Origin of the sequence: Cryptosporangium japonicum (genome assembly GCF_039524755.1) — a bacterium.
GTDB classification, from domain to species: Bacteria; Actinomycetota; Actinomycetes; order Mycobacteriales; family Cryptosporangiaceae; genus Cryptosporangium; species Cryptosporangium japonicum.
Window position 1 is genome coordinate 101,022 of record NZ_BAAAGX010000009.1, and the last position, 108,327, is coordinate 209,348.

Genomic DNA, 108,327 nt, shown 5'->3' on the forward strand with positions numbered 1-108,327 from the left:
GGGCGCTTCGGTGCTGTCGACCGTCAGAACTCCGTCGCGTCGATCCCGCCGCCGTTGAACGAGTTGTCGACGTTGCCGCTCACGTCGTTGTTGCTGCCGCCCGAGCCGGTCTCGACGTCGCCGCCCACGTACCCGTCGAAGGCTCCGCCGTTGAACGAGTCCTTGGTGTTGCCGTTCACGACGTTGTCGTGACCGCCGTCACCGCTCTTGACGTCGCCGTAGACGATCCCGGCGTACTTGCCGCCGTTGAACGAGTTGTTCGCGCCATCGACCTCGTTACCGCTACCGCCGTTGCCGGTCCGCAGGTCGCCGTGGGTGATGCCGTCGTACGCTCCGCCGTTGAACGCGTTCGTCGCTTTCCCGTCGACGTAGTTGGCACTGCCACCATCGCCGGTGGTGGTGTTGCCATAGGTGACCGCGTTCGCCGCACCGCCGTTGAAGGACCCCGTCACATCACCGGTGATCGTGTTGGCGCTGCCCCCGCGACCGGTCCGGGTGTTGCCGTAGGAGGTACCGCGGAACTCGCCGCCGTTGTAGGAATCGCGGATGTTCCCCCTGACCTTGTTGTCGTCACCGCCCCGCCCGGTCGTGGCCGACGTCTGCGCGATCCCGTTGAACGGCGCACCGTTATACGATCCGGTCACATTTCCCGTGCCCCGCCCGTGGTCGCCACCGTGCCCGGTCAGGACGTTGTTCCCGACCGCGAACGACTGGCGTGACGAGGAGAAGGGATCAGGACGGTCGGCCGCCTGGGCGGTGGTAGCACCGACGGCCACAATTCCGGCCGCGAAGAGCCCGACACCCGCGGTACGACGAATCCACGGCTTCACAACTGCACCAACTTTCCATCAATGGGTCGAACAGGGTCTGTCAGTTGCCTCGTGGGCGGCCGGTCGGCGTCGAGGAGGGCGTCGCACAGGGAACACGAACGACCGCCACGGTCGATCGACCTGGCGGTGGTGTGACGAGGCGGCCGCCGATGCGGACCTGACCGGCCTGTCCGGTGTTGGTGCTGCCGCCGGCGAAACGGTTGTTCCGGCCCGGCTGACCCACGTGGACCCGGATCCGGCGAACGCAGTCAGCCGTCCGCGGACCGGACGGCTGTGTCGCGGACGTGGAGGGCTGGATCTCGCTCGGGTTTGCCGACGCTCCGGACCCGGCCACGCCTGCGATACCGATCGCCGCGAGCCCGGCGACAACGCTGACGGGAATCCACTTGCCGACCACGGGACGGCCTCCAAACCTAACGCCGTGTCCCTCAGGACCAAGCCGATCGGCCGAGAGGGCTCGGACCGCGGTACGACCCGGCCCTCTCGACCCGGCGTCTCCCGGTCACTTCCCGGCCCGGGAGACGCCGTTCTCCACTCAGTGGAAGCGGGCGCTGCCGCCGTTGCCGGCGTTGGTGGCGTTGCCACCGAAGGTGTTGCCGTTTCCGCCGTTGCCGGTGGTGTGGGTGCCGTTCAGGTCGTTACCGGCCGTGATGCTGCCGCCGTTGAACGAGTTCGTCGAGTCGTCCGCACGGTTCCCGCTGCCGCCGTTGCCGGTGTGGGCGTCGCCGTGCAGGTCGTCACGAACCGCGATCGAGCCACCGTTGCCGGTGTTGACAGCGTCTTCCCGGATGTCGTTGTAGCTGCCGCCGTTCCCGGTCCGCGCGGCGCCGTCGAGGTCGTCACCGACGCCGACCGAGCCACCGTTGAACGAGTTGGTCGCGTCTTCGCGGACGCTGTTGCGCCACCCGCCGTTACCGGTCTCGGCCAGGCCGTCGAGGGTGCCCCCGGTACGGACCGATCCACCGTTGGCGGAGTTGGTCGCGTCCTCGTGGACGTCGTTCTCGGAGCCACCGTTGCCGGTCCGCGCCGTCCCGTTGAGGTCCTCGCGGACACTCACCGACCCACCGTTGGCGAAGTTGTCCGTGTCGTCGCCGACCCAGTTCCCGTTGCCGCCGTTGCCGGTGGTGGTCCGGCCGCGGAGGTCGTCGCCCACCCGCACCGAGCCGCCGTTGGCGGTGTCTTCGACGGTCCCGCCGGACTGGTTACGGCTACCCCCGTTGCCGGTGCGCGCCGAGCCGTCGAAATCGTCACCGACCTCGACGGATCCACCGTTGTACGAACGAGTCGTGTCCTGGCCCACCCTCACCCGACCGGTGAACGGGTTACGGCCGGCGTAGTTCTCGTTGCCGCCGTTGCCGGTCGTGATGACACCCTCGTTGCCAGCGTCACGTACCTCGATCCCGCCACCGTTGGCCGAGTTCGACGCCGATCCGGTACCGCCGTTGTTCGAGCCACCCGAGCCTGTCGCGGTGCAGAGCTCGGTGTTCGGGTTGCACGCCGCCTGTGCGGTGGCAGCGGACGCGGCAACGATTCCGGCCGCGATCGCGCTGACGGCCAGTCCTTTGCGGACCCAGGTGTTCATGAAGGAAATCCCCCGAATTCTTTCCATACGAAGAAATGGAAATGGATGGATGACTGAAGCAGCACAGGGTGAGCAACCCGCGGCCGGACCGGGGCGTGGTGAAAACGCCGATGCGGGGTCAGGCCAGGACATGATTCATTCGCGGGATGGCCAATGCCCGTAGTGCGATGACTTACCTGCGAGGAAGTCGCGACGAACATTGACAGACCTGTGGTTAGTTCGCAACCCCGTCAAGTACGACTAAATCAGACAATCCATCACGATCCGATTACCTCGGCGACAGCCCTTCGACGACGAGCCTGCGCGCGTCACGCAGTCGCTTCAGATGCCACTCGCACCGAGCCACATAAGCGGGGCGCAGGTGTCGGCACTCGCGCGACACGACGGGCCTTTTCGCTGCTGGGGGTACGTTCTTCGGGGCGACCACAGGTCGGCACTGCTCTGTGACGGTGACGCCCCGACCGTTGCCGACGCCACTCACGTCGCCCTGGATCACCTGGTTACCAGCCCCGCTCTGGGCCCGGACCGTCACGTCACAGGCCCGTCCCGACTCGGCCTGCGACGACCCTGCGGTCGCGAGCGAAATAGCGACGACCACCAGGCCCGTCGTGACTGAACGCTTCAAGAATGCCATCGGTCCGGTCATCTCCTTCGCGCGAATTCTTGCGAACCGGTGTGACCCGTCGGCGATTCGGCCCAGCCGTCGTCGCATTCCTCAACGAATAGTGATCAGCAAATTGATCACACCTTGCGCAGCGAGAATCCATTCACGGAAGGCAGAATCGGATCACCATTCCGGATGGTACGGGAAAGAGCAATCCTGACAAGCGCCCTACGATGATCTTTTTAGTGCAGCCGGTTCAGTAATACGTGGGAGCCCGGCGCTTCGCACCGCGCCGGCCGACGACGAAGAGCCCCACGGCGACGACGAGCAAACCCGGTCCCACCAGACCGGCCATGTTCGGCAGGGCCGCCGGCTCGGTTCGCGCCGTGTCGCCGACGGCACGGGCCGCGATCATGTCGTACTCGAACGCCCCGCCGCCCTGCCGGTAGTCGACGAGCGACCCGAAGTGCTCGGTGCCGCCGTCCGGCCAACTCGCGTCCCAGCACTCGATGGTCTCGGTCGTGCCGCTCTGGTACTTCCCGAGGCACTCGTCCCCGATGCTCACCGACACCGCGGTCCCGAACAGGTACGTGTACGCCATCCACGACCAGACGCAGCACACCGCGCCCACCGCGGCCAGGCCGGCCGCCAGCATGCCGGTAACCCCGATGGAACGCTTCGTGTTCGCTCGTCGCATGACGCTTATTGATGGGTCAACTAGCCCTCCGTGGGGGCATGTTTACTGGATCTTTACCCCACGAGATCGCGCCGCGTCCCACCTGGGGACGCGGCGCCGATGAAACGAATGTCACCCTTACGACGAGTGAGAAGAACCCACTACTGGATGCGGCTCTTTCCGAGGAAGCCGTCGTTGCCGACGACGAAGTACCACTCGGGCGGCGTGTCCTTGAGTTCGCCCTTCTCGTCGAATGCGATCTGGCCGGTCACCCCGCGGGCCGAGTACGTACCGAGGAACTTGTTGACGTCGGCGCGGGTCTTGTTGCCGGCCGCGAACGCCGCCATGAACGCGGAAGCGGCGTCGTACATCTCGCCGACGTAGAGGTTCGGTCGGGTCGTCGTCTTGTCCTCGACCCGCTTCTTGAACTCGTCCGACAGGCCGGCGCCGGGAGTGCACGCGCAGACGACGACGGTGTCCTGGCCGGTGTCCACGGTCGCGGTCACGTAGGCGCTGTCGATCATGCCGGGGCCGCCGACGAGGTCGATGTCCTTGCCGCCGGCCGCGGTGACCGCGTTCCGGATGCCCGCACCCTCCGGGGCGAACCCGGCGAACGCGACCACGGTGGCGTCGGCCTCGACGATCGACGAGGCGAGCAACGTGAAGTCGGTCTGGCCGGTCTTCACGGTCGAGGTGCCGACGACCAGGTCGCCCAGCTCCTTCTTCGCGGTGGCCACCATCGCCTTCGGGTACTGCGTCCCGTCGTCGACGACGTAGACCTTCGCGGCCGGGTCGGCGCCCTTGATGTACTTCGCCATCGCGACGCCGGAGTCGCCGTCCGTGCCCACCGTGCGGTGGAAGAACTTCATGCCCATCTCGCCCAGCGACACCGTCGACGTCGACGGGTTCACCATCGGCAGGCCGGCCTTGTCGAACAGCGGCGACGCGGCGATGGCCTCCTTCGAGTACATCGGCCCGATCACCCCGAGGATCGACTTGTCCTTAATGATCTTGTCGGCCAGGATCTTCGCCTTGCCTTCCTCACCGCCGCTGTCGAACTCGCGCACCGCGACCGTGCACTCCGGGTTCTTGGCGTTGTACTCCTCGGCCGCGAGCGTCGTCATCGCCACTGCGGCCTCGCCGGGGTCGTCCGAGGAGCCGCCGGTGTCACCGACGACCGCGAGCGTGCCGCTGGCGCAGCCCTTCTTCGCGTCGGCCGGCGCCGTGGCCGTGTCGGCCTTGCCGCCGTCGTCCTTCGTGAAGTACCAGGCGGCACCGCCACCACCACCGACAACGACCAACGCCAGTACGACGACGAGCGCGATGCCGACGACCGAGCGCTTCTTTTCCGGCGGGGCCGGCGGTGGCGCGGCAGCGTACTCCTGCCCGTAAGCGGCGTGCTGGTCGTACTGCCCGTACTCCTGGGGCTGCCCGTACTGCGGCTGGCCGTACTCGGGCTGGCCGTACTGGGGCTGGCCGTACTCCTGGGGCTGGCCGTACTCCTGGGGCTGGCCGTACTCGGACTGGCCGTACTGGGCCTGCCCGTACTCCTGGGGCTGGCCGTACTGGGGCTGCCCGTACTCCTGGGGCTGCCCGTACTGGGCCTGCCCGTACTCCGGCGGGTACTGCTGCCCGTACTGCTGCGGCTGCCCGTACTGCGGTGGGGAGTACTGCCCGTATTCCTGGGGCTGCGAGTACTGCTGCGGCTGCCCGTACTGGGGCTGGGAGTACTGCTGCCCGTACTCCTGCCCGTACGAGGGCGGATACTGCCCGGCCGATAAGTCGCTCTGCGGTGGCCCCGACGACTGACCGGGCATCGGAGGCCCGGTCGGCGATTGCTCCGGTGGGAGCGTCCAGCCAGGTTCTCCGCCGGGATGCTCGCCTTCGCTCGGTTGGCCGCCGCCGGCCGAATACTGGGTCATCACCGTTCCCCGTGGTCACACTGAAGTCACTCGGAAGCTTTCGTTCTCCCGAGAAGCGCCCAGAATACGTACCGCCTGCTACTCGCGCGACGCACCGGGGTGACGGCGGCCGAATAGCAGGATTCCGAGGTCACCCTGCGTACCGACGGGTTGCACCGAGGATCAGATCCGAGACGGCCGAACCGCGGACGGCCAGGCGGGAGAACGCCTCGAAGATGCGCTCGTAGACCGCGATCTCGTCGGGCTCGCGGAGCGTCAGCTCGGCGCCCAGCGTCTCCACCAGCGCGTAATCCCGGTCGAAGATCCAGAATCCGTTCAGCGGTCCCACCGGCCACCGCGCTCCCAGCGGCACCACCGCGAGGTCCACTGCCGGAATTCGGGCCACCGCGAGTAAACGTTCCAATTGCGCTCGCATCGTGGCCGAATCCGCTATCCGGCAATAGAGCGCCGTTTCCGCCAGGACGAAGTGATATCGCCGTCCGGGCTGGAGAAGGAGCTCCTGCCGGCTCAGCCGCGCGCGCACGCCGTCCTCGACGTCGTCAGAGATTTGGTAGGTACTGACGAGGCCCTGGAAAACGGCGCGGGCGTAATCCGCGGTCTGGAGCAGCCCGGGCAGAACCCCGGGTTCGAACGCGCGGATCAGGGTGGCTTCGGCTTCGGCGTCACGCCGCTGGAGCTGGCGCGCCCGGGTGCCGGTCGACAAGCGTTGCCGCCACTCGGTGTACTCGGTGCGCGCTTTGCGGAGGGCACCCTGCAGCCGCTCGGCGTCGTCGGACCCGGCCCCGGTCGCCTGCACCCAGGCGTCGACGTCGGAGACGGTCGCGGTCTGCTGGCCACGCTCCAACTTGGACACCTTGGAGTGCGGCCAGCCGGTGCGGTCCGCGACCGCTCGACCGGTCAGGCCGGCGTCTTCGCGCACTTGGCGCAGTTGCAATCCGAAGACGCGCAAGGCGTCATGAGGCTTGGCCACGGAACCGGTCTTCCCTCCCGGCACGAGGGTAACGGGCCGGGTCCGGCCGCTCGGACACCGACCACCGCCTTCCGGGACCTGACTGTCCTCAGTGGTCTATTCCCGTCACAGGAGTCGACTCCCGCATCATCAGCGAGTCGGAGAAGACCCCAAATCGCGGTCAGCCGGGAAGTACCCGAGCAGCTCCAGCGGGATCTCGACCGCCGTCTCGTGCGCCGGCAGGCCCCGCTCGGACAGCGCCGCGATGGCCTCCGCGTCGGTGACCCGCCAGCCCTGGACCACCAGGGTGCCGCGATCGGTCTCGTAGACCGACGGACAGGAGCCGTACGAACTGTTGGTGCCGCGGAATGTCAGCTTCATGATTTATCCCCCCGGGTCCACTCTGAACTGCTCAGCACCATGCGGCACAGCACTGAGCACACAAATGGTTGCTAAAAGCGGAGAAAATCCCAACCCCGCACGGGGTACTTCGAAGCTATTTCTCGCAATTTCTTGAACTTCAGTGGCGAAAGCAGTCATCCTCGGAGATGGGCGCCGACCGCCAAGGATGTCGCGAGGCGCCCCCATGCTCCGTCACCGTGAGTTCCCCGGTGAAGGCGATCGGAGGGCGCATGCCACGCACAGCCAGGGACGGCGTTCAGTCGCGGCCGCACGGTGACAGCACGACCCGACCGCGTCCGGGGCGCCCGCGGCCGGCGGGGCCGCGTCCACCGCACCCGTCGAGCGGCTGCCGGACGTCGGAGTGAGTTTGCCTCTCCCGCCGTCCGACGCGGGCGACGCCGAACTCTGGCTCGCCGGCTACGAGCTCAGGACGGCTCACCTGCCTGCGGACGGATCAGCCGAATGCCCGATCTGTCACACGAACTGGGAGTGCGCGGCCTACCGCAACGGCGTCGAGATGATGCGTGCCGCGACCGACGGCCCGCCGCCCCCGCTGGAGGAACGCTGGTCCGGGAGCGGACGAGCGGTCGGCTGAGTCCGGCACCCGAACAGCACCCGTCGCGCGACCGACGGCGCTCCTCCGCGGTCGCACGGTTGCTGTGTCGCCTCGGGGGAGGCGAGGTCAGGGGGAAGATCATGACGCTCACCGTCAAGGCCGAAGCGCTGTTCGTCAGCGCGGTGCAGCCGTCCGAGGACTGCACCGGCGCCCGGTTGGACGCGGCGATCGAGGCCAGCCTGGAGCGGTTCGGCGGGCCCGACGGGTGCGCTCAGCGCCTGGCCGCGGAGTTCGGCGACCACCCCGAGACGGCCGTCCCCCGCATGCGCTGGGCCCTCGACGCCGTCAAGAGTCCCTAAAGAATGTCGCCCGGGGTGTAGAGCGCGGCCTTCGGATGACGGGCAGCGACCTCGCCCACCCGCCGGGCCACCTCGGCGACCTGCGCCGACGCGGCCCCGGTGAACGACGAGGGGTCCGCCACCAGCGACGCGACGGTCGCGGCGTCGAGCCGCAACCGCTCGTCGGAAGCCAGCCGGTCCAGCAGGTCGTTGCGCTCGATGCCCTTCTCCCGCATCTCCAGCGCCACCGCGACCGCGTGCTCCTTGATCGCCTCGTGCGCCACCTCGCGCCCCACTCCCCGCTGCACCGCGGCGACCAACACCTTCGTCGTCGCCAGGAACGGCAGGTACCGGTCGAGCTCACGCTGGACCACCGCCGGGTACGCCCCGAACTCGGTCAGCACGGTGAGGAACGTCTGGAACAGGCCGTCGGCGGCGAAGAACGCATCCGGCAGCGCGACCCGCCGGACGACGCTGCAGAACACGTCCCCCTCGTTCCACTGGTTCCCGGCCAGCTCACCGGTCATCGACGCGTACCCGCGAATGATCACCGCGAGCCCGTTCACCCGCTCGCAGGAACGGGTGTTCATCTTGTGCGGCATCGCCGACGACCCGACCTGCCCGGCCTTGAACCCCTCGGTGACCAGCTCCTGACCGGCCATCAGCCGGATCGTCGTCGCCAGGCTCGACGGCCCGGCGGCCGCCACCACCAGCGACGACACCGCGTCGAAGTCGAGCGACCGCGGGTACACCTGGCCGACGCTGGTGAACACCCGCGCGAACCCGAGGTGCCGGGCGACGGCCTCCTCCAGCGCCGCGAGCTTCAACGGGTCACCACCGAGCAGGTCCAGCTGGTCCGCCGCGGTGCCGACCGGGCCCTTGATGCCCCGGAGCGGGTACCGGTCGAGCAGTTCGGAGAGCCGCTCGTACGCCAGCAGCTGCTCCTCGGCAGCCGAGGCGAACCGCTTGCCGAGCAGCGTCGCCTGGGCCGGCACGTTGTGCGAGCGGCCGGTGAGCACGAGCGCGTCGAACTCGACCGCCCGCGCCGCGAGCCGCACCAGCGACGACACCACCCGGTCGCGGATCAGCTCCAGCGAGGCCCGGACCTGCAGCTGCTCGACGTTCTCGGTGAGGTCACGGGAGGTCATCCCCTTGTGAATGTGCTCGTGGCCGGCGAGCGCCGAGAACTCCTCGATGCGCGCCTTCACGTCGTGCCTGGTCACACGTTCACGCGCGGCGATCGACGCCAGGTCGACGTCGTCCACGACGGCCTCGTACGCCTCGACGACACCATCGGGGACCGGCACGCCCAGCTCACGCTGCGCCTTGAGCACCGCGATCCAGAGCTGTCGCTCCAGCACGATCTTGTGCTCGGGCGACCAGATCTGGGTCAGCTCGGGCGAGGCGTAACGGGCGGCGAGAACATTCGGGATCACCCACCCATCTTCGCTCACACGAGAAGCAGCGTCTTCCCGACGGTGGCCCGAGCCTCGATCGCGGCGTGCGCCTCGGCGGCCCGCTCGAGTGGGAACACCTGCCCGATCAGCGGCTTCAGCCCCGAAGCGAGGGCCGCCGCGGCCAGTTCGGGGACGGTTCCCGTCACGTCCCGCAGAGTGAGCACGCGCCCGGGCACCGACGCCGGATCGGTCATGCTCCCGCCGGCACCGCCGTGGATCACGAAGCGCCCGCCCGGCTTCACCAGTCCGGCTGCCGTCGCCCCGATCTCCCCGCCCACGCCGTCGAAAACCAGGTCGAGCCCTCCGCTCAGCTCACGGACCCGATCCGCCCAGCCCGGCTCGTCGTACTCCACGGTCGAGGCTCCGTCGCTGACGACGTCCGCCTTGCGGCGGTTGCCCACCGCGCCGATCACGTTCGCCCCGACCCCGAGGGCGAGCTGCACCAGCAGGCTCCCGAGGCCGCCGGCTGCCGCCTCCACCAGCACCCATTCGCCGGCGACCGGTGCGGCGAGCCGGAACAGCCCCACCGCGGTCCGCCCGTCGGTGGCCAGCCCGACGGCGTCGGGGGTCGACAGCTCGTCGGGGATCGGCACCACGTCGGCGACGTTCACCGCGGCCTTCGACGCGTAGCCGCCGCGGCCGCCGGTGGTGCCGAACACCCGGCGCCCGATCAGGCCCTCGTCCGCGCCCGGGCCGACCGCGCTCACCACCCCGCCGACCCCGTTGCCCGGCACGAACGGCGGCTCGGGCCGGGGAAACGGGCCTGGTGGCCGACCGGCCCGGATCTGCGTCTCGACGAACGAAATGCTCACGGCTTCGACGTCGATCAGGACCTGGTTCCCAGTAGGGCGGGGATCGGGCAGCTCGACGGGGACCAGAACCGAGGGAGCACCGAAGCGGGTCAGCTGGATCGCGCGCATGCCGCGAATCCTGCAACCTCAACCTTCGTTGAGGTCAAGCTCGTCACGGACGAGCCGCGCCGGCCCATCGCCACGGCTCCGTCGTGGTCCGGCCGAAGAAGTCGGTGGAGGCGGTGGTGTCCGCCGTCGTGTTGGTGACGGCGACGCGCGAGACCGGCGAGTTTTCCCCGGGGAGGTACTGGACGACGGTGCGCAACTGCGAGGCCGCGGTGATCGTCGGCGCGGTCCGCAGCCCGGCCAGCACCGGATCCCCGACGAAGCCGGTCGCCGCTCCGGCGGCCACTTCCTGGCCGGCGCCCGTTCGCCAGGCCGCCAAGTTGTCGTAGGAGTTTCGGCCCCAGGCCCACAGCAGTCCACCCGCGGACCGGTAGTAGGCGTTCCCGGTGAAGAACGCCTGAGCCGGGGTCGTGTCCATCGCCGCGACGACCAGCCCTTCGCCGAGCGAGACCAGGATGTTGTTACTGAAGTTCAGCCCTCGGAAGCCTTCTCCGAGCTTCACGACCGGCTGACGGGCCGGGCCGAGCGCACCGATGACCACCGTGTTGTGGTGGAACGTGGTGGCCGTGATCCGCCCGGCCACCGTGATCGCTCCGTACTGGCCCCGCCCGGTGGCGTCGTCGACGCTGATGTTGAATCGGACGACGTTCCCGGTGGTGGCATCGTTGGGCTGCGCGGTGAAGACCATCAGACCGGGGCCGTCGTTCTGGTACGACAGGTTGTACTGGAGCACCGACGAACGCACGTTCTGATCGAGGTCGAAGCCGCCGCCGTCCGCGGATCCGCCGCTGCGGTTGCGGTAGGAGAGGTTCCGCTGGATCACGATGTCCCGCGAGTCGTAGGCCCAGATCCCGACCGGCCCCTCCGGTGCGACGCACGCCGCGCCGTTGTCGTAGGCCGTGGAGTCCTCGATCGTTCCTCCCTCGACGCTGCCGAGCACGATTCCGCTGCCGCTGTTCGAGGTCAGGTTCGCGCGATTGCCGAGGTTGCGGTAGGCCGTCACCCCGGTGACGCGGACCCCGGCGTGCGCGTAGCGGGGAGTCACCGCGTCGAAGGACGGACCGTACGTGAGGATTCCGGCGTCCCGGTTGTCGTGCGTCGAGACGCCCTCGATCAGCACGTCCTCGAAGCCCGCACCCGCATAGCGGCCCCCGATCGCGATCCCTTCCTTGAAGCCGCTCACGTCGACGCCTGACACCCGGAGCCGAGCCACCCGCGCCGATGGCTGGTCGGAGTACGCCGAGATACCGCTGAACGCCTGGTAGGACGACGCGGATCCGACCAGGACCAAGTCCCGGATCGACACGTTGGCGGCGTTGTACACCACGATCGCCTCGGTGCCCTCCCCGGCGACCGTGGCGCGCCCGGTGCCGTACGAGGAGACGGTGAGCGGATCCTGCGCCGTACCCGAGTCTCCGACTCCGAGCCGGAGCGGGCCGATGAAGCGAGACCCCCCGGCCAGGAGGAGTTGATCTCCTGGCCGGAACGTCTGCTGGTTGGCCCGGTTGAGCGTCCGCCACGCCGTTCCGGCACTCAGGCCGTTGGCCTGGTCCGAACCGGTCGGGCTGACGTAGTACACCTGTCCCGCCGCCGACGCCGGCTCGGCCGGGAGACTTCCCGTCGTCATCACGCCCACAATCAGGAAAGACACTGTCAAAAGGCGGTTCGCACGAACTGAACTCCGCATGGTTGCCCCCGATCCGCGACGCGACCAGCGGCGGGGGAAGAACGCTACTAATCGCCCGAATTGCCGTTAATCGACAATTAGTGCAGATAGTAGCAATAGGAGTTAACAGCAGTGCATACTGCAGCTACGGTCGGCCGAGCGCGTGAACCTCCCATCCGGCCGATCGCCAGGCGGCGAGGTCGATCGTGTGGCGTCCCTCCACGAGCACCGGCGCCGCGACGACGTCGGCCAGCTCGGCGGGGTCGAGCTCGAGGTACTCCGGCCACTCGGTGAGGTGCACGACCACGTCCGCGCCCTCGCAGGCCTTCTCCGCCCCGGGCGAGTAGTCCAACTCCGGGCGGGCCGCGCGAGCATTGTCCAGCCCACGCGGGTCGTGCACGGTGACCCGCGCACCCTCGCCGTGCAGCGCAGCGGCCACGGCCAGCGCCGGCGAGTCACGCACGTCGTCGCTGTCGGGCTTGAACGTGGCCCCGAGCACGGCGACGCTCCGGTCGGCGAGTGAACCGCCGACCGCTTCCCGCACGAGCTGCACGACCTTGACACGACGACGCAGGTTGATCGCGTCCACGTCGGCCAGGAACCGTACGGACTCGTCGCACCCGAGCTCCGCGGCACGGGCCCGGAACGCGCGGATGTCCTTGGGCAGACATCCACCGCCGAAACCGACGCCGGCGCGGAGGAACCGCTCGCCGATGCGCGTGTCGTACCCGATCGCGCGGGCCAGCGTGGTCACGTCACCGCCGGTGGCCTCACAGATCTCCGCCATCGCGTTGATGAACGAGATCTTGGTGGCCAGGAATGAGTTCGCCGCGACCTTCACCAGTTCGGCGGTGGCCAGGTCCGTGCCGACCCACGGTGTCAGGTCGTTGAGCATCGTCGCGTAAACGTGACGAAGCGTCTGCTCGGAGCGCGGGTCGGTGGAGCCCACCACCAACCGGTCCGGGCGCAGGGTGTCCTCCACCGCGAAGCCCTCCCGGAGGAACTCCGGGTTCCAGGCCAACTGGACGTCGCCGAACTCGCGGAGGCGTGCGGCGAGCCGGGAGGCGGTTCCGACCGGCACCGTCGATTTCCCGACGACCAGGGCACCCGCCCGCAGGTGCGGCCCGAGGCCTTCGACCACGGCGTCCACGTGACGCAGGTCGGCCGCGTCCGACCCGGGCAGCTGAGGAGTCCCGACGCAGATGAAGTGGACGTCACCGAACGCGGCCGCGTCAGCGAGCGACGTCGAGAACCGCAGCCGGCCGTTCTCCAGGTTCCGGGTGAGCACTTCGGGAAAGCCCGGCTCGTAGAACGGCGCCTGCCCCTCGGCCAGCGCGGCGATCTTGGCTTCGTCCACGTCGACGCCGAGCACTTCGTGCCCGATCTCGGCCATGCAGGCGGCGTGCACCGCTCCCAGGTATCCGGTACCGATGACAGTGAGTCGCATGTTCAACCTTTCGCTTATTCGTCGTGCGGATCGGAGCTCACGCCACGGGCTGCGGGGCCTGCCGGAGCTGGAAGTCCCACGCGTCCCGCACCATGGCGGCCAGGTCGCGGTTCGTACGCCAGCCCCACGCCTGGGCTACCGCTCGGGCGTCCGCGACGAGTTGCGGCACGTCACCCTCGCGGCGACCGACGATCCGGGCGGGGACCGACACCCCGCAGACCTCCTCGAATGCGCGGATGAGCCCGAGCACCGAGGTACCGACGCCGGTACCGAGGTTGAAGACCCGCATGCCGCCGCGGTCGCCGATGTTCTCCAGTGCGATGCGGTGCCCGTCGGCGACGTCCATCACGTGGATGTAGTCGCGGACGCAGGTGCCGTCCTCGGTCGGGTAGTCGGCGCCGAAGACCTGCAGTTCGGGGCGGAGCCCCGCCGCCACCTGAATCATGAACGGCAGGACGTTGTTCGGGACGCCCTGCGGATCCTCTCCCAGCAGCCCGGATTCATGGGCACCGATCGGGTTGAAATAGCGGAGCGCCACCGCGGTCAGCTCGGGGTAGCGTCGGCACGCGTCCGCGATGATGTTCTCGCAGAACCACTTCGATCGGGCGTACGGATTGGTCGGGGCGGCCGGCTCCGACTCGTCGAGCGGAATCGCGTTCGTCTGGCCGTAGACGGAGCACGACGACGAGAACACCAGCCTGTGCACCCCGTGCGCGAGCATTGCTCGCAGCAGGCCGGTGGTGGCACTGACGTTGATGTCGTAGTACTCGAGCGGGATGTCCACCGACTCACCGACGGCCTTTTTGGCGGCGAAGTGGACCACCGCGCCGATGTCGTGGCTGCGGAAGATGTGGTCGACGAGTCCGGGAGCACGCAGGTCACCACGGTAGAAGGCGGCGATCGAGCGACCTGACGCCTGCTCGATACGAGCGAGGACCTGCGGTGAACTGTTCGAAAAGTCGTCGACGATCACTACCTCGTAACCGTTTTCCAACAGGTCGACGCAAGTGTGACTACCGATGAAACCGGCACCACCGGTCACCAGGACCAGCTTGGGGAATGTCATGTGTGAATCCTCGGAAGATCGTCAGTACAACAGGTGAGGGAGGTGCTCGTACGGATAGCCGGCAATCGCCACCGCGAGTGGCACGATCAATGCGATCGCCACCAACAGGGGTATGGCCGCCGTCGCACCCAACGCGTGGGTGAATTCGACCCCGGCCCTTTTCGCGGATTCGTGCGCGTGCAACAACGGCAACACGAGACTGACGAACGTGTACGTCGACGCGGCCAGCAGACACAACAGCAGGTAGCCCCAGGAGTCCGTGTTCAGCACGAATTCCGCCACGAGCGCGATCGAGGACATGGCGAGGCTGATCAGGTAAAACGGGTGGAGCAACTCGGTCGGCAGTACCTCGAGGCCGTCATTGCCCTTGGGAGTGACGCGGAACTCTATTCGGGTGGGCCGGATCCGCTGCGCGAACGCAGCAAGGACGCCGCGCAGGATCAACGGCCACCGAACGAGTTGGTAGAGCCACTCCTCCCAGCTGACGACCGGCGCTGACGTCGGCCGACGCACTCCGCTGTGCTGGAGCAGGAGCGCTATGCCGATCATCCAGAGGTTGACCGCCCCGAAGCGCACGACGAATTCGAGGTAGGGAACATTGACCCATTGCAGACCGGTGAGGACGGCGGCCGGCGCCAGGCACATACCGCCGGCCAGCGTGAACGCCAGCACCGGGTAGTACATCAACGCGTGCAGGAACCGGATCCGCAAGCGCCACCGCATGGTCTGCAGCTGCGTGGCCATTGTCAACATCACGGTGGTCAGGCTGCGGGACCACTGGAATTCCTGGGTGAGCATCGCCGCCAGCGTCGGCGGCCCTTCGCCGTGCGCCTCGGCGTTCAGGGCGAACGCCCCCTGCCAGCCCGCCGCGCTCAGCAGATAGGTGGTCGTGAAGTCCTCGGCCAGCTCGGGCCCCAAGCCGCCGACTTCGCGCAACGCCTTGGTGCGCACCGCGTAGTGGGAGCCGATGCACGACGGCGCGTAGCCGACGTTGCAGCCCGACTGGTAGGCGCCGTGGAAGTTCGCCTCCCGGTTGAGGCGTCCCCGAGCGGACCAGGACTGATCGGCGTTGGAATCGCAGATGCTCGGCGCGGCGACATACCCGACCGACGTATCGGTGAACGGCCGGACCATCTCCAGCAGGTAGGTCGGGCTCGGCACGTGGTCGCAGTCGAGCTGGCTCACCACGTCGTAGTCCCGATAACCGTAGTGGTCATAGAAGTACGCGAGGTTGCCTTCCTTGCACTTCGCTCGCCGCGGCCAGGCCTCGCGCTGGTACTCGGCCTGGCCCCGGCGCGTGGAGACCAGCACCCCGCGTTCATGGCACCAGTCCACCGCTTCGTCGGACGGATCTTCGTCGCACAGCCAGACGTCGTAGCGATACGGGAAGTCCTGGGTGAGCATCGCTTCGAGCGTCGCGCGCGCCGTCACCCACGGCTCCGAGGGCGCTTTGGTGACGCAGAAGGCCACGCGGTGCTGCCGGACCGGGAGGTCCGGATTCACCGTCGTGATCTTGTTGAATCGGACGATCGGGAGGACCGGGTACAACGAGGCGTAAAGCAGCAGCGAACTGTTGACCAAAAACGCGAACCAGTCATTCCGGTGCTGCGGCGCGAGCCACCAATGCCAGAACATGATCAACGTCACGAACCAACCGATGGTCAGGAACAGCATCAGCTGGCGCCGCCGAGGACCCAACACCCAGACAAATGTTCTTCGTCGTATTTTTCGGCGCCAGATCCGAGAATTACTCAGATTCGGACCACTGGCCGTCGCGCCCAAGATTTTTCCGCCGGAGAGGTCGAAAATCCCGGCGTCCAGCGACCCCCACCCGACGCCGACCCGAGGTCCCGACGGATCCGGATTCGTTACGTCTACCAGCGGGAGCTCGCGGGTGGCGTCGGCCGGGTCGGGTTCGTGCTGCGGCCTCGATGGTGTGGACACCGAATACCCTTCTTCGACGGCTTTCGAGAGAATCGGCGGCGATCCCGAATTGATCCGGCGCGCTCTCCGGAATGGACGGCTTCGCGCAGTCCGCGAGAACTTAGGCATATTTCCGCCGCACGGTCAACCCGGTCCGAGTGGCAGAGAATCGCCGCGCAATAACTCCGGCAATATTTGTTCAAAGACGGATACGGCAGGTAGGCATGGAGAACTGAGCAGCTGCGGTAGGGTGCTGAACCGTCTCGGCCGCGCCGCGTTGATTCGACCGCGGACTATTCCCGGGCTGCTCGCCCTCCGCAATTACTTGGAGTCCTGATGTATGTGGTCGTCACCGGCGGCGCCGGTTTCCTCGGGTCGCACCTCTGCGGCGCATTGCTGGAGCGCGGGGATCGAGTGTTGTGCGTCGATGACTTTTCGACCGGGCGCGCCGAGAACATCTCCGAGTACTTCGCTTCGCCGGAGTTCGAGGTCCGCGAAATCGACGTGACGAGCACGGCCGCCGAGACCGTCGATCGTTGGGCGCCGGGCCGGGTCGACGCGGTGGCCCATCTGGCCAGCCCGGCCTCGCCCCCGGACTACCAGCGGCGCCCGCTGCAGACGCTGGCGGCCGGGAGCCGGGGGACGGAGAACGCACTCCGGCTCGCTACCCGCGACGGCGCGCGCTTCGTTCTGGCGTCGACGAGCGAGGTCTACGGGGATCCGGAGATCCACCCGCAGCGCGAGGACTACTGGGGCAACGTCAACCCGATCGGGCCGCGCAGCGTCTACGACGAGGCGAAGCGCTTCGCTGAGGCACTCACGGTCGCGCACGCACGCGACCGTGGCTTGAACGCCGGCATCATCCGCATCTTCAACACCTACGGACCACGGATGCGGCCACAGGACGGCCGGGTGGTCTCCACCTTCATCACGCAGGCACTGGCCGGCGAACCGATCACGGTCTACGGGGACGGCAGCCAGACCAGGAGCTTCTGCTACGTCGACGACCTCATCCGGGGAATCGTCGCGATGCTCGACCGGCCGGTGCTCGGACCGGTGAACCTGGGCAACCCCTCCGAACGGACCGTGCGGCAGCTCGCCGATCAGATCCTGTCGCTGACGCGCTCCACCTCGACCGTGGAGTACCGCTCCCTCCCGGTCGACGATCCGACCCGGCGCCGGCCGGACATCACCGCCGCCGCGGACGTCCTCGGCTGGCGTCCGCAGGTCTCGATCGAGGACGGACTGCGTCGGACGGTCGACTGGTTCGCATCCCGCGCCAAGGAGCCGGTCGAGCTGTCCGCCTGACTCCCGCGGACGCGGGGCCGAGCCGCCGCTGACGGCAGCGCGTCAGCGCTGAGCAGCGGCGAGGGAGGTGTCCCAGTCGATCGCGACGGCGTTCGGTTCGGACGCCGAGACCCGCGCGGTCAGGCGCGACCCCGGGTAGACCAGCGGCACCGCGTGCGACGGCACCGGGTTGCCCACCTGGATCTGGTACGGGGCCACTCCCGGCCGCAGGATCGTCAGCACGAACGCGTGCAGGTCCACGCCCTGCGGGCTGCGCATCCCCAGCGGCGCGCTCTGGATCACCACGGCCTCGCACGGCAGCCCGGTGGCGAGCAGTTCCGCCGCGGTCGGCACGCCGGCCTTCGGGGTCGCCCGCACCACCGGCGGCTCGGTGTTCCAGTCGATCGCGACCCGGTTCGGGTCGGCCGGGTCCACTTTCACCGCGACGAACGTCGCGCCGGGCTGCAGCCGCGGGATCACGTGCTCGGCGATGCGCTGGCGCGCCACGGCCCGGTACTCCGGCGTGTCGTCGAGCGTCACCTCGAGCGTGACGACGCAGACCCGCTCGACCGGCCCACCCATCTGGACGGTGGTACCGGTGAGCTGGACGTCGAGGATCAGACCGCGGCCCGGTCTACCGGTGAGCAACAACTGCTCGTCGACGCCTCCGGCCATCTGCTTGATACCGTCGGCCGCTTGCGTGAATGCAGAAAAGATTCCCATGTCAGGGAAGTTATGGTCCGAAGAATCAAAGGTCAGTGCTTCTGACGCCTGCCTGACACGTGACGCCGCCCGCGGTCCGATGGTTAGCGCGCGAACAGACACGGGCAGTTCCGAGCCGTGAAGCGACGATTACTCGCCTACGGTTCCGTCGTCCTGCTCTGCGCCGGGCTCGGTCTGGCCGTGGACGGCGACACGATCACCGACCCCGGAGACGCATTCTGGTCCGCGATGCGGTTCCTCGTCATCGCGGTCGCCGCCCCAATGGGGTCGGCACTCGTCGCGCGAGCCGGCATCCAGCGCAGGGAATCGAGCCCACGCACGTACCAGGTGGTCGCCTGGCTGCTCGCCGCGCTGCCGGTGGTGAGCCTCGCCTGGTTGGTGATCGACGCGGACGCACCGGGGTGGCGGCGGCTCGGGCTCGTCCTCGTCGCGCTCGGCGGGTTGGCCGCCACACTGCTCACGGCCCGCGCCGGCATGCTCAGTGGCCGCTTCCGCCCCGAACCGGCGCGGGAACAGCAGCGGCCCTGACCCGAACGAATCGGATCAGGGCCGCGACCGCGCCGGATCAGAAGTTGATCATGTGCCCCGCGAGGCCGTGGACGGCCTCCTTGACCGCCTCCGACAGGGTGGGGTGGGCGTGCACGTTACGCGCCACCTCGTGCACCGTGAGGTCCCACTGCTGGGCCAGCGTCAGCTCCGGCAGCAGCTCGGTGACGTCCGGGCCGATCATGTGCGCGCCGAGCAGCTCGCCGTACTTGGCGTCGGACAGGATCTTCACGAAGCCGCCCGGGTCGCCCAGGCCGTGCGCCTTGGCGTTCGCGGTGAACGGGAACTTCGCGACCTGGACGTCGTAGCCCTTCTCGCGCGCCTGCTCCTCGGTGTACCCGAACGAAGCGATCTGGGGCTGGCAGTACGTCGCCCGCGGGATCATCACGTAGTCGACCGTCTGCGTCTCGGCGCCGGCGATCGTCTCGGCCGCGATGATGCCCATGGCCTCGGCGGCGTGCGCCAGCATCAGCTTGGCGGTGCCGTCACCGATCGCGAAGATGTGCGGGACGTTCGTCCGGCAGTACTCGTCGATGTCGATCGCGCCGCGCTCCGTCAAAGAAACCCCGGTCTTGTCCAGACCGTAGCCCTCGGTGCGCGGGGCGAACCCGATCGCCTGGAGCACCTTGTCGGTCTCCAGCACCTGCTGGGAACCGTCCTTCGACACCGTCACCTTGACGGAAGGACCAGAGTCGTCGATCGACTCCACCCGGGTCGAGGTGAGCACCTTGATGCCGAGCTTCTTGTAGCGCTTCGCGAGCTCGGCGGAGACCTCGGGGTCCTCCAGCGGCACCAGCCGGTCGAGGAACTCGACGATCGTCACGTCGACGCCGTAGTTACGCATGACGTACGCGAACTCGACGCCGATCGCACCGGCACCGGCGATGACGATGCTCTCCGGCAGGTTGTCGGTGAGGATCTGCTCCTCGTACGTGACGACCCGCTCCGAGAGCTGCGTGCCCGGCAGCAACCGGGTGGTGGCGCCGGCCGCGATGATCGCGTTGTCGAACGTGACGGTCTCGCTGCCGCCGTCGTTGAGCGCGACCTCGATCGTGTTCGCATCGGTGAACGTTCCCCAGCCCTGGAACTGCTGGATCTTGTTCTTCTTCATCAGGAAGTGGACGCCCTTGACCCGACCGTCGGCCACCTTGCGGCTCCGGTCGAACGCGGGCTTGAAGTCCACCGAGACCGTGCCGTCGACGGTGATGCCGAACTGCTTGGCCTCCTTCTGGAAGATGTAGGCCAGTTCGGCGTTCCGCAGCAGCGCCTTGGACGGGATGCAGCCCACGTTGAGGCACACCCCACCCCAGTACTGCTTCTCGATGATCGCCACTTTTTTGCCGAGCTGCGCGGCTCGGATCGCGGCGACGTATCCACCCGGGCCGGCACCCAGTACCACGACATCGAAGTGTGTGCTCACGCTTTCCACCCTATTCCGGATCCCGCGCCGAAGGTCAGGCGCCTGGCAGCCATCGTTGACCAACCCCGAAAAACTGAAAATCATTCCCATCGACGATGGTGCAGGCGGGGCGCGCGCCGATCGCCGGAGGGCCGCACAACCGAATCGCACCCACCCTCCACTCGTGCGGCATCGGCAGGCACCGATCACACCGGTGTGACCGACACTCGCACCCCGTACCGCCCGGCGGCCAAGGCCCTGCCCACCGGCGCCGGTGCCGTCCGCGTCGTGCCGCGCCCCGGATCGATCGCCGCTCAGGCCCGGGAGGGCGCGGTCGGCGCGCCCCGTCCCGGCCGCGCCGACCGTGCCACGAGTCGATTCCCGAACATCGACGCCGTACTCGACGCCCGGGCGATCTTTCCGGTGTTCCAGCCGCTGGTCCGCGCCGACGACCGGGCGCTCGTCGGTTACGAAGCGCTGAGCCGCGGCCCGGCGGGCACCCCGTGGGAGTCCCCGTCCGCGTTGTTCGAGGCGGCCACCGAGGTCGGCCGGCTCGCCGAGCTCGACTGGGCCTGCCGGGCCCGCATCGGCCGCGCCGCGATCGCCGCCGGGCTGGACCGGTCCACGGCGCTGTTCGTCAACGCCGAGCCGCCCGCCGCGGCGACGCCGTGCCCGGACGACCTGCTGCCGGCGATCCGGGAGGCCGAGCGTCGGCTGCACCTGGTCGTCGAGATGACCGAGCGGTCGATCGCCGCCGACCCGGCCGGCCTGCTCACCGCGGCCTCCACGCTGCGCGCCGCCGGCTGCGGCATCGCGCTCGACGACGTCGGCGCGATCCCGGCCTCGCTGGCGTTGATGCCGCTGCTCGACCCGGACGTCATCAAGCTCGACATGCACCTGCTGCGTCACCCCAACGACCTGGCCACCGCGCGGGTCGTCAACAGCGTGATCGCGCAGGCGGAGCGCTCGGGCGCGGTGATCCTCGCCGAAGGGGTGGAGACCGCGCAGCACCTGGCGACCGCGCGCACGATGGGTGCGTCGATCGTCCAGGGCTGGCTCACCGGCCGGCCCGCGCCGCTGCCGACCGAGCGGGCCGCGTCGCTGCCGCCGGAGCGGCTCTACCGCCGTGCCGTCGAGGAGCCGACCGGCACGCCGTTCGAGATCCTCGCCGCGTGCAGGCCGGCCCGCCGCGGAACCAAGGAGTCCCTGCTCACGATCAGCCGGTACCTGGAGACGAAAGGCCTCGACAGCGAGGAGCCGCCGGTCGTGCTCGGCTGCTTCCAGCACGACCGCTACCTGACCCCGGCGACCCGTCGGCGGTTCGCGCAGCTGGCCGCGTCGGCCGGGTTGGTGGCCGCGCTCGGCGAGGGCGTGGCGAGCGAACCCGCCCCCGGCGTGCGTGGAGCGGGGCTGGCGGCGAACGACCCACTCCGCGACGAGTGGAACGTCGTCGTGGTGGGCCCGCACTTCGCCGGCGCACTGGTCGCCCGCGACCTCGGGGACACCGGCCCGGAAGGTGAGCGCCGGTTCGACTACGTCCTCACCTACGAGCGTTCGCTGGTGTTGAAGGCCGCACGTGCGCTGCTGCGCTGGGTGGCTCCGGTGGCTTCCGACCCCTACCGGTGAACGGCGCACACGTCCCAGGATAGGGACGAGAATTACGCCGTTTCTGAGTTAATGTCCGCGAGATGGCGCAGCCTGGTACGTCTTCCGCCTTCCTCTCGGCCGATCAGGTCCTCCCGTTCTTCCGCGCTCTCGTCGAAACCCTGGAAACCGCCGTCGTGCTGTGCGATTCCGGCGGACGGATCCTGCTGTTCAACCGGGCGATGGCGCGGGCCTGCGACGCCGGCGACGAGGCGAGCTGGGAGAACCCGAGCGGCCCGCTGCGGGTGGGAACCGAGCTCAGCCGCATCACCAGCTGCCTGCGCAACCCTGACGGCTCCCGGGTGGTGCGGGCCCAGTTGCCGCTCAGCCGGGCGCTGCGCGGCGAACGCATCCGCGACGAGGAGCTCCATCTGGGGTCGGACGGGCGGCGTCCACGCACGTACCGCACCCACGGTGGCCCCGTCCACGGCCCGGACGGCCGGGTGGTCGGCGCGCTGCTGGCCCTGCACGACGTCACCGAGCGCCGGCTGGCTCTCCGCTTCGCCGACTGCGAGCTCGCGGTCGCCGACGCGCTGGTCACCGAGGCGTCGCTGGCCGAGGCGGGCGCGGGCGCGCTGGCCGCGGTCGGCACCCGTCTGTCCTGGCCCTACGGGGAGCTCTGGCTGGCCGACGACGCCGACGAGACCCTGTACCCGGCGGCCCGCTGGGTGGCGCCGGGCCACCAGCCGTCCGATCCCCGGCCCGAGCGGCTCGCCCGAGGCGCCGGGTTGCCCGGCGAGGTGTGGGCGAGCGGGGTGCCGTGCTGGTACTCCGACGTCACGACCAGCGGTCAGGCCCGCCTGGTCGCCACCGCCGGCCGGTACGGGCTGCGATCGGCGATCGGTGTCCCGATCCGGACGCCGGAACAGTTCATCGGCGTGCTGGTGTTCTTCGGCTCCTGCGTCGAGGAGCCCGACGAGTCACTGCTCGCGATGCTCAGTGGCGTCGCCGCGCACGTCGGGCAGTTCCTGGTGCGGCGAAGAGCGGACGAGCTCGCGCTCGAGCTCACCCGGACCAGGGACGACTTCCTCGCGCTCGTCGGGCACGAACTGCGGACGCCGCTGACCTCGATCGTCTCGCACACCGAGCTGGTGCTGGCCGACGAGGAGGGCATCACCGGCGACAACCGGACGCTGTTGACGGCGGTCGACCGCAACGCCCACGCGCTGCGCGCGATCGTCACCGACCTGCTCGACCTGGCCGGCCTGGAGTCCGGCGACCTGCCGGTCGAGGAAGTAACGGTCGATCTGGCCGACCTGGTGACCACGGCGGTGTCCGCCGCCCGGCCGACGGCCGAACCCAACGACGTCAAGATCGAGGTGGACGCTCCGCGGGTGCTGCCGGTCCGCGGCGACCCGGCGCGGCTGCGCCAGCTGGTCGACCAGCTGCTCTCCAACGCGGTGAAGTACTCCCCCGACGGTGGCGACGTCCGGGTGGCGCTCGAGCGGGACGGCGACCGGGCCGAACTCACGGTCACCGACGCCGGCATCGGGATACCGGAGGCCGAGCGGCCCCGGCTGTTCGAGCGGTTCTTCCGGGCGACGACCGGCACCGAACGGGGGCTCGCCGGCACCGGTCTGGGCCTGCCGCTGGCGCGGGCGATAGCGGTTCGCCACGGCGGCACGATCAAGACCCGGCACGGCCACCCGGGCACGACGATGGTCGTCACGCTGCCGGTCGCCGGCGCGACCGAAAGCCGCTCACACCGCGAATGACCGCCGTACCGCCGACACCCCGGTGGCCCGTACGATGAGCGCCAGTCTCCCGTCCAGCAGCTGCGCGGGACGTCCTTACCGACTGCTGCCCGCTGCCCGTTGGAGGCCCCCATGGCTGAGTTCTCCGCCCCCACCCCGTTCGAGGTCCTGATCGTCGACGACGACGCCGGCGACGTGATGATCATCGAAGAGGCGCTGGAGACCCACGGCCTCGGCAGCACGTTGCACGTGGTTCCCGACGGCGTCGTCGCGATGCAGTTCCTCCGCCGGGAGGGCGAGCACAAGAACGCACCGCGCCCGCATCTGGTGCTGCTCGACCTGAACATGCCCCGCAAGAGCGGCCGCGAGGTGCTGGAAGAGCTGAAGGAGGACGACGAGCTGGCCAGCATCCCGGTGGTGGTGCTGACGACGTCGTCCGCCGACGAGGACATCCTGCGCTCGTACGACCTGCACGCGAACGCGTACGTCACCAAGCCCGTCGACTTCACCGAGTTCGAGGGCGTGGTCGTGCAGATCGAGTCGTTCTACGGCAGCACCGCGCAGTTGCCGGGGCGTCGTCGCTAACCCGTCATGTCGCCTAAGGTTGGCGAAATCGGAAAAATGGGCGATCATTCTCGTAACCGCCAGTAGTTTCACGGTGGCGGAACGTGAGGATGGACGACAATGATCGATCTCCCGCACCCCCCGCCCGGCGCGTCGTCCGGGCCGTACGGCCTGCCCAGGCCGGACCTCGACGAGGCCCACCAGGCCCTGGCCGAGATCTACGCCGAGATCACCGACCGCATCTGGACCCAGATCCTCCACCAGACCGGGCTCTCCGGACGCGAGACCGATCCGGACGCGCTCGACCGGGTCATCGACGCGATGAAGTCCAGCGACCCGATCACCGCACTGTGCGGCCGCTCACTGGAGATCCGGGTGGCGGCCTTCGACGCGATCGCCACCGACCGGGAACTGATCGGGAGCCCCGCATGAGCACCCTGCTGCACCACCGCCTGGCCGGCCGCGAGCGCCTCGAGGCCCTGGCCCGCTACGACGTCGACGACCCGCACCTCAAGCAGCAGCTCGACGCGATCGCGATGCGCACCGCGATGCACCTGCACATGCCGACCGCGCTCACCACGCTGGTGCTCGACAACGCGACGCTGATCGCCGGCGCGCACGGCGTCGACGGCTGGATGCGGGGCGGGCCGGGCGGCCCCGCCGAGTGGTCGTTCTGCGCGCAGACCGTGCTGACGGGCGAGCCGTACATCGTCACCGACGCCAGCCGGGACCCGATGCAGTGCACCAACCCGGTCGTCGAGCTCGACGGCCTCCGCGCCTACGCCGGCGCCCCGCTGATCACCTCGTCCGGCCAGGTCCTCGGAGCGCACTGCGTGATCGACACCGCGCCGCACGTGTTCAGCGAGGACGAGATCGCCGAGCTGCAGGCGGCCGCGACCGACGTCGTCGTCGCGTTCGAGCAGCACCCGAGCCGGTACTCGACCGAGTACCGACCCTCGTTCTTCAATCTCGACTGAGCCACCTGCCACCCGCACGACACCGGCGCCGGACCTCGAGGAGGTCCGGCGCCGGTGCGTTTCCGGTCAGGCGACCGGGATCAAATCGCTGAGCCCCACCAGGTCGAGCACGCGCTGCGCGTACCGCCCGACGTTGCGCAGGTGGAACTGCGCGCCCTCGGCGCCGGCGGCCTTCCAGCCGTAGACCAGCACCCCGATGCCGACCGAGTCGAGGAACGGGCACCCGGCCAGGTCCACGATCACGTTGCGGCCCGCGTCGAACTCTCTGGCGAGCATCGTCCGCAACTGGGGCGCCGAGTCCGAGTCCAGGTCACCGACGACGGCGATGACCGTGCTGTCGTCGGACTTCCCGACGTCGAAGTGTGTTGGCGGCCGTTCCATGGCTGCCCTCCCTCACCAGGTGGCACTCGAAGGGCTACCCGGATAACGGTCGCCACTCACGTCCAGTTCACCCGAGTTTTGCCGCTCGAGGCCCCGGGGACAGCCCCCGGGGCCCGCCGCGACGAATCAGGCGAGCGCGGCGTCGAGCGTGATCTCGACGCCGGCGAGCGCCTTGCTCACCGGGCAGCCGGCCTTGGCCTCGGCGGCGGCCGCCGCGAAGTCCTCGGCGGAGATCCCCGGCACCTCGCCGCGGACGGTCAGCTTGATGCCGGTGATGCCGGTGCCGGGCTGGAACGTCACGTCAGCCGTGGTGTTCAACGCGGTGGCCGGCGTGCCCTTCTGCGCCAGTCCGTTCGAGAACGCCATCGAGAAGCAGGCCGCGTGCGCCGCGCCGAGGAGCTCCTCCGGGGTGGTGGTCGACGCCGCGCCTTCGGAGCGGGCCTTCCAGTTGACGTCGAACGAGCCGAGGCCCGAGGAGTCGAGGTTGACCGACCCCTTGCCCTCGAAGAGGCTTCCCTCCCAGTGCGCGGTCGCGGTGCTGGTCAGTGCCATATCCGTCTCCAAATCGCGTAGTGCGGGTCTTCGGTGAACGTACCGTGTCGACATATCGAGAACGGCGACCCGCTCCGAAAGATCCATTCGCCCAGGTGTGTCCTGTTTTCTCACGCGCAATTCGTGCGCGCGAGAGAGAGGGATCGGGTTGAGAACGATTCGGACCTTCGTGGCCGCCGCGCTGACCGTGGTGGGCACCTTGGGCCTGACCGCGGCACCCGCCGCAGCAGGTACCCAGATCGCCGGAGTCCAAGACCGGCACCAGACACGGACCATGCCCCAGTTCCACTACGTCATCAACGTCCGCGCGCCGCAGAACAGCCGGTTGACGCTGTACTACTCCTCGCGGTTCGATCACGCCCGCCGGTTCGTCACGGTACGCGCCGGAAGCGGACAGGGAACGCTCGACGAGTGCGCGAAGAACCGGGGCGTGCTGCCGGTCGGGCGCTACACGGTGCGGTTCTGGCCCAACTACCGGGCCGGCAACCCGGCCGTGCGCGGTGACGTCTGGCGGATCTCCGACCGGGTGTGCCGCAACCGGAAGACCGTGCGCAACGACCTGTTCATCCACTCCAGCGGCGCCCCCGGGGCGCCGTTCCGTCATTACCGGACGCTGGGCTGCATCAAGATCGACCAGGCCGACCGGGCCCGCCTCGCCGGCGCCTGGCGCTCGGCCTGGGGCAACACCCGGGGCCGCCTGATCGTGAGCCGCCGCTAGTTCGCCCAGGGGGGCGTCATCGTGGTGCCGTCGGACAGTTGCGCGGTCAGCCCGACGGTCGTCGTGACCCAGGCCCGCAGTGGCTCGTCACCGACGACGTCGACCTGGAACTGCGCGCCGGCCGGCACCAGGATGACGTCCCCCGCGGAGGCCACGCGCGATTCGCCGTCGAGCGTCACCCGCGCCGAGCCGGCCAGCACGGCCAGCACCTCCTCCCGGCTCGGCCGGTGCGGCACCCCGGACGTACCGGCCGGCACGTCCAGGCGCCACGCGCACAGCTGGGCACTTCCGGTGGCCGGCCGCACGTAGGACGTGAACCGGCTTCCGTGCACCTCGTACTGCTCCGCCGAGGCGGCGTCGACGATCGGCATGTCGCTCTCCCAACTAGTCAAGTAGATTGACTAAATAGTCAAGCAAGCTGACTAGTGTGTCAACCTGGATCCATGGCGGACGAAATCGCGCTCTCGGCGCTGCTCCTCGGCGCGGCCAGCACCCTGGTCGAGGCGATCCACGAGGGCACGGCCCGGCGCGGATTCGCCGATCTACGCCCCACCCACGGCTTCGTCTTCGCCCGGCTCGCCCCGGACGGCGCCACGATCGGCCAGATCGCCGAGCACCTCGGCGTCACCAAGCAGGCCGCGAGCCAACTGGTGGAGGAACTGGTCGGCAAGGGGTACGTGGAGCGCCACCCCCACCCCGGCGACGCCCGCGCGAAGATCGTCGCCCTCACCGAACGAGGGTGGGCCTGTACGGCCGCAGCCGACGAGGCCGCCACCGAAGCCGTCCGTTCCTGGATCGCGGTCCTGGGACAGGAGCGGGTGTCGGCGCTCACCAACGATCTGCGCCGGGTCGCCCGACCAGGGCGGTTGCGCCCGGCCGCGTGGTGAGGCGTTAACAGCACCCCTTCAGCGGGCACTGATATCGCCGTGGAGCCCTTGAGCAAGTCGGACCAAATACTGGTAGCGGGGGTCGCCGTGGCGATCTGCCTGCTGGTCCTGCTCAGCCTGCGCGGAACCCGCCCCGGCGCGCCCGCCCGGATGGGGGCGATCGTCGCGGGCATCGTCATGTTGCTCGCGCTGATGGTGGGCTTACGCGCCCACGACCTGACGAACCCGCGCTCCGACGACCAGCAGACTTCGGTCGCGCTGCGGCCGACGACCGCGCAGCCCTTCGGGAACGCCGAGGTCAGCGGCGATCCGCAGCGCGGTCTGACCGTGCGGCCTCCGGCGACGGCCACCGATACCGCCGGTGCCTACATCTCCGATGCCCGGTTCTGCGACGGCCGGCTCGACGCCCACGTTCGAATCGACCCGACGGAGACAGCGCCGGGCACCACCACCGGGACGGACACCACGGACGCGGTGCCGGTGGCCAGCAACGGACCGGCCGGACTGGTGCTCGGCGTCCGGGCCGGATCCGATCCGGCCGAGCCGCCGGCCCTGTCCATCCGGTACACGCCGGAGGACCAGCAGGTGCGCCTCGTGGGCGCCGACGGCACAGCGCTGGGATCACTGACCAGCGCGGCCGCTGAGCCGAGCATCCGCGTCGACCTCCGCGATTCGAAGGCCGAGGTGTGGTTCGACGGTCAGCCGATGACCAGCGGAGCGATTCCGGTCGCCGGTGGATGCGGCGCGGTGCGGTTCAGCGCTTGGGGTGGAAGCGCAGCGCTGCGCGACCTCGTGATCCAGCCGGCGAACTGAGCGGCGGAGTATCGACCAGCGCTACCCGGCTGGTCGAACACCGCCTGCTGCGAAGGCCGGCCGCGGCTTGACCGGCCGGCCTCAGTTCCCGCGAAGGGAGCCCAGGTGGATGGGTTGTTGCTGTTTCAGGCCAGGTTGAACTCGCCGGACTTGGCGCCGGCGATGAAGTTGCTCCATCCGGCGGCGGGCAGCACCAGCGCTGGTCCGCCGCGGTCCTTGGTGTCACGCACCGCAACGACCGAGGTCATCAGTGCAACCTCGACGCAGTTGCCGTTGCCCGTGCTCGCCTTGCTCTTGCGCCACGGAGCGTAAGTGAGATCGATGTTTGCCATATCTTGCCTCAGCTTCCTGCCGACTACGACATGTCACCAGCGGCATCGCGTATCCGTTGTACGGATTGCTCCGGTGTGAGCGCTATGCCAACTAGCTTTTGGTGCACGAGGGTATACCCCTCCACCTGGTCCGGTTCCTCCAGAGCGATACCCACAGTGAGGTTATCCAGGTAGACGACAGAATTGTCGTCAGGATCCGGGAAACTAAGGATGACATAGGGTGTCGTCATCGCGGGGTGCCCACCGACCGAGAATGGCAAAACTTGGATCGTTACATTCGGTAGCGCCGATAGCTCGACTATGTACTCAAGTTGCTCACACATCACGGTCACGCCGCCGAACGGCCGCAACAGGACCGCCTCGTTGAGGACGACTGAAAACTCGGCGGGCGACTCCCCCCGCAGCAGGTCCTGGCGGCGGAGGCGAGCCGCGACCTTGCGATCGACGTCGTCGTCGCCGGCCGTGACGCGGAACGCCTCCCGGGCGTAGGCCTCGGTCTGCAGCAGACCGGGGACGGTCTCGGCCTCGTACGTGCTGACCTTCACGGCTTCGGCTTCCAGCCCGACGTAGAACTCGAACCACGACGGCAGCACGTCGCCGTAGTTCTGCCACCACCCTCGTTGCTGCGCGCCACGGGCGATCTCGATGAGCGCTTCGGAGTCCTCACCGGTGACGCCGTAGAGGGCCAGCGCGGCCCGCACGTCACGTGGCTTGATTCCGATTTGGGCAGTCTCGATCCGGGAGAGGTTGCTCCGGGACATGTCGAGCTGGCGGGCGGCTTGTTCGAGCGTCATCCCCGCCTTCTCACGGAGGTGGCGGAGTTCTCTGGCGATGCGACGGCGGCGAACCGTGGGGCTTCCTGACACGGCGGAAGTGTGGCATTACGCGAACTGGCACACCAGCCTCGATATCGCACCACGCCGAAGTGGGAGTTGCATTGCAGGGGACACGGATGCACTATCGAGACAGAGGTCGTCAGCATGTGACCCACGGCGTCTACCGGGACCGCCGAGGTGTCATCGCATGTGCACTGCTCAGGCGATGACGCGTGCCCAGCACTTCGAGACCCGGAGAGACCGAATGGCCACGAACGTTGTCGGCTGCCCGAACGCGTCCCATGCGGACGATCACGATGCTCCACGGTGTCGCGGTGGGATTCTCACCCGGCCGTCGGCCGACCCGGCGCCCGCCAGAACGTGAGCGATCGACCGTGAACGCGCTAGGAGCACCGACGTCCATGACCACCGGGCTGCGCCACCGACTCGCGGCGCCCGTCACCCTCCCGGCGGCCCCCGTGGCCCCGACCGCGTGGCCCACCTCGGTGATCTGCGAGCCCGACGCACCCGTGGTCCGGCTACTGACCTCAGTCGACACCGCGACGCCGCAGCCGGAGGCCACGCCACCGCTCGCCGACGTCTCCCGGGTGGTGGTCGGCTACCTCCGGGCGGCGTCCGCGCCCAGCGATCCGCTCACCGCGCTCGTCCGGGGCACCGACGACGTGGACGACGACGCCACCGCCCCACTCGTAGCCGCGATCGCCGAGTACGCGCGGGACCGGGGCCTGACCCTGCTGCGTGTCCACCGCGACGACGTCACCGACGACGACGCCCGCCGCCCGGGCTTCTCGGCCTGCCTGCGGCACCTCTACCTGCGTGAGGCGTCCGGCATCATCGTGCCGACCTGGTCGCACCTGGCTCCCAACGACGTGCTGCGGCGGGCCCTCTGCCACAACGCGACGTCGGCCGGCGGCACCATCCAGGTGGTCGATCCCGCCTCGCTCTAGCTTTCTCCAACCCTCTCGACGGACCGGATCACCGGTCCGTCTTTTTTATGCCTTGAAGTCAGAATTAACAGACTTCGCATCCAGGCAGCCTCGGTGAGGTAACGGGCATCCCGGTAAAACCGACCGAACGGCTAAGCACTTCCTTCCGAACGGATCCGCGCGGATCACTCTGCTGGGCAAACCTCTCTATTTACGCAATTAGTGAATGCCGTAGAGCCCAATCGGGGCTGAATTAACGGTGATGTGCCTGCTTTGCTCATTCCGCCTGAAACACCAGAGGAGGCAGTAAATGGGAAGCAAGGCACGACGGACGGCTATCTCGGTTGCGGGTCTGGCCCTGGCCAGCGGCGCCACGATGGGTCTCGCCGCGCCGGCGTCGGCGAGCACGCCGGCCGGTGATGACTACTCCGCCGGCGGCTACGAGACCCAGTACGGCACGGACAACGAGTCCTCGTCCGCGGTCGCCGGTTCCTACACCAAGGTCGAGAAGACCGAGGTGAAGTGGGCATCCGCGGATAAGAAGAAGGACTGGTCGTCCGGCAAGACCAACGGCAGTTGGACCAAGGGCGGCGGCCACGGCTCGGACTGCGACGACAAGTGCGACGACGACTCGCGCTGGCACAAGGACCGGGACAAGGGTCACTGGCACGGCGACAAGAAGTGGAAGCGCGACCGGCTGAAGGGCTTCCACCGCAGCTACCGCGCCTGCAAGGCGGCCGGTATCCGCGGCGTGCACAAGGGCTGGTGGGACTCGTACGACTGCGACTTCACCAAGCGCGGTTACCGGGGCTGGCACCAGAGCTGGAACAAGTGGGGCAACCACGACTGGCGCTGCCGCGGCACCTGGGTGCTCAACGTCCGGGGTTGATGAGGACGATTCACGATTGCCCTGTACGCCACGTCGATGGCGTACAGGGCATTCGCATGTCAGCCCACCGCGAGAAACAGCGTCAACGAACCCGAAGCAGCGGAGACACCGGCGTACTCATTGACGACGGACGGCGCCGCTCCGGCCTGGAGACTGCGTAGCGCGCCGGTTCGTCCGTCCAGAGTGACCGGCTCGTCGCTCAGCAACCCGTACACCGCTCCGTGCCAGGCCGCCGTCACCCGCGGCGCCTTCCGGTCGCCGACCGGTAACTGCCAGATCTCCTGCAGGTCCGCCGAGTTGAAGCCGACCACGACCGGTGTCGTCGCGGTACCGGCGCAGACCACAGTGGTCCGGGCGTCGAACCAGCAGGAGTCGAACGCCCGCAGGTCAGCCGGATCACCGGAGTAGCGGCTCGCGCCGGTGGCGGGGTCGACGAAGTCGAAGTACGCGTCGGCGCTGGTGAACTCCCGCCCACGCACTCCCATCAGCCCCGGCCCGAGCGGGAACGAGCGGCCCTGCTGGAGCGGCGTGTCGCTGGTCCACAGCCGGACGCCGTCGGTGAGGCGCAGCCCGACCGTCGACGTCTTGGTCTCGGTGGCCTCCTGGCCGAGCTGTCCGGCCACGACCGTGCCGTCCACGACGGTCGGCTCGAAGTACGGCACCTTCCAGCGGGTGCGCCTGGTCTGCGCGTCGACGACGTACGTGGTGGTCGACGTGTCGACGACGATCGAGTCGGCCGTGACCCCGACCAGCCGGACGTCCTGCACCGGGTCGCCGGGGATCGCGTCGATCGTCGCGCTCCAGATCACCGCACCGGTCTGCGGATCGAGCGCGGCCAGCGAGACCGCCCGGTAACCGGTGACGCGCGTGCTGCCGGGAATCGTGATCGCGGCCGCGGCGTACACCCGGCCCTCGAACAGGACCGGGGGCGTCACCACCGAGGCCTCCGCGACGGACACGCCCGGCATGGTGGTGACCCACTCCTCGTCGCCGGACACGACGTCGCGGCCGGCCAGTGCGGCGCCGTCCACGAACACCACCGACTGGTCGATCAGGAGCGCCGCGGTCTGCGGCTCGCCGAAGTCGTCCTCGTCCCGCGGTGCGGTGGCGAGCCGCTGGCCGCTGCTCTGGAACCGGCTCGGCGGGTCGAACAGGACCGGCTCCGGAGCAGCCGGCGCCCGTCCGGTCGACGTCGTCGGGGCCGGCGCGGGTTCCTTCGGGTCGTTACCGCAGGCCGTAGCGGCCAGGACCACGACGCACACAGCAGCGAGCAGAGCCCTCTGGTGCATCACAGCTCCCTCGGTGACCGTCTCTGGTCGCACGGTAACCACAGTGGCGCTGCGGAGTCAGGGGATCACGGATTTATGGCCGAGAGGCTCGGTCCACGCTCTCCAGACGGGGGAAGAGATCGGTGACCCGCAGGCGCGCCCGACGCCCGACCTGGGACGGCCGGTTCGTCAGCGACCACTCGGCGGCCGCGGCGACGTCACCGCGCGGGGTGGCGACCGCGGCACGGACACCCTCCTCGGTACCGACCACGACGAACGCCTGCCTCGGGGTCGCGTCCCGGTCGTACTCCACGGTGGCGGTCTCCACGACGACGTCGGTCCCGTCGAGGTCACGCGCCTCGGCCACCTCCAGGCCGTCCGTCCGGGTCCGCACCGGCCCGCTGCGGTAGCCGGTCGCCGGGCGTCCGCCGAGGACGATCGCGTGCTGGTAGCTCAGGAAGCCTCCGTTCGCGTGCACCAGCCCGCGGCGGTCGGTGCCCCGCAGCCGGCCGAACGCCCGGGCCAGCGAGTGCAGCGAGTAGCTGTTCAGCGGGCCGCCGAACGACGAGTGGCCACCAGTGATCGAGAGCACGGTCTCCCTGGGCAGGCCGAGCGCGAGCCCGGCCAGCTTCGGAACGACCGGGAAGCAGCTGTAGACGTCGACGAAGTCCAGGTCGGCGGTCGACACCGCGGCGCGGTCGATCGCCCCGGTGAGCGCGTCGGCCAGCGCGGTGGAGCGGCCGAGCTTGGGGCGGGCCAGCACGTCGGGGAGGTCGTCGGAGCCGGCGGCCGCGTGCAGGTACACGATGCGGTCGTCGGGTACGCCGGCGGCGCGCGCGGCGGCCAGCGACGTGACGACGACGGCCGCGGCCTGGTCGACGAACGGCAGCGCGTTCATCGAGAGCGGGTAGGGCTCGCAGACCATGCGGTTCGTCGGCGTGACCGTGCCGACCTGCTCCGGCGTGAGCGCGGAGGTGTTCCAGGCGACCGGGTTGGTGGCGGCGACCGCGCTGAGATCGGCGTAGAGGCGCGCCGACCAGTCCGCGTTCTCCTCCGGGGTCAGCCCGAGGTCGGCCTGCAGCCGGTTCTCGTAGAGCGGGTAGACCCGCGTGGGGAGCAGCAGCCCGGCGGTCTGCATGGCCGGGCTGCCCATGTCGGCGACGTCGATCGGCGTCGGGCCGCCGGGCCGGGCGCTCCATCCGAGGTCGGCGATCGGGTCGACGCCGGCCTTGAGCAGCGCGGTGGCCGAGGCCGTCGCCTCCCCACCCACCAGCAGCGCGACGCTGCTCTCGCCCGACGCGATACGGGCGGCGGCCCGGTCGAGCAGGCGGATCGGCCACTGCCCGCCGATCGGGCTGTCGTCGCGGTGCGTCGGCTCGGCCCCGACCGCGGCGGCGACCTCGGCCGACAGCTCGTCGTAGGCCCAGCTGGCCACCCGCACGGTGTAGACCGCGTCGGCGGCGGCCAGGAGCTCCGGCGCGGCCGCGAGGTCGAGCGCCTCGAGGATCAGCGCCAGCGGCTCACGCGCCTGCGCGACGGCACGTTCGCGGTTCGCGCGCACCTCCCCCACTCCGACGAGGACGGGAAGCCGGTCGTCAGTCATGTCCGTGCCTCTCAGAGTTGGGCCGCGGCGGTGAACAGCGCGGTGAGGTGCTCGACGAGTTCCTCGGCGCCGCGTCGACGTACTACCAGCGCGCCGAGGTCGGTGGGGCCGGAACCGGTCTCGTTCGCGGTGGCGCCGGCGATCAGCACCTCGACGACCCCGCCGACCAGCAGGCCGGCCGAGAGCAGGTCACTGCGCTTCGCGACGTCGGTGTTCGTGGTCCGCAGCGGCCGCATCAGGCGGGCCGCGAGCTCGACGAAGCTCGCCTGGAGCAGCCGACGCTGCTCGCGGAACTCCGGCGTGGCGAGCGACTCCATCAACGCGACCCGCACCGTCCGCGGGTCGGCGATGAAGTACTCGGCCAGCGCGGTCAGCACGTGCCTGGCCTGGGCCTGCACATCGCCTTCGCCGGTGGCGAGCGCGCTGCGGACGACCTGCTCGACCTGCGAGGCGATGCGGTCGGTGGTGGCGAGGAACAGCACCTCGCGGCTGGGGAACTCGTCGTAGAAGAAGCGCGGCGAGAGCTTCGCGGCGCGGCAGATGTCGGCCACCGTCGACGAGGCCCAGCCCTTGGTGGCGAACACCTCGACGGCCGCGTCCAGGAACTGCTCACGGCGCCGCGCGACGCGCTCCTCGGGGCTCAGCCCGCCATAAACTCGCATCGTGAACGAGACTTTACAACATGAACGACGGCGTTCACGATGGTGCGCATGAGGACCGCCATCTGCGATTTGCTGGGGATCGACCTGCCTCTGCTCGCGTTCAGCCACTGCCGCGACGTGGTCGCCGAAGTGAGCCTGGCCGGCGGGTTCGGCGTCCTCGGCGGGTCGATGTTCACCCCCGAGCAGCTCGAGACCGAGCTGGCCTGGATCGACGACCACGTCCAGGGCCGCCCCTACGGCGTCGACATCATCGTCCCGGAGCGTGCGGCAGCGATGCAGCCCGGCGCCGCCGTCGACATGGACGTCCTGCAGGCGGCGATCCCCGACGAACACCGCGCGTACGTGGCGGAGATCCTGGCCGCCCACGGTGTCCGCGCGTCCGCCGACGAGACCGCGTCGTGGAACGTCCCGTCGCCGGACGATCTGCTCGACGTGGCGTTCAGCCACCCGATCAAGCTGATCGCGAACGCGCTGGGCGTGCCGCCGGCCGTCATGCTCGAGCGTGGCCGGGCGGCCGGGGTTCCGGTGGCCGCGCTGGTGGGGGCGAAGGAGCACGCGATCAGGCAGGTCGCGGCCGGCGTCGACATCATCATCGCGCAGGGCACCGAGGCCGGTGGGCACTGCGGCGAGGTCACCACGATGGTGCTGGTGCCGGAGGTGGTCGAGGCGGTGGCTCCGGTGCCGGTGCTGGCGGCGGGCGGCATCGTGACCGGCCGGCAGATGGCGGCGTCGATCGCGCTCGGCGCGGCCGGCGTCTGGACCGGGTCGGTGTGGCTCACCACCCCGGAGGCCGAGACGGCGCCCCACACCCGCGAGAAGTTCCTGAAGGCGACGTCACGGGACACCGTGCGCTCGAAGGGTCGCACCGGCAAGCCGTCCCGCCAGCTCCGCTCGTCCTGGACCGAGGCGTGGGAACAGCCGAACAGCCCCACCCCGCTGCAGATGCCGCTGCAGACGTTGATCAGCGAGCCGGCGCTGCGTCACGTGGACGCGCTGGCCGCCGCCGGCGACAAGGGGGCGCAGGAGCTCGCCACGTACTGGGTGGGCCAGGGCGTGGGGCTCATGAACGAGGTGAAGTCCACCCGGAACGTCGTCTACGAGATGGCCTCGGACTACGCCGACGCGGTGGAGCGGGTCGCGCGGACGCTTGACCCTGACACCGTGTGAGGGCGGAACGTAACCCGGGTCATGTTCACGATCGGAGAATTCGCCACGCTCGGCCGGGTGTCGGTGCGCATGCTGCGTCACTACGACACCCTGGGCCTCCTGGTCCCGGCCCGGGCGACGTCGGGATACCGCCACTACGCCGCTGGTCAGCTCCACGACCTGAACCGCATCACCGCGCTCAAAGGGCTGGGCTTCTCGCTCGCGCAGGTCAAAACGATCCTGCACGACGACGTCAGCCCGGACGAGCTGCGCGGGATGCTGCGGCTGCGCCGGGCGGAGCTCGACGCTCGCATCGCGCAGGACCACGCCCGTCTCAACGCGGTCGAGGTGCGGCTCCGGATGCTCGAGAGCGAGGGAACCATGAGTAGCGACGACGTCGTGCTCAAAACCGTCGACGCGGTGCGGGTGGCCGCACTGACGACGAACGTGAGCGCCTACGAGAGCAGCGTCATCGGCCCGGCGATCCAGCCGCTCTACCAGCGGTTGTGCGAGCGTCTGGAGGCCACCGGGGTCCGGCCGGGCCCGGGCGTCTCCTACTACGACGGCACCGGCGAGGACGGGCAACCGATCCGGATCGGCGCCGCGTTCCGGGTCGACGTCGGTCCGGACCCCTCGTTCGGGTTCGAGGTCGTCGACCTGCCGACGATCCCGACCGCGGCGACGCTGATCCACCGCGGTTCGCTCGACACCGTGGACGACAGCTACCAGGTGCTCGCGGCCTGGATCGCCGACCACGGTCACCGGCCGCTGGCGCACTCCCGCGAGGTGACGCTGGAGTTCCCGGACGACCCCGACCAGTGGGTCACCGAGATCCAGATGTCGGTCACTTCGACCTGACCGCGTCGAACAGGCGCTGCACGGCGACCGGCCGGTCCGGGCGTCGCCGCAGCACGGTGACGAGCCGGCGCAGCTCCAGCCGGATCCGCGACGAGCTGACGTCACTCGCGGTGTCGTGCGCGGCCAGCCCGATCCGGGCGGCTTCCTCGGGCTGGCCGGCCCGCGCCAGCGACGTCCCCATCAGGCAGAGGAAGTAGGCCCGGTCGCGGCGGGAGAAGCCGTGGTGGGCCTGCCACCGGGCGTGCGCCTCCAGCGCACGCTCGGGCTCGCCGGCCTCGCAGTAACAGAGGGCGGCCTGGACCGAGAACAACGGGTAGGTGTAGGCGGCGCCGAGCTCGTGGTCGCCGGGATCACCCTCGCCGAGCAGGTCGCGGGCCTCGCGCAGTTTCGCCTCCACGGTGGGCAGGCGCGCCCCCAGCATCGCCTGGGCGCGCGCCTCCTGCTGGGCCGCTTCCGCGCGTACCCGCGGCGGCACCTGCCACGGGCCTTCCTGCGCGGCCCTGGCCAGCGTGAGCATGCGCGGTGCGTCCCGGTCGTCCCAGGCCGCCTGGCTCTTGCGGAGCAGCACGTAACCCTGCATCGCCAGGTCACCGGCCTCCTGGGCCCACTCGGTCGCCCGGTCGCGCCAGTACGCGGCCTGCACGCGCCCGCCGGCGTCCCGGTAGAGCCAGCCGGTGAACTCCGCGGCACGCGCACCGACCGCCAGCAGTTGCCGGCGAAGATCGGCGTGGACGGTCCTGGCACTGCGGTCGATCGCTCCGACCAGGCCGAGCGCGGCCGGGAGCGCCGCTCGGGGCCCCCACGAACCGTCGTCGCGGGCCAGCAGCCGGAGTCGCTCCCGGAACTGCCCGACCACGTCGCCGTCGAAGTAGTTCCGGGCGTCCTCCAGCGCCGCGCTGATCTGCTCGAGGTCGTCCGCGGTCACCGCGGGCAGCCGGTCGTCGGGCTCGGGCGCGGCCGGGAGCACCTCCGACGTCAAGTGCGTGAACCGGTCCCGCTCGGTGGCCGACGCCCTGGCCAAGGCGGTGTCCAGGACCGCCTGCATGTCCGGTCGGGGCCGGATCTCGCTGCCCGCGGACTCCCAGTTGGAGATCGTCCGCGCCGCCACGCCGAGACGGTCGGCGAAGTCCCGGATGCTCAGCCGCAGCGCTTCCCGCAGTGCCCGCGCCTCGCGGCCCGTCCAGTGGGTGACAGCGGTCATCCGGCCTCCGGTGACTCGTTGGTCAGACGATGCCCGGATAAGCGTCTTCGGTGCTGTTTTCAGCGCCGCTGCAGCAGCATTGCAGCGCACCGGGCTGTCCACTGAGTCCCGTGCGTATCAGGCTAGAGCCATCCGCATCCGCCGCGCCGTCCGGGAGCTGCGACGGGAGCCCCTCCGACCGCTCTGCGGTCGCGCCCGCTCCTCTCCCGGCGGTGCGTGGGATCACGCGGCACGGCTCTCCCGGTCGCCGGCCCCGCGTCCTCCCTGCCGCCGGGAGGGGACCACCCTCGGCGGAAGGACCCCCTCGATGACCCAGCAGAGTGTCAGACCGTTCCGGCCCTCCGGTTGGAGCCGCGACGCGACGAGCGAGGACGTCGAGACGGCTCAGCGGATACTGCCGATGCACGCCCCCATCGACTCCTCGCGTGGACTGTGCTCGAGCGCGCTCCACCTGATCAACGCCCCCGCGTGGCCCTGCGAGCAGTACCTGTGGGCCAAGGCCGTGCTCGACGCCGCGGAACGGCGCGAGATCAGCGACTGAGTTTCTGGCCGGTCAGCTCGGCCACCGTCCGGCCGATCGCGACCGCCGTGGCGTCCGCGTCGTACCCGTCGAACTTGCGCGGCTGCGCGTCCGGGAACGCGGTGAGCCAACTGTCGGGCACGTCGATGTCCGGCCCCGGAACCAGCAGTTTCACGTCGCTGATGCGGTGCTGCCGCAGTAACGCCCGCGCGGCCGGCTCCGTGGTCGGGACGTCGGTGACCTGCGCGTCGGAGAGCAGCAGCAACGCGGTCCGGCAGCGCGTGCCGCTGAACGCGTCGACCTGCGCCAGCGCGGGTGCGAGCAGCGTGCCGCCACCGTCGGCGACGCCGGTCGCGGCCGGGGCTCTCGCCGAGTTGGCGGTCGTCGGCGGCAGGCGGACGGTCGCGGTTTCGGCGAAGTCGACGACCGACAGCTCGTCGGTGTCGCGCAGGTTGGTGGCCAGCCACGGGACGAGCCGAGCCAGTGCGGCGTCCCGGGCGCCGGCGTAGTCCTGCATCGACCCCGACGAGTCGACCATCAACGTCAGCCGCAGGCACTCCTTTCCCCGCTTGCCCTCCAGCGCGTAGTCGCCCAACCGGCCGCTGACCGGCGCCGGGTCCTCCTGCCGCTGACAGCTGGTGAACAGCAGCCAGAGCAGCGGCAGGAGCAGTAACAGCGGCACGAGCGTCCACCAGAGCCGGCGGGGCGGCCCGCCGAGCCGCGGCGACCGGCCGAACCGTGGCCCGGGGGCCAGCGTCGTCATCGGCGCTGTTCCGGCACGTATCCGTTGACCTGGGTCGGGTCGATCGGCACCGACGGCGGGGGCGACGGCGCGGTGAGCGGCTCCAGGTGGAAGAGGCGTTCACGCAGCTCGGTGATGCGGCGGGACGCGGTCGAGGAGTCCTCGGGGCGGCAGCGCGAGAGGTGTTCGATCGCGTCCTCCACCCGGCGGAGCGGGCCGATCGCCATGCCGGTGCCGAAGAGCGTGAGCGGGCGGGTCGACGGCAACCCGGTGAGCCCGTCGCGCGTGTCGTCGTCAGTGGTCTTCGCCCAGTTCCCCAGGTGCGCCGACCGCGGATCCCCGACCGCCGCCGGCCCCGGCAGCGGCTGGGTCGGCGCGTCCTCCGCCGCCTGCACCGGCAACGTGTCGCCGGGCGTTCGGTCCGGTGGGGTGAAGGTGGGCTGGGTACCGGCGTCGGGTGCGGCCAGCTGCGGCGCCGGGGTCGGGTAGGCCCTGGCGCCGGGCGGGTATGGTTCGGCGCCGGGCGGGTAGGGTTCGGCGCCGGGCGGGGCCGGGGGCACGTAGGTCGGCGTGCCGTACGTGGCCGGCGGGTACGGAGGCGCCGCCGCGCGGGAGTCCGCGATCATCCGCGCCCCGACCGCGACGATGCGCTCGATCGTGTTCAGCTGGGTCTGCACCTCGGCCCGCAGGTCCTCCCACGCCCGGTGGTGCGCCACGTCGGCCTTCGTCTTCGCGACGACCAGCCGGTCGAACACCTTCGAGCGTTCGGAGCTCTGCCCGCGGATCTCCGACACCAGGAACACCCGCGCCAACGCGTCGGCGAGCAGCACCGCGACGAAGATCGCGGCCATCGGCAGCGCGGGCGGCGGCAACGACCCGATCGGAGCGGTCGCCTCGTCGAACCGGAAGTTGATCAACCACCCGACAGCGGCCAGCGCGAGCACGAACGCGATCACCGCGAAGACGGCGCCGATCCGGTCCTTGCGACCGACCCCGGGATACCCGGCCAGCCACCGGTGCCCCAGCGGCCCCACGACACGCGCGGTCGCCACCCCCACGACCGGGATGAACAGCGCCAGCAGCGCGGCCGCCACCCGCGACGGGTCGTACCAGGGCGCGTCCGGCTCCACGACGTCGTCGAAGATCGAGTACCAGAAGAACACCTCGACGACGACGAAGATGATCTCGACGACGGTCAGCACCCGGTTGGTGATCAACGGCCGGTGCGGATCGAAGTCCTCGACGAACGGGCCGTCGGGGTCGTGGGCCGGCCCGCCGCGGCGGCCGCGCCAGATCGGGTTCGTCCGCGTCGCGTCGAGGCGCTGGGCGGCCAGCACCGCGGCGAAGTCGGCGGCGTCCAGCGCGTGCTGTTTGCGCAGCAGCCGACGTGAGGCTTTCGCGTCCGCCGCCGCGATCGTCGAGTTGACCTCGACCAGCACCGCGACCTGCCCCGGCGTCATCGTGCCGGGAGCGACCGCCTCCCGTTCGAGCACCCGTTGGCGTGCGCGTTCGACCCCGCGGGTGCCGAACAGTCGGGCGAAGAAACTCATCGCGTGCACCCTCCGGGTCGGATCTCGATCTCCACGCGCCGGTTCTTCGCGGCGGCGACGGTGTCGTGGCGGCCGTCGACGAACTCGTTCACGGCCGGACGTTCGGCGCCGTAGCCGACCGACTCCAGCCGTGCGGTGCTCACCCCCCGCTCGGAGAGCGCGCCGACGACCGCCTGCGCTCGACGGGTGGAGAGGTCCCGGCGGTAACCGGCGTCGCCGTAGCGCGCGGTGTGTCCGGACACGACCGCGGTCGCCCCGGCGTCGCTCTTCAGGTCGGACGCGATCGGCTCGAGCACGCCGTCGGCCTCCGGTTGCAGGTCGGCCCGGTCGGGGGCGAACAACAGCGACGCCGGGATCGAGACGCGGGTGGCGCAGCCGTCGCGGACCTCCGTCGCGGCCGGCACCGTGACCGGGTCCGACGGGAGCCCGGCCGGTGGCGCACCGGCGGACGGCGCGTGCGCCGAATCGAACGTCACGGTGGCGCCGGCCGCGGTCAGCACGCTCTGCCAGATCTTCTGCAGCGAGGTGCGGGCCGACTGCGGTAAGCGCTGCTCGGACGAGGTGTCGCCGAGCCCGCTCCAGACGATCCGCTGGGCCTGGAGCGCCGGCGGTAGTGCGTTCGCCGCCTTCAGCGCCTCGGCCAGGCCGGCCGGGTCGGCGTCGAACTGCTGCTTGTTCAGGTCGAGCTCGCCGCTGTTGGAGACACCGTCGGAGACGACCAGGATCTCCTCCGGCTTGTCCTCGGCGGCCCGGCCGAGCGCGCTCAGGATGCGGCTGCCCGTGCCTTTCGGCCGGAGTTCGTCGCCGCGCGCCCAGGTGGGCACGCACTCCAGGGCGAGCGCTCGGGCGCGCTGGGAGGCCTGCGAGTTCGAGCCGGGCGCCGGATCCAGCGCGATCGTGCGGCTCGGTGGCGCACCGGCACCGTCGACGCCCACGAGCACCAGCGCGTCGCCCCGTTGCTGTGCGTCCTCGAGCTTGGTCGTGACCGCCGGCGGCAGACCGCCGGAGACGCCGGAGGCGGTGTTGTCGACGACCAGCGCGGTCCTGGGCGCACCGGCCTCGGGAGCCACGTCCGCCACCCGGGCGCAGTCGGAGTCCGAACGAGTGGTGGTCGCGTCGTCCGGCGGGTCGTCACTGGAGCAACCACTGAGGATGATGAGGCCACTGGTAACTACTGTGAGTATCGAGAGACGGAGCCGACTCGGCATCGATACTTCTCCCCACTTCGCTTCGGACTCGCTGCTCACAGCGTTTCCTCCGAACGCAAGTCCGACGAGGGGGAACTCCCTATGCGCTACGGGGCGTTAGCCCCCTAGAGGAATCAGTACACGCAGGTGCGGGGGTGTTTCGTGAACGAGCACGATCTCCACGATCGGGTTCAGGTCCAGATCACTGCCGCGTTGCAGCGGTTGGCGCTCGCCGCGCACTGGAACTCCGACCCGCGCGTCGGCGAGCTGCTCGACGAGTCCAGGCAGCTGCTCGACGTCGCCGCCCGGGACGTCCGCCTGTTCGCCCGGGGCATCAACCCGGCCGTGCTCGAGTCCGAGGGTCTGCGCGGCGCGGTGCGTGCGCTGGCCGCACGCTTCCCCGGGCTGGTGACCACCCGGGTCGTCGCCGAGCGCTATCCGCAGGCGCTGGAGTCCGGCCTGTTCCTGGCGCTGTCGGAGACCGTGGCCAACGCGGTGCGGCACGCCGGTGCATCGGCGATCGTCGTCGAGGTGGAACGGGACGGCGAGTGCGTGGTCGGCCGCGTCACCGACAACGGGTCCGGAACGGCACGGTTCGGTGCCATCGGAGGCCTGGAGAACCTGCGCGTGCGCATCGCGGCGCTCGGCGGCGACACCGAGCTGCACAGCGAGCCGGGGCGCGGCACCCGGGTGACGATCTCAGTTCCGCTGCGATCGGAAGTACCGCAGCACGGCTAGCACCCGCCGGTTCTGGGTGGTGTCGGTGGGCAGATCGAGCTTGGTGAAGATCCGGGCGATGTTGTTCTCGACGGTCTTCGTCGTCAGGTGCAGTTCCTCGGCGATGCCCTCGTTGGATCGCCCCTCGGCCATCGCGCGGAGCACCTCGCGCTCGCGGCCGGTGAGGCGGTCGAGCTCGTGCGGACCGTCGGACGCCAACCGGTCGATCAGCTCGGGCTCCAGAACGGTCTCGCCGGCCATGATCCGCACCAGCGCGGTACGCAGCGCCTCCACGTCGGCGATCTGATCTTTGAGGCGGTAACCCAGGCCGCGGGAGCCCAACCGCCGGAGCAGCCGCATCAGGTGCGGGGCCTCGGCCCACTGGGAGAGCATCAGGATGCCGATCCGGGGATAGCGGGCCCGCAGTTTCTCGGCCGTGTCCAGGCCGCCCTCCGGGTAGGGCGCCATCCGGATGTCGAGGATCGCGACGTCGGGCACGTCCTCGTGCACGATCGACAGGAGCTCGGTGCCGTCGCGCGCCTGGTGCACCACCTCGACGTCGGCGGCTTCGAGGAGCAGGCGTAAGCCTTCGCGGAACAGCGCGGCGTCGTCGGCGATCGCGACCCGGGGCGGGCGGGCGCTCACCGGCACGGAAGGCGGACCTCGACGCGGGCGCGACCACTCGGTGACTCGAGGATCGACACCGTTCCGCCGGCGGCCCGCACCCGCAGCGCGATCGGCGAGCCCAGCAGTTCGGCGACGTCGGGGCGAGGAGCGGCCTGGGCCGAGACCCGCAGGCGCAGTTCGTCGTCGGTCACCGTCGCGTTCACGTCGACCACCTCGTCGGTCGTCTGCAGGTAATCGGTCAGTACCCAGCAGACAACGTAGTAGGCCAGCGCTTCCGCGGCCGGGTCGAAGCGGTCCGCGGGCACGGTCACCCGCATCGGGACGCCCTGGCGGCTCGCCCGTGCTTCGAGCGCCGCGCCCAGCCCCGACTCGGTGAGCATCGCCGAGTGGATGCCGTGCGCGAGTTCTCGCAACTCGGTCAGCGCGAGGTCCAGCTGTGCCTGCGCGTCGGCGAGCACCTGCCCGGACCGTTCGTCGCTGCCGCTGCGCGCGGCGCCGAGCCGCATCGTCAGCGCGGACAGGCGGGTCTGCGCCCCGTCGTGCAGGAGTTGTTCCAGCTCCCGGCGTTCGGCCCAGCTGGCGGCCAGCGCGCGCGACTGTTCGTCGATGCGCCGCTGGAACTTCCGGTACCGCACGATGCCCAGCAGCGCGAACCCGGCGGCGAGCATCGTGTTGACGACGGCCAGCACCGGTTCGCCGGCCCAGAGCGGCTGCTGCACCGCCGCGGCGAGCGCGCCCGCGACAGCCGTCACCGCCCAGGGGCTGGTGAGCGCGCGGCGGACGTCCATTGATCCAGGAAACGTCTCGGCGGGGTCGTCGGCCAGGGTGCCCGCACCCAAAAACTTACGGTGTGAGTGAACGCACGATTACCGCAGCGGGGGCATCGAGCGCGGACGAATGGCCGGTGCCGGCCCAGAGCGCCATGCGATCCGGGTCGCCGGCCCTGGCCGCCGCGGCGCGTAGCGGGCGGGTCAGATGGTGCACCTGGGGATAGGCGTCGATCGCCGCGTCCTCGTGCTCGCGGAGGAACGCGTTGACGATCCCCCGGGCCCGACGGCCGGTGAACGTGCGGGTGATCGCCGTTTCCGCCGGTCTCGCGAGGGCGTCCTTGTGGGCCTGCTGGGCGCCGCTCTCGGGTGCGCGCAGGAGCGCGGTGCCCACCTGGGCGTAGGCGGCGCCGTCGCGGAGGACCGTGCGCACGGCGTCCGCGTCGGCGAGGCCACCGGCGGCGACCAGCGGCAGGTCGGTCGTGGCCCGCACGTCGGCCAGGAGCGCGGCCAGCGGCACCGGCTCGGCGTCCGGGCTCCAGGATCCGCGGTGCGCACCGGCCTCGGCGCCCTGCAGGAGCAACGCGTCGGCTCCCGCACCGGCCGCGGAACGCGCCTCCTCGACGGTGGTGACGGTCACCGCGACCGCGGAGCCGACGTGCTGGAGCGCGGCGATCGCGTCGGCGGGGCAGCCGAACGTGAGGCTGACGACCGGGAGCGGATCGGCGAGCAGCAGGGCGAGCTTGGCCGCCCAGTCGTCGTCGTCCCAGCGGGGGGTGCCCAGCTCGACGCCGAGCCGGTCGGCGTCCGGGGCGATGTGTTTCGCGTAGTTCTCGACGCTGGTGTCCTGCCGTGGCCACGGGACGAACAGGTTCGCCCCGAACGGTGTGCGGGTGCGCTCGCGAACCGCGGCGATCTGGTCACGCAACTGCCCGGCGGTGAGGTAACCGGCGGCGACGAAGCCGAGCGCACCGGCGTCCGCGACGGCCGCGACCAGCTCGGGTGTGGTCGCTCCACCGGCCATCGGCGACTGCACGATCGGACGCTCGATTTGCGGCAACCTAGGCACACACCCAGCTTTCCACACCTGTGGATAGAACCTGTGTACGAAGAATCGGGGCGACCGCAGCCCCCGGGTCCGCGAGGCGCTGCTGGTGGTGACCGGCGCGCTGGATTCTCCGACCTCCTGCGCCTGGCCATTCCTGGAGGTTCAGGGCCAGCGGTAGATCTGGGGGCGGGGTGGCCAGGGGCGGGCGGCCCGGGGTGCGGCGCCCTCGAACGCGACCCAGGACTCGGTGCGGTCGTCGCCGACCACGTCGGCCAGACCGGTCCACGCCCGCGCGTCCACGTACGGGCGGCAACCGTCGCAGGCGAACCAGTCCCCGGCCGGAACGGAGGCCGCGGTCTCGTCCGCCCGGTAGGCCCAGCGAGGCACGGCGGCCTCGCAGAAGTCGCACATCAACCCGGCCCCGGTGGCCGCCGGCTGACCAGCCTCGGCCGGGGCCGGAGCGGACGAGTCCACCGACGCCGCCCACGCGTCCACGGTGGCCTGCAGCGCGGCGCTGTCGACGCTCGGCGGCGAGACGTCCTCCACCCACGGCCGGAGCAACCCGGCGAGCTCGTCCATCTGCGCCGGCGTGTTGATGCGGCCGTGCACGGCGAACCAGACCACGACCGGGCCGCCGGTCGGGTGATCGAGGTCGCACGCCGCGCACAGCACCGCGCTGCCGGCGGGTGCGACCTCGACCGCCAGCAGCGCCGGCCCGCCGCAGCGGGGGCAGTGGACCACGATCTACTCGATCGCCGCCGGACCGAGCAGCGCCTTCAGATCAGCCATCAGCGCGGGCGTCGGAGCCACCCGGACGTTGTCACCCAGCCGCCAGCGCGTGGCCCGCGCCTTGTGCTGCAGCTTCAGGTGCACCTCGGTGGTACCGGGGTGGGTCGACAACGTCTCGCGCAACTGCGCCACGAGCTGGTCGTTGACGCGGTTCGCGGTGATCAGGATGACCACCGGTTTCTCCGAGTCGGCCTCACCGAGGTCGAGCAGCGCCAGGTCCTGCGCGAGCAGCTGGGGCTGATCCTCACGCTTGTCGATCCGGCCCTTCACCAGCACCATGGCGTCCTCCACCAGGTGCTGGCCGACGAGCTCGTAGGTGGCCGGGAAGAACCGGACCTCGATACCGCCTTCGAGATCCTCCAGGCGCGCGCTGGCCCACAGTTTGCCCTGCTTGGTGACCCGCTTCTGCAGCCCGGAGAGCAGCCCTCCGACCGCGACCGTGCGACCGTCGGGATAGTCGTCGCCGACCAGCGCCGAGATCGGGCAGTCGACCTTGGCGGCCAGCAGGTGTTCGACGCCGGAGAGCGGGTGGTCGGAGACGTAGAGCCCGAGCATTTCCCGCTCGGTGGCCAGCTTCTCGTTCTTCGGCCACTCGTCGGTGCCGATCGGGGGCGTGAACGCCGTCCCGAGCTCCTCGGCGCTGTCGTCGCCGAAGGCCGCGCCGAACAGGTCGAACTGGCCGACCGCCTCGCTCTTCTTGATCTCGGCGAACGACTCGACCGCGGCCTCGTGCACCGCGAGCAGACCCTTCCGGGTGTGCAGGAGCGAGTCGAACGCACCGGCCTTGATCAGCGCGTCGACGACCTTCTTGTTGCAGACGATCGCCGGGGTCTTCTTCAGGAAGTCGTAGAAGTCCTTGAAGGGGCCCTTCTCGGCCCGCGCGGCGATGATCGCGTCGACGGCGTTCGCACCGACGTTACGCACACCGGTGAGGCCGAAGCGGATGTTGGTGTCACGCGGGGTGAAGTTCGCGTCCGACTCGTTGACGTCCGGCGGGAACACCTTGATGCCCATCTTGCGGCACTCGTTGAGGTAGATCGCCATCTTGTCCTTGTCGTCCCGGACGGACGTCAGGAGCGCGGACATGTACGCGGCCGGGTAGTTGGCCTTGAGGTACCCCGTCCAGTACGAGACGAGCCCGTACCCGGCGGTGTGGGCCTTGTTGAACGCGTAGTCGGAGAACGGGACCAGGACGTCCCACAGCGCCTTGATCGCGGCGTCGGAGTAGCCGTTGGCCTTCATGCCCTCGGAGAAGGGCTTGAACTCCTTGTCGAGAATCTCCTTCTTCTTCTTGCCCATCGCCCGGCGCAGCAGGTCGGCATTGCCGAGCGAGTAGCCGGCCACCTTCTGCGCGATCGACATGACCTGCTCCTGGTACACGATCAGGCCGTGCGTCGTGTCCAGGATCTCGGCCAGCGGCTCGGCCAGCTCCGGGTGGATCGGCGTCTTCTCCTGCTGCCCGGTCTTGCGCAGCGCGTAGTTGATGTGGGAGTTCGCGCCCATCGGACCCGGCCGGTACAGCGCCAGCACCGCGGAGATGTCTTCGAAGTTGTCCGGCCGCATCAGCCGCAGCAGCGACCGCATCGGCCCACCGTCGAGCTGGAACACACCGAGCGTGTCGCCGCGGGCGAGCAGCTCGTACGTCGCCTTGTCGTCGAGCGGGAGCTCGAGCAGGTCGATCTCGGGGCCGCCGTCGGCCACGATCGCCTTCAGGCAGTCGTCCAGGACCGTGAGGTTACGAAGCCCCAGGAAGTCCATCTTGAGCAGGCCGAGCGTCTCGCAGGTCGGGTAGTCGAACTGCGTGATGATCGCCCCGTCGGAGGCACGCATCCAGACCGGGATGTGGTCGGTGAGCGGCTCGGCGGACATGATCACGCCGGCGGCGTGCACACCGGCCTGGCGGATCAGCCCCTCCAGGCCACGGGCGGTGTCGATGACCTTTTTGACGTCCGGATCGCTCTCGTAGAGCCCCCGGATCTCGCCGGCCTCGTTGTACCGCTTGTGGCTCGGATCGAAGATGCCGCTGAGCGGGATGTCCTTGCCCATGACGGCGGGCGGCATCGCCTTGGTGATGCGGTCGCCGACGGCGTACGGGTACCCGAGCACCCGGGCCGAGTCCTTGATCGCAGCCTTGGCCTTGATCGTGCCGTACGTGACGATCTGCGCGACCTTGTCGGCGCCCCACTTCTCGGTGACGTACCGGATGACGTCACCGCGCCGACGCTCGTCGAAGTCGATGTCGATGTCGGGCATCGAGACGCGGTCGGGGTTGAGGAAGCGCTCGAAGATCAGGCCGTGCGGGATCGGGTCGAGGTCGGTGATGCCCATCGCGTAGGCGATCATCGAGCCGGCCGCCGAGCCACGACCAGGGCCGACGCGGATGCCGTTGGCCTTCGACCAGTTGATGAAGTCGGCCGTCACCAGGAAGTAGGACGGGAAGCCCATCTGCAGGATGATGCCGATCTCGTACTCGGCCTGATTCCGGTGCTGCTCGTCGATCCCGTTCGGGAAGCGGCGCTTCATCCCCTCCCAGACCTCGTGCCGGAACCAGCTCTCCTCGGTCTCGCCCTCGGGCACCGGGAACTTCGGCATGAGGTTCTTCTTGACGAACATGCCGGCGGTGTCGACCTTTTCGGCGATCGCGAGCGTGTTCCGGCAGCCCTCCTGCCAGGCGTCGGACGAGTCGACGCCGTACATCTCCGCGGCCGACTTGATGTAGTAGCCGGTGCCGTCGAACTGGAACGTCGGTGCGGCGAGCGTGGAGCCGGTCTGCACGCAGAGCAGCGCGGAGTGCGACGTCGCCTCGGCCTCGTGCGTGTAGTGCGAGTCGTTCGTGACGACCGGCGGGATGCCCAGCTTCTTGCCGATCTCCAGCAGCCCGTCGCGGACCTGGCGCTCGATGTGCAGCCCGTGGTCCATCAACTCGAGGTAGAAGTGCTCCTTGCCGAAGATGTCCTGGAACTTCGCGGCGGCGGCGAGCGCCTCGTCGAAGTGGCCCAGGCGGAGCCGGGTCTGCACCTCTCCCGACGGGCAACCGGTGGTGGCCATGATGCCCTCGGCGTGCTCGGCCAGCAGTTCGGCATCCATCCGCGGCCACTTCACGAAGTAGCCCTCGGTGTAGGCCCGCGAGGAGAGCTGGAGCAGGTTGTGCAGCCCGGTGTCGTTCCGCGCCCACATCGTCATGTGCGTGTAGGAGCCCGAACCCGAGACGTCGTCGCCCTTCTGGTCGGGCCGACCCCAGCGGATGCGCTTCTTGTCGTAGCGGCTGGCGGGGGCGATGTACGCCTCGGTACCGATGATCGGCGTCACGCCGGCGGCGGTGGCTTGCGTGAAGAAGTCGTACGCGCCGTAGGTGTTGCCGTGGTCGGTCATCGCGATGGCCGGCATTTCGAGGCGCTGAGCCTCGGCGAACATCTGCTTGAGTCGCGCCGCTCCGTCAAGCATCGAATACTCAGTGTGCACATGCAGGTGGACGAATCCATCGGCGGCGCCGGGCATCGGAAGAGCGCCTCCTGGGGCGGGAGTGGCCGGGAACAACCATGGACCCTACCCGCCCGACGCACGCCTCGGGTGTCACGACTCGGACCTGTGGAGAATGCCGCTGACCGGCCCAATGACGCTTACACCGTCCGGTGGAGGAGGCGTGTCAGCGTCACCCTGAGGGGCCGTTTCGCGTGCGGGATCGCGCTCCGTCACAAGAGCTGGCGGCGGCGCCGCTAGCGTCGTTCTGGCGCGGGCCGATGATCACTCTCAGTGACGACTGGGCCGGTGCAGTACCTTGGCGATCATGCCGCAGCAGGGCGATCCGGGGGCGCTCCGAGCCGAGTTAGGCGAGGTCCGCGCCGCGCTGGACGAGACGGACGCGCGCCGTCGCGGCGCGCTGGACCGCACCGCCGCGGTGAGCCTGGCGCTGATGGTCGTCGGGCTCGCGGTGTTCGCCTCGGTGTCGGCCTACTCGTTCGCCGCCGGGCAGCCCGGGCGCGGGCGGGCGTTCGCCGTGCTCACCGTCATCGCGCTGCCGTTCGTGCTGTACGCGGCCTGGAGCTCGGTCGGCCGCTACCTGCGGCTGGGTCGCGAGCTCACCCGGATGCGCCGGCGCGAACTCGACCTCACCACCCAGCTCCGGGCCCCGTCACCCACCCGGGTCGAGGCGCCGGTGATCAGCAGCGACCTGGAGCCCGACGCGGCCGCGGCGACGATCGAGGCCGCGCTGCCCGCCTACGCCGTGCAGCGGATGCTCGGCAAGGGCGGCTGCGGCATCGTCTTCCTCGCCGAGCACCGCCAGGCCGGCTGGCAGCGCGCGCTCAAGCTCCTCACCGAACCCGACCTGCTGCCCGACTCGCAGTCGCGCTTCCTGCGGGAGGCCCAGGTCATGGAGAGCCTCGACCACCCGCACGTCGCCCGCGTCTACGAGTACGTGGAGCACGCCGGGTTCAACCTCATCGTGATGGAGTTCCTGGCCGGGGGCAGCGCGTCCGCACGTCGCGCCGAGCTTCTCGGCCGCCCGGAGCCGGTGTGCGCGCTCGGTCTCGCGGTGGCCGACGCGCTCGCCGCCGCCCACGCCCGTGGCGTCGTGCACCGCGACATCAAGCCGGCGAACCTGCTGTTCGCCGCGGACGGCGTGGTCAAGGTCACCGACTTCGGCATCGCGAAACTGCTGGCCGGCGGCGTCGACGGCGAACAGGCGAGCGTCCTCGCGCTCACCCCGGGCTACGCCGCCCCCGAGCAGCTCAACGGCGACGAGATCACCGCACGCACCGACCTGTTCGGGTTGAGCGCCACCCTGTACCGGCTCTTCACCGGCCGGACGCCGCCGCTGCCGGGCCCCGACGGCTCACCGCGGGCGAACCTGACCACGATCCCGCCCGGCATCGCGGCGGTGCTCGAGCGTTCGCTCAACGGGTTCCCGGAGAACCGTCACCCCAGCGCGAAGGAGTTCGCGCTCGACCTGGCGGCCGCGTCCGGAGCCGCGCTGCGTCCGGGCTGGCTCGACTCGGCCGAGATCCCGTTCCGCGGCGCGGCCGAGATCCGCGCCGCCGCGAAGGCCTGACGCCGTGGACCGGGAGAGCGGCGCAGGACTCCTGCACCGGCTGACCGAGTACTCACCCGACCGGGAGTGGGACGTCCCCGCCGACGATCCCCGCGTGCGTTCCGACCTCACGCCGAACGACCCCGACACGCATCCGCCGTTCACCAAGGCCTACCCGGGGCGGCCCCGCCTGGCGCTGCCCCGCGACCTCCCGAACCCCGGCGTCAGCGCCACCGGCGTCCTCGCCGGCCACCGCGCGGAGGCCCACCCCCTCGACGCGGCCCACCTCGCCCGGATCCTCTTCCTCGGCGCCGGCATCGTGCGCACCGCGGAACGCCGTGGCCGTCCGCACCCGTTCCGCGCCTCGGGTTCGGCCGGGGCCCGCTTCCCGCTCGAGCTCTACGTCAGCGCCCGGGGCGTCGCCGGTGTGCCCGACGGCGTGCACTGGTACGACCCGGAGGCGCACGCGCTGGTGCCGATCGGCCCGCCGGCCGCCGGAGCCGCCACCACGCTCGTCGTCACCGGCGTTCCCTGGCGCACCGGCTGGCGGTACGCCGAGCGCGGCTGGCGCCACCTGTACTGGGACGCCGGCACGCTGCTCGCGCAGCTCACCGCGGCGGCGGCGAGCGCCGGGCGGCCCGCTCACCTCCGAACGCTCTTCCCCGACGCCCAGCTGCGGACGCTCGTCGGCGCCGACGGTGTGCACGAGTACCCGCTGGCCCTGCTCGGCCTCTCCGACGGCGAGCCGGCCGTGGTGCCGTCGGGCCCGGCCGAGCACGGCGAACTGCCGGCGGTGGAGTTCCCGCTCTGCACCGAGGCCCAGCGCGCCGGTGAGCGCGACGTCCTCGGCGAGCCCTGGCCCGAGGGCCCGCCGCTCCCCGACGCGCCGCCGGCCGAGACGATCGACGACGTCGTCCTCCGACGCGGTTCCCAGCGCCTCATGGATCGGGACCGGACGCTGTCGCGCGCCCAGCTCGACTGGCCGCTGCGAGCCGCACTGCGCGGCATCACGGTGCCGCACCGGGTGGTGGTACACGGCGTCGACGGGGTCGCTCCCGGCGTCTACCGCTGGCCCGACGCGGTGTACACCGCCGACCTGCGTGAGGAGACCGCCCGGGTCTGCCTCGACCAGGATCTCGGCGGCGACGCGGCCTACGTGGTGATCGGCGCGGCCGCCGACGCCGACCTGGACGACCGCACGTACCGGGACGCCCAGCTCGCGGCCGGCCTCGTCGAAGGGCGGCTGCACCTGGCGGCGTACGCACTCGGCGCGAGCGCGACCGGCATGACGTTCGCGGACTCCGAGGTGCCGGCGCTCCTGCGTGAACCGGACGACCTCGTGCCGCTCCTCTTCACCTGCGTCGGTGTCCCCTCGTATCCGTCGCGCCGGGGCGGGTCACCGGGTGCCCCCGCAACGTTCCGCCCGGTGACCCCCAGGGTTCGCTAGGCGCCTACCTCGTCGGCCAGGCGTTTCAGGTAGCCCGCGAAGCGTTCCCGGTCGGACGCCGGCCAGTGCGCGGTCAGCGCGTCGAACGTCTCGCGCTGCCACCCCCGGGCCCCGCCCAGCAGTTCCTCCCCGGCTGACGTCAGCCGCAGCACCGTGCGCCGCGCGTCGGTCGTGGAGCGGGCGCGTTCCAGGTAACCGGCCCCGGTGGCGGCGGACACCATCCGGCTGGCTCCGGACTGGTCCAGCCCCAGCTGCCTGGCGACGTCGTTCACCCCGGCGTCCGCCCCCGCCGCCCGCACGGCCTCCACCGTGAGCACCACCTGCGGTGCACCTGGCCCGCGCGCCCACCGCCGCGCCCAGAACCGCACGAGCCGGAACAACGCCGGTCCTCCGTCAGTCACCTGGCAAACATATGCGATCCGCATCTATATTGCATGCGATCCGCATACGAAGGAGACCCCGATGTCGATCACGCTGAACCACACGATCGTCCGAGCCCACGACAAGCACGCCGCCGCGGCGTTCTTCGCCCACCTGATCGGCCGCACCCCCGGCCCCCCGGCCGGACCGTTCGCGCCGGTGCCGGTCAACGACGACCTCACGCTGGACTTCGACGACCGCGGCCCGGTCTCGGCCGGCCACTACGCCTTCCTGGTCGACGACGACACGTTCGACGCGTTACTGACCCGCCTGGACGGCACCCGGTTCGGATCCGGCCCCGAACACGGCTGGGACGGCCGGATCAACCACCTGGCCGGCGGGCGCGGGGTCTACGTCGACTCCCCCGACGGCCACAGCTACGAGTTCTTCACCGCCGTCCCCCCGACGACGTGACCCTTCACCCCGGACACCGCACCGCTACCCGCGTCAGCAGCCGGGATGAGCGCCTCTGCGCCGAAACCGCAGATCGGGAGCCGTGCTGGCGGCAGCGGACTAGAACACGGGTCAGGTGCGGCTCCCGGAGCCGCACCTGACCCATCGGGTGGTCTAGAACGCGGTTGCCGCGCTCCAGCGGGCCAGGAGGCCGGCGTCGCCGGTGATCTGGGGTACCGACGGGCGACCCCAGAGGAACAGGTACAGGCCGGCCACTGGTGCGGTGGCCGTCACTGTCGCCTCGCCGGTCGACGTGTGGGACCAGGCGTACGCGGTGGCCCCGACGTCGATCCGCCAGCGGGTGTCCACGTCGGTGGCGACCAGCTCGATCGACTGCCCCTCACCGCGCACGGCACCGAACCCGGCGAGCCGGGGCGCGTACGGGAGGATCGTGAGGATCTCGTCGATGCCGTCGACGGCCACCGTGGGGTCGACGGTGGTGGGAGCTTTGAGCGCGAGCGCGGCGTCGACACGGTGGACCGTGGCTTCGTGGAGCATGCGCCTGGCCCAGAACAGCGTGGGCCTGGTCTGCCCGCCGAGCGTCCACACCTGCTGGTGGGCCGGCGCCGCCACCAACGCGCTGATCAGCGCGTCGACCCCGGCGGCGACCCAGTCCGACACGGCGGTGGACTCCGTCGGCACGTTCTGCTCGAAGTCGGAGAACGGCAGCTTCTCGACCGACCCGGAGTTGATCATCGCCGTCACCCACCGCTCGGTCGCGCCGACGTGGGTGGCGAGCTTCGCGAGGTCCCAGGCGGGAGTGCTCGGGACCGGCGTGCTCAGATCGGCGTCCGACAGCAGTGCGGCTAACCGATCGATCTCGCGGAACAGCGCTTTGCAGTATTCCCCGTGGTCCATGTCGTGACGTTAGCTCGCTGAACGCCGTACCGCTGTCACCGTTCCGCGCGTCGCGACGACACAATCGACTCTGGAACGATTTATCGACGCCGGCCCCGCCGGAAGTCCTTCCACGAGACGCCGTATCCCGCGCCGATCGCGATCCCCAGAGCGAGACCCAGCGCCAGGTTGTGGAAGAGGAGACCGAACGCGGCGCCGAACACGAGGCCTAAGGCGATGCCGGTACCGGCCTTGTTGTCCGCGGGCTTCTTCTCGCTCATAACTCCACGGTAGGCGGGTACGCAACGATTCGAGAGGGAGAGTCGAGATGCCCCCAACCGATGTCACTTTCCGTAGCTACGACGGCACGCGACTAGCGGGCACGCTCGTGGCCCCGCCCGGCGCCGGGCGGTCGGCGGTCCTGGTCCACGGCGGTGGGGTCACCCGCACCGAGGGCGGGTTCTACGTCCGGCTGGCCGATGCGCTGGCCGCCGCCGGGATCGCGTCGCTCCGCTTCGACCTGCGCGGGCACGGTGACAGCGGCGGACGACAGGAGGACCTCACGTTGTCCGCGGCCGCCAACGACGTCCGTGCGGCGGTGGAGGAGATGGCCGCGCCGGTCACCGTGATCGGCACGAGTTTCAGCGGCGGTATCTGCGCGCTCGTCGCCGCGGCCGGGAAGCCGGCCTTACGCAGCCTCGTGTTGTTCAATCCCCTGCTCGACTACAAACGAAGATTCGTGGACGAGAAGCCGTACTGGTCGGCCGACCACCTCGACCCGGCGTTCGCCGACGAGCTCGACCAGCGCGGCTACCTGGAGCACTCCCCGACGTTCCGGCTCGGCCGCGCGATGCTCAACGAGGTCTTCCACGTCTCGGCCCGCGCCGCCCTCCGCCGGATCACGGTGCCCACGCTGCTGGTCCACGGCACGAAAGACACGTTCATCCGCGTCGACTCGTCCCGCGAAGCCGTCGGCCAGCTGCCGGCCGAGGGCACGTTGATCGAGGTCGAGGGCGCGCAGCACGGGTTCGCGGTGCACGACGACCCGGCGTACGCCGAGCCGCAGACCCGCGCCTGGCAGAACCTGGTGATCCGGGAGACGACAGAGTGGATCACCCGCCACTGAGGACGTCACCTATCCTCGTGCCAATGAGTCGGGCCGTGTCCATCTCGAGGCTGATCGCCGCGGATCCGCTGTGGTGGCTGCGTGATCCGGCCGTGCCCGGTCACCTGGGCCGGGCAGTGGCCCACCTACGTGGAGCTCGGGACCGCGACGGCGACCGGGAGCGGGTCCTCCACGCGCTGACCGAGGCGCTGAGCCGCGAGCACGCCGACTTCGCCGACGACGTGGTGCCCGGGTTGGACCCGTCCTGGCCCGGCCGCGAGGCCTTCCGCCAGTGGTTCGTCGCGCACCCGGCTCCCTCCGCCACCGCGGTCCGGGTCCTCGGGGCACTGTTCCCCGGCGACGAACGACTCCGGTCGCTGCTCACCGCGGAGCTCCCGGCGATCCGGGGCGCGGCCCTGCGCGCCGTCGCCCTCGACGCGGAGGCTCTCGTGCGCGACCGTGCCGCGACCGACCCGAGCGCAGCCGTCCGTCGGCAGGCACTGGAGGCCCTGGTCGAGCACTGGCCGGACGAACCGAGGACACGCGACTTCCTGCACGAGCGCGTGCGGCTCGACGTCGGCACCGAGCCTCGCGTCTTCGCGGTACGCGCGCTGGCCCGGTGGTGGCCGCGGGAGCCGAGCACCACCGCGTTGCTGGCCGGCCTCGCGCGAGCCGAACGCGGCACGCTCGTCGGTTCGGCCGCCGCCGGCACCCTCGACGCCGAGCCGGCCTGGGACGACGCCACGATCCGGGGTGCGCTCGACGACCGCTGGCTCGGGCCGGCCGCCGTGCACGCGCTGGTGTCCACGCGCCCCGACGACCCGGCCACGTTCGCCACCCTCGTCGGGCTCGCCGCCCACGTCCACAACGACACCCGGGCCGCGGCCCTGGACGTCCTGGGCGCGTACCGGCCCCGCCGGCCCGACGTGCGTGCCCTGCTCACCGACCGGGCCGTCGCCGACCCCGACCACGTCGTCCGCCGCACCGCGCTCGTCCGGACCGCGCTCACCTGGCCCGGTGAGGCCACCCGCGGGTTAATCCGGGACCGGTCCGCGCACGACCCCCACCCCGACGTCCGCGCGTTGGCGGCTCAGATCCTGGACGCGTTGAACACCCAGTGATTCGACGTGAACTCCCGGCCGTCGCATGCATCGACCGAACCTAGGCGTCGTCGGCCGGTGCGTCGGTGAGGACGCGGAGGTTCGCTCCGGCGACCGTCACGGCGGCCGGCTGGTGGGTCTCGGCGGCCTTCTCGTACCAGGACCGCGCTTCCTCCACGTCGCCCTGCTCCTCGGCCAGCACGCCGAGGTCCACCATCGCGTTCGCGGCCTGCACCGAGTCCTCGCTGTCCAGCGCGTCGGTGAACCACTGCTTGGCCTGCTCGGGGTTGCCCTGCTCCTTCTCCAGCACCCCGAGGCCACGCATCGCCCGAGCCGACTCGGCCGCGTCGCCACTGTCGACGGCCTGCTGGAACCGGGTCCGCGCCTCGTCCGTCTTGCCCTCGGCGGCCTCCAGCACGCCCAGGTCGACCATCGCGGGCACGGAACCGTCGGCGATCGCCTTCTCGTACCAGCGCCGGGCGATCGCGACGCTGCCCCCGCGGTGCGCGCGGTAGGCGATCACGTACTTCACGTTCAGCGGGACGTCGTCCAACTGGTCGAGCAGGTCACGCGCGTGCGGATAGTCGCCGCGGTCGAACGCGGTGAGGCCGGCCGCGCGCCGGGCCACCGGGTCGAACGCGCCGGCCACGTACCGCCAGAACGGCGCGCTCACCGGCCGCCGCTGCCCGTCGGCCACCGCCGAGAGCAGCGTGTTGCCGTAGTAGTACTCGTTGCCCCGGCCGAACACCTCGGTGATCAACCCCAGCTCGAGCGCCCACTCGATCGCGCGCTCCCGCCCCGGGTTCGACACCGCGGCCCGGCCGTCGAGGTGCGCGAGTTCACGGCGGTAGTCGCCGTAGAGCGTGGTGAGCATCTTCGCGTTCAGCGCCAGCGGCGGATCCATCCGGTGCCAGTCGGTGAGCACGTGCAGCAGTGCCTGACGGTCGAACCGGATGCTGCGTTCCTCGCTGTCGCCGGAGAGCGCGGTGCGTACCGGCTCCAGCGGCACGAGCAACAGCCCCACCCGGTCGGCCTTGGCGTCGGCCGGTACGTCGTGCTCGCCGTCGCGCAAGGCGTCGACCTCGGCCGTGGTGAGTGGACCGACCTCCACCACCGCACCGGGCAACGCGTCGGGCAGCCGGGTGCCGCCGAGCAGCGCGGAGCGCGCCGTGACGAGCACCCGCACGCCCGCCGGGATCTCGGCCGTGGCGAGCTGGGCGAGGTGCTCGGAACCGGCGTCGTCGAGCCAGAGCACCGCGCCGTTCTTCGCCGCGCGCTTCGCGACCGAGATCAGCTCGGTGAGCGGCACCCGCGGGTCGGGATGGAACGCGTGGAGCGTGTGCTCCGGCAGGTGCTTGCGTGCCGCTTCGGCGAGCGTGCGGGTGGCGCCCACCAGCCTTTTCCCGTGGACGACGACGAGCTGCGCCTCGTCGGCGAAGTGCTTCTCCAACGCGGTGTCGGCCTCGCGCGGCAGGTACGGGCCGTGGGGTGCGTGGACACCGAGCTCACCCAGCGAGGCATCGGCGAGGCGTGGGGGCCGGCCGCGTTCGTCCGCGACTCTCAACACGGGCTTCGGGTTGGACCGGCCGGTCAGGGACCATCCCGCCACGCCGTGCTCCTCTCACACCGTTCGCAGAAGCCACCACCGTAACCCTGCGCTAGGCGACGAAGATGCAGAAGGGGTGACCGGACGGATCGGCGAACACGTAGAGCGGTTCCTCGGGATCGTCGAACCGGTCGCGGATCAGCGTCGCCCCGAGTTGCAGTGCCTGCTCGCGCTGCTCGACGAGCGTCGCCGCATCCCGCACGGAGAAGTCCAGATGCAGCTGCTGGGGCACGGCGCCCTCCGGCCAGGTGACGCGCGGCAACGCCTCGACCTGCTGGAACGCTAGGTCGCCACCGGCGGGGTTACGCAGCATCAACCAGTCTTTGTCGCCGTTCTCCGGCTCGTCGCCCGGACGGTAGTTCCAGCCGAGCAACCGGCGGTAGAACTCGGCGAGTTCGCGGGGGTTCTCGGTGTCCAGCACGGTGCTGCGCAGAGTGGGATAAGTCATGGCCAGGGCGTACCACATCGGCACGACAACTTCGGTCCGCGCGTGAACCGATCGCGCGACTCGGTGCGATGGAGGGGTGTGAACGGTTCACCGAGCGACGTCGACCTGCTGACCCGAGTGGCAGCCGGCGACCGGCGCGCGTTCGAGGCCTTCTACCGACGCCACGCCGGGTGGCTCGTGCTGCGTCTGCGGCACCGCTGCGCCGATCACACGCTCGTCGACGACGTCGTGCAGGAGACGTTCCTGGGCCTCTGGCGTGGCGGGGCCGCCCGCTACCGGGAGCAGGGCGACGTCACCGGCTGGCTCTGGCGGATCGGTTCCCGCCGGCTGGTCGACGCGTTACGCCGGCAGAGCGCGAAGGAGCGGCTGCGCCAGGTGCTGGCGCGCGTGCGTGGCGCGCCGGCACCGTCCGCCGAGGACCTGGTGCTGCGCGGCGTCGAACACGGGGACCTGGCTGGTGCGCTGGCCCGGCTCTCCCCCGAGTTACGCGCGGTGCTGCAGGCGACGGTGCTCGACGGCCTGACGACCGGCGAGGCCGCCGTGCTGCTCGGCATCCCACCCGGAACCGTGAAGACGCGGGCGATGCGCGCCCGTCGGCAGCTACGCCAGGAGCTCGCATGAGTTGGCACGTAGGGGATCCGGACCTGGCGGCCTACGCCGACGGGTCGCTGCCCGCGCCGGGGGTGTGGTCGGTCGAGGCGCACCTGGCGGCCTGCGAGGGCTGCCGGGAACGGCTGACGTTCGACGCCGTCGACGCCGGCTGGGAACGGCTGGACGCGGAGCTGGACGCACCCCGGCCCGGGCTGGTCGAACGGGCGCTGAGCTTCGGCGGGGTCCCGGCGACCACCGCGCGCCTGCTCACCGCCACCCCGGCCCTGCGCGGTTCGTGGCTCGTGTCGGTGACGCTCACGCTGCTGCTCGCCGCGGTGCTGGCCCACTACGCCCAGCCGCTGGTCTTCCTCGCGCTGACGCCGCTGCTGCCGGTGCTCGGTGTCGCGGTCTCGTTCGGGCCGGGCATCGACCCCACCCACGAGGTCACGGTCGTGGCCCCGTACTCGACGTTCCGCCTGCTCCTGCTGCGCTGCGCCACCGTGCTCGCGGCGAACACGCTCCTCACCGCGGCGGCGAGCCTGGCGCTGGCCGAGTACGGCGTCCGCATCGCCGGCTGGTTCCTGCCCTCGCTCGCCCTCACGATCCTGACGCTGCTGATCACGCCCCGGCTGGGCGCGGTACCGGCCGCGACCGTGGTCGGCCTCGGCTGGCTCAGCCTGGTGCTCGGCACCCGGCACTCCACGTCCCTGCTGCCGTACACCGCCGCCGGGCAGGTCGCGATGGCCGTGGCGGCCGCGCTGGCCGCGGTGGCCCTCGGCTTCCAGATGTCCGCGTTCGATCGCACCCGCCCCCTGCCTCGGAGGTTCCGTTGACCCTCTCGACCGAGGTCGCCGTTCGCGCGACCGGACTCTCGCTGCGCTACGGGCGCGCGGTCGCGCTCGACGACGTGTCGATCACGCTCGGCACCGGAGTGACCGGCCTGCTCGGCCCGAACGGCGCCGGGAAGACGTCGCTGCTGCGCATCCTCGCGACCGCGCTGGCCCCCAACGCGGGTGAGCTGCGGATCTTCGGCGAAGACCCGCTGACCGGCCCCGGTCGCCTGGCCGCGCGCCGCCGGATCGGATACCTGCCGCAGGATCCGGGTTTCCACCGCTCGTTCACCGCGTTCGAGTTCGTGGACTACGTCGCGATCCTCAAGGAGCTCACCGACCGGCGGGCCCGGCACGCCGAGGTGCGGCGCGTATTGGACGCCGTCGGCCTGAACGACCGGCGCGGCGACAAGATCCGCACCCTGTCCGGCGGGTCGAAACAGCGGGTGGCGCTGGCCGCCGCGCTGGTGGGTGACCCGTCGCTGCTGATCCTCGACGAACCGACGGTGGGGCTCGACCCCGAGCAGCGGTTCCGGTTCCGCGAGCTCTTCGCCGACCTCGGCGAGGGCCGCGCCGTCCTGCTCTCGACGCACCAGACCGAGGACGTCACGTCGCTCTGCCGCGAAGTGGTGGTGCTCGATCACGGCGGCGCACGGTTCCGCGGCACACCGGCCGAGCTGACCGCGCTGGCCAACGGTCGGGTGTGGACGAGCGACGCCCGCGAACCGGGCGCGGCGGCGTCCTGGCGGACCGGCACCGGATCGTTCCGGCACGTGGGCACACCCCCGGACGGCGCCGAACTGCTCGCACCGACCCTCGAGGACGGTTACCTGACGCTCGTGGACCTGTCGTGACGGCCACGCTCACCCCGGCACCGGCGGCGTCGACGGTCGACCGCCGACGCGCGATGCTCGCGCTGGCCCGGGTCGAGGCCGTCCGCCAGCTCCGCTCGCCGGTGACGATCGTCGCCGCCGTGCTGTTCCTGGCCCCGTGGGTCTACGGCTGGGCCGCCGGGACGATGAACGAGTTCCCGGTGCTGCACGAGGAGTCGGTCGAGGTCCAGTTCCTGGCGATGCTGGTGCTGGGCAACGCCGCGCTGATCACGGCCAACTTCGCCGCGCTGCGGCCGCACCGGCACCGCGTCGACGTGTTGTTCGACGTGCTGTTGCTGCCGACCGCCTGGCGGACCGGTGCCCTCCTGCTCGCCGTGCTGACGCCGACCGCGCTGGCGCTGGTGCTGCTCGGAGTGCGGCTCGGCGCGCTGGCCCTGCTGCCGGGCGCGGCCGGGCAGGTGCTGCTGCTCGATGTGCTGATCGTGCCGGTCGTGGTGGCGCTGTTCGGGGTGCTGGGGGTGCTGCTGGCGCGGTTGACCCGATCGGCGGTGGTCGCCCCGGTCGTGGCGCTGTTCCTCACCTCGTGCGCGTTCATCGGCCCGGTGGGTGGATCCTCGACCGAACGCTACCGGCTCGTGCTGCCGATCGTGACGCCGGAGTTCCCGTACCCGCTGCCGCTGGACCTCTTCGGCCGGCCCGCGGGTCGGCACCTGGTGTACGTGGTGGGGCTGGTCGCCGTCCTCGCCGTGCTGGCACTCGCCCGGTCGGGGGCGCGGTGGCGGGTGTGGGTGGCCGGTGCGCTGGCGACGGCGGTGATGCTGACCGGCGCGATCACCCAGTTCGGGGTGGACGACTCGCTCGTGGCCGCCCGTCGCACGGCCACCGAATCGCCCGCCTCGGTGCAGACCTGCCGGACGCTCGACGACGTCGAGTACTGCGTGTTCGACGGGTTCGAGCCGTGGATCGAGGACTGGGACACCGTGCTGCGCGACGTACGGCGGGCCGCACCGGTGGCGGCCGGGCCGCTCACCGTCCGCCAGCGCGTGTGGGCCACCCCCCACTCGAGCACGGTCGTCCCGGATCCGGCCGACATCCCGCCGTCCGACCCGGCCGCGATCCCGATCGGGACGGAGTGGGGCGACCGCTACGCGGAGGCGACGTTCGCGGCGGCCGTGTCCTACCGGCTGATCACCGGTGAACCGTCGCCGGGCGGCACCCCGGTGTGCGGATCGCGTGGAGCCTTGCTGGTCTGGCTGGTGGGTCAGGCCGGCGGCCGGGTGACCGAGGGACTCCGGCTGCTGGACGAGTCGGGCACGGACGCGCTGGAGTTCTTCGACAGCGACGGCTTCGCGCCACTCGCGGTGCCGACCGCCGCCGCCGACGCCGGGCTGGCGCTGCTGACGAAGCCGGGCGCCGCGGCCCTGGTCCGCAAGCACTGGGCCGAGTTGGCCGCGCCGACCACCGACGCGGACCGGTTCGCCGCGATCGTCGGTGTCCCCGCCGCCGGGCCGGCCCCGGCCGGGGAGCGTGTCCCGTGTTGATCGCCCTGGTGCCACCGATCGTGCGAGCGGCACGCACCGGCCCGTTCCTGCTCGCCTGCGCCGCGGGGTGGGTGCTGCTGGCGATCCCGGCCGCGCTCACCACCACGATCGACCCGAACTCGCTCACCCTGCAGCTGCGGCTGGCGTCGGTCTGCGCGGCGGTCGGGGCGGTGTTCCTGCTCGACGATCCGGCCAAACCGACGACGCTGGTGGTACCGGCTCGCAAGTGGATGGCCACCGCGCTCCGGATCGCGCTCGGATTCCTGCTGGCCGCGCTCTGGTGGGCGGTGGCGGTCACGATCGTGCTGGTGGGCGCGGAGGACGGCGTCGGCGGCGACCTGCGGTTGGCCGGGACGGCGGTGGAGTCGGCGACGATCCTCGCCGTGGCGCTGCTGCTCGGTGTGGTCGGTCACCGGCTGGCCGAACGGGGCGTGGGGAGCACCGCGGCGGCCCCGACGCTGCTCGTCCTCGTCGGCGGGCTGTCGCTGTTGCCGCGCGACGCGGCGCTGTTCGTCGGGGTCGGCGACCCGGCCTGGGCCGACGTGCACGACCGCTGGGCCGTGCTGCTGCTCACCGCGTGCGCGGGCCTGATGGTTGGTGCGGGCACCCAGCGGTAATCTCCGCTGCCGTGCACAAGTCTCCGGGGCTTCACCGCTTCCTCACGTTCGTGGACGCGATCATCGCGATCGCCATCACTCTCCTGGTGCTGCCGCTGGTCGAGATGACGAGCGAGCTGACCGAAGAGACGTCGTTGGAGGAGCTGTGGAGCCCCGAGACCATCGGCAAGTACGGCAGCTTCGTGCTGAGCTTCGCGGTGATCTTCCGGTTATGGCAGGTGCACCACAAGCTGATGGAACCGATCGAGTCCTACGACCGGGTCGTGGGCGTCGTGACCGCGGCGTGGGCGCTGACGATCGTCTTCATGCCGTTCCCGACCGCGCTCATCGGTATCTACGGCAACGAGGAAGTCCCGGTGATCGCGCTCTACCTGCTCACGTTGTTCGTGAGCTCGGCACTGCTCACCGCGCTCGCGCTCTATCTGGCCCGCCGGACCGAACTGCACGAAGCCGATGTGGAGTCGTCGAAGCGGATGGCCGTGCCCTCGGTGGTGACCACGATCCTCACCGGTCTGGCCGCTGTGATCGGCATCCTGGTACCGCGGGTGAACTACGGCGCGCTGCTGCTGCTTCTGCTCACCGGTGTGCTCACGGTGCTGGTGAACCGACGGTTGCGCCTCCCCCAGGAGGAGGCGTGACGCTGTCCGGGTGGCGCTCTACTCGATCGGCGAGCTCTCCCGACGTACCGGCCTGACCGTCAAGGCGATCCGCTTCTACGCCGACCGGGGCATCGTCCCGGCGACGCGGCGGAACGCCACCGGTCACCGCCTGTACGACGAGGACGCGGCCGCGCGGCTGGACCTGGTCCGGAGCCTGCGTGACCTCGGGATCGACCTGCCCACGATCCGGCGCGTGCTGGCTCGGGAGGTCACCGTCGCCGACGCCGGCTCGTCGAGCAGTTCCTGGACGCGACGTTCGACGGGCTCGACGGTTTCGCCGGGGTCCGCCGGTCGCTCACCCCGTCGCTGCCGGACGACCCGGCCCCCGAGCAGATCGACGCCTGGGTCGAGCTGGTGACGCTGGTCCAGGACCCAGCCTTCGGGGTGTACCTGCGCACGCTGGCCGAGCAGCACGCCGCCGACCGGGAGCCGGGGTCGGTTCCCCGGCCGGACGCGGTGGCCGTGGTGCGCTCGATCGGAGCCGCGGACGTCGACGCGATCGCCGCGGCCTACGCGGACGTGCTCGGCGAGCCCGACTCCCCCGAGCTGCGTCGACGTCTGCTCGCCCGCCTGGAGCTGGCCGACGATCCGCGCCGGTACCGGTACGAGCGGTTGCTCGCGGTCGTCAACGGGTGGGCGCCGGAGGAGTCCGACGAGGCCACGATCGGCCGGTGCATCGAGACAATGCGTGGATGACGTTCTTCGCAGCGACCGACCCCGCCGCCGATCGCGCCGAGGTCTTCGTCCGCTACCTCGACTACTTCCGCGAGAGCGCGCTGGACAAAGCGGGTTCGCTGTCCGAGGAGGCGCTCCGCTCCAGCCCGCTGCCCTCCGGCTGGACCCCGATCGAGCTGCTGCAGCACCTGCGTCACGTCGAGCTGCGCTGGATCGAGTGGGGCTTCGAGGGGCGCGCGGTGCCCGAGCCGTGGGGTGACCGTCGCGACGACCGCTGGTACGTGGCCCCGGGCCGCTCGTTCGCCGACGTCGCCGACGCGCTCCGGCAGCAGGGTGCGCACACCCGCGCCGTCGTCGAAGGGCACGACCTGGACGAGATCGGCGCACCCGGACCGCGCTGGGAGGGCGCGCCCCCGGCGTCGCTCGAGCGGGTGCTGTTCCACCTGCTCCAGGAGTACGCCCGCCACGTGGGCCACCTGGATGTGGTCGTCGAGCTGTCCGGCGGCTCGATCGGTGAGTAACTTGTCGGGCATGTCGGACGACGTGGTGGACGCCCTGCAGCAGTTCGTCGCCCGCATCGACGCCTTCGCCCCGGACGCACCGGTGCACACCGAGCTGGACGTCGGCGGTCGGCGGCTGACGCTGCGCGAGCCGGTCGTGCGGGCGCTCGTCGAGGCGCTGCACGCCTACCGCGATCCGCGCGACAACGGGCAGTGCGACCACTGCGGCAGCCACCGGATGGACGCGAACTTCCGGTGCGCTGACTGCGGTCGGCTGTCCGGCCTGTTCGGCGAACTCGTCACGCAGCGCGCCGCGGACCACACCGAGCCGCCCGAACTGGAGACCTCGTGGACGTCATCCTGATCCCCGGGCTCTGGCTGGACGGGTCGTCCTGGAACGCCGTGACACCGGGTCTGGAAGCGGCCGGGCACCGCGTGCATCCGCTCACGCTGCCGGGCCTCGAATCCCCCGACGCCGACCGCGCCCCGATCTCCCTGCGTGACCATGTCGACGCCGTCGTCGCCCGGATCGACGCGCTCGACGGCCCGGTCGTGCTGGTGGCCCACTCGGCCGGCGGTGCCGTCGCCCACGCCGCGGTGGACGCCCGGCCGCACCGCGTCGCCCGCGTCGTCTACACCGCGAGCGAACCGGTCGCCGACGGGGAGTGCGTCAACGACGAGCTGCCGTCCGCGAACGGCGAGATCCCGATGCCGGACTGGTCGTTCTGGGACGCCGACATGCTCGTCGACCTGGACGAGGAACTCCGCCGGAGCATTCTCGACCGGGCGGTGCCCTCACCGGCGCGTGCCGCCACCGACCGGCAGACGCTCTCCGACGAACGCCGCTACGACGTCCCGATCACGATCGTGACCTGCGACTACACCGAGGACATGATGCGCGGCTGGATCACCGAGGGGTATCCGAGTGCGGCGGAGGTGGGCCGGATCAGGGACGTGGAGTTCGTCGCGCTGCCCACCGGCCACTGGCCCCAGTTCTCCCGCCCGGCCGACCTGGCCCGGGTGATCGCCGACGCGATCTAATCGCTCTCCCAGAGGGGCAGCTGACGGGGACCGACGCGGCCGACCGTGCTGTGCTGGCCGCTCTGCAGGCAGCGGGCGCAGGTGACCGCGTCGTCGGTGGGCACCAGCGCGTCGAGCTCGAAACCGGCCATGCCCACCCGGCAGGCCGGGGCGGGCACGCGGATCTCGGCCAACCAGCGCTCGGGATGCACGGCGTGCACCACCGACGAACCGCGCACCCGCCCGTTGCGACCGACGAACTTCTCCACCACCTGCGCGGCGACGGTCGCGAACGCCTCGACCACGGTAGTCATGCCGTGGGTGTACCACCCACCACCGACAATTCACGCTCCGCGGCGGGTTCGGCGTCGCGGTTGTTCTCGGTGGCTTTCACGAGCGCCACCCCGACGAGCACCACCAGACCACCGATCAGCTGCATGGTGCCGGGGATCTGGCCGACCGAGAGGGCCGCGAACAGCACGGCGAACAGCACTTCGGTCAGCCCGACGAACGACGCCACGGTCGCGCCGAGCAGCCGGGCCGCGATGACCCCGGTGGAGTAGGCGATCGCCGCGGCCACGACCGACAGCCCGATCACCGGTACCAGCCAGCTGACCTGCTGCCCGAAGAGCTCCACGTCGACGGTGGCCGTGCCCATCGGCAGCACGCGGACCAGCGCGGCCACGCCGAGCACGAGCGCACCCACCACCATGCCGCCCCAGGCGACGACCAGCGGCGGCACCGCGTCGTCCTGCCGCGCGGAGACGACGAAGTACACGGCCAGCCCGGCACCGGCGAGGAGACCCCACATCAGGCCGATCGGGTCGAGGCCGCCCGACGGGTCGAGCACGAGCACCAGGCCGACCACGGCCGCGATCATGCCGACGACCGTCAGCTTGCCCGGGCGCCGCCGGTGGCGGGCCCACATCCAGAGCACGACGAGGACGATGCCCATGTACTCGAGCAGCAGCGCGACGCCGACGTCCAGGTGCTGCACCGCGTTGAAGAAGAACAGCTGGCAGCCGGCCACCGCGACCGCGCCGTAGAACGCGATCAGACCGGCGCTCGACCACAGCGACCGCCAGCGACCGCGCAGCGCCACCAGCGCCGGTCCGGTGAGGAGGACGGCCGCGAGCGCGATGCGGGTGGTGACCACCGCGCCCGACGTCCAGCCGGTCGACATCAGCGAATCACCGAAGCTGCCCGCGGTGCCGAACGAGAGAGCGGAGACCAGGGCGATGCCGAGGCCCGAGTAAGAGGCAATCCTCGTTACACTCATGACATCGACGGTAGAGCTCACTCCCGTAAGGAGTCAAGGTGCTTTTTGCTCATGACACCGAGGCTTCGTTGATGGCGGCCGCCGAACTGGTCAACACCGCCCACGAGGACCCCGACGCGCTCCTCGACGTCACCGAGTTCGCGACCCGCTGGGGATACACCGGCCGGGTCACCGGCGACCGGGACGAACTCGACGCCGTGCGGGCGATCCGGCCGCGCCTCGAGAGCCTCTGGCACGCCGACCGCGACCGGATCGTCGCGGAGACGAACGCGATCCTGCGTGAAACCGCCGCGCTGCCGCAGCTGGTGGCCCACGACGGCTGGGACTACCACCTGCACGCGGTGCCGCCGGAAGCGGACCTCGCGATCCGCATCCAGGTGGAGACCGCGATGGCCCTGGTCGACGTCGTCCGCATGGACGAGCTCGGCCGCATGCGTGTGTGCGCGGCCGACGACTGCGAGGACGTGCTCGTCGACCTGTCGAAGAACCGGTCGCGCCGGTTCTGCAGCAACACCTGCAGCAACCGGATGAACGTCGCCGCGTACCGGGCGCGGGCTAACGCAACTCGTCGAGGAGACGCTCGAGCGGAACGTCCGGATCGTCCCTGAACGCAGCCCACCGGGCGAAGAGCGCGGCAGCTCCCTCGGCGACGCCCGGAGGGAGGCCGATCTCCGTCGCCGCGGCGGCGATCTCACGCATCTCCGGAGCCCAGCGCCAGGCCCGCGCACCCACGCCGCTCAGCGACGCCGGCTCGGCGAGCGGGGTGTCGGGCAGTTTCGCACCGGCCAACGCCTCCAGCTCGGTACGCACGCCGTGGGCGTCCGCCAGCGCGTAGGACTGCGCCGCCAGCGCGAAGGTGATCTTGTTGTAGGCCGAGAACGCGAGCTTGAGCGCGGACGCCTGCCCGACCTCGCCGCCCAGCACGCGGGCCTCGACCGCCGTTCCGTCGAACAACGCGGCGATCGTTCCCGCGTCCGCACCGGACAGGTAGAGGACGGTTCGGCCCGGCCCACCCGGTGGTGGCCCGACGATGCCCCCGTCGACGGTCGGAAGCGTTCCCGCGATCGCGCGGGCCCGGGACGGCGCGATCGCGTTGGCGTCGACGAAGCGGCCGTCGAACCCGGTGGCGGCGACGGCGGCCGCGACCGACGACGACGCCGCGGGTGGGCAGACGCTCAGGATCACCGGGCAGCTCGACGCCAGCTCGTCGAGCGTCGCCACCGGCCGCAGCCCGGCGGCCTCCGCCCGGCGGCGCGTGTTCGCTCCCCGCCCGGCCGTCACCCAGTACACGGCACGCCCCGCCGCGACGAGCTCACGACCGATGGCCGCGCCCATCGCGCCCGGATGCAGAACTCCGATCGGCTCCACCCGACCGACCCTACGGCCTAGCCGAGCCCGGCGCGGTGGGCGATGGCCACCAGCTCGGCCCGGCTGCGTGCGTCCAGCTTCGTGAGGATCCGGCTGACGTAGGTCCGCACGGTTTCGGGGCTCAAGTGGAGCGCGCGGGCGATCCGGGGGTTGTCGTCGCCGCGCGCGACCTCGCACAGCACCTCGAGCTCGCGCGCGGTCAGCCGGTCGAGGCGCCGATCGGGCCGGGGAGCGCCGGTCGCGGCGGCGCGCGCCATGAGCCGGCGGGCGACGTCGGGGGCCAGTGCGGGCTCGCCCTCCGCGGCCGCGCGTACCGCCGCCCGGAGCCGCTCCGGCGTCAGGTCCTTGAGCAGGTAACCGTCGGCGCCGACGCGGAGCGCGCCGACGATCTCGGGATCGCTGTCGAACGTCGTCAGGATCAGCACCGCGGTGCCGCCGCACGCCGGGTCGGAGCGGATCGCGCTGGTGGCCGCGATGCCGTCGGTGCCCGGCATGCGCAGGTCCATCAGCACGACGTCGGGACGTTCGGCGCGCACCAGCGCGACGGCGGCAGCGCCGTCCCCGTCGTCTTGCACCCGGACGGTGAGACCGGTCTCCGGTTGCTGCACGTCGATGCTGATCGTCGCCCCGTTGGAGTGACGCATCGCGTTGGTGACCGCTTCCTGCACGACCCGGTGGACCACCGGCGCAAGCTCGGGCGCCACGACCGGCGAGGCGTCGACCCGGACCTCGAACCCGGCCGTCCGGGCCGCTGACACCAGCGGCTCCAGGTCGGTGGACGCGTCGGCGCGCAGGTCGCGGACGGTGGACCGCAACTCGGCCAGTGCTCGGGTGACCGCGTCGCCGACGTGGACCAGCGCGGCGTCGGCTGCGGCCGGTTCGCGCCGCAGCTCCTGACGCACCACGTTCGCGTGCACTGCGGCCACCGTGAGCGTGTGGCCGAGCGCGTCGTGCAGGTCGCGAGCGAGCGCCTGTTTGTGCTCGGCCAGGCGCCGAGCGGCCTCGAGCTCGATCTGCCGCCCGGTCAGCGCGTCGATCCGGCGGCGGGCCCGGACCAGTTCGCCGAGCACGATCGCCGCGGCCATCAGCGCCGCGTGACCGATCGCGTCGTACAGCACGACGAACCGGAAGTCCTGTCCCTCGGCCAGCCGGAAGCCAACCGAGACGGCCAACGCGATCACGGCGGCCGCGACCGCCGAGACCCGGCGCCCGGCCTCGGCTGCCGACCAGAGCGCCGCCGCCAACGGCACCGCGACCCCGATCGCGGGAAACCCGGCCGCGTAGTACGCGAACATGCCGAGCACGGTCAGCACCAGCACCGTGCGCGCGTACCGGCGCCGCCAGATCATCAGCGTGCCGAGCCCGGCCGCCCACACGTACGCGACCCCGCTGTCGTTTCCACCGTGACCGGCGGAGACGATGATCGCCAGCACCGCGGAGACGCCGACGGCGACAGCCAGGTTCAGCCCTCCTCCGCGCCGCCGCCATCGTGAGCAGCCTCGTCACCGGGCTGGCGGTCGGCGCCGTCTGCGGGGCGGTCGCCTGGGGTACCCGGCAGGTGCTCGGCTCGCGTTGGCGTGGTTGATTGGTACCCGCACGAACCAACCCCGAGGAGGCACCGTGGAAGCGTTCCGCAAGGCAGCCGAGGCCGGGGACGCCGCGGCCGTCGAGGCGCTCCTCGCCGACGACGTGGTGTTCCACAGCCCGGTCGCGTTCAAGCCGTACGCCGGCAAGCCGCTCACCGCCGCGATCCTGCGTGCCGTGCTGCGCGTCTTCGAGGACTTCCACTACGTGCGCGCGATGTCCAGCCCGGACGGTCGGAACCACTCGCTGGTCTTCCGGACGATCGTGCAGGGCAAGCAGATCGAAGGCTGCGACTTCCTGCACCTGAACGACGACGGCCTGATCGACGACCTCACGGTCATGGTGCGCCCGCTCTCCGGCGCCCAGGCACTGGCCGAGGCCATGGCCGAGCAGTTCCCCCGCATCCAGCAGGAGGTCGCCGCCGGGTGACGACCTCACGGATCGGGTTCGGCGCGATGCATCTGGCGGCCGCCCCGGCGGAGGCCAGGGCTTCCGCGATCGCGGTCGCGCGGCGGGCCGTCGAGATCGGCGTCACCCTCGTCGACACCGCCCACCTGTACGGCTGGGGCGCCAACGAGGAACTGCTCGCCGAGGCGCTCCACCCGTACCCCGACAATCTGCTGATCACGACGAAGGTCGGCGTGGTGCGCACCCCCGACGGCGGTGAGATCTGCGGCCGGCCCGACGTGCTGCGCCACCAGGTCGACGAAGCGCTGCGCCGGTTGCGCCTCGAACAGGTCGAGCTGCTCCAGCTGCACCGCGTCGACCCCGACGTTCCCCTCGCCGATCAGGTCGGCACACTGCGTGAGCTGCGCGAAGAGGGCAAGATCGGCCGGATCGGGCTGTCCGAGGTCACCACCGCGCAGCTGGCGGACGCACGCACGATCGTCGACATCGCCAGCGTGCAGAACCGGTACAACGTGCTCGACCGCGAACACGAGGCCGTGCTCGACGCGTGCACGGCGGCGTCGATCACGTTCCTGCCCTGGCGTCCGGTGCACCCGCTGCTCACCGCGCCGTCGATCGTCGGGACGGCCGCCGAGCTCGGCGCCACGCCGGCCCAGGTCTGCCTCGCGTGGCTGCTGCACCGCTCGCCGGTGATCGTGCCGATCCCCGGGACGACGTCGATCCGCCACCTGGAGGAGAACGTCGCCGCGGCGGCGCTGACCCTCACCGACGAGCAGTTCGAAAGGCTGTGAAACGCCGCATGTTCGCGAAACCCCTGGGCGACGGCGCGGAGCTGCGTCCGCTGGAACCCTGGCACTCCGAGGAGCTCCTGGCGAACGTCGACCGCGGCCGGGAGTCGATCGGCCGCTGGATCCGGCTCGCCGACGCCGTGACCGACTCGGCGTCGGCGCACGCGTTCCTGCGTGACTACGCCGAGAAGGCCGCCGCCGACACCGGACGTATCTTCGGCATCTGGCTGCACGACGAGCTGGTCGGCGGTGTGCTCTTCCGGATCATGGACATCCCGCGCGGGTACGCCGAGGCCGGCTGCTGGCTCCAGCCGTCCGCCACCGGCCGGGGGCTCGTCACCCGCGCCACCAGGGCGATCATCGACTGGGCGATCACCGAACGCGGGATCCACCGGGTCGAGTGGCAGGTGTCGACGGGCAACGACGCCAGCATCGCGGTCGCGAAGCGGCTGGGCATGCAGCGCGACGGTGTCCTGCGTGAGCACTACCTGTTCCACGGCCGCCGCGACGACATCGAGATCTGGTCGGTACTGGCCCACGAGTGGCGCTAGCGGCCGGAGGCCAAAACTACGACCCGCGGCGTTCCCGACGCGCCACCGCGTTCGCGTGCGCCACCCCGATCAGCCGGTCGACCTCGGCGAACGTCCGCTCGGGGTTGAGCACGCTCACCCAGCCCTGTGCGGCGTACACCGGGTGCGGCAGGACCTCGTCCACGATCGAGTGGTCGACCCCGTCGGTCGCGCCGAACAGCCGCTCGAACTCGCGGCGTCCGACGTGGAGGTTGAGCCGCACGACGTCGGGCCGGTCCAGCCGCGACTCCTCGTCGAAGCCCGGCATGTCGCGGATGACGATCGTCGCGAACGGCTGGTACTGCTGTTCTTCACCGAGGTAGAAGAAGTAGTTCCCCCAGTTGCTCTCCGGCGCCTCCGAGCCGTACTCGACGTACAGCTGACGCACGTCGGGCCGGCGGCTGATCAGCCCGGCCCACCCGGCCGCGATGTTCCGGGCCAGCTCCGACACCGTCTCGGTGGGGTCGGGCGCCTCGCCGGGAGCCACCGCGACGTGCAGGAACGCGTCCGCGGACGCGATGTCCTCGTCGTCGAGCGGAAAGTACAGCTGGTTCGGCGAGTCGTCGCGACGGACCAGCCCGGCGGTGGCCTCCCGGGCGGCGGCCCCGCTGATCAACCGCTCGCCCAGGGCGTCCAGAGCGTGCTCGTAAGTAGTGGCGGGAGGGGCCGCCAGGCGGAGAGCCGGGGCCGCGCCGAGGCTCCCGAGCACGACCGCGTAGCGGTCGGCGAGCAGCGCGGAGAGGATCGAGCCGGCGCTCGCCCACTCCAGTTCCTCCGCCCCCATCCGCATCCGGCTCGGGTTGCGCTGCACGTGGCGGTTGTGCGCGTGCAGGAGCGTCGGGCCGCGGTGCTGCTCGATCGCCCGGATGTCGAGCATGTTCTGCGCCATCCACGCGTCGCGGACCGCGGACATCCGGGTGAGGCGGTCGGGCCCGTCGATAGCGGTCTGCGCGTGGTAGCGCAGCAGGTTGACCGCGGCGGTACCGCTCGCGTGCACCCGGTGCCAGGCCCGCAGCGAACTGGCCGCGACCAGCCGCGGAGCCGACGCGTACAGCGCGCCGATCAGGTCGTCGGCGTGGGCTCGTAGTGCTGTGGCGCGGTCCGAGCCGCCCAGCGAGGCCGACGGGTCGAACACCTCGTCCCAGGGCTCGTCGTCGCCGAGGAGCCCGTCCAGCTCGTCCCAGCGTTCCGGCGCCACGTACGTGCAGAGCTCGTGCAGGTAGCGGCGCGGGCTCGGCGCGCTGACCGTTTCGGTGACGGCGTCCATGCCGTAGAACGTGAGCGGCTCGGGGTGAGCACGCATCCACTCGACCAGCTCGCGGTTGGCGTCGAGCGCTCCCCAGCCGTGACTGAACGCGTCGGGCGTCCAGGAGTCGGCGCGGCCGCTGACGTAGTCGTCGATCGCGATCGCCGCGACCCGGTCGGTCTCCAGCGCGATCGAACGGAAGCCGCGCTCGACCAACGCGGCGAAGATCTGGTTGCGTTCCTCCGGGAAAACGGGAACGGCGTGGCTCGGCTCGCCGACCGCCAGAACGGTCGGGTCGTTCTCCAGCAGAGCTTCCAGTGCGGTGTCCATACCCTTGAACCGTATCGTTGAACGAGCGGTTGAGACTTCGCCGCGTTTCACTCGGGAGTCGTGCGCTGAAAGCTCAAACGGGGGTACAGACTCACCGCCCGGTGGACCTGGCCCGTGAACACGGACTGACCGCCCAGGCGGTACGCAACTACGAGCAGCGGGGCGTGCTCCCGCCCGCCTCGCGCACGGCGTCGGGCTACCGGATCTACACCGATCTGCACGCTCGCGCGCTGCGCGCGTTCCTCGCGCAGCTCCCCGCCCATGGTTACGCGACCGGCAGCACGATCCTCCGCTCGATCAACGACAACCAGGTCGACGACGCCCTGCGCGCCGTCGATCGCAGTCATGCCCTGCTGCTGCGCGACCGGGAGACGCTCGACGCCGTCTCGGCCGCCATCGGGCTGCTGACGTCGTCCCCGGTGCGGTCGGAGCAGGTGTTGCCGGTGAGCGCGGTGGCCCGGCGGCTGGGCGTGAGCCCGGCGACGCTGCGCAAATGGGAGCGTGCGGGCATCCTCGTGCCACCGCGTGACCGGGCCGGTTACCGGCTCTACCGCCCGGACGACGTCCGGGACGCCGAACTGGCCCACCTCCTGCGCCGCGGCGGGTATCTGCTCGGGCACATCGCCACCGTGGTGTCCCAGGTGCGTGGCGCCGGGAGCGTCGAGGCGCTGGCCGCCTCCCTGGCCGGCTGGCGCGACCGCCTCACCGACCGGGGCCGCGCGATGCTGTTCGCGGCGGCCGCGTTGAACGAATACCTCCGATTCCGCGAGTCGGGTGCAACCGAACCGGGACGTCAGCGTGTTCCCAGGTAAGTGCCGCTCGACGATCGGGGGTCGCCGGTGGAGACGGAGTTCGCGGACTTCTATGCCGCGCACTTTCCCTCGCTGTGCAAACAGCTCTACGCCTACACCGGTGACCGGGGCGAGGCCCAGGAGCTGGTGCAGGAGGCGTTCTCCCGTGGCTGGGCCCACTGGCCGAAGATCCGCGGCTACGACGATCCGGCCGCGTGGGTGCGCACCGTGGCCTGGCGGCTGGCGGTCAGCCGGTGGCGTCGGGCCCGGCGCGCGTTCGCGTTCCTGGCCGGGCAGCGCGAGGAGCCGGCGGTGCCGCCGCCCGACCCGGCCCACGTGGCCCTGGTCGCGGCGCTCGCGACGTTACCGCCGAACCATCGCCGGGCGATCGTCCTGCACTACCTGGCCGACGTTCCGGTGGCCGAGATCGCGGCGAGCGAGCGGGTCGCCGACGGCACGGTGAAGTCCTGGCTGCACCGCGGGCGAACGGCACTGGCCGTCCAACTCGGGGAGAGGACCGCGCGATGAGTGAGTACCTCCGGGATCTACGCGCGGCCGCCGACGAGCCGTACCGGGGCCCCGGCCCGGCCGCCGCCCGTGCGCGAGCGGCCACGCGCCGAAGGCGTCGGCGCAACGCGGTGGTCGTCGCCGCGGTGCTGGTCGTCGCGACAGTGGTCGTCGGCTTCTGGCCCGAGCGTCCGGCGCGGCTCAAGCCGGCCACCCCCACCAGGACGTCGTCGGCGGTCGTTCCCGAGCCGCGGTTCCCTCCCACGGGCTCCGCGACCCCGGGAGACCGGGACGTGCCCGACGACTGGCGCATCGACTGGGCCAACTCGATCATGAACCTGCCGACGAACGACGGCTGCCCGCACCAGCGGGTGCGGTTCGTCGACGGCAAGGCGACGTTCGCGCCCTGGCAGTACTCGATCGGCGAGCCGGTGTACGGCGACTTCACCGGCGACGGCCGGGACGACGCGGTGGTGGTCGTCGAATGCCACGGCGACGCGGACGTCGGCGGCCCGGAGAGCCGCCAGGTGGTCGCGGCGTTCACCAGCAACGAGCGCGGCGGTCCGAATCCGCTGGAGGCCCTCTACTCCGGACAGGAGTACGTCCGGCCGGTGGTGACGATCGCCGACGAGGTGATCACGCTGGAACTGCGGTACGAGGGCGGCCCCTGGCGGATCGAGGAGTACCGCTGGAACGGCCAGCAGATGAACCGGATCAGCGTCACGCAGACGCCGCGCCCGCGCTAGCGGTCCACTCGTCCCGGGTGATCGCGTACTCGACGTCGCCTTTCTCGTCGCCGGGGATCTTGTCCGGCCAGTTGTCGTAGCAGGCGCGCACGAACCGCAGCCCGGCCTTCTCCATCACCCGGCGTGACGCACCGTGGACGGCCAGCGCCTCGGCGAACACCCGCTCGACGCCGAGGTCGGTGAACGCCTTGTCCACGAGCGCCTTCGCGCCCTCGCTGGCGTACCCCTTCCCCCACGACGCCCGCCGCAGCCGGTACCCCAGCTCGATGCCGTCGCGCGTGGTGCCGTCGGCGCGGACCGGCTTGTCGTTGGGGCGCAGCAGGAACCAGCCGAGGAAGTCACCGGTGGCCTTCTCGATCGCCGGGAAGTACCCGAACCCGGGGTACCGGTCGTAGAACGAGAACCAGCGCGGCAACACCTCGTCGCGGAGCACGTGGCGCGGGGTGGGTCGTCCGCCGGTGACGAACCAGGTCACTTTCGGGTCGCTGTCGAGTTCGACGATCGCGTCGAGGTCGTCCGGCGTGGCCCGGCGCAACAGCAGCCGGTCGGTCTCCAGGAAAATCTGCATTGGACCATTGTGTAACTCACGCCCAGACGTCCACCTCGAGCGCGTCGCCGACCGAGATCTTGCCGCCGCGCACCACCGAGATCTTGACGCCGAACGCCAGTCCGCCGGGCGCCCGACGGTAGGTCGCGAGCGTGCGGAGCGGCTCCGGGCCGCTTTTCCGGCCGGTCCGCTGGTCCACGGTGACCACCGCGCACCGCAGGCAGAGCTTCGCGAACGCCAGCTCGGCGTCGCCGACCCGGAAACGCCGGAGCCGGTCCTCGATGTGCGGCTCGTCCCAGCCGTCGACGACGACGTTGGGCCGGAACCGGGTCATCGGCAGGTCGTGGCCCAGCCGTTCCCGGAGGCCGCGGAGCGAGGCCAGCGACAGCAGCATCAGCGGCGAACTGTCGGCGTAGCTCGCGGTGCCGTCGGTCTCCCCCTTGGTGACCCGCTCGTGCTCGGGCGGGACACGCATCAACCGGTAGGTGCCCTCGAGCACCGTGCCGAGCCAGTCGGCCACCTCGTCGCCCTGGTCGATACCGGTGAAGGGGTCGCCGAACAGCGACACGGGCGTTCGCGGGCCCGACAGGTCGATGGGCACCACGCACGGTTCGACGTCGGGCGCGCGCAGCGTCAACGTCGTGCCGTCCGCGGCGACGGCCGGCTCGATCACCGCCATCCGCGGGAGCACCCGCTGGGTGCGGAAGTCACCGTCGGCGTCGGTGATCAGGAACGCGCGGTCGTGCGCGGGGCCGGCCGGGCCGACCACCAGCGAGCCGGCCGCCGCGGCCGCGCACGACTTCACCGGGTAGGAGGCCAGCTCAACGATCGTCGCCACGGTCCGACTGTATTGCCGCCGCGAGTTCGGCCGGGTAGCTCAGGGCGACCAGGTGCCCGCCGGGGACGATCTCCGGCGTGATCCCGAGCCGCTCCCGGGCGACGCGGACCTGGAAGTCGACCGGGAACAGCCGGTCGTCCCGGCTGGCGATCACGCGGGTGGGAACGTCCGGCCAGGCCGGCCGGGGCCACGGCTTCTCGAACGGGGTGCCGGACTGGAACTGGTTCTCGTCCGCTCCGGTCGCGACGACGTCGGCCGGCACGTCGTGCAGGAACGTCACCGCCGGGTCGAACTCCGCGTCCGGGTCGCGCCCTTCACGCCGGTCCAGTTCCCGCTGGGCGGGCCCCTGCCCGGTCGCCGTCCACCATTCCCCGCCGCTCTCGCCCGGCGTCGGGATCATCGCGTTGACCAGGACCAGGCGCGCGACGGGGATCCGGTCGCACACCAGCGGCACGGTGAACCCACCCATCGACTGCCCCACCAGCACCAGGTCGTCACGCTCCCCGATCGCCGCCGCGACGACGTCGGCGTACTCGTCGAACCCGGCGCTGTCGTCGGTGGCCGGCAGGTCGACCGCGATCGCGGTGTGGCCCCGCTGTTCGAGGAGGGGGACGACCCGGCTCCAGTACCAGGCGCTTCCCCCGGCGCCGGGAACGAGCCCGAACGTCGTCATGCGGTCCCTCCGGCCAGCGCGCCCGGGAACCGGGTCTCGAAGTCGAGCACGCCGACCCAACTCGGGCGCAGCGCGATCCGGGCCATCCGCACCCCGGGCTGATCGAGGCCCGCGATGTTCGCAGCGCCCTGTTCCGGGCCGTAGTAGCGGTGGTGCGCCCGGACGTACTCCGGCACGAGGCCCTCGACGTCGGTGACCGCGACCCGCCCGCGCAGTTGCAGCACGTGCGGCGGCGGGCCCGCGGTGTCGATCGTGACCGCGACGTCGGGCGAGGCCTTCAACGCGCGGATCTTGGCCGCGCCGCCGAACGTCGCCATCACCAGATCGGTGCCGTCCCAGGTGAACAGCATCGGGAGCACCCGGGGCGTGCCGTCCGGGGCGACGTACGCGAGCCGGGCGAGCTCGGTGGAGGCGAGCAGGTCCTCGGCCACCGGATGCGTCAGCAGACCGGTGTCTCCTTGCGGCGGGTTCGTCATGAAGCCCCTCCCAATCTGGTGCTAATTTAGTACCAGAGGGTTCGGGAACAATACAATTCCTTCATGGCGCGCACGTACGACGACCCCTGCGGGCTGGCCCGCGCACTGAACCTCGTCGGTGACCGGTGGGCGCTGCTCGTCGTCCGTGAGCTGCTGCTCGGGCCGAAGCGCTTCACCGACCTGCGACGCGGGCTGCCCGGCGCGAGCCAGAGCATGCTGACGCAGCGGCTCGGCGAGCTGGAGCACGCCGAGGTGCTGCGGCGACGGCAGCTCGGCCCACCGACCCGCGCGGCGGTCTACGAGCTCACCGAGAGCGGCCACGCGCTCGGGCCGGCGCTCGTCGAGCTGTCACGGTGGGGAAGCCGCACCGCGCTCACCTCCACGGCGGAGCTGTCGGTCGACGCGCTGGCCCTGGCCCTGCGCACGACGTTCGATCCGGCCGCCGCCGGCGACGTGTCCGTGCGGTGCGCGCTCGTGCTCGACAACGACCGCCTGGTCGCCACCGTCGACCGGGGTCAATTGGACGTCACCCGCTCCGACGCGCGGGACGTGGACGCCGAGATCGAGTGCTCGGCGGCCACGTTGCGCCAGTTGGTCTTCACCGCCGCCGACCCGGCGTCCGCACCGGTCACCCTCCGCGGCGACCAGGCGCTGGCGCCCCGGTTCCTCCGGTTCTTCCCCCGCCCCGCCCCTCGGGTCAGCTGAGGTCGGCGCGGGTCAGGCGCAGGAAACCGACGGCGGCGGGGAGCGCGATCCAGAGCAGCGACGACGTGCCGAGCTGAGCCCACTCGACGGCCTCGACCCCGGGCCCGGCGAGCGGCGTCCGCGACTGCCCGATGTCGAGCCACGGCGACACCGGCTCCAACCCCGGCACGATCCGCCCGACGAACGTCCAGACGAACGGCACCACGTAGTACACGACGATCGCCGGCGCCGAGCGCCACAGCAGCAACCCGAACGACGTGCCGAACATCGTCGTCAACCAGTTCACGAACGCCAGCTGCAGCACCACCGAACCGGAGAACTCCCCCGAGCTCCCCAGCAGCAGCACGAACGTGATTCCGAACCCGGCCACCGTCACCAGCACCGACAACACGCTCGCGGCCAGGAACTTCGCCACGACGACACGCGAACGAACCGGCACCAGCACGAACGTCGTCAACGCGGTCCGCTGGGAGAACTCCCCGGTCATCAGCAGCAACCCGAGCAACGGCGTCAACACCGAGACCGGTTGCTGCGCGTTCGCCACCACCGATCCCCAGCTCCGGTCGGACGCGAACCCCAGCTGGAGCCCGGCCACGGCCGCGACCAGCACCCCGATCGTGACGAGCAGCGCCACCCCCGCGCGGGTGTCGACCGCTTTCCGCAGCTCGACGACGAACACGTTCATGCCGTCACCCGCAGGAACAGCGCCTCCAGGTCGTCGGGGCCGAGCTCGTTCCGCGTCCCCTGCGCCACGATCCGGCCCCGGGCGACGATCACCAGCCGATCCGCGACCCGGTCGACCTCGCCGAGCAGGTGCGACGACAGCAGCACGGTGCCGCCCCGGTCCGCGTGCGAACGCACCAACCGGCGCATCCACCAGATGCCCTCCGGGTCGAGCCCGTTCGCCGGCTCGTCGAGAATCAGCACCTCGGGGTCACCGAGCAGCGCGTGCGCGATGCCCAACCGCTGGCGCATGCCCAGCGAGTAGCTCCGGACGCGCCGACCGGCGGAGTCGGCCAGCCCCACCTCGTCGAGCAGGTCGTCGACGCGGCCGGCGTCGAGCCGGAGGACCGCGGCCGACAGCGACAGGACTTCGCGGCCGGTACGGCCACCGTGCTGCGCGGAGGCGTCGAGCAGCACCCCGACGCGGCGCCCGGGGTGGGGCAGCTCGCGGTAGGGCACACCGCAGACGAGCGCCGCGCCGGCCGTGGGAGACCCCAGCCCGCAGAGCATGCGCAGCGTGGTGGACTTGCCCGCGCCGTTCGGTCCGAGGAAGCCGGTCACGGTGCCGGGTTCGCAGCGGAACGTGAGGTCGTCGACGGCGAGCCGGTCGCCGTAGCGCTTGGTGAGTTCGTGGACGTCGATCATGGTTCCGAGACTCGGCCGGGCACGGTGACTCGCCGGCCCTGCCGTGGTCCGTGAACGCGGCTCTCGGCGCTGCGTGTTGCGTCGCGCTCTGGTGGCGCACGCGGTGGCCGCTCGCGTTGGCGCTGGTGTTCACGCCGGTCGGGGTGGTGGTGGGCGCGGCGAGCGTGGCGATCACGGTCGCGGTGTTCCACGTCGCCGTCGCGCACCGGGCGCGGGTGGCGTTGGCCGTGGCCGCCGCGAACGTCGCGACCGTGCCGCTGTTCTACGCGCTGCACACCGATCCGAAGTTCTCGATCTGGGTCGACTTCGCGCTCCGCGGTGCGTTCCTCGCCGCCGCCGTCGGCTGGGGGTCGGCCGTGCGGGCGCAGCGGCAACTGGTCGGTTCGTTGCGTGACCGGGCCGCCCGGCTGGAGGCCGAGCAGCACCTGCGCGTCGACCAGGCCCGGCTCACCGAACGCACCCGCATCGCCCGCGAGATGCACGACATCCTGGCGCACCGGTTGTCGCTGCTCAGCCTGCACGCGGGCGCTTTGGAGATCCGCGTCGACACCAGCCGCGAAGAGATCGCGGAGGCGGCCGGCGTGATCCGCGCCAACACGCACGAGGCGCTGGAGGACCTGCGCGAGATCATCGGCGTGCTGCGCGCCGAGCCGTCGGCGAGCGGCGGCGAACGGCCCCAGCCCGACCTCGGCGACCTGCCGGAGCTGGTCGAGACGGCCCGCGCCGCGGGCACCAAGGTCTCCTACGACTGCGCCGTCGACGCCCCGGCGCCGGCCACCGCCGGTCGCACCGTCTACCGGCTGGTGCAGGAAGGGCTCACGAACGTCCGCAAGCACGCACCGCACACGGCCGCGGACGTGCGCATCTCCGGAGCGCCGGGCGAGGGCCTGCAGGTGCTGGTCACGAACCCGCTGCCGCTGACACCGCACTCCGGGGTGCCCGGCGCCGGGCTGGGCCTGGTGGGGTTACGTGAACGGTTCGTGCTCGCCGGTGGCCGCCTGGAGCACGGCGCCGACGCGGACGGCCGCTTCCGCCTGGCGGGGTGGTTGCCGTGGCCGACGTGATCCGGCTGGCCATCGTCGACGACGATCCGCTGGTGCGGGCCGGGTTGCGGCTGCTGCTGGCGGCCGCGCCGGACATCACGATCGTCGCCGAGGCGGCGGACGGAGCCGAGGCGGCCCTGGTCGTGGACACGCATTCGCCGGACGTCGTGCTGATGGACATCCGGATGCCGAACGTCGACGGGTTGGTCGCGACCGAGCGGCTGCGGTTACGGACCAGCCGCCCGCACGTGATCGTGCTGACGACGTTCTCCGCCGACGACTACGTGCTGCGCGCCCTGCGGGCCGGAGCGAGCGGATTCCTGCTCAAGGACACGCCGCCACGGGAGCTGATCCAGGCCGTGCGAACGGTGGTGGCCGGTGACGCGATGCTGTCGCCGTCGGTGACCAGGCAGCTGATCGAGCACCTGGCCGATACCGCTCCCCTCCGTGGCCACGCGCGCGTGCTGCTGGATCGGCTCACGGCTCGGGAGCGGGAGGTCGCCCTCGCGGTGGGGCGTGGCTGCTCGAACGCCGAGGTCGCCGCCGAGCTGCGCATGAGCCTGCCGACCGTGAAGGCCCACGTGTCCCGCCTACTCACCAAACTCGACGCGACGAACCGCGTCCAGATCGCGCTGATCGTCCACGACGCTCTCCGGAGCTGACGTCCGCAGCGCCGTGCGCATCATCGCGACGAACTCCGGGTGGCGTCGAGGTCGCCGAACGTCTCCTCGACGAACGTCGTCACGAGTCGGTCGCGCTCGGCGGCGGAGAGCCGGGCCAGTCGGTGCATGAGAGGAACCTCCGAGGGGTCAGCGCGAGCCCGAGGTCCCGGAGCGTGCGGACCAGCTCCAGGCGCGCGACGGCGTCGGCGTCGTACTGCCGGTAGCCGGCGCCGCTCCGGGTGGTCGCCGGCACGACGCCGGCGTCGGCGTAGAACCGGATGGTCCGGACCGACAGGCCGGTCCGGCGGGCCAGCTCACCGATTGAGTACAGAACGTCCACGCGGAACAGCGTGCGGTCTCCACCAGCTGGAGCCTCAAGGGGTTAGGCCCGAGGCCGGTCGACCGGCCGTATCAGCTCGACCAGTCGACCGGCATCGCCCGGAGCACGGACCCCCGCCGACGATAACTACCGGGACCGGGAAATCCGGTTATTTGGTTACGTATTCGTTCACCTCGGGTCGGGCCTCGCGGCGCAACCGAACGAAAGCCGTGGCCAGCAGGGCGATCGTGATCACGGTGATCGCGACGTCACCGAGGACGGCCTCGGTCGGGGACGCCGGCGCGTAGTTCGGTACGACGTACGCCACGGCGGCGGACAGCACCAGCGGGCCGGAGAACGCCGCGAGCACGTGGCGCCGGCTCCAGCCGGAACGCCGCGACCACCGGACGATCACGACGACGGCCACCAGGACCACCCCGGCGTTGATCGCGACACCGCCCCAGCCCGGCACGAGGTCCGCGCTGGCCGCCGCCACCGCGGTGACCAGCGCGACCCATCCGGCCCACGGCACCCGCCGCTCGTCGTGGCGGTCACGCACGAACCGGCCCAGGGCCAACGCCGCCGCGACGAGCACGACGATGATCACCACGGCCGCGCCGAGCTGATGCGGCTCAGCGGTGAAGCCCTTGGCGGCGTCGGCATGAACGAGCAGGCTGCCGAGCACGAACAACACCCCGACGACGCCCAGCCCCCAGCGACCGAGCCACGGCTCACGACACGCCTCGGCGCCGACGATCGACTCCACCAGCACGATCGGCAGGCCGATGCTCAGCACGATGTGGTTGCCGACGTAATTGAACGCGTCGCCGACGCTGAGCCCGAGGCCGGGCACCTGGGTCAGGGTGGAGTCGCGGATCAGGCCGGCGTACTCGGTGTCGTCGAGGTAGCCCGGGTTGAACAGGGAATGATCGACCAACCCGGCCATGTGAACTCCGAACGCGGCTCCGAGCAGCGCGATCGACGGCCAGCCCAGGCCGGCCCGGCGGGTGACTTCGCGGACGAGGATCGCCGCGCCGCCGTACAGCGGGCCGAGGAACACCACCACGGGCAGGTAGTCGCGGAGCGCGAACCCACCCCAGGAACATTCCGCGGTCCACGGCGCCAGGATCCCCAGCGCGACCACGGCGGCGATTCGCCGTCGACGGGACATCGGTGACTCCTCCCAGGTTCCGCCCGGCTCTCCGCCGGCGCCTCCCCAGGTTCAGCCGAGCCCCACCCCGCCCTCAGCGCCCACAGGTAGTCCGCCCCTAGACCAAGGTCGAGGCGTGCCCGAGGATCTCGTCCACCGACCATTGGTCGTAGGCGTGCTTCCCGCGCTTCGATGCCACCACCTTGCCGCCGGGCGCGATCAGGAAGTCGGCCGGAAGCCCGAGCCGGCCGTTCGGCTGGGACAGCGACGGCATCCGGTCCCGGCGGCGGAGCCCGGCGACGACCGCCCGCGCGATCACCGGCCACACGCCGAGGCTCAGCAGCGCCCGGCTCCCCGACTCGACCCCCCACTCGCGGTACAACACCTTCTCCGGATCGGCGACCAGGTCGAACGGCAACCCGGTCGCGTGCTCACGCAGTTCCTCCGCGGGCGAATGGAACACGACCTCACCACCGATCAGCTCGCCGTCGCCGCCTTGGCGGTCGTCGACCGGCGGGACCTCTCCATGCGCACGGTCGCCGCCGAGCTCGGCATGAGCCCGATGGGCCTCTATCGCTACGTCACCGACCGGGACGAGCTCGAACGGCTGGTCGTCGACCACATCTTCGACACCGTCGACGTCCGCCCACCGGCCGGACCGTGGGAGACGCAGGTCGTGGCGCTGGCCGAGCGGGTCCGCGCCGCGTTCGCCGCCCACCCGGCCGCGGTGGCGCTCACGCTCACCCACCGGCATCGCTCCCCCGGCGTCCTGCGCTGGGCCGAGTCACTGCTCGGCGTGCTCACCGACGCCGGATTCGCCGACCGCGAGCGCGTCGTCGCGGTGCGGGCGGTGTTCAGTTACCTGGTCGGCGCGATGCAGCTCGAGCACCTCGGCCCCCTGTCCGGAGCGGGCACCCGGGCCCTGGCCGAACTGCACCCGGACGACTTCCCCCACACCAGCGCGAACGCGCGTCGCGCGCTGAGCCTGCCCGCCGACGAGGAGTTCACCGAGGGCCTGCACGCCCTGCTCCGTGGCCTGACCGGCCCGGAATCTACGCGTGCGCGTCGCTGACGTCGCGCCAGCTGTCGTGCGGGTCGCGGAGATGCTTCTCGGCCTCCACGACCGCCTCGTCGAGACTGTCGAAGATCGCCATCCACCGTTTGCCCTCCGCGCCACCCTGGGCAACTTCGACCTCGAACCGGGTGCCGTCACCGCGCACGTAGACGTCACGGCGCCCCAGCCGCCCCCATTGCTGGTTCCACCAGTGCCGGACCACTCGCATGAACACAGCTTACGAACACACGTTCGATGACGTACCCACCCTGAGGAGGGTTGATGGACGATTTACGGTTCCGTCCGGTCGCCGAGAAAGACCTCGACCTGTTCCAGCGGCTGCGCAGCGATCCCGACTTCTGGGGTCTGGGCTGGCCCGGATTCGCCGATCCGGGCCAGCCCGCCCGCCGCCTCGCCGAGGACGGTTACTTCAGCGAGACCAACAGTTGGCTCGCGCTGGAACGCGACACCGACACCGTCGCCCTGCTCAACTGGCGCACGGCCTCGCTCGGCCTGCCCGGGCTGAGCTGGGAGATCGGCATCGTCGTCGTGCCGGAGTGGCGCGGGCAGGGCATCGGCTGGCGCGCCCAGGCCATGCTCTGCGACTACCTGTTCGACCACGGACCGGTCCACCGGATCCAGGCCGGCACCCGCGTGGAGAACGTCGCCGAGCAGAAATCGCTGGTGAAGGCCGGTTTCCAGTTGGAGGGCCGGGTCCGGGCCGCGGAATTCGCCGACGGCGAGTGGCGCGACGGCCTGCTCTACAGCCGGTTACGCACCGATCCCGCGCCCGATCTCTCGTGACCCGAAGAAGCCGTGTACCTCGTCGACGAAGAGGGACGGCACCTCCAGGGCGGCGAAGTGGCCGCCCTGGTCGTACTCGGCCCAGTGCACGATGGTGTTCAGCGGCTCGGCGTACCTGCGGATCGCCACGTCCTCGGCGAAGTTCGCGACCCCGGTCGGCACGGCGGACGGGGTGGGCCAACGCCCGGAGTGCATCGACTCGTAGTACATCTGCGCCGACGACGCCCCGGTGTTCGTGAGCCAGTACAGCGTCGCGTGGTCCAGTACGTGCCGGGCGGCGATCGAGCCCGCCGGATGCGCCCAGTCGTGGAACTTCTCGCCGATCCACGCGAGCTGGCCGGCCGGTGAGTCGGCGAGCCCGAACCCCAGCGTGTGCGGCCGGCTCGCCTGGATCTGGAAGTAGCCGCTGCCATCGGTCATGAACCGCTGCCGACGCTCCAGCCGCGCCTTCTCCGCGTCGGTGAAGTCCCCCTCCGGCTCCTCGAACGGGATGAACCCCACGGTCGCCGCGTTCACGTGCACCGCCGCGACGTGCTCGGCGTCCACCCGGCCGAGGTCCGGAGCGATGAACGCGCCGAAGTCACCGCCCTGCGCGAAGTACCGGTCGTAGCCCAGACGCGCCATCAACTCCGCGTAGGCCGACGCGATCCGGTGGCTGTCCCAGCCCGCCCCGGCCGGCCCGGTGAGGCCGAAGTTCGGGTGCGACGGGATGACCAGTTGGTAGCCGGCCGCGGTGAGCGGCTCGATGACGTCGAGAAACTCCAGGACCGACCCGGGCCACCCGTGCAGCAGGATCAGCGGTGACGCGTTCTCGTGCGGGGACCGCACGTGCAGGAAGTGGATCGACTGTCCGTCGATCTCGGTGACGAACTGCGGGTACGCGTTGAGGCGGGCCTCGGTCGCCCGCCAATCGTGCGTACCCCACTCGGCGAGCAACTCGTCGAGCCAGGAGACCGGCACCCCACGCGCCCAGCCGACGTCGGGCACCTGCGACGGCCGGCGCGTGTTCGTCACCCGGGCGTGGAGGTCGTCGAGGTCGGCCTGCGGGAATTCGGTGCGGAAAGGTTTCATGGCTCCGACTCTTCACGCCAAGGAGGTCAACTTCTGTCCTCGTTGCGCGCGAGAATCAACGCGTGCTCGAAACGTCCGCCCGCCTTCTCCGGTTGCTCTCGCTCCTGCAGCAGCACCGGGACTGGTCCGGGCCACAGCTCGCCGACCGGCTCGGGGTCACCGTGCGAACGGTCCGCCGTGACGTCGACCGGCTGCGTGAGCTCGGGTATCCGGTGCACGGCACGGTGGGCAACGTCGGCGGTTACCACCTGGGCGCGGGGAGCAGCATGCCGCCGCTGCTGCTCGACGACGAGGAGACCGTCGCGGTGGCCGTGGGGCTGCGTACCGCGGCGAACGGCTCGATCGCCGGCATCGAGGAGACGTCAGTGCGCGCGCTCCTGAAGCTCGAGCAGATCCTGCCGTCGCACCTGCGGCACCGCGTGTCCGCGTTCAGCGCGGCCACGGTCAGCGCCAACCATCCGGTCGCCGTGATCTCCGCGGAGCTGCTGACGACGCTCGCCGCGGCCTGCCGCGACCACCAGCGTCTACGGATCGACTACCGGAGCCACGACGGCTCCGAGTCGCTCCGGCAGGTCGAGCCGCACAAGCTCGTGCACGCCGGGCGCCGCTGGTACCTGGTGGCGTTCGACCTCGATCGGAACGACTGGCGGACGTTCCGCGTCGACCGGCTCCGGCCGTGGACGCCGCCCGGACCGCGGTTCGTTCCACGCACACCCCCCGACCAGGACATCGGCGCCTACGCGTCGTGGGCGGTGGGGGTGCAGCAGTACCGGTACCGGGCGCGGTTCACGATGCATGCTCCCGCCGACCAGGTCGCGGCGAAGGTCGGCGCCGAGGCCGGGCTGGTCGAGGCGATCGACGAACGGTCGTGCACGCTCCGGTCCGGCTCGAACTCGCTCGACGGCCTGGCGTTCCACGTGACACTTCTCGGTTTCGAGTTCACCGTGCACGAACCGCCGGAGCTGATCGAACGGTTCCGGGTGTTGCGCGATCGCATGGACAACGCGGTCGAGTGACGGCCGACGCCGCTTGCGGGGAGCGCGAGGATGGGCGCATGGCCGACGGCTGGGCAGTGGACACCGCGACGCTGAGTGCGCACGCGGCGGCCATCGCGACGCTGCGCCTGCGGGTCGAGGACGTCGCCGCGCGCTCTGCCGGGCTGCACTGGGACGACTCGTCGTTCGGCTCGCTGGCCGGGTGGATCGCCGAGGCACTGCAGCGGGTGACGGTTCGGCAGATCGAGCTCATCGAGTACGTCGCGGAGAACTTCGCGCTGATCTCGCAAGGACTGTGGGAGACCGTCGAGTCGCGGCGGGACGCCGAACCGGTCGGCCGGTGGACCATCGGGTTACCCGGGCCGGCCCGCCCCGAGGGTGGCGGCACGATCGTGATCCGCGGCCCGCGCACCCTCTCCGAACCCGGCACCCGGTTCGTCGAACTGCTCGCCGAGATCCTCGACGGCGAGTGGGTCGACCCGCGCCTCGGCCCCGGCCTGCCCCGGCCCGTGCCCGTCGCCGCCCCCGCACCGACGGCACCCCGGCCGCTGCGCGGCATCGTGAACGGCCTCACCGGGACGCCGGGCGCGGTGACGTCGCAGGCGGACACGCTGGAGTCGGGCGCCGCCGAACTCCACCGCGCCGGAGCCGACCTGTACCGCATCCTGCAGCCGGTGCTGCGCTGGCCGGGGCACGAGGTCGACGAGTACCTCACGCTGATGAACCACAACATCGACGCGCTGGGGCAGTTGGTCGGCACGTCGATGGCGATCGCGTCGTGCGCGCGGGCCGCCGATCTGCTCGTCGGGCACGTGCGGAGCCTGGTGACCGAGCTGGCCGAAGGCACCGGCCCCGACGGCGTCGAGCTCGCTCACCGGCGCGCGCTGGAGCACGTGTCGGCGCTGGTCGCCAGCCTCACCGCGCTGGCACGCCTGGTGGACTGAGCGCTACTCGGACGCGGCCCGGCGCCGTTTGGAGTCGCTGAAGCGTTCGTGCGCGCTCTGTCTGGTGACGCCGAGCGCGGTGCCGATCTCGGCCCAGGACGAACCGTTCGCGCGGGCGGCGTCGACGGCCTGCTGGAGCAGCGGGCGGTGCCACCGCTCGATCGCGGCCAGCACACCGAGCGCCTGGAGCGGATGTTCGCGGGCCAGGTCGTCGAGGTCGTTCCGCAGGCCGTCGGAGCGGTTGAGGAGCCAGTCCGGTGGGGTCACCGCCGCGATCGCGCCGATGTGGACGCCCCAGTCCGCGGACGCGCTCCAGGTGGCGGCGTCGCCCGGCGGGTGCTCGGTGGACCCCACCCAGCCGCAGGAGCACACCGCCCGGACCCCCGACGCGCCGGCCGCCGCCGATCCGGTGTGCCCCAGGAGTGACGCGAACATTCCGCCATCCTATTGGCGTCAGGGTTCCCTGACTAGAAACGTCAGGATAGCCTGACGGAATGTCGTTACCCGCGCTCTTCGGCGCCGCGCTTCCGGCCGAGCCCGACCGGCCCGCGCTGATCTACTGCGACGACTCCACCGGCGAGCGCACCGAACTCACCGTCCGTGAGCTCAGCCGATGGGCGGCACGCACGGCCGGGCTCCTGCACGCCGGCTGCGGCCTGCGGATCGGCGATCGGGCGGCGGTGCTGCTCCCACCGCACTGGCTCACCGCGGGCATCCTGCTCGGCGCGTGGGCCGCCGGCGTCTCGGTCTCCTACCGGCCGTGGTCGACCGCCGGCCTGAACCCGCCCGACGACGGACCGCTCGGCGCGAGCTTCGTCAGCGCCGCGCGCCTCGGCAGCTGGCTCGACCAACCGCCTCCGGCCCACCACCGCTTCGTCCTGGCCGCCACCGGGCCCCACCCCGGCTACCGCGACTACCTCGCCGAATCGAAGCGGTTCAGCGACACGCTGCCCTCCTACGCCCCGCTGCGCTGGACCGACGCCGCCACCGCCGACGGCACCACCTACCGGCAGTGGGGTGCGCTCGCCGCGGAGATCGCCACGCGGCTCGACCTGCGGGCCGGCGACCGGCTCCTGGTCGACCCGGCGAGCTACGAACAACCGGTGCACTGGCTGCTCGCGCCGCTGGCGGCGGGCGCGTCGGTGGTGATCTGCGCGCACCTCGACCGGGCCCGGCTGGACGAGCGAAAAACCGCCGAGGGCGTCACGCACACCCTGGTGTAGGGTTCGGCCGACCGCGAACGACCCGAGGAGGTGAGACCCATTACCGCTGGATCCGGCTGGGGCTCCCACTTGGTCGATCGCCGATCGGCCTGACGGGAGCTGTTTCCCGAAAGGTACGACCTTGCAGAAGTTCGCACTGAACGACGTCACCGGCACCACCTGGACGCCCGCTGACGACCCCACCGCCTGGGTGCTCATCGCTCACGGTGGGGGCCAGCACAGTCAGGCGCCGGGCGTCGTCGCCCGCGCCGAGCACTTCGTCCGCACGCTCGGATGCGGCGTCCTCGCCCTCGACGCCCCCGGCCACGGTGGCCGCCCGGCCGACGAGGCCGCGACGAACGAGATCCGGCGGCGGAAAGCGGCCGGCGAGCCGATCGGTCCGCTCATCGCCGCGATGAACGCCGAGCGTGCCGCGCAGGCCGTGCCCGAGTGGCGCGCGGCGCTCGACGCGCTGGCGATCACCACCCCGGTGGGCTTCTGGGGCGTCTCGCTCGGCACCGCGATCGGGGTCCCGCTGGTGGCCTCCGAGCCTCGGATCACCTGCGCGGTGCTCGGGCTGCTCGGCCCGGTGGACGGGGCCGCCGACGTCCGCGTGCCGGTCGAGTTCCTGGTGCAGTGGGACGACGAGCTCGTGCCGCGCGCGGACGCGCTGGCGCTGTTCGACGCCCTCGGCTCGACGGAGAAGACCTTGCACGCCAACCCGGGCCGCCACGTCGAGGTGCCCCGGTTCGAGATCGGATCCGCCGAGCACTTCTTCCGCCGCCACTTCTGACGACGTCGACCGGCCGCGCCGCCGCTCAGCCGGCGGCGCGCCCGGCGACCAGCGGGAGGTACACCTCGTCGACGATCTCCACGAGCACGTCGTCGGGCACGGTGGGCACGCCTCGGGTGACGAACTCGTTGCGGAGCAGCACGATCGCCACCGTGGCCACCCGCGGGTGCAACGCCTCCGGCGCAGCCTCACCCCGAGCCACCGCCCGCCCCAGCATCACCAGCCACATCGCGCCCTGGGTGTCGTCGGGCCGCTCCCCCAACAGCTCGGTCACGCCTCCGGCCGCGGCCAGGAGGTCACGCAGGATCATCCCGAGCGGCGAGCTCAGGTGCCGGTTCGCCCGGCGGAGCGTCTCCAGCGCGTCCTCGCGGAGGCTGCCGGTGTCCGGCGGCTCGATCGCCCTGGCCATCTGTTTGTAGGCGGCGAGACCGAGCGCGACCCGATCGGGCCAGCGCCGGTAGATCGCGTTCTTGTTGGTGCCCGCGCGCTGCGCGACCCGGTCCATGGTGAGGCCGGCGAACCCGGAGTCGGTCAGCTCGTCCACGGCGGCCTGCAGGATCGCCGCTTCGAGCGCCGCACCTCGCCGCCGGGTCTGCATGCCCTCACCTTCTCACTTGACGTGCGTCCGCTTGCAAATAAGGTACGTTTAGTACCCAATAGCGAGAGGACGCCATGCGCGCCAAGGGCATCACCTACGACACCGGCTTCGTGCGCGGCACCGCACCGCGCACCGACCGCTGGAGCCTCGACGACGTCACCCGTGATCTGCTGGCGATCCGGGACGAGCTGCACTGCGACGCGGTCCGGATCACCGGCGGCGACCCCGACCGGATCGACGCCGCGGCCCGGATCGCGGCCTCCGCCGGCCTCGAAGTATGGTACTCACCGTACCCTTTAGAGCTGACTCACGAGCAGATCCTGACGCTGTTCGCCGACTGCGCCGAGCGGGCCGAGAAACTCCGGTCGGGCGGTGCGGAGGTCGTGTTCGTCACCGGCGCCGAGCTCACCCTGATGAACCTCGGCTTCCTGCCCGGCGAGACGCTCGAGGAGCGGGTCGAACCACTGCTCGCCGACCCGCGCTCGTTGGCCGCGCAGCTCCCCGCGCTCACCCGGCACGTCAACGAGTTCCTCGGGCAGGCGCTGAGCGTCGTCCGCGCTCGGTTCGGCGGACCGGTCACGTACGCGGCCGTCCAGCTCGAACGCGTCAACTGGGATCCGTTCGACATCGTCTCGGTCGACCTCTACCGCACGCCCGAGACCGCGGACCGGTTCGTCGACGGGATCCGCGCCTACGCGGCCTTCGGGAAGCCGTTGGCGATCACCGAGTTCGGGTCGGCGACGTTCCGCGGTGCGGCCGACCGGGGCGCCCGCGGCTTGGAGATCGTCGTGACCGACCCGGAGACCGGCGCGCCGCTGCACCTGGACGGTGGGTACGAGCGCGACGAGGCCGGCCAGGCCGACGTCGTCCGCGACCTGCTGGAGATCTTCGACGCCGAAGGGGTCGACAGCACGTTCGTGTTCGCGTTCGGGCTACGCGACTTCCCGCACCGCCCGGACGGCGACTCCCGCGACGACCTCGACCGGGCCAGCTACGGCGTCGTCGCGTGGTTCGAGGACGGGCACTGGGAGCCGAAGGCCGCGTTCCGCGCGATCGCCGAGCACTACGGGCGCTGACCGCTCGCCACCTCGTCCAGATAGCGCACGCCGGTCGCGTCCTCCGACAGGGTCCAGAGACGCGCGGCCAGCGCTTCGTCGTCGGCCGGACGCTTGAGCGGTTCGAAGTGCACCCGCAGATCCGACTTGCGGGCCGAAGGCCCGAGGAAGACACCGGTCTCGGCCCGCGGGTCGGTGGCGGCGAACGCGAGCGGAAGGGCACCGGCCTCGGCGGAGCGGCGGAACACCGCGCCCATGAGGCCCACCAGCAGCCGCTCCCCGAGCTTCCCGGGGTTGGCGTTCAACGGCGTCGCGGCCATGCCGGGGTGCGCGAGGAAGCTGCGCACCGGGCTCCCGGCCGCGCGGAGCCGCCGGTCCAGCTCGGCCCCGAACAGTAGGTTGGCCACCTTGGACTTCACGTAGACGGGGCCGGCGGCGAACCTCTCGCCGGTGAGGTCCTCGAAGTCGGTGCGCGGGGACCCCCACCGGTAGAGGTTCGAGCCCACCGCGACGACCCGCGGGTCGCGGTCGGGCCGGAACAGGTCGAGCACCGAGCCGGTGAGCGCGAACGCACCCAGGTGGTTCGTCGCGAACGTGCTCTCGTAACCCTGCCGGGTGAGGGTTCGCGCCTGCGCGCCCGTTCCCGCGTTGTTGACGAGGACGTCGATCGCGCGACCGTCGGAGCGCAGGTCCTCGGCGAAGCGGCGCACGGAGTCGAGGTCGGCGACGTCGACCTCGCGCACCTCGAGCCTGCCGGTCAGCGACGCACGCACGCGGTTGCCCTTGGCGACGTCGCGGACGGCCATGATCACGTCCGCGCCGCGCCGCGCCAGCTGGTCGGTGAGCACGAGACCGAGGCCGCTGGTCGCCCCGGTGATCACCACGGTGCGTCCGGTCTGGTCGGGCATGTCGTCGAAGGTCCAGGTGAGAGCCACGATCTCCTCCTTAGCGGATTACCTATCCGCTCACACCTCCGGACCGTAGCACGAAGCGGATGAGTTATCCTCTAAGCATGTCGTTGCGCGCTGATTCCGCTCGGGTGCGGGCCCGCATGGTGGAGGCGGCGAGGGCACGCATCACCGCGGGTGATCTCGACCTGCCGATGAACGCGATCGCGAAGGACGCCGGGGTCGGCGTCGGAACGATGTACCGGCACTTCGCGAGCCGGCAGGCGCTACTGGAGACCGTGGCCGCCGACCACTACGCCGCGCTGATCGACGAGGCCCGCGCCGCCGCGGAGAATCCCGACGCCGCAGCCGGGCTGTCGGACCTGCTGCGCGCGGTGTTGCGGTGCCAACTCACCGACGCGGCGTTGGCCGAGGTGATGGCGCTGCCGCGGCACGAGTGCCCGGAGACCCTCGAGTTGGGGTCGCGGCTGACCGCGGAGTCCCGGCGGGTGCTCGAGCGGGCCCGCGAGGCCGGCGCGATCCGTCCCGACGTCACCGGTGACGACATCCGCCGTCTCACCTGTGGTGTGCGTTACGCGGTCGCCAGCGGTGAAGGTGATCCCACCGCCGCCGCCGACCGCTATCTGGACGTGGTGCTCCGCGGCCTGCGCCCCTGAGCTACCGGGTCGACGCCCGGCGGACGAGTCGCCAGGCCTCGCGATGGTCGGGAGCCGAGCCGCCCAGCGCCGCGGTGGCACAGGCAGCGCCCTGGTCACGCAGTGACTGGGCCACGGTCGTGAGGTCGTGCCGCCGCGCGACGTCCGAGTCGTCCCAGCCGCTCACCCGTCGCACCCCCTCCTCCTGAGCCGCCGCGGCCAGCTGATCGCTCATCGCGGCGACCGCGTCGATGCCCGGGTCGGCGTCGAACAGCCGGCGCATCATCGAGCGGGCCTCACCCGCGTCGTTCGTCCGGCACACCCCGACCGGCACCCGGGACCAGTCGATCCCGAGCTCGATCGCCGCGTCCCGGTAGCCGGCCAGCCGGTCACGGGTGACCGGGTAGGCGATCGTGGCCGGATCGAGCCCGGACCGGACGAACGTCTCCCGGTCGCGGTCGACCGGGAAGCTCAGCACCGCCGGCCGCCCGGCCCCCGCGAACACCTCGGCCCCTACCGCCCGCGCCGCTGTGCGGTTGTCGATGCCGATCATCGTCGCGCCCGCACGCTCCGGCCCGCCGTGGACGACGACCGGGCGCCGGGTGCTGAACGCGGCCGCGAGCACGGGGTCGTCGTCGGTGGTCGTCCAGACGACGTAGGCGTCCACCGCCGCCGCGATCACCCGGTCGGGATCCTCGTCGCCGGTGCCGGTGGGCACGATCAGGACGCCGTACCCCCGCTCGGCGCACACCTCGGCGATCCCGGCCAGGAACTGCACGGCCTGCGGGTCGTCGAACGCGTACGTGAGGTGCTCGCCGAGCACGAGGCCGAGCGTGCGCGTGGCGCCGTAACGCAGGGAACGGGCGCTGGGGTCGGGGCCGGCGTAGCCGAGCGAGGCCGCCGCATCCAGCACCTTCTCCCTGGTCTCGGGCGAGACGCGCCGGGGGCGGTTGTACGTGTACGACACGGTCATCGGCGACACCCCGGCGGCACGCGCGACGTCGGTCATCGTCACTCGGGGCCGCGGTGATTGCACGGCGCGATCCTATCTGTGTAGCGTTACACACGTGCGTTATCGCCTCGCTACCGCGGCCTACCTCGCCGCCGCCGCCTTCGGTGCCTTCTGGGGCACCTGGGGTTCGGCCGTGCCGCGCATCCGTGACCAGGCCGCCCTCGACGACGCCCAGCTGGGCACCGCGCTCCTGTTCGTCAGCGCCGGTGCGCTGCCGGCGATGCTGCTGACCGGCCGCGTGCTGGACCGGTGGGGGCTGCGCTTCACCGCGTACGCCGTGGCCTCGCTCGGCGTCGCCGGGGTCGTCGTCTCGGTCTCCGCGCAGGGTCTGGTCGCGCTGTGCGCCGGGCTGACGCTCGTCGGCATGACCAGCGGCGCCGCCGACGTGGCCATGAACTCGGTCGGCGGCCGGGCCGAACAGCGGTCGGGCCGACCGATCATCACCCGCAGCGGCGCGCTGTTCTCCGCCGCGGTCGTGGTGTCGAGCCTCGGCACCGGGGCGGCCTACGCGTTCGACGCACCGACGTGGGCCCCGTTCGCGGCCGTGCTCGCGGCGTCCGCCGTCGCCGCCGCGGCCATCCGCCACGCCCTGACCACCGAACCCGACGCGGGGTCTCACGAAACGCGCGCCGCGGACGCGACCGGCTCGGCGTCGGCGGTGAGCGCGGTGGGGACGGCGGTCGCGCCGTTGTTGCTCGTCGGCGCGCTCGGTGCCCTGGCCTTCGCCAGCGAGAACGCCCACCAGAGCTGGGGCGCGGTCTTCCTGCAGGACGTCTTCGACACCGGTCCGGGCATCAGCGCGCTCGCTCCGGCGGCGTTCGCGGCGGTGGTCGCGCTCACGCGTTTCGGCGCCAGCACGCTGAGCCCGAGGCACGCCCGCACCGTGCTGGTCCTCGGCGCCGTCGTCGCCGCGGCGGGTGCGGCCGTCGTCGCTCGCGCCCCCTCGGTGCCGATCGCGCTCGCCGGCCTCGTCCTCGCCGCCGCCGGCACCGCCGCGCTCTTCCCGACGCTGCTGAGCATCGTGTCCCGCAACGTCGTCGAATCCTCCCGGGGGCGCGCGACGTCGATCGTGACCGTCGTGTCCTACCTGGGCTTCCTGCTCGGGCCGGTCTACGTCGGGCTGTGGGCGTCCGCGACCAGCCTGCGCGGCGCGATGATCTCGGTCGCCGCGCTCGGCGTCGCGCTCGCGGTGTTGGCGTTGCCCCTGCTCACGCTGAGCCGGTACACGATCACCAGCGCACCGGCGGGCAGCCCACCCGGCGCCGCGGAACGAACGTCGGCGTGACGCGTCACTCGCGAACGACGTCGGCGACCGCGAGCGCGATGTTGTCCGGCGCCCCGGCGTCGAAAGCGAGTTCGAGCAGACGGTGCACCACCTGCTCGGGAGCGGCGTCCGCGCGCAGCGTGGCGTGCAGGCGCGCCCGGTCGACGACCGCGGACAGGCCGTCCGTGCACAGCAGGTACCGGTCGCCGGGGAGCGCGGTGCGCACGGCGAGGTCGGCTTCCGGTTCCCCGGCTCCGAGCGCCCTGGTCAGCAACGCCCGATCGGGGTGGGCCGCGGCACCGGCGAGGTCGAGCGCACCCTGGTCGACCTGGGACTGCACCCAGGTGTGGTCGGTCGTGAGCCGGACCAGTTCACCGTTGCGCACCAGGTAGGCGCGGCTGTCGCCGACGTGCACCAGCGCCAGTCGCGAGCCGGCTCGCAGCAGCGCGGTGAGGGTCGTCGCCGCGCCCGGCTCCAGCGCCCGTTCGGCGTCGGCCACGGCTCCGGCGAGCTGGGTGAGCAGCTCGATCGCCGACCCCGGGCTCGGTGCGAGTGCGGTCAGCGCCTCGACGGCGGCGGCGCTGGCCGCGGCGCCACCGGGGCCCCGGACGCCGTCGGCCACGACGAGCAGCCGCTCGTCGGCGTGGACGGCGTCCTCGTTCGTGGTTCGTACCGTGCCGGTTTCGCACGCGGAAGCGGAACGAAAGACTGTCATGGCGGTCCTCCCGGACATCTTCTCGACGAGGAGGCCCGCCGTACGCGCCCGATCGGCGGTCTCGGCCGTGACCCGGTTCCAGTACGCGCTGACCGCCGCGGCCGCCGCCGGCGCGTTCAGCGCGCACACCGTGCGGATCTCGGCCAGCGGCATGCCGATCCGCCGCAGCTCGACGATGAGCTCAGCGGTGGGCAACTGCGCGGGATCGTAGAACCGGTACCCCGTTTCCGGGTCGACGGCCGCGGGTGGCAACAGCCCCGACTCGTCGTAGAGCCGCAGTGCCTTCGGCGTCAGGCCGGCCACCCGGGCGAACTCGCCGATCGTGTACAGCCGCACGGTTACCGTCCTCCTCGTGCCGGCCGTGGTGACCGGCCCGGGTCACGCTGGTGCTTCCCCCTCGGTCAAGGTCAAGAGGGCTCCGACCCGGGTGATGAACTCGCGCAGGTTGGGCTCGCTGGTGCGGGCGATCGCCTCGGGAACGCTCAGCCACTCCAGCTTCGCGTCGGGCTTCTCCGGGCGGACGTCGTCCGGGGTGGCCGTCGCGAGGACGAAGCGCACGTCGACGTGTTCGTGGGCCGGTTCGCCCTTCCCGGCCGCCACCGGTACGACGACGACGTGACGCAACCCGGTGTCGGGCCAGGGCACCAGATCGGTGAGGCCGGTCTCCTCGAGCCCTTCGCGGAGCGCGATCGCCAGCGGGCGGGCCTCGCCCGGGTCGGCGTGGCCACCGATCTGCAGCCAGGCCTGCTGGCGTGCGTGCCACCGCAGGAGCACGCGCCGGGTCACGGGATCCACCACCAACGCCGACGCGGTGACGTGCCGCGGCGTGTCGCGGGACCACGGGTCGGCGCTGGTGGCCAGCGTCAGTGCCCGCTCGTGGTCGATCTTCTCGACGTCGTCCTTCGGCTGGTAGTCGGCGAGCACGGTGGCCAGATCGGCGTACATGCCCGGCACGGTAGCCGGTCGGAATTCCGCGTGCCCACGCCGAATCCGACGTGATGTACTGCCCCATGGATTTTGGCCGGCCGATCGATGTGCGCCCCCTGTTTCCCGTGGAACGGGCGGAGCTGCTGGCACTCCTCGGCACGCTCGACGAGGACGCCTGGCACGCCCCGACCCCGTGCCCGGGGTGGAGCGTCCACGATCTCGTCGCGCACGTCGTCCACGATTATCTGCGGCGGCTGTCGGGTGGTCGGGACGGGTGGACCGGCGGGTGGATCCCGGTGCCCGACGCCGAACTCGGCCCGGTGCTCAACCGGGCGAACGACGAGTTCGTCGCGGCGGCGCGTGGGCTCAGCCCTCGGGTGCTGATCGGCCTGCTGGCCGGCTTCGGACCCCAGTTGGACCAGTACTGGGCGTCCTGCGACCTGGAGGCTCCCGGGCTCACGGTGTCCTGGGCCGTGCCCGACGTGCCCGCACCGACGTGGCTCGACATCGCCCGCGAGTACACCGAGTTCTGGGTCCACCAGCAGCAGATCCGGGCGGCGGTCGGCCGTCCGGGAGCCGACTCGCGTCGGCTGATGCATCCGGTCGTCGACGCGTTCCTGCGCGCCCTCCCGCGCGCGCTCGACGGGGCGGCGGGCTCGTCCGTGACCGTGTTCGTGACGGCGCCGATCGACGAGGCCTGGACCGCGCGGCGGAACAGCGAGGGCTGGTCCGTGCGGCCGGGCCCGGACGCGTCGCCCGACGTGCGTCTGGAGCTCGCGCCGGACACGTTGTGGCAGGTCGCGACGCGTGGCATCGAGCCGGCCGACGCCCGGGAACGCACCAAGGTCGACGGCGAGGAATCCCTGGCCGCCGCCGCGCTCGGCCTGGTGTCGATCGTGCGCTAGGACTCGGACGTGCGCGTTACCTTTTCGTCGGTTCACCCGTCAGGGAGGCGTAACGATCACATCCTGACGGAGGAAACACCATGGACGCCCGACTGAACCTCTTCGAGAACACGCTCGGCAAGTTCATGAAGCGCCTCGTCTCGGCCGGCCTGGTCGCCGGAGCCTCGAGCGTGCCGGCCTCGACGCTGCTGCTGATGGAGATCCGCGCGAGCCAGATCAACGGCTGCGGGTTCTGCACCGACATGCACACCAAGGACGCCACGGCCGCCGGCGAGACGCCCGTCCGCCTGAACCTCGTCGCCGCCTGGCGGGAGGCCACGGTCTTCACCGACGCCGAGCGCGCGGCGCTGGAACTGGCCGAAGAGGGCACCCGCATCGCCGACAGCGCCGGCGGGGTCAGCGACGAGGTCTGGGCGAACGCCGCGAAGCACTACGACGAGGACCAGCTCGGCGCGCTCGTCTCGCTGATCGCCGCGATCAACGCGTTCAACCGGCTGAACGTCATCGTTCGGCAGCCGGCCGGGAGCTATCAGCCGGGCCAGTTCGCCGCGGGTTACTGATCACCCACGCCAACCCCAGGACCCCGAGCGGGACGACGGTCAGCAGCGCGCTGACCGTCGACCGGTCCAACCAGGACGGAAGCTCCGCCGGCACCAGCAACCAATAGGAGTCGGCCATGAAGTGGATCAGCGGTTCGGCCGCGAGCAACGCCACCGCAGGCAACGTCACCACCCCGACCCAGAGGCCGCGCCGATCCCGACGGAGCAGCAGCCACGCGGCCACCGCGTTCGCGGTGAACAGGAACAACGGCGCCACCAGGGCGAACGCGGTCGGCGCCACCCAGGTGTACGACCAGTAGTGCGCGAGGTCGAGACGCAGGACCGGCACGACCGGGACGGCGGCGACGAGCAGAGGCAGCCACCGCGTCACCCGGCCCGGACGGGACGGCAGCGCCAACGCGAGGACGCCGAGCGCCGCGTGCGGCAGGAGCGCGATCAACGATGGCTCCCCGTTGCTGAACCAGCCGCCGTTCTGGATCGGGAGCGCGGCGGCCACCAGGCCCACCGGCTTGGCCAAGACCATCAGCACCAACGATGCCGCGATCAACCGCCGGCACCACCGGCCGGGAGCGACCGCGAACACGACCGCGGCAGCCAACCAGGCGATCCAGGCGAAGCCCGCCAGCGACTGCACATACCGCGACGGGCCCATCCGGGGATAGTCGTCGATCAGCGGCGTGAACTCGACCGCGAGCAGCCAGATCGTCGCCAGCACCGACCCGGCCGCCAGGGCCAGCACCGCGGCGACCGACAACCCGCCGGTGAACCCGGACGCGGTCCGCACCCGTAAATGCTGCCGCGCGCCGCCGACGAGCAGGTCGGTGGCGTCCCGCAGGCCGGGCCAGCGCCGGTCGGGCGCCACCGTGTCCAGGTAGGTGTCGACGAGTTCGTCGCCCCGTTCCGCGCGGTACTCGGCCGGGTAGGCGAGCAGCAGGCGGCGGTACCGCCGTTCCAACGCGTTCACGCGACGCCTCCCGCCGGAGCCCAACCCGACGCCTTCAGCCGGGCCGTCGCGGCGGCCAGGTTGCGACGCATCCGCTCGGTCTCGGCGCCGAGCACGTTCAGGCCCTCGTCGGTGAGCCGGTAGTAGCGCCGGAGGCGCCCGTCGACGACCTCTTCGCGGTCGGGCGCCACCAGCCCGTCGTCGGAGAGCCGGTCGAGCGCGCCGTAGAGGGTGCCGGGGCGCAGGGTGATGCGGCCGTCGGAGAGGTCGCTCACCTCGGTGATGAGGCCGTAGCCGTGCAACGGCTCTCTGGCCAGCGCGGTCAGGATCAGGAACGTCGGCTCCCGCAACGGCGTCGTCATAGGGTCAATATATCGGTGACGAAGATATACCGCTAGCAACGGTGTTGGGACCGGGGATCGGGGCGGGGTTGCGACCGAGAGGCCGGGGTTGGGGCCGGGGTCGGGGGCTCGAAGCCGAGGGCCGTCTTGGCGGTTCGGGTCGGTGGGGGCGGTTCGCCGTAGCGTGGAAAGAATTCACCCGGTGGGTGGCGCTCGATTTCGATTAATCTTGGACCCGCCGTTGATTTCCTTCGTGGCTGGTGGCAATAATCGGTTGGCGGTCGGCCGGAAAGGCTCTACCGTCTTAATCAGCACCGAGAACGACGAACACTTTCAGGGAGCACACCATGTGGGGCGACGCCAACATCGCGAAGCAGCGATTCCCGCTGCTCAGCGAGGGTTGCCCGAACACGGAGCGACCCTCCTACCGACGTCACGTCGAACACCGGGACCGGTGGCGAAGCCAGCGCTGACGCGCTACGCACACGCCGCCCTTCCCACCGGGAACGGGCGGTTTCTTTTTGTCCCGGCAATTCTTTCCCAGTGCTGCCCGAAATACTTTTTCGCTATGGGTGTAGCTCAATTCGGCTGAGCGCCGGTCTCCAAAACCGGAGGTCGCGGGTTCGATTCCTGCCACCCATGCACCGACCCCCGGCGGTCACGACGCTTGAAAACTGCACAGCGGATGGCACAGAAGGACGCCGGGGCTTCGTCGCGCATGTCGCGGCGAGCCCGGCGGATCTGGAGCGAGGGAGACGGCTAACCCGTCCGCCTTGGAAGCGGAAGACACCTGGTTCGACTCCAGGGCTCCAGACTCAATCCCCGTAGCTCAGCGGATCAGAGCACCAGACTACGAATCTGGGGGTCGGCGGTTCGAATCCGTCCGGGGGTACGCCTCTCTAGCTCAGCGAGGTAGAGCACGCGGTTGAAGCCCGCGGGGTTGCAGGTTCGAGTCCTGCGGGAGGCACGCGATAACGCCCGTGAGGTTGCGGTAGGTCAGACCACTGGACTCTCAATCCAGAGGACCGGGTTCGACCCCCGGACGGGCGACGCTTCCTGGGGCCCAACACCCCGCCCTCTCGCGCCAAGCGGGCGTTGCGCCCAAGCGGCAGAGCGGGCCCACCGCCCGACCGGGCGGAGCTCATCAGCCTTGGCACAAACTGGGTCCCATCGGCCGGGTGGGCTCGACCGCACGAACGCAGAACGGCCCAACAGCCCGCCCGGGCCGGACAGGCCTCCATCGGCCCGGGCGCAGATTGGGCTACAGGCCCAGGTGGCAGTGCGGGCCTCATCAGCTCGAGCGGGTCGAGCCAGCCTCATCGGCCCGAGCGCGGATCGAGCCCCATCTGCCTTGGGCCTCATCAGGGTCGAGCAAGCCCACGCAGCCCAATCGCAGCGCGGACCCAACAGGCCGAGCGTGCCGAAGGGGCCGAATGAGCCGAGCGGGTCGGATGAGTCGAGCGGGCCGGACAGGCCGGATGAGCCGGACGGGCCGGATGAGCCGGACAGGCCGGATGAGCCGATCGGGCCGGATGAGCCGATCGGGCCGAATGAGCCGAGCGGGCCGAATGAGCCGATCGGGCCGCGCGAGCCGCAGGGGCCGCGCGGACCGCACAGGCTGGGCGGACCGCACAGGCTGGGCGGACCGCACAGGCTGGGTGGACCGATCAGGGCGGACGGCCCTAATCAGGCGGCCCGATCAGGGCGGGTGGACTCAATCGGGCTCGGCGCACCGAGCGGGCCCAATCGGGCCGGGTCCGGCCTCGAGTCCCATGGGCCTGGGTGGCAGAGCGGGCCCCGGTAGCCCAAGTGGCAGAGGCGACCCGCTCAAACCGGGTCCAGTGTGGGTTCGAGTCCCACCCGGGGCTCACCCATGCGGCTGTAGCTCAGTAGGCAGAGCACGGCGTTGCCAACGCCGAGGTCACCAGTTCGAGGCTGGTCAGTCGCTCCATTTTTTGCCCTCGTAGCCCAACGGCAGAGGCACGACGTTGAGGACGTCGCCAGTGCGCGTTCGAATCGCGCCGAGGGCACGCACACCCGGGTAGCCCAACGGCAGAGGCACGCGGCTCAGAACCGCGCCAGTGCGCGTTCGAATCGCGCTCCGGGTACGACACCCACCCGCGCTCGCGGATGGGGCTCAGACCGCAGCCGCCACTCACCGCAGCGGACACGGCCAAAACAGCGGCCGCCCACCGCACCCGGCACGGCCAAGAACAGCGGCCACTCACCGCAGCGGACACGGCCAAGAACAGCGGCCGCCCACCGCACCCGGCACGGCCAAGAGCAGCGGCCGCTCACCGCAGCCGGCACGGCCAAAGCACAGCGGCCAGCACGGCCAAAGCACAGCGGCCAGCACGGCCAGCCCCAACGGCCGCTCGTGGTGGCCGGCAGAGCCGAGCTCAGTGGCCACTCGCCACGGCGAGTAAAGCCGAGCCCAGTACCACCCGAGGTGGCCGAGGGACCAAGCTCACCAGCCACTCGGGGCCCCCGGTGGCACACAAGGCCGAGCCCAGCAGCCACACCACGGCGGGAAACCGAGCCAGCAGCCACCAGCCAGTAGCCGAGCGCCCGAGCCGCAACTCACCTGTGGCAGTCGCGCCACAAACAACCAACCACCCGCGGTGAGCCGAGGACCCGAGCCCACCAACCACCCCCAGTAGCCGAGGACCCGAGCCACCAACCACCCCCAGTAGCCATGGGCCCGAGCCCACTACCGCCCGCGGCGACAGCGCTGCCACGGCGACAGGCGGAAACTAGGCCCGCGGCCACCCGACATGTGAGCGGCCGCGGCGGGAAGCAGCTCAGTCCTGGGCCGGCAAGCTGTCCATGAACGAGCTCACCGAGAACACGGCCCGACCAGGCCCGGGCGGCCCGTATCCGGGCGGGCTCGTCAGGCCGTTGGCCTCCATCACCGACCGGTAGGTCTGCAGCAGGCGCACGTGGTACTCCAGCGGCGCACCCTGCGGGTTGGTCTTGCCGAGCGGCGTCGTCGGCTCGGGGCACCAGGTGGTGAACCGCGGCGTGATGCCACGCGACATGAAGTACTGCAGCCCTTCGGCCGTCGAGTCGATCGCCTCGTCGACGCTCGTGAAGCCGTGCGGCGCGGCCATCTCCACGCCGGCGACGAAGTTCGGGATCACGTTGCGCGGGCCGAAGACGTCGGCCGAGTCGAGGATGCGGCGGTGCCACTCCTCGCGTCCGACGTAACGCTCTTTGCCGGGGCAGTACAGCTCGAAGAGCTTCTTGTCCCAGACCTCGTAGTTCGGGTGGTAGATCTGGATGCCGTAGTCCTTGAAGCGCTGGACGTCGGCCTTGGGCAGGGCCTGCGCCACGACCTTGCCGATCCACCGCCCGGGGAACCGCTCCTCGATCGCCTGGGCGTACCGGCCGTAGAAGTCGGCCTCGGCCAGCCCGTCGACCTTCCGCGTGACGCTGCCGCCGGTGAGCGTGTAGGCCTTCGAGGTGCGCGCGGTGTCGTACTTGTCGATGATCGCGAGCGCTTCGAGGATCTCGTCGGTCGGCTTGACGGCCGTGTACGGGCGGCCCGCCGCCTTGTGCTGGCGGTAGTTGTGGTTGATGTCGCAGTACTGGCACTCCTCGGTGGCGCCGAAGTACTGGCAGAGGCGGTACGCGGTGAGATAGATCAGGTAGCCCCACTGGATCGTCGGGGCGACCTCCATCACCGACTTCCCGTTCGGCAGCGTGTGCCGGTAGTAGTCGGGCATCGGCGGCAGGCCCACGTCGGCGATCGGCCGGCCGTCGAGGTAGAGCCGCATGCGGCCGTCTTCGTCGGTTTTGACGCGGTACGGCGAGGTGGGGTTGACCCGGACCGACACGACCGTGCGACGCAGCTCGTACGGGCCGCCGGTGAGCACGATCTCCTCCGGCGGGCGACGCAGCGCGGCCGTGCCCAGCTCGGGCAGCGTGCGGTGGTCGAACGAGAAGATGAAGTACGACTTCGGTTTGACGTCGCCGCTCTCGTTGTCGGTCAGTGCGGAGTCGTCGAAGGACAACCCGCCCCGCAGAAGATCCTCCTTGATGACCGCTTCCTTCGGCACGGTTGAGAAGCGACCCATGAGGTCTTCGACGAGGTCAGTGCGGGTAGACATGCGCCCTCCGGGGCGGGTTGTACGAGAACCTCCGGGTCAGGCCTGCTTGGTCTCCCAGAAGATCTTCGAGATCTCTTCGATTTTAACGAGCAACTTCTCCGCGATGGCGGTATCCACAGCCCCCTTCGCGCCGCCAGCTCCGGCGAGTTTGGTGGCCTCGTTGAAGAGCCCGTGCAGGTGCGGGTACTTCTCGAAGTGCGGGGCCTTGAAGTAGTCGGTCCACAGCACCCAGAGATGGTGTTTTACCAGCTCAGCGCGCTGCTCTTTGATGATCAGCGCACGGGTGCGGAACGCCGGGTCGTCGCTGTCCTGGTACTTCTTGACGATCGCCAGCACCGACTCGGCTTCGATGCGAGCCTGCGCGGGGTCGTAGACGCCGCAAGGAAGATCACAGTGAGCGCTCGCGACAGCGCGGGGACGAAAAAGACGAATCATGAGATTCCTTCCGTGACGAACTTCCTACGGTGATAGACCAGCGGCCCGTCGTCCGGGCCGTGGAACACCTCGAGCACCGACGCGACGACGAGCGTCGAATCGCCGACGGGCACGAGATGCAGCGGCGCCGCACGCAGCGCGGCCGGCGCGTCCGGGAGCACCGGCTCTCCGCTCGGGAGGGTCTCCCAGCCCTGTTCCGGCGTGAAGCGACGCCCGGCCGGGTGCGAAAACTCGTGGGCCAGGTCGACGTGCTTCGCGCCGAGCAGGTGCACGACGACGCTCGACGCGGCCAGGATCGCGGTCGCGGTCGGTGTGCTCATCACCGAGAACGACAGCGCCGGCGGCGCCACCGACACCGAGGCGACGCTCGACGCGGTGAGCCCGACCGGCCCGTCCGGACCGATCGCACTGATCACCGCCACGCCGGTCGGATACCGGCGGAAAGCCGACTTCATCTCGTCGGTGAGCAGTTCTTTTACTCCTGCGCGCTCCACGCGGAGCACGCTAAAACCTCAACCTCAGTTGAGGTCAAGCCGCACGCGCCGCTAGCTCAGTCGGTCAGAGCAGCTGACTCTTAATCAGTGGGTCCGGGGTTCGAATCCCTGGCGGCGCACTCGGGGCTCGTAGCTCATCCGGTAGAGCACCCGCCTTGCAAGCGGGAGGTGGTCGGTTCGAGTCCGACCGGGTCCACAGCAGTACCGATGCTCGGTTAGCTCAGCAGGTCAGAGCACCCGCCTGTCACGCGGGAGGTCGCCGGTTCGAACCCGGTACCGGGCGCCACGTCGTCGTAGCTCACCCGGTGAGAGCGCCGCGCTGATACCGCGGAGGCAGGAGGTTCGAGTCCTCCCGACGACACGCACGTCACCACCACGGCGCGTTCGGCTACCGGTAGGCCACCGGACTTTCAATCCGGGAGGAACGGGTTCGAATCCCGTACGCGCTACTCACAATCCCTCGTCGCCCAATTGGCAGGGCAGGCGGCTGTTAACCGCCACGGTGCAGGTTCGAGTCCTGCCGGGGGAGCCAGGTCCGTGTAGCTCAATCGGGAGAGCGCCCCGTTCACACCGGGGAGGTCGGCGGTTCGAACCCGTCCATGGACACTGTGGCCGTAGCTCAATGGCAGAGCACCAGGTCGTGGCCCTGGTGGCGCCGGTTCGAATCCGGCCGGTCACCCCGCGGGCGCGCCGACGATCGGAGAGTCGGGGCCGGCTGTAAACCGGTTGCATCGCTGAGAAGGTTCGAATCCTTCCGCCCGCACGCCCCCGTAGCTCAGCGGACCAGAGCACCAGGTTCCGAACCTGGGGGTCGGCGGTTCGATCCCGCCCGGGGGTACGCATCACCCGTACCGGAATGCCCGAGTGGCCCAAGAGCTCCGCCGGCAGGGCGCCGGTTCGAATCCGGCTTCCGGTTCTGCCGCCATCCGCTGCGCAGTGTTCAGTGCGAGCTGTGCCGGCCCCGGGGTGCGTCCGGCTCCTCGCCGGGGTACGGCTCGGCCGGTGGCCGCGCGTAACCGCCGGTCGTGGTGCCGTCCGGTCCGGGTGCGTAAGGGCCCAGATCCGGACGTCGGGCGCCCGCACCGCGCCCCGGCTGTCCGCGTCCGGGCGGCCCGGATGCGTGCGACGCCGGTACCCGCGGCCCGGGCGCGTAGGGATCACGCGGATGCCCGCCGCGCGGCCCGCCTCCCCGCGCGTTCTCGTCCCACGGCCCGGCCCCACGCGGCCCGGCACCACCCGGCCCAGCCCCACGAGGCCCAGCCCCACGAGGCCCGACACCACCCGGCCCGGCACCACCCGGCCCGGACCCATGAGGCCCACCGCGACCCGGCCCAGCCCCATAAGACCCCGCTCCACGCGGCCCAGCACCCGCAGGCCCGACCGGCCCAGCACCCCCGGGAAACCCAGCACCCCCGGGAAACCCAGCACCCCCGGGAAACCCAGCACCCCCGGGAAACCCAGCCCCCCGTGACCCCGGCGGGCCCGCACCATACGGCGGCTGAGGCGCGTACTGCCCCGGCCCGACATACTCCCCCCGAGAAGCCTGCGCATGCACGTACCGCGGATCCGGCCCCGGCACCCCCGCCGCAGGCGCGTACCGCGGATCCGGCCCCGGCACCCCGGCCGCAGGCACGTACCGCGGATCCACCCCCGCACCCCCCGGCATCGAATCGTCGAACGTCGGCACGTGCGGCTCACCCCCCGCAGCCGTCGCCGCAGAATCCGCCGCGGCCTCGGCCGCGCGTTCCTTCTCACGCACCTCCGACGCCGACGGCCCCGCCGGCCACAACCGGGGTTTCCGCCGCGCGGCCAGATCCTCCGCCCACCCGAACAACATCACCGCGACGGCGATCAGCACCCAGACCACCGCGTACGCGAAGACCGGGTTCGTCGACACCCCCGACTCCCAGAAACCCCCGAGCGCTTCCAGCCGCTCGCCGCTGAAGAACGCCAGGTCGATGAGGATGTTGTGCCAGAGGTAGATCGTCACCGCGCGGTTGTTGACCAGCGCCACGAACCGTCCGAGCACCGGCGTCCGGCCGATCCAGGACGCGTCCGGAGCGAACCGCAGCAGCGGCAGGATCACCGCGATCGACCACAGCGACTGCGCGACCGGAATCCCGTTGAGGTCATAGGAGTCGGACGGATGCATCAGCACCCACCCCACGGCCCCACCCGCGGCCAGCAGGACGAACGCCACCAGACCGAAGTTCGGCAGCCGCTTCAGCGCGCCGGTTCGATGAGCGAAGCCGAGCATCCAGCACGGGGCGAAGGTGCCCAGGTCGGATACGAGCGCCCAGATCGGCCCGTCGTCACCGTTCGGTAGGAAACCCCACGCCTGGGCGACGATCAGACCCAGCGGCGCGACGAGCGTCGGGATCGGCGCGCGGCGGAAGGCCGTGAGCAGCGCCGGGCTGAGCAGCACCAGCCAGAGGTAGGTCCGCAGGTACCAGAGCACCACGGTGACGTTCTCGCCCCACTCGTTGCCGGGCGGGTCCAGCAGTGGCACGAACCAGAACACCAGGTGCCACAGGGGGATCGGCTCACCGGTGTCGACGTTGGTCCACGTGCTCATCCGGCCGCCGGCCCACACCATCAGCGGCACCGTGATGGCCCCGAACAGCCACAGGGCCGGGAGCAGGCGCCGGACCCGGTTGCGGATCACGGTGGTGGGGTCCTGCCGGTCCAGCGAGTTCACCATGAGCCCGCCGGCGAGCGCGAACATCACGCCCATCGCCGGGAAGACCCAGCTCAGCCAGGCTCCGCCGAACGTGTGGTAGGTGACGACTCGCACGATCGCGGCGGTCCGTAAAGCGTCCAAATACAGTTCGCGTCGTCGCGCACCGGGCACAGTTGTTCCGACGGCAGGCGTCATCGGAAGTCTCCAAGTGATCGGGGTGACGCCTGCTATCTGAGCAAACGCTGGGGATCCTGAGAAGACTCACAGGTTAACCGTGGCGCACAACTTTCACCCACTAAACGCCTCCCGCAGCGCGGCCGCATCCGAATCGAGCAAGTCGCGGTCGCGGACACGCCAGTCCGCCGACAGCCGGAACGTGTCACCGCGGAAGCGCGGCACCACGTGCAGGTGCACGTGGAAGACCTCCTGGAACGCCGCTTCGCCGTCGGCGAGGAACAGGTTGATCCCCTCGCACCGGAGCCCGGACCGGCGCACGGCCCCGGCCAGACGATGTGCCGTACTCCACATCGCCGAGCCGAGGTCCTCGGGCAGATCGGCCAGCCCGACGACGTGCCGGCGCGGGATGA

The 108,327-nt window shown here is 71.0% G+C and carries 114 protein-coding genes, 20 tRNA genes and 4 pseudogenes (1 of these 138 cut by a window edge); 74 read left to right on the plus strand and 64 right to left on the minus strand.

Translation table 11 applies throughout. From position 1 onward, the window contains the following. Positions 1-23 precede the first annotated feature (23 nt). The 6 genes from ABD437_RS11570 to ABD437_RS11595 all read right to left on the minus strand — a co-directional run bounded on the left by ABD437_RS11570 (position 24) and on the right by ABD437_RS11595 (position 6,944). Positions 24-644, minus strand: a complete 621-nt coding sequence (locus ABD437_RS11570; RefSeq protein ID WP_344648784.1) for a hypothetical protein — start codon at positions 642-644, stop codon at positions 24-26. 721 nt (positions 645-1,365) lie between these two features. Continuing rightward, the gene (locus tag ABD437_RS11575) at positions 1,366-2,412 is read right to left on the minus strand and encodes a hypothetical protein (RefSeq protein ID WP_344648785.1); all 1,047 of its coding nucleotides are present in this window, start codon (positions 2,410-2,412) and stop codon (positions 1,366-1,368) included. An 860-nt stretch (positions 2,413-3,272) separates the two neighbouring features. Continuing rightward, on the minus strand, positions 3,273-3,671 hold the full coding sequence (locus ABD437_RS11580; protein WP_344648786.1) for a hypothetical protein: 399 nt from the start codon (positions 3,669-3,671) through the stop codon (positions 3,273-3,275). Between the two features lie 182 nt (positions 3,672-3,853). Next, complete coding sequence (locus ABD437_RS11585) at positions 3,854-5,509, minus strand: branched-chain amino acid ABC transporter substrate-binding protein (protein ID WP_344648787.1); 1,656 nt, start codon at positions 5,507-5,509, stop codon at positions 3,854-3,856. Positions 5,510-5,744: 235 nt separating this feature from the next. Continuing rightward, the gene (locus ABD437_RS11590) at positions 5,745-6,584 is read right to left on the minus strand and encodes a helix-turn-helix domain-containing protein (protein ID WP_344648788.1); all 840 of its coding nucleotides are present in this window, start codon (positions 6,582-6,584) and stop codon (positions 5,745-5,747) included. A gap of 129 nt (positions 6,585-6,713) precedes the next feature. Next, positions 6,714-6,944 (minus strand): hypothetical protein, encoded by a 231-nt coding sequence (locus ABD437_RS11595; RefSeq protein ID WP_344648789.1) that lies wholly within the window; start codon positions 6,942-6,944, stop codon positions 6,714-6,716. A 382-nt stretch (positions 6,945-7,326) separates the two neighbouring features. On the opposite strand from ABD437_RS11595, the gene ABD437_RS11600 reads away from it, so the two are divergent. After that, positions 7,327-7,560, plus strand: a complete 234-nt coding sequence (locus ABD437_RS11600; protein ID WP_344648790.1) for a hypothetical protein — start codon at positions 7,327-7,329, stop codon at positions 7,558-7,560. Between the two features lie 101 nt (positions 7,561-7,661). After that, on the plus strand, positions 7,662-7,880 hold the full coding sequence (locus ABD437_RS11605) for a hypothetical protein (RefSeq protein WP_344648791.1): 219 nt from the start codon (positions 7,662-7,664) through the stop codon (positions 7,878-7,880). On the opposite strand, the gene purB is transcribed toward ABD437_RS11605, so the two are convergent. From purB to ABD437_RS11635, 6 genes are all read right to left on the minus strand, one after another. After that, entirely contained in the window at positions 7,877-9,295 is a 1,419-nt protein-coding gene (purB, locus tag ABD437_RS11610) for an adenylosuccinate lyase (RefSeq protein ID WP_344648792.1), read from the minus strand. The two genes, ABD437_RS11605 and purB, sit on opposite strands and share 4 nt — an antisense overlap. Positions 9,296-9,309: 14 nt before the next feature. Beyond that, positions 9,310-10,236, minus strand: a complete 927-nt coding sequence (locus ABD437_RS11615; protein WP_344648793.1) for a zinc-binding dehydrogenase — start codon at positions 10,234-10,236, stop codon at positions 9,310-9,312. 43 nt (positions 10,237-10,279) lie between these two features. Further along, positions 10,280-11,860 carry a right-handed parallel beta-helix repeat-containing protein gene (locus ABD437_RS11620; RefSeq protein WP_344648794.1) on the minus strand — a complete coding sequence of 527 codons (1,581 nt, stop codon included), beginning with the start codon at positions 11,858-11,860 and terminating at the stop codon, positions 10,280-10,282. A 184-nt stretch (positions 11,861-12,044) separates the two neighbouring features. Beyond that, positions 12,045-13,346 carry a UDP-glucose dehydrogenase family protein gene (locus ABD437_RS11625; protein WP_344648795.1) on the minus strand — a complete coding sequence of 434 codons (1,302 nt, stop codon included), beginning with the start codon at positions 13,344-13,346 and terminating at the stop codon, positions 12,045-12,047. Between the two features lie 37 nt (positions 13,347-13,383). Beyond that, complete coding sequence (gene galE / locus ABD437_RS11630; RefSeq protein ID WP_344648796.1) at positions 13,384-14,412, minus strand: UDP-glucose 4-epimerase GalE; 1,029 nt, start codon at positions 14,410-14,412, stop codon at positions 13,384-13,386. 21 nt (positions 14,413-14,433) lie between these two features. Next, positions 14,434-16,086, minus strand: a complete 1,653-nt coding sequence (locus ABD437_RS11635; protein WP_344648797.1) for a glycosyltransferase family 2 protein — start codon at positions 16,084-16,086, stop codon at positions 14,434-14,436. A gap of 585 nt (positions 16,087-16,671) precedes the next feature. On the opposite strand from ABD437_RS11635, the gene ABD437_RS11640 reads away from it, so the two are divergent. Then, positions 16,672-17,643 (plus strand): UDP-glucuronic acid decarboxylase family protein, encoded by a 972-nt coding sequence (locus ABD437_RS11640; RefSeq protein WP_344648798.1) that lies wholly within the window; start codon positions 16,672-16,674, stop codon positions 17,641-17,643. Between the two features lie 42 nt (positions 17,644-17,685). On the opposite strand, the gene ABD437_RS11645 is transcribed toward ABD437_RS11640, so the two are convergent. Then, positions 17,686-18,345 (minus strand): hypothetical protein, encoded by a 660-nt coding sequence (locus tag ABD437_RS11645; protein ID WP_344648799.1) that lies wholly within the window; start codon positions 18,343-18,345, stop codon positions 17,686-17,688. A 117-nt stretch (positions 18,346-18,462) separates the two neighbouring features. Between ABD437_RS11645 and ABD437_RS11650 the strand changes: the two genes are divergently transcribed. Beyond that, positions 18,463-18,873 (plus strand): hypothetical protein, encoded by a 411-nt coding sequence (locus tag ABD437_RS11650; RefSeq protein ID WP_344648800.1) that lies wholly within the window; start codon positions 18,463-18,465, stop codon positions 18,871-18,873. Positions 18,874-18,910: 37 nt separating this feature from the next. On the opposite strand, the gene lpdA is transcribed toward ABD437_RS11650, so the two are convergent. Continuing rightward, the gene (gene lpdA, locus ABD437_RS11655; RefSeq protein ID WP_344648801.1) at positions 18,911-20,311 is read right to left on the minus strand and encodes a dihydrolipoyl dehydrogenase; all 1,401 of its coding nucleotides are present in this window, start codon (positions 20,309-20,311) and stop codon (positions 18,911-18,913) included. A gap of 195 nt (positions 20,312-20,506) precedes the next feature. On the opposite strand from lpdA, the gene ABD437_RS11660 reads away from it, so the two are divergent. From ABD437_RS11660 to ABD437_RS11680, 5 genes are all read left to right on the plus strand, one after another. Next, positions 20,507-21,916: a sensor domain-containing phosphodiesterase gene (locus tag ABD437_RS11660; RefSeq protein ID WP_344648802.1), complete on the plus strand. Its 1,410-nt coding sequence runs from the start codon at positions 20,507-20,509 to the stop codon at positions 21,914-21,916. Between the two features lie 62 nt (positions 21,917-21,978). After that, entirely contained in the window at positions 21,979-23,649 is a 1,671-nt protein-coding gene (locus ABD437_RS11665; RefSeq protein ID WP_344648803.1) for an ATP-binding protein, read from the plus strand. A gap of 111 nt (positions 23,650-23,760) precedes the next feature. Beyond that, on the plus strand, positions 23,761-24,213 hold the full coding sequence (locus ABD437_RS11670; protein WP_344648804.1) for a response regulator: 453 nt from the start codon (positions 23,761-23,763) through the stop codon (positions 24,211-24,213). A gap of 99 nt (positions 24,214-24,312) precedes the next feature. After that, a complete protein-coding gene (locus tag ABD437_RS11675; protein ID WP_344648805.1) occupies positions 24,313-24,624 on the plus strand; it encodes a hypothetical protein in 312 nt (103 codons plus the stop codon). Then, positions 24,621-25,169, plus strand: a complete 549-nt coding sequence (locus tag ABD437_RS11680) for a GAF domain-containing protein (RefSeq protein ID WP_344648806.1) — start codon at positions 24,621-24,623, stop codon at positions 25,167-25,169. The genes ABD437_RS11675 and ABD437_RS11680 overlap by 4 nt, the downstream gene beginning before the upstream one ends. Before the next feature lie 66 nt (positions 25,170-25,235). Here the strand turns inward: ABD437_RS11680 and ABD437_RS11685 are convergent, their stop codons facing one another. Further along, positions 25,236-25,550, minus strand: coding sequence for an STAS domain-containing protein (locus ABD437_RS11685; RefSeq protein WP_344648807.1), 315 nt, complete (start codon positions 25,548-25,550; stop codon positions 25,236-25,238). A 126-nt stretch (positions 25,551-25,676) separates the two neighbouring features. Then, positions 25,677-26,102: an OsmC family peroxiredoxin gene (locus ABD437_RS11690; RefSeq protein WP_344648808.1), complete on the minus strand. Its 426-nt coding sequence runs from the start codon at positions 26,100-26,102 to the stop codon at positions 25,677-25,679. Positions 26,103-26,376: 274 nt separating this feature from the next. On the opposite strand from ABD437_RS11690, the gene ABD437_RS11695 reads away from it, so the two are divergent. Further along, positions 26,377-26,820, plus strand: coding sequence for a hypothetical protein (locus ABD437_RS11695; RefSeq protein WP_344648809.1), 444 nt, complete (start codon positions 26,377-26,379; stop codon positions 26,818-26,820). On the opposite strand, the gene ABD437_RS11700 is transcribed toward ABD437_RS11695, so the two are convergent. Next, positions 26,817-27,191 carry a cupin domain-containing protein gene (locus ABD437_RS11700; RefSeq protein ID WP_344648810.1) on the minus strand — a complete coding sequence of 125 codons (375 nt, stop codon included), beginning with the start codon at positions 27,189-27,191 and terminating at the stop codon, positions 26,817-26,819. The genes ABD437_RS11695 and ABD437_RS11700 overlap by 4 nt on opposite strands. Before the next feature lie 72 nt (positions 27,192-27,263). Here ABD437_RS11700 and ABD437_RS11705 point away from each other — a divergent pair, with 72 nt between their 5' ends. Further along, complete coding sequence (locus ABD437_RS11705; protein WP_344648811.1) at positions 27,264-27,707, plus strand: MarR family winged helix-turn-helix transcriptional regulator; 444 nt, start codon at positions 27,264-27,266, stop codon at positions 27,705-27,707. A 48-nt stretch (positions 27,708-27,755) separates the two neighbouring features. Further along, on the plus strand, positions 27,756-28,520 hold the full coding sequence (locus ABD437_RS11710; RefSeq protein WP_344648812.1) for a hypothetical protein: 765 nt from the start codon (positions 27,756-27,758) through the stop codon (positions 28,518-28,520). A 125-nt stretch (positions 28,521-28,645) separates the two neighbouring features. Here ABD437_RS11710 and ABD437_RS11715 read toward each other — a convergent pair whose 3' ends face one another. Together ABD437_RS11715 and ABD437_RS11720 are read right to left on the minus strand one after the other, a co-directional pair. Then, the gene (locus ABD437_RS11715) at positions 28,646-28,852 is read right to left on the minus strand and encodes a DUF397 domain-containing protein (RefSeq protein ID WP_344648813.1); all 207 of its coding nucleotides are present in this window, start codon (positions 28,850-28,852) and stop codon (positions 28,646-28,648) included. Between the two features lie 23 nt (positions 28,853-28,875). Beyond that, entirely contained in the window at positions 28,876-29,718 is an 843-nt protein-coding gene (locus ABD437_RS11720) for a helix-turn-helix domain-containing protein (RefSeq protein ID WP_344648814.1), read from the minus strand. Positions 29,719-30,089: 371 nt separating this feature from the next. Between ABD437_RS11720 and ABD437_RS11725 the strand changes: the two genes are divergently transcribed. After that, positions 30,090-30,635 carry a hypothetical protein gene (locus ABD437_RS11725; protein ID WP_344648815.1) on the plus strand — a complete coding sequence of 182 codons (546 nt, stop codon included), beginning with the start codon at positions 30,090-30,092 and terminating at the stop codon, positions 30,633-30,635. A 289-nt stretch (positions 30,636-30,924) separates the two neighbouring features. After that, positions 30,925-31,503 carry a hypothetical protein gene (locus ABD437_RS11730; protein WP_344648816.1) on the plus strand — a complete coding sequence of 193 codons (579 nt, stop codon included), beginning with the start codon at positions 30,925-30,927 and terminating at the stop codon, positions 31,501-31,503. A 59-nt stretch (positions 31,504-31,562) separates the two neighbouring features. On the opposite strand, the gene ABD437_RS11735 is transcribed toward ABD437_RS11730, so the two are convergent. The 3 genes from ABD437_RS11735 to ABD437_RS11745 form a co-directional block, all read right to left on the minus strand. Continuing rightward, positions 31,563-32,792 (minus strand): outer membrane protein assembly factor BamB family protein, encoded by a 1,230-nt coding sequence (locus tag ABD437_RS11735; RefSeq protein ID WP_344648817.1) that lies wholly within the window; start codon positions 32,790-32,792, stop codon positions 31,563-31,565. Positions 32,793-32,865: 73 nt separating this feature from the next. Continuing rightward, positions 32,866-34,374 carry an acetyl-CoA acetyltransferase gene (locus tag ABD437_RS11740; protein WP_344648818.1) on the minus strand — a complete coding sequence of 503 codons (1,509 nt, stop codon included), beginning with the start codon at positions 34,372-34,374 and terminating at the stop codon, positions 32,866-32,868. Positions 34,375-34,385: 11 nt separating this feature from the next. After that, positions 34,386-35,036, minus strand: a complete 651-nt coding sequence (locus tag ABD437_RS11745; RefSeq protein WP_344648819.1) for a TetR/AcrR family transcriptional regulator — start codon at positions 35,034-35,036, stop codon at positions 34,386-34,388. Between the two features lie 48 nt (positions 35,037-35,084). On the opposite strand from ABD437_RS11745, the gene ABD437_RS11750 reads away from it, so the two are divergent. Together ABD437_RS11750 and ABD437_RS11755 are read left to right on the plus strand one after the other, a co-directional pair. Continuing rightward, a complete protein-coding gene (locus ABD437_RS11750) occupies positions 35,085-36,203 on the plus strand; it encodes a nitronate monooxygenase (RefSeq protein WP_344648820.1) in 1,119 nt (372 codons plus the stop codon). Positions 36,204-36,224: 21 nt separating this feature from the next. Then, positions 36,225-37,040: a MerR family transcriptional regulator gene (locus tag ABD437_RS11755; protein WP_344648821.1), complete on the plus strand. Its 816-nt coding sequence runs from the start codon at positions 36,225-36,227 to the stop codon at positions 37,038-37,040. Here the strand turns inward: ABD437_RS11755 and ABD437_RS11760 are convergent. Then, the gene (locus ABD437_RS11760) at positions 37,027-38,241 is read right to left on the minus strand and encodes an NsdA family TPR-like regulatory protein (RefSeq protein WP_344648822.1); all 1,215 of its coding nucleotides are present in this window, start codon (positions 38,239-38,241) and stop codon (positions 37,027-37,029) included. The genes ABD437_RS11755 and ABD437_RS11760 overlap by 14 nt on opposite strands. 307 nt (positions 38,242-38,548) lie before the next feature. Between ABD437_RS11760 and ABD437_RS11765 the strand changes: the two genes are divergently transcribed. Further along, entirely contained in the window at positions 38,549-38,782 is a 234-nt protein-coding gene (locus ABD437_RS11765) for a hypothetical protein (protein ID WP_344648823.1), read from the plus strand. On the opposite strand, the gene ABD437_RS11770 is transcribed toward ABD437_RS11765, so the two are convergent. The 3 genes from ABD437_RS11770 to ABD437_RS11780 are packed head-to-tail and all read right to left on the minus strand — an operon-like array spanning position 38,772 to position 42,123. Further along, positions 38,772-39,524, minus strand: coding sequence for a VWA domain-containing protein (locus ABD437_RS11770; RefSeq protein WP_344648824.1), 753 nt, complete (start codon positions 39,522-39,524; stop codon positions 38,772-38,774). The two genes, ABD437_RS11765 and ABD437_RS11770, sit on opposite strands and share 11 nt — an antisense overlap. Further along, complete coding sequence (locus ABD437_RS11775; protein ID WP_344648825.1) at positions 39,521-41,053, minus strand: hypothetical protein; 1,533 nt, start codon at positions 41,051-41,053, stop codon at positions 39,521-39,523. Before ABD437_RS11775 ends, ABD437_RS11770 begins: the two co-directional genes overlap by 4 nt. Then, positions 41,050-42,123: an OmpA family protein gene (locus ABD437_RS11780; RefSeq protein ID WP_344648826.1), complete on the minus strand. Its 1,074-nt coding sequence runs from the start codon at positions 42,121-42,123 to the stop codon at positions 41,050-41,052. The genes ABD437_RS11775 and ABD437_RS11780 overlap by 4 nt, the downstream gene beginning before the upstream one ends. Before the next feature lie 279 nt (positions 42,124-42,402). On the opposite strand from ABD437_RS11780, the gene ABD437_RS11785 reads away from it, so the two are divergent. Next, the gene (locus ABD437_RS11785) at positions 42,403-42,978 is read left to right on the plus strand and encodes a sensor histidine kinase (RefSeq protein WP_344648827.1); all 576 of its coding nucleotides are present in this window, start codon (positions 42,403-42,405) and stop codon (positions 42,976-42,978) included. On the opposite strand, the gene ABD437_RS11790 is transcribed toward ABD437_RS11785, so the two are convergent. The 5 genes from ABD437_RS11790 to dnaE all read right to left on the minus strand — a co-directional run bounded on the left by ABD437_RS11790 (position 42,940) and on the right by dnaE (position 49,686). Then, complete coding sequence (locus tag ABD437_RS11790; protein ID WP_344648828.1) at positions 42,940-43,608, minus strand: response regulator transcription factor; 669 nt, start codon at positions 43,606-43,608, stop codon at positions 42,940-42,942. The two genes, ABD437_RS11785 and ABD437_RS11790, sit on opposite strands and share 39 nt — an antisense overlap. Then, positions 43,599-44,423: a sensor histidine kinase gene (locus ABD437_RS11795; protein ID WP_344648829.1), complete on the minus strand. Its 825-nt coding sequence runs from the start codon at positions 44,421-44,423 to the stop codon at positions 43,599-43,601. The genes ABD437_RS11790 and ABD437_RS11795 overlap by 10 nt, the downstream gene beginning before the upstream one ends. 4 nt (positions 44,424-44,427) lie before the next feature. Next, entirely contained in the window at positions 44,428-45,387 is a 960-nt protein-coding gene (locus ABD437_RS11800; RefSeq protein WP_344648830.1) for a nitronate monooxygenase, read from the minus strand. 174 nt (positions 45,388-45,561) lie between these two features. Further along, a complete protein-coding gene (locus ABD437_RS11805; RefSeq protein ID WP_344648831.1) occupies positions 45,562-46,140 on the minus strand; it encodes a DUF6300 family protein in 579 nt (192 codons plus the stop codon). A 3-nt stretch (positions 46,141-46,143) separates the two neighbouring features. Beyond that, positions 46,144-49,686, minus strand: coding sequence for a DNA polymerase III subunit alpha (gene dnaE, locus ABD437_RS11810; RefSeq protein WP_344648832.1), 3,543 nt, complete (start codon positions 49,684-49,686; stop codon positions 46,144-46,146). A 289-nt stretch (positions 49,687-49,975) separates the two neighbouring features. Here dnaE and ABD437_RS11815 point away from each other — a divergent pair, with 289 nt between their 5' ends. After that, positions 49,976-51,238 carry a serine/threonine-protein kinase gene (locus ABD437_RS11815; protein WP_344648833.1) on the plus strand — a complete coding sequence of 421 codons (1,263 nt, stop codon included), beginning with the start codon at positions 49,976-49,978 and terminating at the stop codon, positions 51,236-51,238. Positions 51,239-51,242: 4 nt separating this feature from the next. Then, on the plus strand, positions 51,243-52,664 hold the full coding sequence (locus ABD437_RS11820) for a nitroreductase family protein (RefSeq protein WP_344648834.1): 1,422 nt from the start codon (positions 51,243-51,245) through the stop codon (positions 52,662-52,664). On the opposite strand, the gene ABD437_RS11825 is transcribed toward ABD437_RS11820, so the two are convergent. Further along, entirely contained in the window at positions 52,661-53,065 is a 405-nt protein-coding gene (locus ABD437_RS11825) for a MarR family winged helix-turn-helix transcriptional regulator (protein ID WP_344648835.1), read from the minus strand. The genes ABD437_RS11820 and ABD437_RS11825 overlap by 4 nt on opposite strands. 61 nt (positions 53,066-53,126) lie before the next feature. Here ABD437_RS11825 and ABD437_RS11830 point away from each other — a divergent pair, with 61 nt between their 5' ends. Next, a complete protein-coding gene (locus tag ABD437_RS11830) occupies positions 53,127-53,498 on the plus strand; it encodes a VOC family protein (protein WP_344648836.1) in 372 nt (123 codons plus the stop codon). 153 nt (positions 53,499-53,651) lie between these two features. On the opposite strand, the gene ABD437_RS11835 is transcribed toward ABD437_RS11830, so the two are convergent. Beyond that, complete coding sequence (locus ABD437_RS11835; protein ID WP_344648837.1) at positions 53,652-54,395, minus strand: maleylpyruvate isomerase family mycothiol-dependent enzyme; 744 nt, start codon at positions 54,393-54,395, stop codon at positions 53,652-53,654. Between the two features lie 80 nt (positions 54,396-54,475). Further along, positions 54,476-54,655, minus strand: coding sequence for a glycine zipper domain-containing protein (locus tag ABD437_RS11840; RefSeq protein WP_035858814.1), 180 nt, complete (start codon positions 54,653-54,655; stop codon positions 54,476-54,478). 47 nt (positions 54,656-54,702) lie between these two features. Between ABD437_RS11840 and ABD437_RS11845 the strand changes: the two genes are divergently transcribed. Both ABD437_RS11845 and ABD437_RS11850 read left to right on the plus strand, forming a co-directional pair. Further along, positions 54,703-55,500, plus strand: coding sequence for an alpha/beta hydrolase (locus tag ABD437_RS11845; RefSeq protein ID WP_344648838.1), 798 nt, complete (start codon positions 54,703-54,705; stop codon positions 55,498-55,500). Positions 55,501-55,535: 35 nt separating this feature from the next. Beyond that, positions 55,536-56,600, plus strand: a complete 1,065-nt coding sequence (locus ABD437_RS11850) for a hypothetical protein (RefSeq protein WP_344648839.1) — start codon at positions 55,536-55,538, stop codon at positions 56,598-56,600. 40 nt (positions 56,601-56,640) lie between these two features. Here the strand turns inward: ABD437_RS11850 and ABD437_RS11855 are convergent, their stop codons facing one another. Then, on the minus strand, positions 56,641-58,188 hold the full coding sequence (locus ABD437_RS11855; RefSeq protein ID WP_344648840.1) for a tetratricopeptide repeat protein: 1,548 nt from the start codon (positions 58,186-58,188) through the stop codon (positions 56,641-56,643). A gap of 49 nt (positions 58,189-58,237) precedes the next feature. Beyond that, complete coding sequence (locus tag ABD437_RS11860; RefSeq protein ID WP_344648841.1) at positions 58,238-58,633, minus strand: VOC family protein; 396 nt, start codon at positions 58,631-58,633, stop codon at positions 58,238-58,240. A gap of 78 nt (positions 58,634-58,711) precedes the next feature. On the opposite strand from ABD437_RS11860, the gene ABD437_RS11865 reads away from it, so the two are divergent. The 10 genes and pseudogenes from ABD437_RS11865 (at position 58,712) to ABD437_RS11910 (ending at position 65,920) form a co-directional block, all read left to right on the plus strand. Continuing rightward, positions 58,712-59,254 (plus strand): RNA polymerase sigma factor, encoded by a 543-nt coding sequence (locus ABD437_RS11865; protein WP_344648842.1) that lies wholly within the window; start codon positions 58,712-58,714, stop codon positions 59,252-59,254. After that, positions 59,251-60,057 (plus strand): anti-sigma factor family protein, encoded by an 807-nt coding sequence (locus ABD437_RS11870; protein WP_344648843.1) that lies wholly within the window; start codon positions 59,251-59,253, stop codon positions 60,055-60,057. Before ABD437_RS11865 ends, ABD437_RS11870 begins: the two co-directional genes overlap by 4 nt. After that, entirely contained in the window at positions 60,054-60,908 is an 855-nt protein-coding gene (locus tag ABD437_RS11875) for an ATP-binding cassette domain-containing protein (RefSeq protein WP_344648844.1), read from the plus strand. The genes ABD437_RS11870 and ABD437_RS11875 overlap by 4 nt, the downstream gene beginning before the upstream one ends. Then, positions 60,905-62,428 carry a hypothetical protein gene (locus ABD437_RS11880; protein WP_344648845.1) on the plus strand — a complete coding sequence of 508 codons (1,524 nt, stop codon included), beginning with the start codon at positions 60,905-60,907 and terminating at the stop codon, positions 62,426-62,428. The genes ABD437_RS11875 and ABD437_RS11880 overlap by 4 nt, the downstream gene beginning before the upstream one ends. Beyond that, positions 62,422-63,045 (plus strand): hypothetical protein, encoded by a 624-nt coding sequence (locus ABD437_RS11885; RefSeq protein ID WP_344648846.1) that lies wholly within the window; start codon positions 62,422-62,424, stop codon positions 63,043-63,045. Before ABD437_RS11880 ends, ABD437_RS11885 begins: the two co-directional genes overlap by 7 nt. A gap of 11 nt (positions 63,046-63,056) precedes the next feature. Next, positions 63,057-63,683 carry a TMEM175 family protein gene (locus ABD437_RS11890; protein ID WP_344648847.1) on the plus strand — a complete coding sequence of 209 codons (627 nt, stop codon included), beginning with the start codon at positions 63,057-63,059 and terminating at the stop codon, positions 63,681-63,683. A gap of 10 nt (positions 63,684-63,693) precedes the next feature. Beyond that, positions 63,694-64,400 (plus strand): annotated as a pseudogene (locus ABD437_RS11895) (MerR family transcriptional regulator). Continuing rightward, positions 64,397-64,900: a mycothiol transferase gene (locus tag ABD437_RS11900; protein ID WP_344648848.1), complete on the plus strand. Its 504-nt coding sequence runs from the start codon at positions 64,397-64,399 to the stop codon at positions 64,898-64,900. The pseudogene ABD437_RS11895 and the gene ABD437_RS11900 overlap by 4 nt, the downstream one beginning before the upstream one ends. Before the next feature lie 10 nt (positions 64,901-64,910). Further along, a complete protein-coding gene (locus ABD437_RS11905; RefSeq protein ID WP_344648849.1) occupies positions 64,911-65,243 on the plus strand; it encodes a hypothetical protein in 333 nt (110 codons plus the stop codon). Further along, entirely contained in the window at positions 65,228-65,920 is a 693-nt protein-coding gene (locus tag ABD437_RS11910) for an alpha/beta fold hydrolase (RefSeq protein WP_344648850.1), read from the plus strand. The genes ABD437_RS11905 and ABD437_RS11910 overlap by 16 nt, the downstream gene beginning before the upstream one ends. Here ABD437_RS11910 and ABD437_RS11915 read toward each other — a convergent pair. Together ABD437_RS11915 and ABD437_RS11920 are read right to left on the minus strand one after the other, a co-directional pair. Continuing rightward, entirely contained in the window at positions 65,917-66,213 is a 297-nt protein-coding gene (locus ABD437_RS11915; RefSeq protein ID WP_344648851.1) for a hypothetical protein, read from the minus strand. The two genes, ABD437_RS11910 and ABD437_RS11915, sit on opposite strands and share 4 nt — an antisense overlap. Next, positions 66,210-67,178 carry an EamA family transporter gene (locus ABD437_RS11920; RefSeq protein WP_344648852.1) on the minus strand — a complete coding sequence of 323 codons (969 nt, stop codon included), beginning with the start codon at positions 67,176-67,178 and terminating at the stop codon, positions 66,210-66,212. The genes ABD437_RS11915 and ABD437_RS11920 overlap by 4 nt, the downstream gene beginning before the upstream one ends. A 38-nt stretch (positions 67,179-67,216) precedes the next feature. Between ABD437_RS11920 and ABD437_RS11925 the strand changes: the two genes are divergently transcribed. After that, on the plus strand, positions 67,217-67,786 hold the full coding sequence (locus ABD437_RS11925) for a CGNR zinc finger domain-containing protein (RefSeq protein WP_344648853.1): 570 nt from the start codon (positions 67,217-67,219) through the stop codon (positions 67,784-67,786). Here the strand turns inward: ABD437_RS11925 and ABD437_RS11930 are convergent. Further along, on the minus strand, positions 67,734-68,546 hold the full coding sequence (locus ABD437_RS11930; RefSeq protein ID WP_344648854.1) for an NAD(P)-dependent oxidoreductase: 813 nt from the start codon (positions 68,544-68,546) through the stop codon (positions 67,734-67,736). The genes ABD437_RS11925 and ABD437_RS11930 overlap by 53 nt on opposite strands. 17 nt (positions 68,547-68,563) lie before the next feature. Then, on the minus strand, positions 68,564-69,979 hold the full coding sequence (locus ABD437_RS11935) for a response regulator (protein WP_344648855.1): 1,416 nt from the start codon (positions 69,977-69,979) through the stop codon (positions 68,564-68,566). Between the two features lie 187 nt (positions 69,980-70,166). Here ABD437_RS11935 and ABD437_RS11940 point away from each other — a divergent pair, with 187 nt between their 5' ends. Genes ABD437_RS11940 through ABD437_RS11950 form a run of 3 tightly spaced genes read left to right on the plus strand, consistent with a single transcriptional unit; the run spans position 70,167 to position 71,877 of the window. Beyond that, on the plus strand, positions 70,167-70,559 hold the full coding sequence (locus tag ABD437_RS11940; protein ID WP_344648856.1) for a nuclear transport factor 2 family protein: 393 nt from the start codon (positions 70,167-70,169) through the stop codon (positions 70,557-70,559). Next, the gene (locus ABD437_RS11945; protein WP_344648857.1) at positions 70,556-71,329 is read left to right on the plus strand and encodes an aldo/keto reductase; all 774 of its coding nucleotides are present in this window, start codon (positions 70,556-70,558) and stop codon (positions 71,327-71,329) included. The genes ABD437_RS11940 and ABD437_RS11945 overlap by 4 nt, the downstream gene beginning before the upstream one ends. A gap of 8 nt (positions 71,330-71,337) precedes the next feature. After that, positions 71,338-71,877, plus strand: coding sequence for a GNAT family N-acetyltransferase (locus tag ABD437_RS11950; RefSeq protein WP_344648858.1), 540 nt, complete (start codon positions 71,338-71,340; stop codon positions 71,875-71,877). A 16-nt stretch (positions 71,878-71,893) separates the two neighbouring features. Here ABD437_RS11950 and ABD437_RS11955 read toward each other — a convergent pair whose 3' ends face one another. Then, on the minus strand, positions 71,894-73,471 hold the full coding sequence (locus ABD437_RS11955) for a DUF6194 family protein (protein ID WP_344648859.1): 1,578 nt from the start codon (positions 73,469-73,471) through the stop codon (positions 71,894-71,896). Positions 73,472-73,572: 101 nt separating this feature from the next. Between ABD437_RS11955 and ABD437_RS11960 the strand changes: the two genes are divergently transcribed. Genes ABD437_RS11960 through ABD437_RS11970 form a run of 3 tightly spaced genes read left to right on the plus strand, consistent with a single transcriptional unit; the run spans position 73,573 to position 75,515 of the window. Further along, entirely contained in the window at positions 73,573-74,283 is a 711-nt protein-coding gene (locus tag ABD437_RS11960) for a MerR family transcriptional regulator (protein WP_344648860.1), read from the plus strand. After that, positions 74,284-74,790, plus strand: coding sequence for an RNA polymerase sigma factor (locus ABD437_RS11965; protein ID WP_344648861.1), 507 nt, complete (start codon positions 74,284-74,286; stop codon positions 74,788-74,790). After that, positions 74,787-75,515 carry a hypothetical protein gene (locus ABD437_RS11970; RefSeq protein ID WP_344648862.1) on the plus strand — a complete coding sequence of 243 codons (729 nt, stop codon included), beginning with the start codon at positions 74,787-74,789 and terminating at the stop codon, positions 75,513-75,515. The genes ABD437_RS11965 and ABD437_RS11970 overlap by 4 nt, the downstream gene beginning before the upstream one ends. Here the strand turns inward: ABD437_RS11970 and ABD437_RS11975 are convergent. The 4 genes from ABD437_RS11975 to ABD437_RS11990 are packed head-to-tail and all read right to left on the minus strand — an operon-like array spanning position 75,490 to position 78,049. After that, positions 75,490-76,083, minus strand: coding sequence for a GNAT family N-acetyltransferase (locus tag ABD437_RS11975; RefSeq protein WP_344648863.1), 594 nt, complete (start codon positions 76,081-76,083; stop codon positions 75,490-75,492). The two genes, ABD437_RS11970 and ABD437_RS11975, sit on opposite strands and share 26 nt — an antisense overlap. A gap of 16 nt (positions 76,084-76,099) precedes the next feature. After that, a complete protein-coding gene (locus ABD437_RS11980) occupies positions 76,100-76,900 on the minus strand; it encodes an MOSC domain-containing protein (protein ID WP_344648864.1) in 801 nt (266 codons plus the stop codon). Further along, positions 76,884-77,573: an alpha/beta fold hydrolase gene (locus ABD437_RS11985; RefSeq protein ID WP_344648865.1), complete on the minus strand. Its 690-nt coding sequence runs from the start codon at positions 77,571-77,573 to the stop codon at positions 76,884-76,886. Before ABD437_RS11985 ends, ABD437_RS11980 begins: the two co-directional genes overlap by 17 nt. Further along, on the minus strand, positions 77,570-78,049 hold the full coding sequence (locus tag ABD437_RS11990) for a pyridoxamine 5'-phosphate oxidase family protein (protein ID WP_344648866.1): 480 nt from the start codon (positions 78,047-78,049) through the stop codon (positions 77,570-77,572). The genes ABD437_RS11985 and ABD437_RS11990 overlap by 4 nt, the downstream gene beginning before the upstream one ends. A gap of 63 nt (positions 78,050-78,112) precedes the next feature. Between ABD437_RS11990 and ABD437_RS11995 the strand changes: the two genes are divergently transcribed. Next, positions 78,113-78,754, plus strand: a complete 642-nt coding sequence (locus ABD437_RS11995) for a winged helix-turn-helix transcriptional regulator (protein WP_344648867.1) — start codon at positions 78,113-78,115, stop codon at positions 78,752-78,754. Between the two features lie 491 nt (positions 78,755-79,245). Here ABD437_RS11995 and ABD437_RS12005 read toward each other — a convergent pair. Beyond that, positions 79,246-80,122, minus strand: a pseudogene (locus ABD437_RS12005) (ABC transporter ATP-binding protein); the annotation flags it as partial. 50 nt (positions 80,123-80,172) lie between these two features. Here ABD437_RS12005 and ABD437_RS12010 point away from each other — a divergent pair. After that, a complete protein-coding gene (locus ABD437_RS12010) occupies positions 80,173-81,186 on the plus strand; it encodes a sensor histidine kinase (protein ID WP_344648869.1) in 1,014 nt (337 codons plus the stop codon). After that, positions 81,183-81,827, plus strand: a complete 645-nt coding sequence (locus ABD437_RS12015; RefSeq protein WP_344649029.1) for a response regulator — start codon at positions 81,183-81,185, stop codon at positions 81,825-81,827. Before ABD437_RS12010 ends, ABD437_RS12015 begins: the two co-directional genes overlap by 4 nt. Before the next feature lie 12 nt (positions 81,828-81,839). Here ABD437_RS12015 and ABD437_RS12020 read toward each other — a convergent pair. The 3 genes and pseudogenes from ABD437_RS12020 to ABD437_RS12030 form a co-directional block, all read right to left on the minus strand. Beyond that, positions 81,840-82,167: pseudogene (locus ABD437_RS12020) on the minus strand (MerR family transcriptional regulator); the annotation flags it as partial. A 148-nt stretch (positions 82,168-82,315) separates the two neighbouring features. Beyond that, entirely contained in the window at positions 82,316-83,317 is a 1,002-nt protein-coding gene (locus ABD437_RS12025; protein ID WP_344648870.1) for a hypothetical protein, read from the minus strand. 97 nt (positions 83,318-83,414) lie between these two features. After that, a pseudogene (locus ABD437_RS12030) lies at positions 83,415-83,762 on the minus strand (AhpC/TSA family protein); the annotation flags it as partial. On the opposite strand from ABD437_RS12030, the gene ABD437_RS12035 reads away from it, so the two are divergent. Then, complete coding sequence (locus tag ABD437_RS12035) at positions 83,751-84,368, plus strand: TetR/AcrR family transcriptional regulator C-terminal domain-containing protein (protein WP_344648871.1); 618 nt, start codon at positions 83,751-83,753, stop codon at positions 84,366-84,368. The pseudogene ABD437_RS12030 and the gene ABD437_RS12035 sit on opposite strands and share 12 nt — an antisense overlap. Here ABD437_RS12035 and ABD437_RS12040 read toward each other — a convergent pair. Next, positions 84,349-84,579: a hypothetical protein gene (locus ABD437_RS12040; protein ID WP_344648872.1), complete on the minus strand. Its 231-nt coding sequence runs from the start codon at positions 84,577-84,579 to the stop codon at positions 84,349-84,351. The two genes, ABD437_RS12035 and ABD437_RS12040, sit on opposite strands and share 20 nt — an antisense overlap. A 53-nt stretch (positions 84,580-84,632) precedes the next feature. Here ABD437_RS12040 and ABD437_RS12045 point away from each other — a divergent pair, with 53 nt between their 5' ends. After that, the gene (locus ABD437_RS12045; RefSeq protein ID WP_344648873.1) at positions 84,633-85,154 is read left to right on the plus strand and encodes a GNAT family N-acetyltransferase; all 522 of its coding nucleotides are present in this window, start codon (positions 84,633-84,635) and stop codon (positions 85,152-85,154) included. On the opposite strand, the gene ABD437_RS12050 is transcribed toward ABD437_RS12045, so the two are convergent. After that, positions 85,122-86,225 carry an epoxide hydrolase family protein gene (locus ABD437_RS12050; RefSeq protein ID WP_344648874.1) on the minus strand — a complete coding sequence of 368 codons (1,104 nt, stop codon included), beginning with the start codon at positions 86,223-86,225 and terminating at the stop codon, positions 85,122-85,124. The two genes, ABD437_RS12045 and ABD437_RS12050, sit on opposite strands and share 33 nt — an antisense overlap. A 62-nt stretch (positions 86,226-86,287) precedes the next feature. Here ABD437_RS12050 and ABD437_RS12055 point away from each other — a divergent pair, with 62 nt between their 5' ends. Together ABD437_RS12055 and ABD437_RS12060 are read left to right on the plus strand one after the other, a co-directional pair. Then, a complete protein-coding gene (locus ABD437_RS12055) occupies positions 86,288-87,241 on the plus strand; it encodes a helix-turn-helix transcriptional regulator (protein WP_344648875.1) in 954 nt (317 codons plus the stop codon). Between the two features lie 38 nt (positions 87,242-87,279). Next, the gene (locus ABD437_RS12060; protein ID WP_344648876.1) at positions 87,280-88,164 is read left to right on the plus strand and encodes a hypothetical protein; all 885 of its coding nucleotides are present in this window, start codon (positions 87,280-87,282) and stop codon (positions 88,162-88,164) included. 3 nt (positions 88,165-88,167) lie between these two features. On the opposite strand, the gene ABD437_RS12065 is transcribed toward ABD437_RS12060, so the two are convergent. Further along, complete coding sequence (locus tag ABD437_RS12065; RefSeq protein ID WP_344648877.1) at positions 88,168-88,599, minus strand: hypothetical protein; 432 nt, start codon at positions 88,597-88,599, stop codon at positions 88,168-88,170. Between the two features lie 59 nt (positions 88,600-88,658). On the opposite strand from ABD437_RS12065, the gene ABD437_RS12070 reads away from it, so the two are divergent. Together ABD437_RS12070 and ABD437_RS12075 are read left to right on the plus strand one after the other, a co-directional pair. Further along, positions 88,659-89,387, plus strand: a complete 729-nt coding sequence (locus ABD437_RS12070) for a TIGR03089 family protein (protein ID WP_344648878.1) — start codon at positions 88,659-88,661, stop codon at positions 89,385-89,387. A gap of 121 nt (positions 89,388-89,508) precedes the next feature. Further along, positions 89,509-90,159, plus strand: a complete 651-nt coding sequence (locus ABD437_RS12075) for an alpha/beta hydrolase (protein ID WP_344648879.1) — start codon at positions 89,509-89,511, stop codon at positions 90,157-90,159. A 25-nt stretch (positions 90,160-90,184) separates the two neighbouring features. On the opposite strand, the gene ABD437_RS12080 is transcribed toward ABD437_RS12075, so the two are convergent. Continuing rightward, positions 90,185-90,757 carry a TetR/AcrR family transcriptional regulator gene (locus ABD437_RS12080; protein WP_344648880.1) on the minus strand — a complete coding sequence of 191 codons (573 nt, stop codon included), beginning with the start codon at positions 90,755-90,757 and terminating at the stop codon, positions 90,185-90,187. A gap of 74 nt (positions 90,758-90,831) precedes the next feature. Here ABD437_RS12080 and ABD437_RS12085 point away from each other — a divergent pair, with 74 nt between their 5' ends. Next, positions 90,832-91,833 carry a glycoside hydrolase family 113 protein gene (locus ABD437_RS12085; RefSeq protein ID WP_344648881.1) on the plus strand — a complete coding sequence of 334 codons (1,002 nt, stop codon included), beginning with the start codon at positions 90,832-90,834 and terminating at the stop codon, positions 91,831-91,833. On the opposite strand, the gene ABD437_RS12090 is transcribed toward ABD437_RS12085, so the two are convergent. Continuing rightward, entirely contained in the window at positions 91,821-92,747 is a 927-nt protein-coding gene (locus tag ABD437_RS12090) for an SDR family NAD(P)-dependent oxidoreductase (RefSeq protein WP_344648882.1), read from the minus strand. The two genes, ABD437_RS12085 and ABD437_RS12090, sit on opposite strands and share 13 nt — an antisense overlap. Positions 92,748-92,824: 77 nt before the next feature. Between ABD437_RS12090 and ABD437_RS12095 the strand changes: the two genes are divergently transcribed. Next, positions 92,825-93,376, plus strand: coding sequence for a TetR/AcrR family transcriptional regulator (locus ABD437_RS12095; RefSeq protein ID WP_344648883.1), 552 nt, complete (start codon positions 92,825-92,827; stop codon positions 93,374-93,376). A gap of 1 nt (position 93,377) precedes the next feature. Here ABD437_RS12095 and ABD437_RS12100 read toward each other — a convergent pair whose 3' ends face one another. Next, positions 93,378-94,391 carry a LacI family DNA-binding transcriptional regulator gene (locus tag ABD437_RS12100; RefSeq protein ID WP_344648884.1) on the minus strand — a complete coding sequence of 338 codons (1,014 nt, stop codon included), beginning with the start codon at positions 94,389-94,391 and terminating at the stop codon, positions 93,378-93,380. Between the two features lie 31 nt (positions 94,392-94,422). Between ABD437_RS12100 and ABD437_RS12105 the strand changes: the two genes are divergently transcribed. Continuing rightward, positions 94,423-95,652 (plus strand): MFS transporter, encoded by a 1,230-nt coding sequence (locus ABD437_RS12105; RefSeq protein ID WP_344648885.1) that lies wholly within the window; start codon positions 94,423-94,425, stop codon positions 95,650-95,652. 4 nt (positions 95,653-95,656) lie between these two features. Here the strand turns inward: ABD437_RS12105 and ABD437_RS12110 are convergent, their stop codons facing one another. Together ABD437_RS12110 and ABD437_RS12115 are read right to left on the minus strand one after the other, a co-directional pair. Further along, positions 95,657-96,682 carry a MerR family transcriptional regulator gene (locus ABD437_RS12110; protein ID WP_344648886.1) on the minus strand — a complete coding sequence of 342 codons (1,026 nt, stop codon included), beginning with the start codon at positions 96,680-96,682 and terminating at the stop codon, positions 95,657-95,659. A gap of 42 nt (positions 96,683-96,724) precedes the next feature. Continuing rightward, complete coding sequence (locus ABD437_RS12115; protein WP_344648887.1) at positions 96,725-97,291, minus strand: NUDIX hydrolase; 567 nt, start codon at positions 97,289-97,291, stop codon at positions 96,725-96,727. A 107-nt stretch (positions 97,292-97,398) separates the two neighbouring features. Between ABD437_RS12115 and ABD437_RS12120 the strand changes: the two genes are divergently transcribed. Both ABD437_RS12120 and ABD437_RS12125 read left to right on the plus strand, forming a co-directional pair. Further along, positions 97,399-98,178, plus strand: coding sequence for a maleylpyruvate isomerase family mycothiol-dependent enzyme (locus ABD437_RS12120; protein WP_344648888.1), 780 nt, complete (start codon positions 97,399-97,401; stop codon positions 98,176-98,178). Between the two features lie 80 nt (positions 98,179-98,258). Further along, positions 98,259-98,738, plus strand: a complete 480-nt coding sequence (locus ABD437_RS12125; RefSeq protein ID WP_344648889.1) for a carboxymuconolactone decarboxylase family protein — start codon at positions 98,259-98,261, stop codon at positions 98,736-98,738. On the opposite strand, the gene ABD437_RS12130 is transcribed toward ABD437_RS12125, so the two are convergent. Together ABD437_RS12130 and ABD437_RS12135 are read right to left on the minus strand one after the other, a co-directional pair. Then, positions 98,680-99,702, minus strand: a complete 1,023-nt coding sequence (locus ABD437_RS12130; RefSeq protein WP_344648890.1) for a hypothetical protein — start codon at positions 99,700-99,702, stop codon at positions 98,680-98,682. The two genes, ABD437_RS12125 and ABD437_RS12130, sit on opposite strands and share 59 nt — an antisense overlap. Then, on the minus strand, positions 99,699-100,043 hold the full coding sequence (locus ABD437_RS12135; RefSeq protein ID WP_344648891.1) for a PadR family transcriptional regulator: 345 nt from the start codon (positions 100,041-100,043) through the stop codon (positions 99,699-99,701). The genes ABD437_RS12130 and ABD437_RS12135 overlap by 4 nt, the downstream gene beginning before the upstream one ends. A 547-nt stretch (positions 100,044-100,590) precedes the next feature. Here ABD437_RS12135 and ABD437_RS12140 point away from each other — a divergent pair. From ABD437_RS12140 to ABD437_RS12180, 9 genes are all read left to right on the plus strand, one after another. Beyond that, a tRNA-Trp gene (locus tag ABD437_RS12140) sits at positions 100,591-100,664 on the plus strand. A 99-nt stretch (positions 100,665-100,763) separates the two neighbouring features. Continuing rightward, a tRNA-Pro gene (locus ABD437_RS12145) sits at positions 100,764-100,836 on the plus strand. Between the two features lie 4 nt (positions 100,837-100,840). After that, a tRNA-Arg gene (locus ABD437_RS12150) sits at positions 100,841-100,914 on the plus strand. A 1-nt stretch (position 100,915) separates the two neighbouring features. Then, positions 100,916-100,989 (plus strand) — tRNA-Phe (locus tag ABD437_RS12155). An 8-nt stretch (positions 100,990-100,997) separates the two neighbouring features. Then, positions 100,998-101,072, plus strand: a tRNA-Glu gene (locus ABD437_RS12160). Between the two features lie 744 nt (positions 101,073-101,816). Next, positions 101,817-101,890: transfer RNA gene (locus tag ABD437_RS12165), tRNA-Leu, on the plus strand. Between the two features lie 7 nt (positions 101,891-101,897). Next, a tRNA-Gly gene (locus tag ABD437_RS12170) sits at positions 101,898-101,973 on the plus strand. A gap of 6 nt (positions 101,974-101,979) precedes the next feature. After that, positions 101,980-102,052: transfer RNA gene (locus tag ABD437_RS12175), tRNA-Leu, on the plus strand. A gap of 5 nt (positions 102,053-102,057) precedes the next feature. Further along, positions 102,058-102,130: transfer RNA gene (locus ABD437_RS12180), tRNA-Leu, on the plus strand. A 693-nt stretch (positions 102,131-102,823) separates the two neighbouring features. Here ABD437_RS12180 and ABD437_RS12185 read toward each other — a convergent pair. From ABD437_RS12185 to ABD437_RS12195, 3 genes are read right to left on the minus strand one after another with little or no spacing between them, the layout of a single operon-like run. Beyond that, positions 102,824-104,131 carry a radical SAM protein gene (locus ABD437_RS12185; protein WP_344648892.1) on the minus strand — a complete coding sequence of 436 codons (1,308 nt, stop codon included), beginning with the start codon at positions 104,129-104,131 and terminating at the stop codon, positions 102,824-102,826. 36 nt (positions 104,132-104,167) lie between these two features. Further along, positions 104,168-104,566, minus strand: a complete 399-nt coding sequence (sodN, locus tag ABD437_RS12190) for a superoxide dismutase, Ni (protein WP_344648893.1) — start codon at positions 104,564-104,566, stop codon at positions 104,168-104,170. After that, positions 104,563-105,060, minus strand: coding sequence for a flavin reductase family protein (locus ABD437_RS12195; protein WP_425558138.1), 498 nt, complete (start codon positions 105,058-105,060; stop codon positions 104,563-104,565). The genes sodN and ABD437_RS12195 overlap by 4 nt, the downstream gene beginning before the upstream one ends. 45 nt (positions 105,061-105,105) lie before the next feature. Between ABD437_RS12195 and ABD437_RS12200 the strand changes: the two genes are divergently transcribed. The 11 genes from ABD437_RS12200 (at position 105,106) to ABD437_RS12250 (ending at position 105,976) form a co-directional block, all read left to right on the plus strand. After that, positions 105,106-105,179 (plus strand) — tRNA-Lys (locus tag ABD437_RS12200). A 4-nt stretch (positions 105,180-105,183) separates the two neighbouring features. Beyond that, positions 105,184-105,256, plus strand: a tRNA-Ala gene (locus ABD437_RS12205). 13 nt (positions 105,257-105,269) lie between these two features. Beyond that, positions 105,270-105,346: transfer RNA gene (locus ABD437_RS12210), tRNA-Asp, on the plus strand. A gap of 1 nt (position 105,347) precedes the next feature. Next, positions 105,348-105,421: transfer RNA gene (locus ABD437_RS12215), tRNA-Ile, on the plus strand. A 16-nt stretch (positions 105,422-105,437) separates the two neighbouring features. Beyond that, positions 105,438-105,509 (plus strand) — tRNA-Glu (locus ABD437_RS12220). 7 nt (positions 105,510-105,516) lie between these two features. Further along, positions 105,517-105,592: transfer RNA gene (locus tag ABD437_RS12225), tRNA-Asn, on the plus strand. A 1-nt stretch (position 105,593) separates the two neighbouring features. Then, positions 105,594-105,666, plus strand: a tRNA-Val gene (locus tag ABD437_RS12230). 2 nt (positions 105,667-105,668) lie between these two features. Continuing rightward, positions 105,669-105,739, plus strand: a tRNA-His gene (locus tag ABD437_RS12235). A 2-nt stretch (positions 105,740-105,741) separates the two neighbouring features. Further along, positions 105,742-105,823, plus strand: a tRNA-Tyr gene (locus tag ABD437_RS12240). Position 105,824: 1 nt separating this feature from the next. After that, positions 105,825-105,898: transfer RNA gene (locus tag ABD437_RS12245), tRNA-Arg, on the plus strand. Between the two features lie 12 nt (positions 105,899-105,910). Next, a tRNA-OTHER gene (locus ABD437_RS12250) sits at positions 105,911-105,976 on the plus strand. 24 nt (positions 105,977-106,000) lie between these two features. On the opposite strand, the gene ABD437_RS12255 is transcribed toward ABD437_RS12250, so the two are convergent. Both ABD437_RS12255 and ABD437_RS12260 read right to left on the minus strand, forming a co-directional pair. Next, positions 106,001-107,935, minus strand: coding sequence for an acyltransferase family protein (locus ABD437_RS12255; protein WP_344648894.1), 1,935 nt, complete (start codon positions 107,933-107,935; stop codon positions 106,001-106,003). A 93-nt stretch (positions 107,936-108,028) separates the two neighbouring features. Then, positions 108,029-108,327, minus strand: partial view of an HIT family protein gene (locus ABD437_RS12260; RefSeq protein ID WP_344648895.1) — the 3' portion only. 127 nt of this gene lie beyond the right edge of the window; 299 of the gene's 426 nt are visible here — the last part of the coding sequence; its start codon lies beyond the right edge, outside the window; the stop codon is at positions 108,029-108,031.

Excerpts from the sequence above, each read along its gene's own strand:
- ABD437_RS11765 (WP_344648823.1), top strand. The coding sequence starts at position 38,549 with ATGACCCAGCAGAGTGTCAGACCGTTCCGGCCCTCCGGTTGGAGCCGC.
- ABD437_RS11715 (WP_344648813.1), bottom strand. The coding sequence starts at position 28,852 with ATGGCAAACATCGATCTCACTTACGCTCCGTGGCGCAAGAGCAAGGCG.
- ABD437_RS11575 (WP_344648785.1), bottom strand. The coding sequence starts at position 2,412 with ATGAACACCTGGGTCCGCAAAGGACTGGCCGTCAGCGCGATCGCGGCC.
- ABD437_RS11900 (WP_344648848.1), top strand. The coding sequence starts at position 64,397 with ATGACGTTCTTCGCAGCGACCGACCCCGCCGCCGATCGCGCCGAGGTC.
- ABD437_RS11990 (WP_344648866.1), bottom strand. The coding sequence starts at position 78,049 with ATGACGAACCCGCCGCAAGGAGACACCGGTCTGCTGACGCATCCGGTG.
- ABD437_RS11690 (WP_344648808.1), bottom strand. The coding sequence starts at position 26,102 with ATGGCACTGACCAGCACCGCGACCGCGCACTGGGAGGGAAGCCTCTTC.
- ABD437_RS12085 (WP_344648881.1), top strand. The coding sequence starts at position 90,832 with ATGCGCGCCAAGGGCATCACCTACGACACCGGCTTCGTGCGCGGCACC.
- ABD437_RS12255 (WP_344648894.1), bottom strand. The coding sequence starts at position 107,935 with ATGACGCCTGCCGTCGGAACAACTGTGCCCGGTGCGCGACGACGCGAA.
- ABD437_RS11705 (WP_344648811.1), top strand. The coding sequence starts at position 27,264 with ATGGCGGACGAAATCGCGCTCTCGGCGCTGCTCCTCGGCGCGGCCAGC.
- ABD437_RS11580 (WP_344648786.1), bottom strand. The coding sequence starts at position 3,671 with ATGCTGGCGGCCGGCCTGGCCGCGGTGGGCGCGGTGTGCTGCGTCTGG.
- galE (WP_344648796.1), bottom strand. The coding sequence starts at position 14,412 with ATGACATTCCCCAAGCTGGTCCTGGTGACCGGTGGTGCCGGTTTCATC.
- ABD437_RS11870 (WP_344648843.1), top strand. The coding sequence starts at position 59,251 with ATGAGTTGGCACGTAGGGGATCCGGACCTGGCGGCCTACGCCGACGGG.
- ABD437_RS11635 (WP_344648797.1), bottom strand. The coding sequence starts at position 16,086 with ATGCTGTTCCTGACCATCGGTTGGTTCGTGACGTTGATCATGTTCTGG.
- ABD437_RS11640 (WP_344648798.1), top strand. The coding sequence starts at position 16,672 with ATGTATGTGGTCGTCACCGGCGGCGCCGGTTTCCTCGGGTCGCACCTC.
- ABD437_RS11755 (WP_344648821.1), top strand. The coding sequence starts at position 36,225 with ATGTTCACGATCGGAGAATTCGCCACGCTCGGCCGGGTGTCGGTGCGC.
- ABD437_RS11975 (WP_344648863.1), bottom strand. The coding sequence starts at position 76,083 with ATGCAGATTTTCCTGGAGACCGACCGGCTGCTGTTGCGCCGGGCCACG.
- ABD437_RS11915 (WP_344648851.1), bottom strand. The coding sequence starts at position 66,213 with ATGACTACCGTGGTCGAGGCGTTCGCGACCGTCGCCGCGCAGGTGGTG.
- ABD437_RS12025 (WP_344648870.1), bottom strand. The coding sequence starts at position 83,317 with ATGTCCCGTCGACGGCGAATCGCCGCCGTGGTCGCGCTGGGGATCCTG.
- ABD437_RS11665 (WP_344648803.1), top strand. The coding sequence starts at position 21,979 with ATGGCGCAGCCTGGTACGTCTTCCGCCTTCCTCTCGGCCGATCAGGTC.
- ABD437_RS11625 (WP_344648795.1), bottom strand. The coding sequence starts at position 13,346 with ATGCGACTCACTGTCATCGGTACCGGATACCTGGGAGCGGTGCACGCC.
- ABD437_RS11995 (WP_344648867.1), top strand. The coding sequence starts at position 78,113 with ATGGCGCGCACGTACGACGACCCCTGCGGGCTGGCCCGCGCACTGAAC.
- ABD437_RS11905 (WP_344648849.1), top strand. The coding sequence starts at position 64,911 with ATGTCGGACGACGTGGTGGACGCCCTGCAGCAGTTCGTCGCCCGCATC.
- ABD437_RS11605 (WP_344648791.1), top strand. The coding sequence starts at position 7,662 with ATGACGCTCACCGTCAAGGCCGAAGCGCTGTTCGTCAGCGCGGTGCAG.
- ABD437_RS11835 (WP_344648837.1), bottom strand. The coding sequence starts at position 54,395 with ATGGACCACGGGGAATACTGCAAAGCGCTGTTCCGCGAGATCGATCGG.
- ABD437_RS11775 (WP_344648825.1), bottom strand. The coding sequence starts at position 41,053 with ATGAGTTTCTTCGCCCGACTGTTCGGCACCCGCGGGGTCGAACGCGCA.
- ABD437_RS11695 (WP_344648809.1), top strand. The coding sequence starts at position 26,377 with ATGCCCCAGTTCCACTACGTCATCAACGTCCGCGCGCCGCAGAACAGC.
- ABD437_RS11750 (WP_344648820.1), top strand. The coding sequence starts at position 35,085 with ATGAGGACCGCCATCTGCGATTTGCTGGGGATCGACCTGCCTCTGCTC.
- dnaE (WP_344648832.1), bottom strand. The coding sequence starts at position 49,686 with ATGCCCGGCGCCGCCGATGGATTCGTCCACCTGCATGTGCACACTGAG.
- ABD437_RS12060 (WP_344648876.1), top strand. The coding sequence starts at position 87,280 with ATGGCCGACGGCTGGGCAGTGGACACCGCGACGCTGAGTGCGCACGCG.
- ABD437_RS12070 (WP_344648878.1), top strand. The coding sequence starts at position 88,659 with ATGTCGTTACCCGCGCTCTTCGGCGCCGCGCTTCCGGCCGAGCCCGAC.
- ABD437_RS11620 (WP_344648794.1), bottom strand. The coding sequence starts at position 11,860 with ATGACGACGGGAAGTCTCCCGGCCGAGCCGGCGTCGGCGGCGGGACAG.
- ABD437_RS11760 (WP_344648822.1), bottom strand. The coding sequence starts at position 38,241 with ATGACCGCTGTCACCCACTGGACGGGCCGCGAGGCGCGGGCACTGCGG.
- ABD437_RS12135 (WP_344648891.1), bottom strand. The coding sequence starts at position 100,043 with ATGACGACGCCGTTGCGGGAGCCGACGTTCCTGATCCTGACCGCGCTG.
- ABD437_RS11920 (WP_344648852.1), bottom strand. The coding sequence starts at position 67,178 with ATGAGTGTAACGAGGATTGCCTCTTACTCGGGCCTCGGCATCGCCCTG.
- ABD437_RS11670 (WP_344648804.1), top strand. The coding sequence starts at position 23,761 with ATGGCTGAGTTCTCCGCCCCCACCCCGTTCGAGGTCCTGATCGTCGAC.
- ABD437_RS12050 (WP_344648874.1), bottom strand. The coding sequence starts at position 86,225 with ATGAAACCTTTCCGCACCGAATTCCCGCAGGCCGACCTCGACGACCTC.
- ABD437_RS11845 (WP_344648838.1), top strand. The coding sequence starts at position 54,703 with ATGCCCCCAACCGATGTCACTTTCCGTAGCTACGACGGCACGCGACTA.
- ABD437_RS12040 (WP_344648872.1), bottom strand. The coding sequence starts at position 84,579 with ATGCGAGTGGTCCGGCACTGGTGGAACCAGCAATGGGGGCGGCTGGGG.
- ABD437_RS12185 (WP_344648892.1), bottom strand. The coding sequence starts at position 104,131 with ATGTCTACCCGCACTGACCTCGTCGAAGACCTCATGGGTCGCTTCTCA.
- ABD437_RS11860 (WP_344648841.1), bottom strand. The coding sequence starts at position 58,633 with ATGACTTATCCCACTCTGCGCAGCACCGTGCTGGACACCGAGAACCCC.
- ABD437_RS11985 (WP_344648865.1), bottom strand. The coding sequence starts at position 77,573 with ATGACGACGTTCGGGCTCGTTCCCGGCGCCGGGGGAAGCGCCTGGTAC.
- ABD437_RS12080 (WP_344648880.1), bottom strand. The coding sequence starts at position 90,757 with ATGCAGACCCGGCGGCGAGGTGCGGCGCTCGAAGCGGCGATCCTGCAG.
- ABD437_RS11585 (WP_344648787.1), bottom strand. The coding sequence starts at position 5,509 with ATGCCCGGTCAGTCGTCGGGGCCACCGCAGAGCGACTTATCGGCCGGG.
- ABD437_RS12065 (WP_344648877.1), bottom strand. The coding sequence starts at position 88,599 with ATGTTCGCGTCACTCCTGGGGCACACCGGATCGGCGGCGGCCGGCGCG.
- ABD437_RS11645 (WP_344648799.1), bottom strand. The coding sequence starts at position 18,345 with ATGGGAATCTTTTCTGCATTCACGCAAGCGGCCGACGGTATCAAGCAG.
- ABD437_RS11955 (WP_344648859.1), bottom strand. The coding sequence starts at position 73,471 with ATGGACACCGCACTGGAAGCTCTGCTGGAGAACGACCCGACCGTTCTG.
- ABD437_RS11735 (WP_344648817.1), bottom strand. The coding sequence starts at position 32,792 with ATGCACCAGAGGGCTCTGCTCGCTGCTGTGTGCGTCGTGGTCCTGGCC.
- ABD437_RS12125 (WP_344648889.1), top strand. The coding sequence starts at position 98,259 with ATGGACGCCCGACTGAACCTCTTCGAGAACACGCTCGGCAAGTTCATG.
- ABD437_RS11615 (WP_344648793.1), bottom strand. The coding sequence starts at position 10,236 with ATGCGCGCGATCCAGCTGACCCGCTTCGGTGCTCCCTCGGTTCTGGTC.
- ABD437_RS11950 (WP_344648858.1), top strand. The coding sequence starts at position 71,338 with ATGTTCGCGAAACCCCTGGGCGACGGCGCGGAGCTGCGTCCGCTGGAA.
- ABD437_RS11770 (WP_344648824.1), bottom strand. The coding sequence starts at position 39,524 with ATGACGACGCTGGCCCCCGGGCCACGGTTCGGCCGGTCGCCGCGGCTC.
- ABD437_RS11700 (WP_344648810.1), bottom strand. The coding sequence starts at position 27,191 with ATGCCGATCGTCGACGCCGCCTCGGCGGAGCAGTACGAGGTGCACGGA.
- ABD437_RS11675 (WP_344648805.1), top strand. The coding sequence starts at position 24,313 with ATGATCGATCTCCCGCACCCCCCGCCCGGCGCGTCGTCCGGGCCGTAC.
- ABD437_RS11685 (WP_344648807.1), bottom strand. The coding sequence starts at position 25,550 with ATGGAACGGCCGCCAACACACTTCGACGTCGGGAAGTCCGACGACAGC.
- ABD437_RS11840 (WP_035858814.1), bottom strand. The coding sequence starts at position 54,655 with ATGAGCGAGAAGAAGCCCGCGGACAACAAGGCCGGTACCGGCATCGCC.
- ABD437_RS11730 (WP_344648816.1), top strand. The coding sequence starts at position 30,925 with ATGGGAAGCAAGGCACGACGGACGGCTATCTCGGTTGCGGGTCTGGCC.
- ABD437_RS11595 (WP_344648789.1), bottom strand. The coding sequence starts at position 6,944 with ATGAAGCTGACATTCCGCGGCACCAACAGTTCGTACGGCTCCTGTCCG.
- ABD437_RS11970 (WP_344648862.1), top strand. The coding sequence starts at position 74,787 with ATGAGTGAGTACCTCCGGGATCTACGCGCGGCCGCCGACGAGCCGTAC.
- ABD437_RS11745 (WP_344648819.1), bottom strand. The coding sequence starts at position 35,036 with ATGCGAGTTTATGGCGGGCTGAGCCCCGAGGAGCGCGTCGCGCGGCGC.
- ABD437_RS12115 (WP_344648887.1), bottom strand. The coding sequence starts at position 97,291 with ATGTACGCCGATCTGGCCACCGTGCTCGCCGACTACCAGCCGAAGGAC.
- ABD437_RS11680 (WP_344648806.1), top strand. The coding sequence starts at position 24,621 with ATGAGCACCCTGCTGCACCACCGCCTGGCCGGCCGCGAGCGCCTCGAG.
- ABD437_RS12045 (WP_344648873.1), top strand. The coding sequence starts at position 84,633 with ATGGACGATTTACGGTTCCGTCCGGTCGCCGAGAAAGACCTCGACCTG.
- ABD437_RS11725 (WP_344648815.1), top strand. The coding sequence starts at position 30,090 with ATGACCACCGGGCTGCGCCACCGACTCGCGGCGCCCGTCACCCTCCCG.
- ABD437_RS11815 (WP_344648833.1), top strand. The coding sequence starts at position 49,976 with ATGCCGCAGCAGGGCGATCCGGGGGCGCTCCGAGCCGAGTTAGGCGAG.
- ABD437_RS12095 (WP_344648883.1), top strand. The coding sequence starts at position 92,825 with ATGTCGTTGCGCGCTGATTCCGCTCGGGTGCGGGCCCGCATGGTGGAG.
- ABD437_RS12035 (WP_344648871.1), top strand. The coding sequence starts at position 83,751 with ATGGAACACGACCTCACCACCGATCAGCTCGCCGTCGCCGCCTTGGCG.
- ABD437_RS11740 (WP_344648818.1), bottom strand. The coding sequence starts at position 34,374 with ATGACTGACGACCGGCTTCCCGTCCTCGTCGGAGTGGGGGAGGTGCGC.
- sodN (WP_344648893.1), bottom strand. The coding sequence starts at position 104,566 with ATGATTCGTCTTTTTCGTCCCCGCGCTGTCGCGAGCGCTCACTGTGAT.
- ABD437_RS11830 (WP_344648836.1), top strand. The coding sequence starts at position 53,127 with ATGTCGATCACGCTGAACCACACGATCGTCCGAGCCCACGACAAGCAC.